At 74.5% G+C, this 113032-nt stretch carries 101 protein-coding genes, 3 tRNA genes and 1 pseudogene (2 of these 105 only partly in view); 40 read left to right on the forward strand and 65 right to left on the reverse strand.

Annotated features, from left to right (window positions below; translation table 11 throughout):
- A protein-coding gene (locus RMN56_RS04710; RefSeq protein ID WP_313722608.1) for an ATP-grasp domain-containing protein crosses the window boundary here: on the forward strand, positions 1 to 1176 show its 3' portion. Its footprint begins 81 nt before the window's first position; 1176 of the gene's 1257 nt are visible here — the last part of the coding sequence; its start codon lies beyond the left edge, outside the window; it ends in the stop codon at positions 1174 to 1176.
- A gap of 3 nt (positions 1177 to 1179) precedes the next feature.
- On the opposite strand, the gene RMN56_RS04715 is transcribed toward RMN56_RS04710, so the two are convergent.
- Together RMN56_RS04715 and RMN56_RS04720 are read right to left on the reverse strand one after the other, a co-directional pair.
- On the reverse strand, positions 1180 to 1647 hold the full coding sequence (locus RMN56_RS04715) for a GNAT family N-acetyltransferase (protein WP_313722609.1): 468 nt from the start codon (positions 1645 to 1647) through the stop codon (positions 1180 to 1182).
- Between the two features lie 63 nt (positions 1648 to 1710).
- Positions 1711 to 2658 (reverse strand): thiamine-phosphate kinase, encoded by a 948-nt coding sequence (locus RMN56_RS04720; RefSeq protein WP_313722610.1) that lies wholly within the window; start codon positions 2656 to 2658, stop codon positions 1711 to 1713.
- A 165-nt stretch (positions 2659 to 2823) separates the two neighbouring features.
- On the opposite strand from RMN56_RS04720, the gene RMN56_RS04725 reads away from it, so the two are divergent.
- Positions 2824 to 3057, forward strand: a complete 234-nt coding sequence (locus tag RMN56_RS04725; RefSeq protein ID WP_013284547.1) for an Lrp/AsnC ligand binding domain-containing protein — start codon at positions 2824 to 2826, stop codon at positions 3055 to 3057.
- Positions 3058 to 3720: a DUF3515 family protein gene (locus RMN56_RS04730; RefSeq protein ID WP_313722611.1), complete on the forward strand. Its 663-nt coding sequence runs from the start codon at positions 3058 to 3060 to the stop codon at positions 3718 to 3720.
- Between the two features lie 30 nt (positions 3721 to 3750).
- On the opposite strand, the gene RMN56_RS04735 is transcribed toward RMN56_RS04730, so the two are convergent.
- Complete coding sequence (locus tag RMN56_RS04735; RefSeq protein ID WP_313722612.1) at positions 3751 to 4845, reverse strand: D-alanine--D-alanine ligase family protein; 1095 nt, start codon at positions 4843 to 4845, stop codon at positions 3751 to 3753.
- A 263-nt stretch (positions 4846 to 5108) separates the two neighbouring features.
- Positions 5109 to 5330, reverse strand: coding sequence for a hypothetical protein (locus tag RMN56_RS04740; protein WP_313722613.1), 222 nt, complete (start codon positions 5328 to 5330; stop codon positions 5109 to 5111).
- A 273-nt stretch (positions 5331 to 5603) separates the two neighbouring features.
- Between RMN56_RS04740 and RMN56_RS04745 the strand changes: the two genes are divergently transcribed.
- Positions 5604 to 6449 (forward strand): helix-turn-helix domain-containing protein, encoded by an 846-nt coding sequence (locus RMN56_RS04745; protein ID WP_313722614.1) that lies wholly within the window; start codon positions 5604 to 5606, stop codon positions 6447 to 6449.
- A 5-nt stretch (positions 6450 to 6454) separates the two neighbouring features.
- Positions 6455 to 6655: a DUF397 domain-containing protein gene (locus tag RMN56_RS04750; RefSeq protein ID WP_313722615.1), complete on the forward strand. Its 201-nt coding sequence runs from the start codon at positions 6455 to 6457 to the stop codon at positions 6653 to 6655.
- Between the two features lie 51 nt (positions 6656 to 6706).
- Here the strand turns inward: RMN56_RS04750 and RMN56_RS04755 are convergent, their stop codons facing one another.
- From RMN56_RS04755 to RMN56_RS04775, 5 genes are all read right to left on the reverse strand, one after another.
- A complete protein-coding gene (locus RMN56_RS04755) occupies positions 6707 to 7759 on the reverse strand; it encodes an ROK family protein (protein ID WP_313722616.1) in 1053 nt (350 codons plus the stop codon).
- A 112-nt stretch (positions 7760 to 7871) separates the two neighbouring features.
- A complete protein-coding gene (locus RMN56_RS04760) occupies positions 7872 to 8663 on the reverse strand; it encodes a putative protein N(5)-glutamine methyltransferase (protein ID WP_313722617.1) in 792 nt (263 codons plus the stop codon).
- A gap of 172 nt (positions 8664 to 8835) precedes the next feature.
- Positions 8836 to 9945, reverse strand: coding sequence for a cystathionine gamma-lyase (locus RMN56_RS04765; protein WP_313722618.1), 1110 nt, complete (start codon positions 9943 to 9945; stop codon positions 8836 to 8838).
- A 7-nt stretch (positions 9946 to 9952) separates the two neighbouring features.
- A complete protein-coding gene (locus RMN56_RS04770; protein WP_313722619.1) occupies positions 9953 to 10960 on the reverse strand; it encodes an NAD(P)H-dependent glycerol-3-phosphate dehydrogenase in 1008 nt (335 codons plus the stop codon).
- Positions 10957 to 11682 carry a lysophospholipid acyltransferase family protein gene (locus RMN56_RS04775; RefSeq protein WP_313722620.1) on the reverse strand — a complete coding sequence of 242 codons (726 nt, stop codon included), beginning with the start codon at positions 11680 to 11682 and terminating at the stop codon, positions 10957 to 10959. Before RMN56_RS04775 ends, RMN56_RS04770 begins: the two co-directional genes overlap by 4 nt.
- Positions 11683 to 11792: 110 nt before the next feature.
- Here RMN56_RS04775 and cofC point away from each other — a divergent pair.
- The 3 genes and pseudogenes from cofC to RMN56_RS04795 all read left to right on the forward strand — a co-directional run.
- Positions 11793 to 12434, forward strand: a pseudogene (gene cofC, locus RMN56_RS04780) (2-phospho-L-lactate guanylyltransferase); the annotation flags it as partial.
- 255 nt (positions 12435 to 12689) lie between these two features.
- Positions 12690 to 14978 carry an RNA degradosome polyphosphate kinase gene (locus RMN56_RS04790; protein WP_313722621.1) on the forward strand — a complete coding sequence of 763 codons (2289 nt, stop codon included), beginning with the start codon at positions 12690 to 12692 and terminating at the stop codon, positions 14976 to 14978.
- Positions 14979 to 15018: 40 nt separating this feature from the next.
- Positions 15019 to 15900 carry an NUDIX hydrolase gene (locus RMN56_RS04795; protein ID WP_313722622.1) on the forward strand — a complete coding sequence of 294 codons (882 nt, stop codon included), beginning with the start codon at positions 15019 to 15021 and terminating at the stop codon, positions 15898 to 15900.
- Positions 15901 to 15960: 60 nt separating this feature from the next.
- Here the strand turns inward: RMN56_RS04795 and RMN56_RS04800 are convergent, their stop codons facing one another.
- The 4 genes from RMN56_RS04800 to leuC all read right to left on the reverse strand — a co-directional run bounded on the left by RMN56_RS04800 (position 15961) and on the right by leuC (position 21067).
- Positions 15961 to 18096, reverse strand: a complete 2136-nt coding sequence (locus RMN56_RS04800; protein WP_313722623.1) for an endonuclease/exonuclease/phosphatase family protein — start codon at positions 18094 to 18096, stop codon at positions 15961 to 15963.
- 135 nt (positions 18097 to 18231) lie between these two features.
- Positions 18232 to 18861 (reverse strand): HU family DNA-binding protein, encoded by a 630-nt coding sequence (locus tag RMN56_RS04805; protein WP_313724651.1) that lies wholly within the window; start codon positions 18859 to 18861, stop codon positions 18232 to 18234.
- A 160-nt stretch (positions 18862 to 19021) separates the two neighbouring features.
- On the reverse strand, positions 19022 to 19609 hold the full coding sequence (gene leuD / locus RMN56_RS04810; RefSeq protein WP_313722624.1) for a 3-isopropylmalate dehydratase small subunit: 588 nt from the start codon (positions 19607 to 19609) through the stop codon (positions 19022 to 19024).
- 15 nt (positions 19610 to 19624) lie between these two features.
- On the reverse strand, positions 19625 to 21067 hold the full coding sequence (gene leuC, locus RMN56_RS04815; RefSeq protein WP_313722625.1) for a 3-isopropylmalate dehydratase large subunit: 1443 nt from the start codon (positions 21065 to 21067) through the stop codon (positions 19625 to 19627).
- 49 nt (positions 21068 to 21116) lie between these two features.
- Between leuC and RMN56_RS04820 the strand changes: the two genes are divergently transcribed.
- The gene (locus RMN56_RS04820; protein ID WP_013284529.1) at positions 21117 to 21803 is read left to right on the forward strand and encodes an IclR family transcriptional regulator; all 687 of its coding nucleotides are present in this window, start codon (positions 21117 to 21119) and stop codon (positions 21801 to 21803) included.
- A gap of 62 nt (positions 21804 to 21865) precedes the next feature.
- Here RMN56_RS04820 and RMN56_RS04825 read toward each other — a convergent pair.
- The 4 genes from RMN56_RS04825 to RMN56_RS04840 all read right to left on the reverse strand — a co-directional run bounded on the left by RMN56_RS04825 (position 21866) and on the right by RMN56_RS04840 (position 23283).
- Positions 21866 to 21941 (reverse strand) — tRNA-Glu (locus RMN56_RS04825).
- Positions 21942 to 22092: 151 nt separating this feature from the next.
- Positions 22093 to 22165, reverse strand: a tRNA-Glu gene (locus tag RMN56_RS04830).
- A 136-nt stretch (positions 22166 to 22301) separates the two neighbouring features.
- Positions 22302 to 22373 (reverse strand) — tRNA-Gln (locus RMN56_RS04835).
- Positions 22374 to 22479: 106 nt separating this feature from the next.
- Positions 22480 to 23283, reverse strand: a complete 804-nt coding sequence (locus RMN56_RS04840) for a fumarylacetoacetate hydrolase family protein (protein WP_091268833.1) — start codon at positions 23281 to 23283, stop codon at positions 22480 to 22482.
- Between the two features lie 169 nt (positions 23284 to 23452).
- Between RMN56_RS04840 and RMN56_RS04845 the strand changes: the two genes are divergently transcribed.
- On the forward strand, positions 23453 to 24817 hold the full coding sequence (locus RMN56_RS04845; protein WP_313722626.1) for a hypothetical protein: 1365 nt from the start codon (positions 23453 to 23455) through the stop codon (positions 24815 to 24817).
- Positions 24818 to 24954: 137 nt separating this feature from the next.
- Positions 24955 to 25854: a 3-methyladenine DNA glycosylase gene (locus RMN56_RS04850; protein WP_313722627.1), complete on the forward strand. Its 900-nt coding sequence runs from the start codon at positions 24955 to 24957 to the stop codon at positions 25852 to 25854.
- Here the strand turns inward: RMN56_RS04850 and sigJ are convergent.
- Positions 25851 to 26762 (reverse strand): RNA polymerase sigma factor SigJ, encoded by a 912-nt coding sequence (sigJ, locus tag RMN56_RS04855; protein WP_313722628.1) that lies wholly within the window; start codon positions 26760 to 26762, stop codon positions 25851 to 25853. The genes RMN56_RS04850 and sigJ overlap by 4 nt on opposite strands.
- A 108-nt stretch (positions 26763 to 26870) precedes the next feature.
- Here sigJ and RMN56_RS04860 point away from each other — a divergent pair, with 108 nt between their 5' ends.
- Positions 26871 to 27251 carry a hypothetical protein gene (locus RMN56_RS04860; protein WP_313722629.1) on the forward strand — a complete coding sequence of 127 codons (381 nt, stop codon included), beginning with the start codon at positions 26871 to 26873 and terminating at the stop codon, positions 27249 to 27251.
- Positions 27252 to 27269: 18 nt separating this feature from the next.
- Here the strand turns inward: RMN56_RS04860 and RMN56_RS04865 are convergent, their stop codons facing one another.
- Positions 27270 to 27842 (reverse strand): GNAT family N-acetyltransferase, encoded by a 573-nt coding sequence (locus RMN56_RS04865; RefSeq protein WP_313722630.1) that lies wholly within the window; start codon positions 27840 to 27842, stop codon positions 27270 to 27272.
- Positions 27843 to 27961: 119 nt separating this feature from the next.
- Between RMN56_RS04865 and RMN56_RS04870 the strand changes: the two genes are divergently transcribed.
- A complete protein-coding gene (locus RMN56_RS04870; RefSeq protein WP_313722631.1) occupies positions 27962 to 30391 on the forward strand; it encodes a low temperature requirement protein A in 2430 nt (809 codons plus the stop codon).
- A gap of 12 nt (positions 30392 to 30403) precedes the next feature.
- On the opposite strand, the gene arfB is transcribed toward RMN56_RS04870, so the two are convergent.
- The 7 genes from arfB to RMN56_RS04905 form a co-directional block, all read right to left on the reverse strand.
- Positions 30404 to 30829, reverse strand: coding sequence for an alternative ribosome rescue aminoacyl-tRNA hydrolase ArfB (gene arfB / locus RMN56_RS04875; protein ID WP_313722632.1), 426 nt, complete (start codon positions 30827 to 30829; stop codon positions 30404 to 30406).
- Between the two features lie 9 nt (positions 30830 to 30838).
- Positions 30839 to 31147 carry a hypothetical protein gene (locus tag RMN56_RS04880; RefSeq protein WP_313722633.1) on the reverse strand — a complete coding sequence of 103 codons (309 nt, stop codon included), beginning with the start codon at positions 31145 to 31147 and terminating at the stop codon, positions 30839 to 30841.
- Positions 31148 to 31260: 113 nt separating this feature from the next.
- Complete coding sequence (locus tag RMN56_RS04885; protein ID WP_313722634.1) at positions 31261 to 32121, reverse strand: S1C family serine protease; 861 nt, start codon at positions 32119 to 32121, stop codon at positions 31261 to 31263.
- Between the two features lie 44 nt (positions 32122 to 32165).
- Positions 32166 to 33125 (reverse strand): VWA domain-containing protein, encoded by a 960-nt coding sequence (locus tag RMN56_RS04890; RefSeq protein WP_313722635.1) that lies wholly within the window; start codon positions 33123 to 33125, stop codon positions 32166 to 32168.
- Positions 33122 to 34084 carry a DUF58 domain-containing protein gene (locus RMN56_RS04895; RefSeq protein ID WP_313722636.1) on the reverse strand — a complete coding sequence of 321 codons (963 nt, stop codon included), beginning with the start codon at positions 34082 to 34084 and terminating at the stop codon, positions 33122 to 33124. The genes RMN56_RS04890 and RMN56_RS04895 overlap by 4 nt, the downstream gene beginning before the upstream one ends.
- A gap of 20 nt (positions 34085 to 34104) precedes the next feature.
- On the reverse strand, positions 34105 to 35154 hold the full coding sequence (locus RMN56_RS04900) for an AAA family ATPase (protein ID WP_313722637.1): 1050 nt from the start codon (positions 35152 to 35154) through the stop codon (positions 34105 to 34107).
- Between the two features lie 195 nt (positions 35155 to 35349).
- Positions 35350 to 35889 (reverse strand): hypothetical protein, encoded by a 540-nt coding sequence (locus RMN56_RS04905; RefSeq protein ID WP_313722638.1) that lies wholly within the window; start codon positions 35887 to 35889, stop codon positions 35350 to 35352.
- A gap of 337 nt (positions 35890 to 36226) precedes the next feature.
- On the opposite strand from RMN56_RS04905, the gene RMN56_RS04910 reads away from it, so the two are divergent.
- Positions 36227 to 37219, forward strand: coding sequence for an endonuclease/exonuclease/phosphatase family protein (locus tag RMN56_RS04910; RefSeq protein WP_313722639.1), 993 nt, complete (start codon positions 36227 to 36229; stop codon positions 37217 to 37219).
- 3 nt (positions 37220 to 37222) lie between these two features.
- On the opposite strand, the gene cimA is transcribed toward RMN56_RS04910, so the two are convergent.
- Positions 37223 to 38803 carry a citramalate synthase gene (gene cimA, locus RMN56_RS04915; RefSeq protein WP_313722640.1) on the reverse strand — a complete coding sequence of 527 codons (1581 nt, stop codon included), beginning with the start codon at positions 38801 to 38803 and terminating at the stop codon, positions 37223 to 37225.
- Between the two features lie 309 nt (positions 38804 to 39112).
- Here cimA and RMN56_RS04920 point away from each other — a divergent pair, with 309 nt between their 5' ends.
- The 4 genes from RMN56_RS04920 to RMN56_RS04935 all read left to right on the forward strand — a co-directional run bounded on the left by RMN56_RS04920 (position 39113) and on the right by RMN56_RS04935 (position 41551).
- Positions 39113 to 39673 carry a peroxiredoxin gene (locus tag RMN56_RS04920; protein ID WP_154225098.1) on the forward strand — a complete coding sequence of 187 codons (561 nt, stop codon included), beginning with the start codon at positions 39113 to 39115 and terminating at the stop codon, positions 39671 to 39673.
- 2 nt (positions 39674 to 39675) lie between these two features.
- A complete protein-coding gene (gene ahpD, locus RMN56_RS04925; protein WP_262281485.1) occupies positions 39676 to 40206 on the forward strand; it encodes an alkylhydroperoxidase, AhpD family in 531 nt (176 codons plus the stop codon).
- Between the two features lie 90 nt (positions 40207 to 40296).
- Positions 40297 to 40755, forward strand: a complete 459-nt coding sequence (locus RMN56_RS04930) for a PRC-barrel domain-containing protein (RefSeq protein ID WP_313722641.1) — start codon at positions 40297 to 40299, stop codon at positions 40753 to 40755.
- A gap of 67 nt (positions 40756 to 40822) precedes the next feature.
- Complete coding sequence (locus RMN56_RS04935) at positions 40823 to 41551, forward strand: tyrosine-protein phosphatase (RefSeq protein ID WP_313722642.1); 729 nt, start codon at positions 40823 to 40825, stop codon at positions 41549 to 41551.
- A gap of 67 nt (positions 41552 to 41618) precedes the next feature.
- On the opposite strand, the gene RMN56_RS04940 is transcribed toward RMN56_RS04935, so the two are convergent.
- Both RMN56_RS04940 and RMN56_RS04945 read right to left on the reverse strand, forming a co-directional pair.
- Positions 41619 to 42716, reverse strand: coding sequence for a branched-chain amino acid aminotransferase (locus RMN56_RS04940; protein WP_313722643.1), 1098 nt, complete (start codon positions 42714 to 42716; stop codon positions 41619 to 41621).
- A gap of 211 nt (positions 42717 to 42927) precedes the next feature.
- On the reverse strand, positions 42928 to 43959 hold the full coding sequence (locus RMN56_RS04945; RefSeq protein ID WP_313722644.1) for a 3-isopropylmalate dehydrogenase: 1032 nt from the start codon (positions 43957 to 43959) through the stop codon (positions 42928 to 42930).
- Positions 43960 to 44183: 224 nt separating this feature from the next.
- Between RMN56_RS04945 and RMN56_RS04950 the strand changes: the two genes are divergently transcribed.
- Positions 44184 to 45059, forward strand: a complete 876-nt coding sequence (locus RMN56_RS04950; protein WP_313722645.1) for an FAD:protein FMN transferase — start codon at positions 44184 to 44186, stop codon at positions 45057 to 45059.
- 334 nt (positions 45060 to 45393) lie between these two features.
- Entirely contained in the window at positions 45394 to 45750 is a 357-nt protein-coding gene (locus RMN56_RS04955) for a hypothetical protein (RefSeq protein ID WP_313722646.1), read from the forward strand.
- 60 nt (positions 45751 to 45810) lie between these two features.
- Here RMN56_RS04955 and serA read toward each other — a convergent pair whose 3' ends face one another.
- Complete coding sequence (serA, locus tag RMN56_RS04960; RefSeq protein WP_313722647.1) at positions 45811 to 47409, reverse strand: phosphoglycerate dehydrogenase; 1599 nt, start codon at positions 47407 to 47409, stop codon at positions 45811 to 45813.
- Positions 47410 to 47679: 270 nt separating this feature from the next.
- Between serA and RMN56_RS04965 the strand changes: the two genes are divergently transcribed.
- Complete coding sequence (locus tag RMN56_RS04965) at positions 47680 to 49098, forward strand: hypothetical protein (protein ID WP_313722648.1); 1419 nt, start codon at positions 47680 to 47682, stop codon at positions 49096 to 49098.
- 69 nt (positions 49099 to 49167) lie between these two features.
- Here RMN56_RS04965 and ilvC read toward each other — a convergent pair whose 3' ends face one another.
- From ilvC to RMN56_RS04985, 4 genes are all read right to left on the reverse strand, one after another.
- Positions 49168 to 50181 carry a ketol-acid reductoisomerase gene (gene ilvC / locus RMN56_RS04970; RefSeq protein WP_313722649.1) on the reverse strand — a complete coding sequence of 338 codons (1014 nt, stop codon included), beginning with the start codon at positions 50179 to 50181 and terminating at the stop codon, positions 49168 to 49170.
- Positions 50182 to 50239: 58 nt separating this feature from the next.
- Complete coding sequence (ilvN, locus tag RMN56_RS04975) at positions 50240 to 50755, reverse strand: acetolactate synthase small subunit (protein WP_313722650.1); 516 nt, start codon at positions 50753 to 50755, stop codon at positions 50240 to 50242.
- Positions 50755 to 52683: an acetolactate synthase large subunit gene (locus tag RMN56_RS04980; RefSeq protein ID WP_313722651.1), complete on the reverse strand. Its 1929-nt coding sequence runs from the start codon at positions 52681 to 52683 to the stop codon at positions 50755 to 50757. Before RMN56_RS04980 ends, ilvN begins: the two co-directional genes overlap by 1 nt.
- A gap of 179 nt (positions 52684 to 52862) precedes the next feature.
- A complete protein-coding gene (locus RMN56_RS04985) occupies positions 52863 to 55313 on the reverse strand; it encodes a putative bifunctional diguanylate cyclase/phosphodiesterase (RefSeq protein WP_313722652.1) in 2451 nt (816 codons plus the stop codon).
- 111 nt (positions 55314 to 55424) lie between these two features.
- Here RMN56_RS04985 and ilvD point away from each other — a divergent pair, with 111 nt between their 5' ends.
- Both ilvD and RMN56_RS04995 read left to right on the forward strand, forming a co-directional pair.
- The gene (gene ilvD / locus RMN56_RS04990) at positions 55425 to 57272 is read left to right on the forward strand and encodes a dihydroxy-acid dehydratase (RefSeq protein ID WP_313722653.1); all 1848 of its coding nucleotides are present in this window, start codon (positions 55425 to 55427) and stop codon (positions 57270 to 57272) included.
- 78 nt (positions 57273 to 57350) lie between these two features.
- Positions 57351 to 58073 (forward strand): hypothetical protein, encoded by a 723-nt coding sequence (locus RMN56_RS04995; protein ID WP_313722654.1) that lies wholly within the window; start codon positions 57351 to 57353, stop codon positions 58071 to 58073.
- Here the strand turns inward: RMN56_RS04995 and RMN56_RS05000 are convergent.
- The 6 genes from RMN56_RS05000 to RMN56_RS05025 form a co-directional block, all read right to left on the reverse strand.
- Positions 58070 to 59713: a SulP family inorganic anion transporter gene (locus tag RMN56_RS05000; protein WP_313724652.1), complete on the reverse strand. Its 1644-nt coding sequence runs from the start codon at positions 59711 to 59713 to the stop codon at positions 58070 to 58072. The two genes, RMN56_RS04995 and RMN56_RS05000, sit on opposite strands and share 4 nt — an antisense overlap.
- Before the next feature lie 83 nt (positions 59714 to 59796).
- On the reverse strand, positions 59797 to 60135 hold the full coding sequence (locus RMN56_RS05005) for an ArsR/SmtB family transcription factor (protein WP_313722655.1): 339 nt from the start codon (positions 60133 to 60135) through the stop codon (positions 59797 to 59799).
- Positions 60136 to 60204: 69 nt separating this feature from the next.
- Positions 60205 to 62652, reverse strand: coding sequence for a glycoside hydrolase family 2 protein (locus RMN56_RS05010; RefSeq protein ID WP_313722656.1), 2448 nt, complete (start codon positions 62650 to 62652; stop codon positions 60205 to 60207).
- The gene (locus tag RMN56_RS05015) at positions 62649 to 63491 is read right to left on the reverse strand and encodes a carbohydrate ABC transporter permease (RefSeq protein WP_376787306.1); all 843 of its coding nucleotides are present in this window, start codon (positions 63489 to 63491) and stop codon (positions 62649 to 62651) included. Before RMN56_RS05015 ends, RMN56_RS05010 begins: the two co-directional genes overlap by 4 nt.
- A gap of 38 nt (positions 63492 to 63529) precedes the next feature.
- The gene (locus tag RMN56_RS05020) at positions 63530 to 64543 is read right to left on the reverse strand and encodes a carbohydrate ABC transporter permease (RefSeq protein ID WP_313722658.1); all 1014 of its coding nucleotides are present in this window, start codon (positions 64541 to 64543) and stop codon (positions 63530 to 63532) included.
- Between the two features lie 81 nt (positions 64544 to 64624).
- The gene (locus RMN56_RS05025; RefSeq protein ID WP_313722659.1) at positions 64625 to 65908 is read right to left on the reverse strand and encodes an ABC transporter substrate-binding protein; all 1284 of its coding nucleotides are present in this window, start codon (positions 65906 to 65908) and stop codon (positions 64625 to 64627) included.
- 343 nt (positions 65909 to 66251) lie between these two features.
- Here RMN56_RS05025 and RMN56_RS05030 point away from each other — a divergent pair, with 343 nt between their 5' ends.
- Entirely contained in the window at positions 66252 to 67271 is a 1020-nt protein-coding gene (locus RMN56_RS05030) for a LacI family DNA-binding transcriptional regulator (protein ID WP_313722660.1), read from the forward strand.
- Between the two features lie 31 nt (positions 67272 to 67302).
- Here RMN56_RS05030 and RMN56_RS05035 read toward each other — a convergent pair whose 3' ends face one another.
- Positions 67303 to 69624: a putative bifunctional diguanylate cyclase/phosphodiesterase gene (locus RMN56_RS05035; protein ID WP_313722661.1), complete on the reverse strand. Its 2322-nt coding sequence runs from the start codon at positions 69622 to 69624 to the stop codon at positions 67303 to 67305.
- 236 nt (positions 69625 to 69860) lie between these two features.
- On the opposite strand from RMN56_RS05035, the gene RMN56_RS05040 reads away from it, so the two are divergent.
- Complete coding sequence (locus RMN56_RS05040) at positions 69861 to 70238, forward strand: PH domain-containing protein (RefSeq protein WP_313722662.1); 378 nt, start codon at positions 69861 to 69863, stop codon at positions 70236 to 70238.
- 4 nt (positions 70239 to 70242) lie between these two features.
- Here the strand turns inward: RMN56_RS05040 and RMN56_RS05045 are convergent, their stop codons facing one another.
- The gene (locus tag RMN56_RS05045; protein WP_313722663.1) at positions 70243 to 71169 is read right to left on the reverse strand and encodes a 2-hydroxyacid dehydrogenase; all 927 of its coding nucleotides are present in this window, start codon (positions 71167 to 71169) and stop codon (positions 70243 to 70245) included.
- 141 nt (positions 71170 to 71310) lie between these two features.
- Between RMN56_RS05045 and RMN56_RS05050 the strand changes: the two genes are divergently transcribed.
- From RMN56_RS05050 to RMN56_RS05060, 3 genes are read left to right on the forward strand one after another with little or no spacing between them, the layout of a single operon-like run.
- Positions 71311 to 73116 (forward strand): SpoIIE family protein phosphatase, encoded by a 1806-nt coding sequence (locus RMN56_RS05050; RefSeq protein ID WP_313722664.1) that lies wholly within the window; start codon positions 71311 to 71313, stop codon positions 73114 to 73116.
- 57 nt (positions 73117 to 73173) lie between these two features.
- Positions 73174 to 74349, forward strand: a complete 1176-nt coding sequence (locus tag RMN56_RS05055) for a PQQ-dependent sugar dehydrogenase (protein WP_313722665.1) — start codon at positions 73174 to 73176, stop codon at positions 74347 to 74349.
- A gap of 54 nt (positions 74350 to 74403) precedes the next feature.
- Entirely contained in the window at positions 74404 to 76014 is a 1611-nt protein-coding gene (locus RMN56_RS05060; RefSeq protein WP_313722666.1) for a metallophosphoesterase, read from the forward strand.
- Between the two features lie 3 nt (positions 76015 to 76017).
- Here RMN56_RS05060 and RMN56_RS05065 read toward each other — a convergent pair whose 3' ends face one another.
- The 6 genes from RMN56_RS05065 to ligA all read right to left on the reverse strand — a co-directional run bounded on the left by RMN56_RS05065 (position 76018) and on the right by ligA (position 87057).
- Positions 76018 to 78375 (reverse strand): thiamine pyrophosphate-binding protein, encoded by a 2358-nt coding sequence (locus tag RMN56_RS05065; protein WP_313722667.1) that lies wholly within the window; start codon positions 78373 to 78375, stop codon positions 76018 to 76020.
- A 118-nt stretch (positions 78376 to 78493) separates the two neighbouring features.
- On the reverse strand, positions 78494 to 79993 hold the full coding sequence (gene gatB / locus RMN56_RS05070) for an Asp-tRNA(Asn)/Glu-tRNA(Gln) amidotransferase subunit GatB (protein ID WP_313722668.1): 1500 nt from the start codon (positions 79991 to 79993) through the stop codon (positions 78494 to 78496).
- 13 nt (positions 79994 to 80006) lie between these two features.
- Positions 80007 to 81482: an Asp-tRNA(Asn)/Glu-tRNA(Gln) amidotransferase subunit GatA gene (gene gatA / locus RMN56_RS05075; RefSeq protein ID WP_313722669.1), complete on the reverse strand. Its 1476-nt coding sequence runs from the start codon at positions 81480 to 81482 to the stop codon at positions 80007 to 80009.
- Entirely contained in the window at positions 81479 to 81784 is a 306-nt protein-coding gene (gene gatC / locus RMN56_RS05080; protein ID WP_091268917.1) for an Asp-tRNA(Asn)/Glu-tRNA(Gln) amidotransferase subunit GatC, read from the reverse strand. Before gatC ends, gatA begins: the two co-directional genes overlap by 4 nt.
- A gap of 219 nt (positions 81785 to 82003) precedes the next feature.
- Positions 82004 to 84772: an EAL domain-containing protein gene (locus tag RMN56_RS05085; protein WP_313722670.1), complete on the reverse strand. Its 2769-nt coding sequence runs from the start codon at positions 84770 to 84772 to the stop codon at positions 82004 to 82006.
- Between the two features lie 149 nt (positions 84773 to 84921).
- Positions 84922 to 87057 carry an NAD-dependent DNA ligase LigA gene (gene ligA / locus RMN56_RS05090; RefSeq protein WP_313722671.1) on the reverse strand — a complete coding sequence of 712 codons (2136 nt, stop codon included), beginning with the start codon at positions 87055 to 87057 and terminating at the stop codon, positions 84922 to 84924.
- 268 nt (positions 87058 to 87325) lie between these two features.
- Here ligA and RMN56_RS05095 point away from each other — a divergent pair, with 268 nt between their 5' ends.
- Positions 87326 to 87850 carry a type II toxin-antitoxin system PemK/MazF family toxin gene (locus RMN56_RS05095; protein WP_313722672.1) on the forward strand — a complete coding sequence of 175 codons (525 nt, stop codon included), beginning with the start codon at positions 87326 to 87328 and terminating at the stop codon, positions 87848 to 87850.
- A gap of 79 nt (positions 87851 to 87929) precedes the next feature.
- Here the strand turns inward: RMN56_RS05095 and RMN56_RS05100 are convergent, their stop codons facing one another.
- The 9 genes from RMN56_RS05100 to RMN56_RS05140 all read right to left on the reverse strand — a co-directional run bounded on the left by RMN56_RS05100 (position 87930) and on the right by RMN56_RS05140 (position 96694).
- Positions 87930 to 88943: an ADP-ribosylglycohydrolase family protein gene (locus tag RMN56_RS05100; RefSeq protein ID WP_313722673.1), complete on the reverse strand. Its 1014-nt coding sequence runs from the start codon at positions 88941 to 88943 to the stop codon at positions 87930 to 87932.
- 74 nt (positions 88944 to 89017) lie between these two features.
- Entirely contained in the window at positions 89018 to 89386 is a 369-nt protein-coding gene (locus tag RMN56_RS05105) for a VOC family protein (protein WP_313722674.1), read from the reverse strand.
- Positions 89387 to 89422: 36 nt separating this feature from the next.
- On the reverse strand, positions 89423 to 90427 hold the full coding sequence (locus tag RMN56_RS05110) for a methionine synthase (protein ID WP_313722675.1): 1005 nt from the start codon (positions 90425 to 90427) through the stop codon (positions 89423 to 89425).
- Between the two features lie 157 nt (positions 90428 to 90584).
- The gene (gene mnmA / locus RMN56_RS05115) at positions 90585 to 91658 is read right to left on the reverse strand and encodes a tRNA 2-thiouridine(34) synthase MnmA (protein WP_313722676.1); all 1074 of its coding nucleotides are present in this window, start codon (positions 91656 to 91658) and stop codon (positions 90585 to 90587) included.
- A 37-nt stretch (positions 91659 to 91695) separates the two neighbouring features.
- Positions 91696 to 92871: a cysteine desulfurase family protein gene (locus RMN56_RS05120; protein WP_313722677.1), complete on the reverse strand. Its 1176-nt coding sequence runs from the start codon at positions 92869 to 92871 to the stop codon at positions 91696 to 91698.
- 475 nt (positions 92872 to 93346) lie between these two features.
- Complete coding sequence (locus RMN56_RS05125) at positions 93347 to 94306, reverse strand: electron transfer flavoprotein subunit alpha/FixB family protein (RefSeq protein ID WP_313722678.1); 960 nt, start codon at positions 94304 to 94306, stop codon at positions 93347 to 93349.
- A gap of 12 nt (positions 94307 to 94318) precedes the next feature.
- Positions 94319 to 95098 (reverse strand): electron transfer flavoprotein subunit beta/FixA family protein, encoded by a 780-nt coding sequence (locus tag RMN56_RS05130; protein WP_313722679.1) that lies wholly within the window; start codon positions 95096 to 95098, stop codon positions 94319 to 94321.
- Positions 95099 to 95489: 391 nt separating this feature from the next.
- On the reverse strand, positions 95490 to 95894 hold the full coding sequence (locus RMN56_RS05135; RefSeq protein WP_313722680.1) for a hypothetical protein: 405 nt from the start codon (positions 95892 to 95894) through the stop codon (positions 95490 to 95492).
- Positions 95895 to 95896: 2 nt separating this feature from the next.
- A complete protein-coding gene (locus RMN56_RS05140; RefSeq protein ID WP_313722681.1) occupies positions 95897 to 96694 on the reverse strand; it encodes a GNAT family N-acetyltransferase in 798 nt (265 codons plus the stop codon).
- Between the two features lie 41 nt (positions 96695 to 96735).
- Here RMN56_RS05140 and RMN56_RS05145 point away from each other — a divergent pair, with 41 nt between their 5' ends.
- The 3 genes from RMN56_RS05145 to RMN56_RS05155 are packed head-to-tail and all read left to right on the forward strand — an operon-like array spanning position 96736 to position 97854.
- Positions 96736 to 97122, forward strand: coding sequence for a YidH family protein (locus RMN56_RS05145; protein ID WP_313722682.1), 387 nt, complete (start codon positions 96736 to 96738; stop codon positions 97120 to 97122).
- Entirely contained in the window at positions 97119 to 97418 is a 300-nt protein-coding gene (locus RMN56_RS05150) for a DUF202 domain-containing protein (RefSeq protein WP_313722683.1), read from the forward strand. Before RMN56_RS05145 ends, RMN56_RS05150 begins: the two co-directional genes overlap by 4 nt.
- 28 nt (positions 97419 to 97446) lie before the next feature.
- A complete protein-coding gene (locus tag RMN56_RS05155) occupies positions 97447 to 97854 on the forward strand; it encodes a PLD nuclease N-terminal domain-containing protein (RefSeq protein WP_313722684.1) in 408 nt (135 codons plus the stop codon).
- A gap of 402 nt (positions 97855 to 98256) precedes the next feature.
- Here the strand turns inward: RMN56_RS05155 and RMN56_RS05160 are convergent, their stop codons facing one another.
- Both RMN56_RS05160 and RMN56_RS05165 read right to left on the reverse strand, forming a co-directional pair.
- Complete coding sequence (locus tag RMN56_RS05160; RefSeq protein WP_313722685.1) at positions 98257 to 99879, reverse strand: acetolactate synthase; 1623 nt, start codon at positions 99877 to 99879, stop codon at positions 98257 to 98259.
- 109 nt (positions 99880 to 99988) lie between these two features.
- Positions 99989 to 100762 carry an enoyl-CoA hydratase-related protein gene (locus RMN56_RS05165; RefSeq protein WP_313722686.1) on the reverse strand — a complete coding sequence of 258 codons (774 nt, stop codon included), beginning with the start codon at positions 100760 to 100762 and terminating at the stop codon, positions 99989 to 99991.
- Positions 100763 to 100911: 149 nt separating this feature from the next.
- Here RMN56_RS05165 and RMN56_RS05170 point away from each other — a divergent pair, with 149 nt between their 5' ends.
- Positions 100912 to 101445 carry a DUF6232 family protein gene (locus tag RMN56_RS05170; protein ID WP_313722687.1) on the forward strand — a complete coding sequence of 178 codons (534 nt, stop codon included), beginning with the start codon at positions 100912 to 100914 and terminating at the stop codon, positions 101443 to 101445.
- Here the strand turns inward: RMN56_RS05170 and RMN56_RS05175 are convergent.
- A complete protein-coding gene (locus RMN56_RS05175) occupies positions 101391 to 101822 on the reverse strand; it encodes a nuclear transport factor 2 family protein (RefSeq protein ID WP_313722688.1) in 432 nt (143 codons plus the stop codon). The two genes, RMN56_RS05170 and RMN56_RS05175, sit on opposite strands and share 55 nt — an antisense overlap.
- Positions 101823 to 101909: 87 nt before the next feature.
- Here RMN56_RS05175 and RMN56_RS05180 point away from each other — a divergent pair, with 87 nt between their 5' ends.
- Complete coding sequence (locus RMN56_RS05180) at positions 101910 to 102584, forward strand: hypothetical protein (protein ID WP_313724653.1); 675 nt, start codon at positions 101910 to 101912, stop codon at positions 102582 to 102584.
- 5 nt (positions 102585 to 102589) lie between these two features.
- Here the strand turns inward: RMN56_RS05180 and RMN56_RS05185 are convergent, their stop codons facing one another.
- Positions 102590 to 103042, reverse strand: coding sequence for a rhodanese-like domain-containing protein (locus tag RMN56_RS05185; protein WP_313722689.1), 453 nt, complete (start codon positions 103040 to 103042; stop codon positions 102590 to 102592).
- 71 nt (positions 103043 to 103113) lie between these two features.
- On the opposite strand from RMN56_RS05185, the gene RMN56_RS05190 reads away from it, so the two are divergent.
- A complete protein-coding gene (locus RMN56_RS05190) occupies positions 103114 to 104082 on the forward strand; it encodes a helix-turn-helix domain-containing protein (RefSeq protein WP_313722690.1) in 969 nt (322 codons plus the stop codon).
- A 2-nt stretch (positions 104083 to 104084) separates the two neighbouring features.
- Here RMN56_RS05190 and RMN56_RS05195 read toward each other — a convergent pair whose 3' ends face one another.
- A complete protein-coding gene (locus RMN56_RS05195) occupies positions 104085 to 104984 on the reverse strand; it encodes a ribokinase (protein ID WP_313722691.1) in 900 nt (299 codons plus the stop codon).
- A 20-nt stretch (positions 104985 to 105004) separates the two neighbouring features.
- Complete coding sequence (locus RMN56_RS05200; protein ID WP_313722692.1) at positions 105005 to 105901, reverse strand: ABC transporter ATP-binding protein; 897 nt, start codon at positions 105899 to 105901, stop codon at positions 105005 to 105007.
- A gap of 75 nt (positions 105902 to 105976) precedes the next feature.
- On the opposite strand from RMN56_RS05200, the gene RMN56_RS05205 reads away from it, so the two are divergent.
- Together RMN56_RS05205 and RMN56_RS05210 are read left to right on the forward strand one after the other, a co-directional pair.
- Positions 105977 to 106981: an ABC transporter ATP-binding protein gene (locus tag RMN56_RS05205; RefSeq protein ID WP_313722693.1), complete on the forward strand. Its 1005-nt coding sequence runs from the start codon at positions 105977 to 105979 to the stop codon at positions 106979 to 106981.
- Positions 106978 to 107988, forward strand: a complete 1011-nt coding sequence (locus RMN56_RS05210) for an ABC transporter permease subunit (protein ID WP_313722694.1) — start codon at positions 106978 to 106980, stop codon at positions 107986 to 107988. The genes RMN56_RS05205 and RMN56_RS05210 overlap by 4 nt, the downstream gene beginning before the upstream one ends.
- Before the next feature lie 112 nt (positions 107989 to 108100).
- On the opposite strand, the gene RMN56_RS05215 is transcribed toward RMN56_RS05210, so the two are convergent.
- A complete protein-coding gene (locus RMN56_RS05215) occupies positions 108101 to 109276 on the reverse strand; it encodes an ROK family transcriptional regulator (protein WP_313722695.1) in 1176 nt (391 codons plus the stop codon).
- 121 nt (positions 109277 to 109397) lie between these two features.
- Here RMN56_RS05215 and RMN56_RS05220 point away from each other — a divergent pair, with 121 nt between their 5' ends.
- Both RMN56_RS05220 and RMN56_RS05225 read left to right on the forward strand, forming a co-directional pair.
- Entirely contained in the window at positions 109398 to 110849 is a 1452-nt protein-coding gene (locus RMN56_RS05220) for a glycoside hydrolase family 3 N-terminal domain-containing protein (protein ID WP_313722696.1), read from the forward strand.
- A 36-nt stretch (positions 110850 to 110885) separates the two neighbouring features.
- Complete coding sequence (locus RMN56_RS05225) at positions 110886 to 112082, forward strand: PP2C family protein-serine/threonine phosphatase (RefSeq protein WP_313722697.1); 1197 nt, start codon at positions 110886 to 110888, stop codon at positions 112080 to 112082.
- 8 nt (positions 112083 to 112090) lie between these two features.
- Here RMN56_RS05225 and RMN56_RS05230 read toward each other — a convergent pair whose 3' ends face one another.
- Positions 112091 to 112453, reverse strand: coding sequence for an STAS domain-containing protein (locus RMN56_RS05230; protein WP_313722698.1), 363 nt, complete (start codon positions 112451 to 112453; stop codon positions 112091 to 112093).
- Between the two features lie 138 nt (positions 112454 to 112591).
- On the opposite strand from RMN56_RS05230, the gene RMN56_RS05235 reads away from it, so the two are divergent.
- Positions 112592 to 113032: the 5' portion of a hypothetical protein gene (locus tag RMN56_RS05235; RefSeq protein ID WP_313722699.1), read on the forward strand. The gene runs 42 nt beyond the window's last position; 441 of the gene's 483 nt are visible here — the first part of the coding sequence; the start codon lies at positions 112592 to 112594; the stop codon falls past the right edge of the window.

Below are 113032 nucleotides of genomic sequence, written 5' to 3' on the forward strand. Positions count from 1 at the left end.
CCGCCCGACAGCGTGGTCCTGGTCGAGGAGCCGGATGTGATCCGCCGCCGCGGCCTGGACCGTTTCGTCGCCGGGCTGTCGATGGTCGCCCGGCTGGTCCCGGCCGAGTACCAGACCGGGTTCGACGCCGACGACCTGCTCACCCGGGAGCCCGGCCTCGCCGGCGCCCGGCTGGTCCTGCCCGGCCTGGAGTACGCGGTCGGCGCCGCCGCCCGGCTGGCCGACCGGCTCGGTCTGCCCGGCGCCGGGGTGGCCGCCGCCGACGTCTTCTCCGACAAGCACCGGATGCGGCTGCTCGCCGACGAAACCGGCCTGGCCAACCCGGCCTACGAGCTGGTCGAGGACCCGGCCCGGGCGGCGGAGTTCGCCCGCGCGCACGGCGGCCGGTGCGTGCTCAAGCCCACCCGCCGCTCCGGCAGCCTGGGCGTGCAGCTGGTCACCGACCCGGCGGAGATCGCCGGGCGCTGGGCGGCCAGCGCCGCCCCGCCGGAGCCGGCCGAGGCGGTCGAGCGTGGCCTGCCCACCGGGGTGCTGGTGGAGGAGTTGCTGGTCGGGTCGGAGCACAGCGTCGAGCTGCTGGTCGCCGAGGGCGAGACGATCTTCGCCAACGTCACCGACAAGCGGATCGCCGGCGGCCGGTACCCGGTGGAGACCGGGCACACCGTGCCGTCCGCGCTGCCGGGGCCGGCGCAGGGGGCGTTGCGGGACGCGGCGGTCCGGCTCGCCGGGGCGGCCGGCTTCCGCAGCGGGATGCTGCACAGCGAATGGATCATGGTCGACGGGGTGCCGACGCTTGTCGAGTGCGCCGCCCGGATGCCGGGCGACATGATCACCGCGCTGGTCTCGATCGCCTACGAGGTCGATTTCATCGAGGCGTACCTGCGGGTGCTGCGCGGCGAGCGGCCCGCGCTGCCGGCCCGGCCGACCGGCGCGGCGGCCGTCGAGTTCCTGACCGCCCCGCCCGGCCGGGTCACCGCGGTGGACGGCCGGCGGGCCGCCCTGCGGGTGCCGGGGGTGCTCGACCTGCAGATCGAGGCGAAGGTCGGGGACCACGTGCCGGAGCTGCTCTCCTCGGCGCACCGCAGCGGGCACCTGCTGGCCTGGGGCGCCACCCCCGCCGAGGCGGAGGGCGCCGCCCGCAAGGCCGCCGGCGAGATCCGGATCACCGTCGGCTGACGGTCAGAGGGTGCGGCCGTAGGAGAGGCAGCCCGGGGCGTCCCGGTAGAAGCCGAAGTTCGGGATCCGCTCGTAGCCGGCCGAGGTGTACATGCCGATCGCCTCGGGCTGCCGGTCGCCGCACTCCAGGATCATCCGCTTGCGGCCGTGGTCCCGGGCGGACCGCTCGACGGCCGCGAGCACCGCGCGGGCCACGCCCCGGCCCCGGGCGGCGGGCGCCGTGTACATCCGCTTCAGCTCGGCCGTACCGCCGTCGTCGCCGTGGCTGCGCCAGCCGCCGCAGCCCACCGGCTCACCGTCGAGGTAGGCGACCAGGAAGGTGCCGGCCGGCGGCTCGAACTCGGCCGCGTCGACCGGCGTGTCGTCGCCGCTGCCACCGTACCGCTGGCCGAGGTCGGCCAGGGCCGCCCGGATCAGCGCCTGCGACTCGGGCGCGTCGAAGCGCCGCACCCGGATCTCGATCTCGCTCACGGAATGCAGGGTACGACCGGGATCGGGCCCGCCCGGAGCCCGATCACCCGCATCGGACGCAGATCACTCCGTGCGGCGGAAGTGGTCCCAGCCGGCGGGGCCCGCGTACGGCGCGCCGTCCACGGTCACCCCGGCGCCCTCGGTCACCCGCCCGACCGGCCGCCAGCCCTCCGGCAGCGTCGCCGTCGCCGGGAAGGTCGCGGCCAGGGCGTGGTCGTCGCCCCCGCCGAGGATCCAGGAGTACGGGTCGACGCCGAGCGCCTGCGCCGCGTCGCGCATCTGCCGGGGCACCTCGAACGCCTCCCGGGTCAGGTCGACGGCCACCCCGCTGGCCTTCGCCACATGCCCCAGGTCGGCCAGCAGCCCGTCCGACACGTCGATCATGGCGGTGGCGCCGTGGCGGGCGGCCTCGGGGCCGGCCGCGTACGGGACCTCGGGCCGGCGGAACGCCTCGACCAGCAGCCGCGGCGTGCGGAAGCCCCGGGACAGCACCGTGTAGCCGGCCGCCGCCCAGCCGGTGCGCCCGGCGAGCGCCACCACGTCACCCGGGCGGGCGCCGGAGCGCACGACCGGCGGCCGGCCGCCCAGGTCACCGAGGGCGGTCACCGCGACGGTCAGCGTCGGGCTGGCGGACATGTCCCCGCCGACCACGCTCGCGCCCACCAGGGCCGCCTCGGCGCCCAGCCCGTCGGCCAGCTCCTCGGCCCAGCCCGGGTCGAGGTCGGCCGGCATGCAGAGCGCGACCAGCAGCGCGGTCGGGGTGGCCCCCATGGCCGCGATGTCGGCCAGGTTGGCCGCCGCCGCCCGGTGGCCCACGTCCCGGGCCCCCGACCAGTCCCGGCGGAAGTGCCGCCCCTCGACCAGCACGTCGGTGGAGGCGACCACCCGCCGGTCCGGCGCCGCCACCACCGCCCCGTCGTCGCCGGGGCCGAGCAGGCAGCTCTCCCCGTACGACAGCCGGGCGGTCACCCGGTCGATCAGCCCGAACTCCCCGACACCCGCGACCGTCATCCCGTCCCCTCGCCGCGCCTGCACGATTCCGCCCTCCCACCGCCGGTCGTCCCGGCGTGCGCTCGCTCACCGCGTCCAGCCGGCCACCGATAGGGATCAGGCCTGCTCCGTAAGGTAGTTTCACCCTTCGGGTCGCCCCACGCGGCGACGGACGGAGGTCGAGTCGTGGTACAGGCGTACATCCTCATCCAGACGGAGGTCGGTCGGGCGCGTGACGTGGCCGGTCTGATCGCGGACCTTGCCGGCGTGGTACGTGTCGACGCCGTCACCGGGCCCTACGACGTGGTCGTCCTCACCGAGGCGAACACCGTCGACGAGCTCGGCAAACTCATCGTCAGCAAGGTGCAGATGGTGCCCGGCATCACCCGCACCCTCACGTGCTCGGTGGTGCGGCTGTAAGTGGAAGAGATCACGTCCTCCCCCGCTGTCGACGAGTCCCGCCCGGCGCGTCGCGACCGGTCGACCCGGAGCGCCGCGCTCTGGGCGACGCTCATCGCGGTGCCGGTCACCCTGGCGGTGGCCGGCTTCACCTTCGCCAAGCTGGCTCCGGACTCCCCGGCCGCCGCGCCGAGCCCGTCGGCGAGCGCCACCCGGCCGCAGTCGACCACGCCGGTCGAGCTGGCGGCCCCCGCGCTGGCCGAGCGCCCGGCCACGGTGTGCCGCGCCCTGGTGTCGCAGCTCCCGGCGACCGTCCGCGACCTGGCACAGCGACCGGTCACGGCCGGCGCCGAGCAGAACGCCGCGTACGGCGATCCGGCGCTCACCGTGGCCTGCGGCGGCACGCCGCCGGTCAAGCCGTGCCCGTCACCCACCGCGGGCGGTCGACTGGCCGATGGCTGCTTCCTCGACACCGACGAGGTGTGGTCGGTCAACAAGGTCTGCTGGCACCCGGCGACGGAGGCCGGCGCGACGGTGCTGACGGCCGTCGACCGCGAGGTCCCCGTCCAGGTCCGAGTGCCCGACGAGTACGAGCAGCCGCTCAAGTGGGTCACGTCGATCTCCGACGCGATCGTCGCCTCGGTGCCCGCCGCGAAGACGGCACCGTCCGGCTGCTCCGCCTGACCGTCGCCGGCCGGTCGCGGCACCGGGGCGTCAGCGGCCGGCGCGGCGCAGGGCCGTGCGGATGAGCCGGTTGACCAGCTTCGGATACTCCAGCCCGCTGGCCGCCCACATCCGGGGGAACATCGACGTCGGGGTGAAGCCCGGCATCGTGTTGATCTCGTTGAGGTAGACGTCCAGCTCCGGGGTGACGAAGAAGTCGGCCCGGGCCAGTCCGGAGCAGTCCAACGCGGTGAACGCGCGGGTCCCGTACTCGCGCACCTGCCGGGTCACGTGCTCGGGCAGGTTCGCCGGGATGTCGTACTCGCAGGCGTCGTCGATGTACTTGGCCTCGAAGTCGTACCAGTCGTGGCCGGAGACCACCCGCACCTCGGCCAGCACCGACGCCTCGGGGGCGCCGCCGGCCTCGCCCTCCAGCACGCCGCACTCGATCTCCCGGCCCACGATCGCGCCCTCGACCAGCACCTTGGTGTCGATCTCGCGGGCGGTGGCGACCGCCGCGTCGAGCTGCGCCCAGTCGTCGACCTTGGTGATGCCGAACGAGGAGCCGGCCCGGGAGGGCTTCACGAAGACCGGCAGCCCGAGGCGCTCCTTGTCCTCCTCGGTCAGCGTCATGCCGGCGCGCAGCACCACGTACGGGCCGACCGGGATGCCCTCGGCGGCGCAGAGCTTCTTGGTGAACTCCTTGTCCATGGCGGCCGCCGAGGCGAACACGTTCGCGCCGACGTAGGGGATGTCGGCCATCTCCAGCATGCCCTGGATGGTGCCGTCCTCGCCGTAGGCGCCGTGCAGCACCGGGAAGACCACGTCCACGTCGGCCAGCGCCACGGGGCCCTGGGCCGGGTCGAGCACCATGAGGCCGCCCACGGCCGGGTCGGCGCGCAGCACCAGCTCGGCGCCGGAGCCGGCGGTGATCTCGGGGAGCTTGCGATCGGCGATGGCGAGTTGGCTGGGGTCGCCGCTGGCCAGCACCCACTGGCCCTGCCGGGTGATGCCGACCGGCACGACCTCGAACTCGTCCGGGTCGAGGGCGGCCAGCACGCTGCCGGCGCTCACGCAGGAGATGCCGTGCTCCGGGCTGCGGCCGCCGAAGACGATCGCCACGCGGGTCTTGCCTGGGGTGGTCACTCCGGGTCACCTCTTCGTCCACGACTGCGGCTGCCGTGCTCGCCGGGGGCGCTCACCCGCTTGACCTTACTGTGCGTGGCGAGCGTCGGTGGTGGATACCCGGGGAGACGACGCAGGGGACGGCAACCGGTCAGCAGACCATATACGGGGAGTAACCGGATGTGACGCGGGCGGTGAGCCCGGGCGGCCGGTGGCGGGACCTGCCCCCGGCCGCCCGGCTCCCCGCCCCCGTCACCGCGTCCCGGGGGCGGGCCCGGTTCGGCTCACTGGTCCGCGGTCCGCCGGCGGCCGACCGCGATGACCTTCACCCGCTGCCGGCCGGCGCGGACCATGCCCAGCGCCATGAAGGCGCCGGCGATCCGGTCCGCCGCCTCGCGGGTGCTCGCGCCGACCACCTGCCGGCGCCGCTCGGGGCAGGCCCGCTCGTTGCGCCAGATGCCGTCGAGGGGGCGCACGTCGGTGAGGACCACGAGGAAGCGGGTCATCGCCGCCCACCCCCGTCGGCGGGGTGGCAGGCCGTCACCGTCATCGCGATCCCTCCCGGTCTGGCGTGCGGTACGGGCACGCGGCGATCGGGTCGTGGGGGAGTAAAACCCGATCACCGCGCGCCCCATCCCCTCCGGTCACTCACCACCACCGTCGCCACGACAACCGGCGGTGAGGACGCCGTCACAGATTGACAGGTGGACACGCGTGAATGCAACTCTCATCGGATTTCTCTCATGCCCAAGCTCCCGTTGATGTGCGACCATCGATGCATGGCGCCGAAGACCGCCCGGGCCCGACGGCTCGGCATCGCCCTGCGGACCCACCGGGAGGCCGCCGGCCTCACCCTGGAGGCCGCGGCCGACGAGATCAACAGCACCCGGAGCACCCTGTCCCGCTACGAGAACGCGCAGACGCTGGTCAACCCGGCCACCGTGCGGGCGCTGCTCACCCTCTACGGGGTGGGGCCCGACGAGATCGCCGGCGCCGTGCAGCTCGCCAAGGACGCCCGCAAGCCCGGCTGGTGGGTCTCCTACTCGTACCTGCTCGACCGGCGGACCATCGACTTCATCGCCCTGGAGGCGGAGGCCACCGGGATCGCCAACTTCGAGCCGTCGGTGGTGCCGGGCCTGCTCCAGACCGCCGACTACATCCGCGGGGTGATGCGCGGCGGCCCGCACACCCTCAGCGACGAGCAGGTGGAGCAGCGGGTCAAGCTGCGGCTCGACCGCCAGCAACGGCTCCTGGGTGACGATCCGCCGATCCTCGACGCCATCATCGACGAGGGGGCGTTGCTGCGCCCGGTCGGGGACCGGACCGTGATGGGGGGTCAGCTCCAGCACCTGCTGAAGATGGCCGAACTGCCCAACATCACCGTGCAGGTGATCCCCCTCTCCGCCGGATACCACCGGGGGACGCGGGGGTCGCTGCACATTCTGGAGTTCGCCGATCCGGAGGACCCGATCATCGCCTCGGTGGAGACCGTCGCCGGGCAGATGGTGCTGGACCGGCCGGGCGACCTGCGCACCTGCACCAAGATCATGGAGCACCTGCGGACCGTGGCGCTGAGCCCGGCGGCCAGCCGGGACGAGCTGCTCCGCCTGCTGAACGAGAGGTAGAGAGCATGAACGGCACGAACAGCCCGCGCCCGCCGGCGACCGCCTGGCGCAAGAGCAGCCACAGTGGCGACGAGGGCGCGTGCGTCGAGATGGCGCCGCTGCCGGAGGCGGTCGCGGTCCGCGACTCCAAGGACCCGGCCGGTCCGGTGCTGGTCTTCCCGCCGGCCGCGTGGGCGGCCTTCACCGGCGCACCACCGCGCCCCTGATCCGCCGATCGGCGGCGCCGCGGCACGGCTGCGGGCCGGCGACGCCGCGGCTCAGCCGGCGACCAGCGGACCGGTGGCGGCCCCGCCGCGGACCGCCTCCAGCGCCGCGATGGCCACCCCGCGCGCACCGGCCATGTCCCGGTCGGGCACCAGCGCGAAGGTGGCCACCGCGTGCTGCTCGGCGCGGAGCACGGTGTGCTCCCGCACGGTGGCCAGGAACCAGTCGCGGAACTCCGGCGCCGCCTCCACCACCCCGCCGCCCACGAAGTACGCGTGCGGGTCGGTGAAGTTGGCCGCGATGGTGAACAGCCGGCCCAGCGCCATGGCCTGCTGGGTGAAGACCTCACGGGCCAGCGCGTCGCCCCGCTCGCCGTAGCCGCGGACCAGCTTCGCCGCCCGGCCCGGCTCCTCCTGCGCCAGCGGGTGCCCCGGGAACCGGCCCAGCCAGTAGGGCAGCAGGTGGTTCGCGATGGCGGTGAGCGAGGCGACGCTCTCCGCGTCCCCGGCGAAGCCGCAGGCGCAGACCGGCACCGGCTGGCCCGGCCCGAGCAGCCCGTCGAGCGGGATGTGCACGTGCCCGAACTCGCCGGCCATGCCGGCCGCCCCGCCGACCACCCGGCCGCCCTCCACCACGCCGCCGCCGAGCCCGGTGCCGACGATCGCGGCGACCGAGGAACGGGCCATCGCGTCCGCGCCGAAGTGGACGTGGTGCGCGTAGAGGGCCGCCGCGTTGCCGTCGTTGGCGTAGACCACCGGCAGGCCGAGCCGGTGCTCCAGCGCGCCGCGCACGTCGTAGCCGCGCCACGCCGGCTGGGAGAAGTTGGTCGAGCCGCGCGAGGAGATCACCCCGGTGGCGCTGGCCGGGCCGGGGGTGTCCAGCCCGACCGCGCGAACCAGCTCGCGGGGCACGCCGGTCAGCGCCAGCACGCCGTCGAGCGCCCGGGCGAGGGCCTCGATCGCGGCGTCCGGGCCGGCCTGGACCTCGCTCGGGATCTCCACGAGCCCGTCCACCAGGAACCGGCCGTCGACCGTCAGCACGGTGGCGTTGTTGCTCGTGCCGCCGTTGTCCAGCCCCACCACCACCGGCACACCCGCGCTGCCCACCGCCACCGCCTCCCGCCGAGTCTGACCCGAGGCTAGTTCGCGCCTGGGCGTCCCGCCACGGTCGCCCGACCCCGCCCGCCCAATCGCCGCGCGGGCGGGGTCGGGCGGCGTCTCACCCGGGACGGCGGGCGGTGACCGCGGTGGCCTCCAGCTCGTCGTCGTGCACCACGGACGGGTCGAGGCCGGCGTCGGCCATGATCCCGCAGAGCGTCCCGGCCTGGCCGGCGCTCACCTCCACCGCCAGGTGCCCGCCGGGCGCCAGCCACTCGGCCGCGCCGGCGGCCACCCGGCGCAGCACGGCCAGTCCGTCCGCGCCGCCGTCCAGCGCCACCGGGGCCTCGTGCAGCCGCGCCTCCGCCGGCAGCATGGCCACGGCGCCGCTCGGCACGTACGGGGCGTTCGCCACGACCAGGTCCAGCCGCCCCCGCCACCGCACCGGCACCGGCACGAACAGGTCGCCCTCGTAGACCGGCACACCCAGCGGGGCCAGGTTGCGCCGGGCGCAGGCCACCGCGGCCGGGTCGACGTCGGCGGCGGCCAGCCAGCGGGGTGCCAACCGGCCGTGCAGCACCAGCGCGGCGGCACCGGAGCCGCAGCAGAGGTCGAGCACGGCGGGGGCCGGTCCGGCCACCGCCGCGGCGGCGGCGACCAGCAGGGCGGTCCGCCCGCGGGGCACGAACACCCCGGGGTCGACGGCGACCCGCAGGCCGCAGAACTCGGCCCAGCCGAGCAGGTGCTCCAGCGGCAGGCCGGCGACCCGGCGGTCGACCAGGTCGGTCAGCGCCTCGGCCGACCCGGCGGCGGCGATCAGCAGGTCCGCCTCGTCCTCGGCGAAGACGCAGCCGGCGGCGCGCAGCCGGCGGACGAGGGCGGGACGGTCGGGAGAGAACAGGGTGGGTGGCATGGCAGGCCTTTCGGGAACGCTCGTCGGCGCTCCCGGCGTCGCCCTAACCCTGGGGCGACGCGGACTCGGAGGGAGCGCCGGTCCTCTGCTGGTGGATCGGTCTCACCTCCTCCGGTCGGGGCCCGCGCGGGCCGCTGCTGTCCGTCACCTTAGCGGAGCCGGCCGGCGCGCGTCAGGCTGCGTCGAGGGCTGCCGTCACGTCGGCCACCAGGTCGGCGCCGTCCTCGATGCCGCAGGAGAGCCGGACGAAGCCGGGCGCCGTGTCGTCGCCCCACTGGGCCCGGCGGTCGGCCGTGGTGTGCAGCCCGCCGAACGAGGTGGCGGCGGACACCAGGCGGGACGCGTCGAGGAAGCGGGCCACCCGGTCGGCGTCGCCCAGGTCGAAGGAGAGCACGCCGGGCATCCGTCGCATCTGGACCGAGGCCACCGGGTACGCCGGGTCGGTCGGCAGCCCGGGCCAGCGCAGGCCGGTCACGTCGCCACGGCCGGCGAGCAGCCGGGCCAGCGCCCCGGCGTTGGCGGTCTGCCGGGCCAGCCGCAGGTCCACGGTCGCCAGCGAGCGGTGCGCCAGCCAGCAGTCGAACGCCCCGGGCACGCCGCCCGTGGTGGTCCGCCAGGCGGTCACCGCGTCGAGCAGCTCGGCGGTACGGGTCGCCACGTAGCCGAGCAGCAGGTCGGAGTGGCCGGTGAGGGCCTTGGTGCCGGAGGCGACCACCACGTCGGCGCCGAGCTCCAGCGGGCGCTGCCCGAGCGGGGTGGCGGTGGTGTTGTCGACCGCGACCAGGGCCCCGGCGGCGTGCGCCGCGGCCGCCAGCGCCGACACGTCGGCCACGTCCAGGCCGGGGTTCGCCGGGGTCTCCAGCAGCACCAGCCGCACACCCTCGAACGACGGGTACGGCCCGGCGGTCGGCACGAAGACGACGCGTACCCCGATGCCCTCCAGGGTGGCGGTGGCGAAGGCGCGCACCGGGAAGTAGCCGTCGGCGGGGAGCAGCACGGTGTCCCCGGGGCGCAGCACGGCCAGCAGCAGCCCGGTGATGGCCGCCTGGCCGCTGGCGAAGACCCGGCAGTCGCCACCCTCCAGCTCGCCGACGGCCGCCTCCAGCAGCCGTCGGGTGGGGTTGTCCGGCCGCCCGTACCCGTTGGGGGTCGCCTCCGGCCCCCGCCACGGGTCCAGGTGGTACGGCGCGGCGAACACCGGCCCCGGCAGGAACGGCTGGCCCGGTTCCGGCGCGGGCAGGCCCGCGTGCACGCTGCGCGTGCCGTCACCCCACTCGGTCATCGCCGCCTCACTCGTACGACTCGGGCTTCGCGGTCCGGCTCATGAGGGCGTCCACGGCGAGCCGCGGGTCCATCCCCTCGTGGCAGATCCGCTCGATCTGCTCGGTGATCGGCATCTCCACCCCGTGCGCCCGGGCCAGGTCCCGGATGGCCAGGCAGCTCTTCACGCCCTCGGCGGTCTGCCGGGTGGCCGCCTGGGCCTGCTCCAGGGTCTCCCCGCGGCCCAGGTGCTCGCCGAAGGTGCGGTTGCGGGCCAGTGGCGACGAGCAGGAGGCGACCAGGTCGCCCATGCCGGCCAGGCCGGCGAAGGTGATCGGGTCGGCACCGAGCGCCACGCCCAGCCGGGCGGTCTCGGCCAGGCCGCGGGTCATCAGCATGGCCCGGGTGTTGTCGCCGAAGCCCATCGCGGTGGCGATGCCGTACGACAGGGCGATCACGTTCTTCACGGCCCCGCCCAGCTCGCAGCCGATCACGTCGTCGTTCGTGTACGGGCGCAGGTACGGCGTGCGGATCGATGCCTGCACCAGGGCGGTCCGGCGGCTGTCGGTGCCGGCGACCACGGTCGCGGCCGGCTGCTCGGCGGCGATCTCCGGGGCCAGGTTCGGCCCGGAGACGACCACCACCCGGTCGGCCGGCACCCCGGCGGTCTCCGTGATCACCTGGCTCATCCGCTTGGTGGTGCCCAGCTCGATGCCCTTCATGAGGGAGACCAGCGTGGCGTCCGGGTCCAGGTACGGGGTCCAGTCGGCGAGGTTGCCGCGCAGCGTCTGCGACGGCACGGAGAGCACCACCACCTCGGCGCCGGTGATCGCCTCCTCGGCGTCCCCGGTCGCGGTGACCCGGTCGGGCAGCCGCACGTCCGGCAGGTACTCCGGGTTGTGGCGCCCGGTCCGGATCGCCTCGGCCACCGAGGCGCGCCGGGCCAGGATGGTCACGTCCCGGCCGGCGTCGGCGAGGATCTTGGCGAAGGCGGTGCCCCACGAGCCCGCCCCCAGCACCGCCACATGCCCGCTCACTCGGTCACCTCGGGGGTTCGGGACCGGGCCGGCCGCTCCCACAGGGGTGGTGGTGTGCCGCCGCGGATCTCGGCGACCATGTCCCGGATCCGCAGCATGATCGTGTCCGTCATCTCCTCCAGGATCGCCCGGGTCGGCGTGGCGCCCGCCCACCGGCTCAGGTCGATCGGCGGCCCGGCGACCACCGTCACCGGGGTACGCGGGCGCAGCCCGACGCGGGCGGTCCGCGGGTCGAACAGCTTCTCCGGGCCGACCATGGCGAGCGGGATCACCGGGGCTCCGGTGGCCAGCGCCAGCCGGGCCGCGCCGGTCTTGCCCTTCATCGGCCACAGGCCCGGCTCGCGGGTCGTGGTCCCCTCCGGGTAGATCACCACGGCGCCGCCCGCGTTCACGGCGGCGACCAGCTTGTCCAGCGACCGGGCCGCCTCGATGCTGCCGCGCTCGACCGGGATCTGCCGGCACCGGTGCAGGATCCAGCCGATCACCGGCACCCGGAACACGCTCGCCTTGCCGAGGAACTGCGGCCAGCGCCCGGCGTCGTGGATGAAGTGCGCGGACACCAGCGGGTCCGCGTGCGAGATGTGGTTGGGCACGATGATGATGCCGCCGTCGCCGCCCAGGTGTTCCATGCCCCGCCAGGTGCGGCGCGTCCACACGGTCAACACCGGCTTCACCAGCACCACGGCGAACCGTGGCCAGAATCCCAGCCTCCGCCGTGCCACCCTTGCCTCCTCGTTCCGCCCCACGCGCGCACGCCCCGGGACGAAATCATGCCTGCTCGCTCCGGGTCCGGCCAGTGAGGGTACCGCTGCCCGGCTGGCAGGATTGTCACGTGCCTGAGCCGACCTGGACCGTGGTGGTGCCGGTGAAGCGCCTCGGAGTGGCGAAGAGCCGCCTGCGGGGCGCGCTGCCCGGCGTACCCCACGAGGAGCTGGCGCTGGCCCTGGCGGCCGACACGGTCCGCGCGGTGGTGGCCTGCCCGGCGGTCGCCGGGGTGCTGGTGGTGACCGACGACCCGCGGGTGGCGGCAGAGGCGACGGCGGCCGGCGCGGCGGTCGTGCCGGACCCGGCGGCCGGGCTGAACGCGGCCTTCCGGCACGGGGCGGCGGTGGCCGGCCCGCGCGCCGCGGTGGCCGGCCTCACCGCCGACCTGCCGGCGCTGCGCCCGGCCGACCTGGCCGGGGCGCTGCGGGCCGCCCCCGCCGACGGGGTACGCGGGTTCGTGGCCGACGCCCCGGGCAGCGGCACCGTGCTGCTCGCCGCACCGCCCGGGGTGCCCCTGGCGCCCCGCTTCGGGCCCGGCTCGGCGGCCGCGCACGCGGCGAGCGGGGCGCTGCCGCTGGCCGGCGTCTGGCCCACCCTCCGCCGGGACGTGGACACCCCGGCCGACCTGGCCGCCGCCGCCCGGCTCGGCGCCGGCCCGCGCACCGCCGCGCTGCTGGCCCGGGCCGGCACGGACGTCGGGTACGGTGCTGGCATGCAGGGCACGGTGGCCACCTACGACGCGTCGACCCGCAGCGGCGTGCTGCTCCTCGACGACGGCACCGAGCTGGCCTTCCCGGCCCGCGCGTTCGACGCCTCCGGGCTGCGGCTGCTCCGGCTCGGGCAGCGCGTCCGCATCGAGCGGGACGCCGCCGGCGAGGTCGTCCGGGTGACGTTGCCGACGATGGCGTGACCAACCTGCCCCGAGTTCATTTTCCGTTCACCCTTGTCGGGGAATCATGAGGTGGTGAGCACCCCTCGCGAGCACCCCGACGGTCCCCGTAACCTCGTCGACCCCGACACGCCCCTCAACGGCGCGTCGACCCGCGGCGCCGACGGCCGGTTCCGCCGCGTCCGCCCGCCCGAGGAGAGCGTCAGCCCCGAACCCGCGGCGGCGGCCTCCGCCGGGCTGGAGGAGTCCCTCGACCCGGTCGAGGGGCCGGGCCCGCTGGAGGAGCCGCCGGCGGCCCGGCCGCTGCCGGAGGACCGGTTCTTCAACCGGGAGCTCTCCTGGCTCGACTTCAACGCCCGGGTGCTGGCGCTCGCCGAGGACCCCCGCACGCCGCTGCTGGAGCGGGCCAAGTTCCTGGCCATCTTCGGCAGCAACCTGGACGAGTTCTACATGGTGCGGGTGGCCGGGCTGAAGCGGCGGCTCTCCGCCGGCCTGCCGGTGCGCGGCGGCGACCGGATGCCGCTGCGGACCCAGCTGGAGCTGATCGCCGAGAAGGCCGCCGACCTGGTCGCCCGGCACGCCGCCTGCTTCGTCGACGACGTGCTGCCGAAGCTGGCCGCCGAGGACATCCGGATCCTGCGCTGGAGCGACCTCGACGACGCCGAGCGGGAGCGGCTGCGCACCTGGTTCCGGGAGCACATCTTCCCGGTGCTCACCCCGCTCGCGGTGGACCCGGCGCACCCGTTCCCCTACATCTCCGGCCGGTCCCTGAACCTGGCCGTGTCGGTGCGCGACCCGGACGGCGGCTCCGAGCTGTTCGCCCGGGTGAAGGTGCCCAACAACGTGCCCCGGTTCGTCCGGGTGGCGCGCGACCAGCCGGGAGTGCGTTTCCTGCCGGTCGAGGACCTCATCTCGGTGCACCTCGGGCAGCTGTTCTCCGGCATGCAGGTGGTCGAGTGCCACCTGTTCCGGGTGACCCGCAACGCCGAGGTGGAGGTGGACGAGGACCGCGACGAGGACCTGCTCCAGGCCCTGGAGCGGGAGCTGGCGCGGCGCCGGTTCGGCCCGCCGGTGCGGCTGGAGGTGGCCGCCTCCATCTCCGACCACATGCTGGAGCTGCTCGTCCGCGAGCTGGACATGGACAGCCAGGACGTGCTCCGGGTCCGCGGCCTGCTCGACCTCTCCGCGCTCTGGCAGGTCTACGGCGAGGCCGACCGCCCGGACCTCAAGGACCCGCCGTTCGTGCCGGCCACCCACCCCCGCCTCACCGAGGGCGAGGTGCCGCGCAGCGTCTTCGCCACCCTGCGGGACGGTGACGTGCTGGTGCACCACCCGTACCACTCGTTCGCGACCAGCGTGCAGCGCTTCGTCGAGCAGGCCGCCGCCGACCCGAACGTGCTGGCCATCAAGCAGACCCTCTACCGCACCAGCGGCGACTCCCCCATCGTCGACGCGCTGGTCGACGCGGCCGCCGCCGGCAAGCAGGTGGTGGTGCTCGTCGAGCTGAAGGCGCGCTTCGACGAGGTGGCCAACATCGGCTGGGCGCGCACCCTGGAGCGGGCCGGCTGCCACGTGGTCTACGGGCTGGTCGGCCTGAAGACGCACTGCAAGACCGCGCTGGTCGTCCGCCAGGAGGGCAACCAGATCCGCCGCTACTGCCACATCGGCACCGGCAACTACCACCCGAAGACCGCCCGGCTGTACGAGGACTTCGGCATGCTCACCGCCGACCCGGAGATCGGCGCCGACCTGACCGACCTGTTCAACGTGCTCACCGGCTACAGCCGGCAGACCGCGTACCGGCGGCTGCTGGTGGCCCCGCAGGGCATCCGTAGCGGCCTCGTCGAGCGGATCGAGCGGGAGATCGAGCACGTCCGGCTGGGCATGCCGGGCCTGGTGCAGTTCAAGGTGAACGCGCTGGTCGACGAGGAGATCACCGACGCGCTCTACCGGGCGTCCCGGGCCGGCGTGCACGTGGACCTGCTGATCCGGGGCATGTGCACGCTGCGGCCGGGCGTGCCCGGCCTGTCGGAGAACATCCGGGTCCGCTCGATCCTCGGCCGGTTCCTGGAGCACTCCCGCATCTTCCGGTTCGGCAACAACGGCGACGCGGAGTTCTGGATGGGCTCGGCCGACCTCATGCACCGCAACCTGGACCGCCGGGTCGAGGCGCTGGTGCAGGTGAGCGACCCGGTGGCCCGGGCCGAGCTGGACCACGTGCTGACCGCCGCGTTCAGCCCGGAGGTGGACGCCTTCGAGCTGGCCCCGGACGGCGCCTGGCAGCGGCGTACCGGCACCGGCGACACGCCGCTGACCCACCTGCAGGACCTGCTCCTGCACCGGGTCGGCGGGAGGGCGGGCTGACCGGACCACGGCCCGCTCGGAGCGGGCATACGGTGAGCGGATGACGGACGACGAGCCGGTGCGGATCCGGGCGGCGGGCGGGGTCGTCTGGCGCCCGGCCACCGGCGGCGTCGAGATCTGCCTGGTGCACCGCCCCCGGTACGGCGACTGGTCGCTGCCCAAGGGCAAGCTGGACGCCGGCGAACACCCGCTGCGGGCCGCCGTCCGTGAGGTCGCCGAGGAGACCGACGTCCGGGCCGTGCCGCAGGTACGCCTGCCGACCGTCCGCTACCGCAGCGAGGGCCGGCCGAAGGCCGTCGACTACTGGTCGATGCGGGCCGCCGCGCAGGGCGGTTTCCAGCCGGACACCGAGGTGGACGAGGTCGCCTGGTTCCCCGTCGACGAGGCGGCACGCCGGGTCAGCTACCCGCACGACGCCGAGGTGATCGCCGCGTTCGCGGCGCTGCCGCCGGTCACCGCCACCGTGCTGCTGGTCCGGCACGCGCACGCCGGCAAGCGGGGCACCTGGACCGGCCCGGACACCGGCCGGCCGCTGGACGACGAGGGCTGGGCCCAGGCCCGGGCGCTCGCGCCCCTGGTCGCCCTGGTCCGCCCGGCCCGCCTGGTCTCCGCTTCGGCCCGGCGCTGCGTGCAGACCCTCGACCCGGCGGCCGCGCTGCTGGACCTGCCCGTCGAGGTGGTCGGCGACCTGGACGAGCCGCGCCCCGGCCAGCAGCCGGACGAGTGCGCCCTGGCCGCCGCCGCTCGGCTCACCGCGCTGGCCCAGGACGGGGAACCGGTCGCGGTGTGCAGCCAGGGGAAGGTGATCCCGGGCGCGCTGGAAGGGCTGACCGGCCGCTCCGACGACTACACCACCCCGAAGGGCGGCGGCTGGCTGCTCGCCTTCACCGGCGACCGCCTGCTCGCCGCCGACCCCTTGTGACGGCGGGCCCCTCCTAACGCCCGTCGTCGAGCAGCGTCCTCCTGACACACCAGGGGGTGCTCAGGGCAGGGCGATCGTCACGGCGACCGGGAGGTGGTCGCTGGCGGTGCTGCGCGGCGCCGTCGCACCGGACGCGGTGAGACCGGGCGAGACGAAGACGTGGTCGATCTGGGTGCGCGGGTCGTCGGCCGGGCTGGTCCGCAGCGGGCGGGCCGCGACCAGCGCGTCGACCAGCCCGGCCCGGGTGAACTCGGCGAACGCGGCATCGCCGGGCTCGGTGTTCAGGTCGCCGCCGAGCACCAGCGGGCGGCCCGCCGCGTACCCGGTGGCGAAGGCGGCCACCTCGCCGGCCTGGGCCACCGGACCCTCCCCCGGCGGTGGTTGCAGGTGCGTGGCGACCACGGCGAGTTCCCGGCCGCCGAGGTCGAGCGTGACGCCGAGCGCCTGCGCCCCGGTCGGCGCCCCGTGCGCCGCGAGGGGCCGGGTCCGGCCGGATCGCACCGGGAAGCGGCTCAGCACCGCGTCACCCCACACGGGGTCGGCGGCGGGCGCGAAGACGTACGGCATCCGCAGCCGCCTGGCCAGCAGGGCGAGGGTGTCGTGGCCGCCGTTGAGCAGCCAGCCCCGGTCCACCTCGCTGAGCAGCACCACGTCCGGCCGGCCGCCCTCCACCGCCCGGGTCAGCGCGTCCAGGTCGAGCCGCCCGTCCAGCCCGAACCCCATCCGGATGTTGTAGGCCGCCACCCGTACCGCCGCCGGTGGCGTCGCGGGCGGGTTCGGCGCCGGAGCCGGACGGTGGATCCCGCCGGCCACGGCGGTCAGCAGCATCGCCCCGAGGACCGTCCACACCGGCACGGGCGGGCGCAGCGGGGGTGCGGCGAGCGGCGGGGCGACCGCGGCCGCGGCGGCGACGCCCAGCGCCGCCAGCACCGGCACCCAGCCGTTCGGGTATCCGAGGTCGTAGGCGGCGTAGTAGGCCACGGCGCCGACCGCGAACCCCAGCATCCCGCCGACGACCGCGAACGCGCGCCGCCGGCCGCCGCCCGGGTCCGGCTCGGCGTGCTCACCGGCACCGGAGCCCGCTGCCGGCGCGGCGACCACACCGGAACCGGAGTGTGCGGCAGAGCCGGGGCCGGCCGAATCGGGGTCGGTCCCCGGACCGGCCGCGGCGGGGACGAGGGGCCTGGCGGACAGGCGACGGGCCAGCGGCTTCCCGTGTTCGGCGGCGGTGTCGACGAGGGCGAGGCAGCCGCCGAGGCCGGCGGCGGTGAGCAGGACGGCCGCCGCCAGCCAGCCGGCCCGGTCGGAGGCGAACAGACCCGCGCCGACCAGCAGTGCCGCCGGCCAGAGCAGCCGCGCCACCGGCCGGGGCGGCCGGAGCAGCACCGCCAGCAGGAAGAGGCCGATCGCCACCTCGGGCACCGCCGCGAGGTGCGCCGGGGGCAACCCCACACGGGGCAGGCCCGCCAACCCGTGCCGGTAGGAAGCGGCCGCGTCCCACACCGCCGGGGCGAGCGCGAGCTGGCCGGCCAGCAGCAGTACCGGCCCCACGAGCAGCCAGGCGATCCGCCCGGCTTTCCCGGCGGGTCGCGACGCCGGCGCGGCCGACGCGACAGGGCCCGGGACTGAGGCCGGATCGGGTGCGGGCGCCGCCACCCGCATGACCGAGCGGCGGAGCCTGACCATCAACGACGAGGGCGCCTGGGTGGACAGGAAGGCGGCGACCAGCAGAACGCTCACCGTCCAGCCGAGCGGTCCGCCCCGCCAGACCAGGTCCTCGGTGCCGAGAAGGGCGTGCCCGACGGCGGCCCCGGCCAGGCCGAACGCCAGCCCCGGCACCGGCCGGGCGACCGTGGCGGCGGTCGCGGCGAGCCACACCAGGCCGGCGAGCAGGCCGGCGCAGGCCAGCCAGAGCTGGACCCGGCCGCCGGGCGCGGCGGTCAGGGCGAGCCGGGCGGCGGCCAGCACCCCGGCCGCGACCAGGCCCACCGGGCGCGCACCGGGCCGGCGGAGCAGGACGGGCGCGGCGAGGGCGAGCACGAACCAGCCGAGGGCGAAGGCACCGAGGAGTTCGGCCGGCGTCTCGGCCGCCCGACCGAAGATGGTGATGATCGACGGCAGCCACACCCGCAGCACGTCGAGCAGGACCACGACGCCCAGGGCGAGCGCGGCGGTGGGAAGGTGACGGTGGCGCACGGGCGCCCCCTCTTCTCGTGACCGACGGGGGTTTTCGGCACGAGGATTCTCCGGGCTGAGGCGACGGCGGGTCAACGCGTACCCACGAGAAAGGGCGCCCACCACGAACGGTGGGCACCCTTCCGGGTCGTGCGGTCAGCGCCGGCTGGCGGCCTTCTTGGCCGGAGCCTTCTTCGCCGGCGCCTTCTTGGCGGCGGTGCTCTTGGCTGCCGTCGTCTTCTTGGCGGCGGTGGTCTTCTTGGCCGCGGTCGACTTCGCCGCGGTGGTCTTCTTCGCCGTGGTCGTCTTGGTCGCCGCCTTCTTCGCGGGCGCGGCCTTCTTGGTCGCGGCGGTGGTCTTGGCCGCCTTCGCCGCCGTGGTCTTCTTGGCGGCACCGGCCGCCGTGGTCTTCTTCGCGGCGGTCGCCTTGGCCCCGGTCGCCTTCGCGCCAGTGGTCTTCGCGGCGGCGGCCGAGGTGGTCTTCCTGGCGGCGGCGGTGGACTTCGGCACCTTGCCGCTGGCCACCATCTCCTTGAAGCCCGCGCCCGCCCGGAAGGTCGGGACGGAGGTCTTCTTGACCTTCACCGCCTCGCCGGTCCGCGGGTTGCGCGCTGTTCGGGCTCCCCGGACGCGCTTTTCGAACGCTCCGAAACCGGTGATCGCCACTTTCTCGCCCTTGGTGACCGCCGCCTGAACCTCAGTGAGGACCGCGTCGAGCGCGGCCGTCGCCGTCTTCCGGTCCCCCAGGCGAACGGCGAGCGCCTCGATGAGCTCGGCCTTGTTCACGACTTCCTCCCGATTGTGCAACTGACTCGTCGCGAGCCATTCTGCGCGCACGGTATGCCCTGTGCTGCCTGGACACAAACATTCGGTGGAAAAAAGCCCTTGTGTCGTAACGGATTCGCCCCCACCGGCCGGGCCGGTGGGGGCGAAAAGCTATCTGTGGTCAGGCGACCGAGGGCAGGAACGACGGCCGGGACGCCTCGTAGGCGCTGATCTCGGCCTCGTGCCGGAGGGTGAGTCCAATGTCGTCCAAGCCCTCCATGAGCCGCCAACGGCTGTGGTCGTCCAGCGGGAACGCCCAGGTGGCGTCACCGGCGTGGACCTGGCGGGCGGCGAGGTCGACCGTGATCGGGGTGGTCGGCTCGGATTCCACGAGATCCCACAGTTCTTCGACGGCTTTCAATTCCAACTCGACCGGAAGGAGCCCTTCCTTGAGCGCGTTGCCGCGGAAGATGTCGCCGAAGCGAGGCGCGATCACGGCCCGGAAGCCCCAGTCCCGCAGCGCCCAGACGGCGTGCTCCCGGGAAGATCCGGTGCCGAACTCCGGGCCGGCGATCAGAATCGACGCACCCGAATGGGCGGGATCGTTGAGGACGAATGACGGATCCTCCCGCCACGCGTTGAACAGACCGTCGGCGAATCCGGTCCGGGTCACCCGCTTGAGGTACACGGCGGGGATGATCTGGTCGGTGTCCACGTTGGACCGCCGCAGCGGCACGGCCGTGCCGGTGTGGGTGGTGAACTTGTCCATCTCTCGGCTGCCCTTCTACAGGTCGGCGGGGGCGGCCAGCCGGCCGACCACGGCGGTGGCGGCGGCGACCGGCGGGGACACCAGGTGCGTACGCCCGCCCCGGCCCTGGCGGCCCTCGAAGTTGCGGTTGGAGGTCGAGGCGGAGCGCTCGCCCGGCTTGAGCGTGTCGGGGTTCATGCCCAGGCACATGGAGCAGCCGGCGAAGCGCCACTCGGCGCCCGCGTCGGCGAAGACCTTGTCCAGGCCCTCCGCCTCGGCCGCCTCGCGCACCGCGGCCGAACCCGGCACCACCAGCATGCGTACGCCGTCGGCGACCTTGTGCCCGCGCAGCACGTCGGCGGCGGCGCGGAGGTCCTCCAGCCGGCCGTTGGTGCAGGAGCCGACGAAGACCACGTCCACGGCCAGGTCACGCAGCGCGGTGCCGGGCGTGAGGTCCATGTACTCCAGGGCCCGGCGGGCCGCGACCCGCTCGGCCTCGGTGACGAACTCCTCCGGGTCCGGCACGGCCGCGCCCAGCGGCAGGCCCTGGCCGGGGTTCGTGCCCCAGGTGACGAACGGCGTGATCCGGCCGGCGTCCAGGGTGACCTCGGTGTCGAAGGTCGCGCCCTCGTCGGTGGGCAGCGTCCGCCAGTGGGCCACCGCCGCGTCCCAGTCGGCTCCCTGCGGCGCGTGGGGCCGCCCCTTGAGGTACGCGAAGGTGGTCTCGTCCGGCGCGATCATGCCGGCCTTGGCGCCCCACTCGATGGACATGTTGGCGATGGTCATCCGGCCCTCCATCGAGAGGTTCCGGATGGCCTCGCCCCGGTACTCCACGATGTGCCCGCGCCCGCCGCCGGTGCCCACTTGGGCGATCAGGGCGAGCACCAGGTCCTTGGCGGTGACTCCCGGGGCGAGCTGGCCGGTGACGTTCACGGCCATGGTCTTCGGGCGGGCCTGCGGCAGCGTCTGGGTGGCCAGCACGTGCTCGACCTCACTGGTCCCGATACCGAAGGCGAGCGCGCCGAACGCGCCGTGGGTGGCGGTGTGCGAGTCGCCGCAGACGATCGTCATGCCCGGCTGTGTGAGGCCGAGCTGGGGGCCGATGACGTGCACGATGCCCTGGTTCTCGTCGCCCAGCGGGTGCAGCCGCACGCCGAACTCGGCGCAGTTGCGGCGCAGCGTCTCGATCTGGGTGCGGGAGGTGGGGTCCGCGATCGTGAGCAGGTCGCCGCGCCGGGAGCGGAACGCCGGGTCGTCGTACCCGGTCGGGGTGTTGTGGTCCTCGGTCGCGATCGTCAGGTCCGTGCGGCGGACCCGGCGGCCGGCCAGGCGCAGCCCGTCGAACGCCTGCGGGCTGGTGACCTCGTGGAGCAGGTGCAGGTCGATGAAGAGCAGGTCCGGCTCGCCGGCGGCGGAGCGGACCACGTGCGCGTCCCAGACCTTCTCGGCCAGGGTCCTCGGTTGAGTGACTCCCACCATCTGGACATCCTAAATTCTGGGAGGTAAATTTCGGCTTGTGGGACACAGTATGAGCGGTGTCGGCGTTCTCGACAAGGCGGTGGTCATCCTGGCCGCCTGCGTCGACGGCGCCAGCCTGGCCGAACTCGTTGAACGCACCAAGCTGCCCCGGGCCACCGCGCACCGGCTGGCGCAGGCGCTGGAGATCCACCGGATGCTGGTCCGGGACACCCAGGGCCGCTGGCGCCCCGGCCCCCGGCTCGGCGAGCTGGCCAACGCCGCGCCGGACGTGCTGCTGACCGCGGCCGAGCCGCTGCTCGCCGCGCTGCGCGACGCCACCGGGGAGAGCGCCCAGCTCTACCTGCGCCGCGCCGACGAGCGGATCTGCGTGGCCGCGGCCGAGCGGGCCAGCGGCCTGCGGGACACCGTGCCGGTCGGCTCGGTGCTGCCCATGACGGCCGGCTCGGCGGCGCAGATCCTGCTCGCCTGGGAGCCGCCCGAGGCGGTCATGCCGCTGCTGCCCCGGTCGAAGTTCACCGGCCGCACCCTCGCCGAGGTGCGCCGCCGCGGCTGGGCCCAGAGCGTCGCCGAGCGGGAGGCCGGTGTGGCGAGCGTCTCGGCCCCGATCCGCGACCGCACCGGCCGGGTCATCGCCGCGATCAGCATCTCCGGTCCGATCGAGCGCCTGGGCCGCCGCCCCGGCGAACGCCACGCCATGGCCGTGGTCCGCGCCGGCCAACGCCTCTCCGGCCTGTGACCCCACCCCTGCGGGTGGAACGGTGAACGGCCCGCCTCGTGGAGCGAGACGGGCCGTTCCTGTGGTAGCCCCGACCGGATTCGAACCGGCGCTACCGCCTTGAGAGGGCGGCGTCCTGGGCCGCTAGACGACGGGGCCAGGCACTTTTCCTGCTTCACCGCCCTGACGAGCGGTGCGGCAGTAGTCTAGCGGCACCACGTCCACCCCCGTCGAGGGGGTCTGGGCCAGGCGCTGCCCGGGAGACACGAAACAGCCCGCCCCACGAGGTGGGACGGGCTGTCGATGCTTGTAGCCCCGACCGGATTCGAACCGGCGCTACCGCCTTGAGAGGGCGGCGTCCTGGGCCGCTAGACGACGGGGCCAGAACTTCATGCTTCCGCGCCCTCAACGGGCGGGAAGCTGACTCTATCAGAGATCATCTGCCGCCCCTCTCGCGAGGAGCGGAGCGGAACTCCGCCAGAATCCAGCGTCCGGGATTCTCGCGAATCCGCGGCTGCGCTGGGGTACCAGGACTCGAACCTAGACTAACTGAACCAGAATCAGTCGGGCTGCCAATTACCCCATACCCCATTGGCCCCTTGCGGCGCCGGGAATGAACTTTACCCTCCCGGTGCCGGCAGGCCAAATCCAACCCCCCGAACCGCCACTGAGCTGCGGAAACGAGGCGTCGGACGCATCAGGCGACCGGTACCACCGGGTTGGTGAGTTCGCCGATCCCCTCGATCCGCACGGTGACCGTATCCCCGTCGGTGAGCGGGCTAACCCCGGCCGGCGTGCCGGTCAGCACGACGTCACCGGGCAGCAACGTCATGACGTGGGAGATGTACGACACGAGTGCCGGCACGTCGAAGACCATGTCCTTCGTGCGGCCCAGCTGGCGTACCTCCATCTCCTCCGGGTTGCGGCCCACCTCGCAGCGGACCTCCAGGTCGGTGACGTCCAGCCCGGTGGTGATCCACGGCCCGATGGGGCAGAACGAGTCGAAGCCCTTGGCCCGGGTCCACTGCCCGTCGGAGCGCTGGAGGTCCCGCGCCGTGACGTCGTTGGCGCAGGTGTAGCCGAAGATGGCCCGCTCGGCGGCGGCCCGGTCGGCCCGGCGCGCGCCCGGGGCGCCGATCACGACGGCCAGTTCGGCCTCGTGCTCGACCTGCTTCGAGAAGATCGGCAGCCGGATGGCGTCCCGGGGGCCGATCACCGAGGTGGACGGCTTGAGGAACAGCAGCGGCTCCTTGGGCACCTCGCTGCCGTGCTCGGCGGCGTGTTCGGCGTAGTTGCGGCCGACACAGACCACCTTGCTGGGCAGGATCGGTGAGAGCAGCCGGACGTCGGAGAGCGCCCAGCGGGCGCCGGAGAACTGGATCTGCCCGAACGGGTGGCCCTCGATCTCGGCGATGGTCAGACCCTGCGGCCCGGCCTCCGACTCGCCCTCGACGACCCCGAACGACATTCCCTTGGCATGAGCGAAACGAGCGATACGCACCCGGCCAATCTATCCCCGACGGCCGGCCGGGCCACGCCGGACGCGGCGACGGCCTCTGTCGCGGGGCGCGCCAGGGTACGCCGGCCCGCGCCGGCCGGGGCGGGATTGCGCACTTCGTACCCGCCCGGCGGGCCCGGGCCCATAGCTTCGGGGCCGGAGGTGCGTTCGTATGCCTGCATCGAGACGACACCACAGGACCCTGGCAGTGCTCGTGAACTGCCTCGGCGTCATCGCCGCCGTGCCGGCGCTGCCCGGGGCGGCGCCCCGGGCGGAGGCCGCGCCGCCGCAACCGGCGGCGCCGCCCGCCGCGGCGGCCCGGGCCACGCCCATCCCGACCGGGATGCCGGCGGCGCCACCGGCGATGCCGACCACCAAGCCGGCGCCGATCCAGCTGAGCACGCCGCCGGTCACCGTGGCGGTGGCGGCGGCCGGCACCCCGGCGCCGGGCTACCGGATCCAGGTCCGCAACGGCGGCCCCACGCCCGTCGAGACGACCGTCCGGCAGGAGCTGCCGGCCGGGTCCAAGGCGACCGCGGTCACCGGCGGGGGCCGGGCCAACCGCCCGGTCGGGTCGGCCACCGCCAACGAGGTGACCTGGCGGCTGCGGCTGCCGGCGCGGAGCACCACCACGCTGAACACCGCGCTGAGCGTGGCCGGTCCGGGCCGGCCGGTCACCGCGCCGACCTGCGCCTACGGCACCGACGGCACCCGGCCGTACGACTGCGCCACGGCGACCTGGACGGGCGCCGCCACGGCCCCGGCGGCGCAGGTGACCGCGGCGCCGGCCTGGCGCCGCCCGCCGGTGCTGCTGGCCGCACTGGCCGCGCTCCTGGTCCTGACCGGGGGTGTGCTGTGGTGGGCGTGGCGGCGGCGCGGGGGGCCCGGCCCGGCCGCGGCGGCCACCGGCGTCCCGCCGGTCGCCGGTGGCGTGGGCGGCCCGGCGGACCGGGGCACGGTCTACCCGCGCCCGGCCATGCCGGCGCCCGCCGGGCGCCGGCGGCGGCCGCCGATCTGGATGGTGGTCGGGGTCGCGGCCGCGGTGCTGGCCGGCGTGGTCGGCGCGGCGGCGTGGACGGCCACCCAGCGGGTCGCCGCCATGGACACCACCAAGCAGCCGACCAGCGGCGCGTGGGTGGGCACCAGCGCCACCGGGGCGCTCGGCGTTCCGCTGCGGGAGACCGCGTTCGAGTTCACCGTCTACCGGATGACCTGCGGCGCCGGGACGCTGCCGGCGGCGTCGGCGGGCGGCCGGCAGTGCCTGGCCACGGTCGGCGTGCGCAATCTCACGCCCGGCGAGCAGACCTGGCACGGGCAGTTGCAGCGGGCGTACCTGCCCGGGGGTAACTGGGTGGCCACCGACGAGAACGCCACCCGGGTGGCGAACCTCGGCCGGGACGTCTTCGCCCAGCCGGTCGCGGCGGGCTCCCGGGTGCTGCTGCCGCTGGTGTTCACGGTGCACGGCGGCGACCCCCCGAAGCAGTTGGAGCTGCGCAGCGGGGTGTTCTCCGCCGGGGTGCGGGTCGACGTGCGGTGACCGGGGGCGGGCGGCGGTCGTACCCTGGGGTCCGTGACCGCCGCCCTCGCCCCCGCCACCGCGCAGCCGCGCCGCCGGCACCCCGGCATGCAGGGGACACGCGGGCGGCACGGTGCGGACACCCGGGGCCGGAACCGGTGACCCGCCTGGCTGCACCGACCTGGCGCGCCCTCGCGCAGGCTCACCAGGAACGCGCCGACTCCCTCACCGCGGGCCACCGTGCCCGCAGGGCAGCGAGGGAACGTCACGCGATCGACGACTTCCTCTACGACTACTACGGCACCAGGCCGTCCGTGCTGCGACGGTGGCACCCCGGCGTCGGAATCACCCTGGAACCCGGACCGGACGGGCCCGCCCCACACGGGGCGTGGCGTTGGTACGCCACCGACGCGGACGGGGGCGTGAGCGTCGACGTCGCGGCGTTCCTGGCCGACCGGGCGGAGTCGGTGCGCTTCATCCACCGGCTGTTGTCCTCGATCGCGTCGCGGCCGGCCTTCACCGGCTGCTTCGGCCTGCACGAGTGGGCGATGGTGTACCGCCAACGTGAGCATCGGCACCCGCTGCCGCTGCGGCTCGGCCAGGCCGGCACGGACGCGGTGGTCGAGTCGCACCAGATCCGCTGCACCCACTTCGACGCGTTCCGGTTCTTCACCCCGGACGCGGTCGGCCTCAACCGGCTCCAACCCACGAGGGAGAGCCAGGTGGAGCTGGACCAGCCGGGCTGCCTGCACGCCTCGATGGACTGCCACAAGTGGGCCACCAAGCTGGGCCCCGCCGTTCCGGGCGATCTGGCGCTCGACTGTTTCGAGTTGGCGCGGGACATCCGGCTGCTCGACATGCAGGCGTCCCCGTACGACTTCTCCTCGTACGGGGAGGCGCCCGTGGCCATCGAGACGCCGGAGGGCAAGGCGGAGTACGTCGCCCGTCAACGCGAGTTCGCCCAGCGTGCCGGCCACCTGCGGGCCCGCCTGATCGGTGTCTGCGGGACCCTGCTGGACCGGGCGGAGCCACCGGAACGGGTGGGGGCGGGAGCCTAACCCTCCCGCGCCCACGGCCGTAGCTTCTCCGGGTTGCGGACCACCCAGATCCGGGTGACGCGCCCGTCCTCGGAGACGTCGAACGAGGCCACGGTCACGACGGCGCCGGCACGCCGGGCCACCAGGCCCGGCACACCGTTGACCGACCGCTCCAGGAGTTCGAGTCCCGGAGCCAGGTCGGCGATGGCGACCATGTACCGGGCGATGTGCGCGCCGCCCTCGACCGGGTGCAGGGCGGTGCCGGCCATGCCGCCACCGTCGGCGGTCATCACGGCAGCCGGGTTGAGCAGACCGACGAGGGCCGCGATGTCCTTGGCCTCCCAGGCCTTCCGGACGTGCCGCACCACGTCGGCCTGGCCGCTCGCCGGCACCGGAGCGCGCGCCACGCTCACCCGCCGCCGGGCGGACGCCGCCAGCTGCTTGCAGGCCGCCGGGGTTCGGCCGAGCACGTCGGCGATCTCGGCGAACGGATACCGGAAGACCTCGTGCAGGACGAACGCCACCCGCTCGGCGGGCGTCGTCGACTCCAGGACGACGAGGAGGGCCATGGCCACCGACTCGTCCAGGACGATCTGGTCGGCAGGGTCGGCAGGGCGGGTGGGGTCCGCGCCGCCCGGGTGGTTCCACTCGGCGCGGTCGGGCAGCGGCTCGGGCAGCCACGCGCCGACATAGCGTTCCCGGCGGGCCCGCGCCGAGCCGAGCCGGTCCAGGCAGATGCGGCTGGTCACCGTCATCAGCCAGGCGCCGGGAGACCGGATCTCCTCCTGCTGGCCCGGTGGCAGCCCGTACCAGCGCGCGTAGGCGTCCTGTACGGCGTCCTCGGCCTCGGTCACCGAGCCGAGCAACCGGTAGGCGACGTTGATCAGTTGGCGCCGCTCGCCGGCTATCTCATCCGTGCGGGTTCCCACAGTTCCCATGCTTCCGGCCGCCCCCGCCTTACCTTTCGCCGGCCCGCGTCGTCGGGCTGGTGAGACCTTAACGATCTACTGCCCGAGGGCGGAAAAGGGGACCGTGACATGGCCACCCAGGTGACGGCGACGACGACGACGAGCACACGGCGCAGCTCCTCGTTCCTGCAGACCGCGATCGCCCTGCAGACCCTGACCATCTTCCTCCAGGCGGTCTCCGCCGGGCTGCTGCTCACCTCGTCGTACGGAGAGACCCTGCACAGCGTCGGAGCCCGGGTGATGTACGGGGCGTCCATGCTGTACGTGCTCGCGGCGGTGCTGGCGTGGAAGCCGGGCGGCGGCTCGCCCCGGCCGGTCTGGCACGCGTCGGGATTCCTCGTCCTCGCCTCGGTGCAGGTCGTGCTCGGCATCGCCCACGTACCGTCGGTCCACCTCCCCCTGGGCGTCCTCATGTTCGGCCTGAGCGTGCTGGCGCTGGCCCGGCGCTGAGGTCCCGCCGCCCGGCCCTCACGCCGGGTGGCCCCGGTGCGCGGCCCACTCCGGGGCGAGGATCGACATCACGGTGGCGTCCACCCACCCGTCGCCGTCGCGGAGGACCTGCCGCAGCGTGCCCTCGGCCACGAACCCGACCTTCTCGTAGACCCGGCGGGCGCGGGGGTTGAAGGCGAACACCTCCAGCCCGATCCGGTGCAGGCCGAGCTGCTCGAAGCCGTAGCCGACGATGAGGCGGACCGCCTCGGTGCCCAGCCCCCGGTCCCGCCCGGCGGGGCCGATCAGGGTGCGGAAGTTGCAGCTGCGGTTGTCCCGGTCCCACTCGTTCAGGACGACCTCGCCCACGCAGGCTCCGGTCGCCCGGTCCACCACGGCTAGGTCCAGCCGGTCCGGCTGGCTGTTGCGGGTGCCGTACCAGGCCCGCAGCCGGGCCGGTTCCAGCCCCTCGCCGGGCGGGCTGCCGGTGAGCCGGGCCACCTCCGGGTCGGCCAGGATCGCCTCGAAGGCCGCGAGGTCGTCGTCGACGAAGGGGCGCAGCAGGGCGCGGTCGCCGGGGAGGGTGGGCTTGACGGAGAAATCGCTCGGCACCCGGCGGATTCTGGGCGAGGGCGCGGCCGGTCCTCAAACCGTTTTCGGGGTCGCGGCCGGCCGGTGGGTGATTGGACGGATCCCCCGTCCGGGCCCGGCCCGGTTGGCACAGTGAGGTGGTGGGCGGCGCCGGGCGGGTCCAGCTGGCCGGCGACGCGGGCGGCGTCAGCCGGCTGGAACTCTTCCTCGACCTGATCTTCGTCTTCGCGTTCCTCAACGTCACCGGGGTGACCGCCGAGCAGCTCAACCCGGCCGGGCTGCCGCGCGGCCTGCTGCTGCTCGTGCTGCTGTGGTGGTGCTGGGCGCCGTTCGCCTGGCTGGGCAGCACCGTCCGGCTGGACCGCGGGGTCATGCCGGTGCTCGTGTTCGGGCTCAGCGCCACCCTGTTCGTGATGGGCCTGACGGTGCGGGAGGCGTTCCACGACCGGCCCGGCGGGCTCTCCGGTCCGGTGGTCTTCGCCCTCGGCTACCTGGTCGTGCGCGGCGCCACGCTGGCCGCCGCCGCGCTGGTCGCCGTCGGGGAGGTGGCACCCCGCCGGTTCGCGCGGCGGGCGTGGCCGCCGCCGTTGGCCGGCGCGCTGTTCCTGCTCGCCGCCGCGCTGGTCCCGGGACACGTGCCGGGCGAGGTGGGCCGGGAGTGGCTCCGCTTCGGGCTGGTGGGCTGCGCGATCGTCGCGGAGTACGGCGGGGCGATGCTGCTCCGCGCGGACCTGTGGCGGATCGGCTCGATCTCGTACTGGGCGGAGCGGCACGCGCTGATCATCCTGATCGGGTTCGGGGAGTCGATCATCTCGGTGGGGCTGAGCCAGGGGGTGGCGGCGACCCAGCCGCTGACCCCGGAGGTGCTGGCCGGGGCGCTGCTCGGGGTGGCGCTGGCCGGCGCGCTGTGGTGGACGTACTTCGACGTGGCCCGGTTCGCGGCCGAGCAGGCGATGGAGCGGGCCGCCGGCACGCGGCGCGCGCTTCTCGGCCGGGACGCGTACAGCTTCCTGCACCTGCCGATGATGGCCGGGCTGATCCTGGTGGCGCTCGGCCTGAAGAAGGTGCTCGGCGAGCTGAGCGCGGACAGCCACGACGCGACCCCGATCCTCACGCTGCTGGTGCTCCACGGCGGGGTGGTGCTCTACCTGCTGGGGCTGGTGCTGTTCGAGGTGCGGACGCTGCGCATCCTGGGCCGGTCGCCGGTGCTCGGCATCCTGCTGGTGGCCGGGCTGGCGCCCGTCGCCCCGCACCTGCCGGCGCTGGCCGAGCTGGCGCTGCTGGCCGCGGCGGTGGGCGCGACCGCGCTGGCCGACGTGACCGTGTTCCGGCACCGGCACCGCCGGTTGCACGCGATGATCGGCCCGACCCAGGAGCACGCCGGGGTCACCCCGAAGGAGCTCTTCTTCGACCTGGTCTTCGTCTACGCCTTCCTCCAGGTGGCCGCGCTGATGGCCGACGACCCGACGTGGTCCGGCCTGGCGCGCGGGCTGCTGGTGCTGGCCGTGCTCTGGCAGGCCTGGTGCGCGTACGCCTGGCTGTCGGCCGAGGTCCGCTCGGAGAGCCCGGTGGTCCGCCTCGTCATGGTGCTCGTGGTGGCGCTCACCGCGCTGATCACGCTGGCCAGCCCGCAGGCGATCGACGACTCGCGGGGTGGCCTGCCCGGGCCGCTGGTCTTCGTCGCCTGCTACGCGGCCATCCGGCTGCTGCACCTGGCCTCGTTCGGGCTGGTGGCGTGGCAGGACCCGGCGTGGCGGACGCCGCCGTTGCGGGCCGCCGCGCCGACCCTCGTCTCGCTCGGGCTCATGCTGGTCGCCGCGCTGCTGCCGCTGCCGGTCGGCGACGTCCGCCAGTTCTCCCCGCCGCGGGTCGGGCTGTGGCTGCTCGCCATCGCGGTCGACCTGGCCGGGAACGCCCGGGTGGGCCTGCGTCACCTCAGCGTGCGCTCGGCGGAGCACTGGGCCGACCGGCACAGCCTGATCATCATCATCGGGCTCGGGGAGGCGGTGATCTCGATGGGCAGCGCCGTGGTGTACACGCCGATCTCGGCCCGGATCGTGGTGGCGGTGTTCCTCGGCACCGCCCTGCTGGCCGCCCTGTGGTGGGCCTACTTCGGCTGGGACAGCACCGAGGGGGAACGGGCGCTGGCCGCCGCCGACGCGCGCACCCGGACCCGGCTGGCCCGCGACGCGTACACGTGGCTGCACCTGCCGATGGTGGCGGGGATCGTGCTGGTCTCGCTGGGCCTGCGCAAGACCATGTCGGTGCTGGGCAGCCGGGGCTTCTTCGAGCTCGGTCCGCCGCCGTATCCACTGGCGCACGCCGCGCTCTTCGGCGGGGTGCTGCTCTACCTGTCGGGAGTCCAGGCGTTCCGGTGGCGGACGACCGGGCGCTGGCGGCCGGCCCGGCTGGTGCAGGCCGTGGTGGTGGCGGCGCTGCTGCCACTGACGGTCGGGCTGTCGGCGCTGCTCGCGCTGGCCCTGCTGGCCGCGGTCTGCCTGGCCCTCACCGCGTTTGAGGTGCTCCGCGACCACGAGCGGGCCGGCATCGGGCCGGTGCGGTCGCGCTGACCCGCGGGTCCGTCAGTCGCCGTCCACCCGGCGGTCGCGCTTGCGCTGGGACTGCCGCTTCTTGTCGGCGAGCCGGCGCTCCTTGGCGGCCCGCGAGGGGCGGGTGGGGCGGCGCGGCTTCGGCGGCGGCGCCACCGCCTCGCGTAACAGGGCGACCAGCCGTTCGCGGGCCGCCTCCCGGTTGGCCAGCTGCGCCCGGTGCTCGCTGGCCGTCACGGTGAGCACCCCGTCGACCAGCCGGCCGGCGAGCCGGTCCAGGGCGCGGGCGCGCAGCGACTCGGGCACGCTCGGCGAGCCGGCCAGGTCGAAGCTCAGCTCCACCCGCGAGTCGGTCGTGTTGACGCCCTGGCCACCCGGACCGGACGAGCGGGAGAAGCGTTCCCGCAGCTCGGCGTCGGGCACCACGAGCCGGTCGGTCACCCGCAGTCCGTCGTCCACGCCCCGAGGCTAGCGCCCGGCGCGGTGGCCCGGGGTGGCGGTCACGGTCGGGGTCGGGGTGGGCGCCGGGCCGGCCGGTTCGTGGTCCGAACCGGCCGCCGCGTACGCCGCCGCCCCGACCAGCAGCAGAGCGATCACCCCGATCTTGGTGACCACCCCGCGGATCGCCGTCCAGGCGGTGCGCCGGGCGCCCGGGACGCTGGTCCGGATCGTCTGATAGTCCTTCCAACCCCGCTGCGCGCGGGCGTACGACGCGCCGACACCGGCGCCGACGACCAGGCCCACCAGGAGGAGGGCCGCGATGACAGCTTGCTCCACCCACGCCAGTATCCATACTCAGCGTAATATTTCCATGGCCCGATGGTCCCACGCCGGATATCCGACAGTTCCCGGCCCGGCACGACGGCGCAGGTCAGGGGCCGCCGGGCCGGTCAGCCGCCGCGGCCGATGATGGTGTCGGCGGTCTGCTGGACCTGGTCGATCGGGATGGCGAACCCGATGCCGATCGAGCCGTTGCCGTCGATGGTGGCGATCGCCGTGTTCACCCCGACCACCTCGCCGCGCGCGTTGACCAGCGGCCCACCGGAGTTGCCCGGGTTGATGGAGGCGTCGGTCTGCACGGCGGTGTGCCGGCCGTTGCCGATGCGGACCTGCCGGTTGAGCGCGCTGACGATACCGGCGGTGACGGTGCCGGCCAGGCCCAGCGGTGAGCCCACGGCGAGCACCGGCTCCCCCACCCGGGTGGAGTTCGGCTTGGCCAGCGGCAGCGCCGCCAGCCGGGCCGACGCCGGGACCCTCAGCACCGCCAGGTCGCTGCCCGGCTCCCGTCCCACCACCTCCGCGGTGAACCGGCGCCCGTCGGAGGTCTCCACCGTCACCGGGCCGGACCCGCCCCGCGACAGGATGTGGTCGTTGGTCACGATGTGCTGCTCGTTGTCGATGGCGAAGCCGGAGCCGCTGGCCGACGCGCCGGACGAACCGCCGACCATCACCGAGACCACCCCGGGCACCGTCTTCTCGGCGGCGGTGACCAGCTCCGCCGGCACCGGCGCGGCCGAGGCCGCCGACGGGCCCGGCGCGTCCCGGTCGGCGGCCCAGGTGCCGGCCGCCGCCCCGGAGACGGTGGACAGGGCCACCACGGCCGCCGCGCTCAGCAGCCGGCGACGCCAGCCCCGCCGCGCGGCCTCCCGCTCGGAACCGGGTACGTCCCAGCGCCCGCGGCCGTCCGGGTCCAGCTCCGGCGAGACGAACCACGGGCCCCGCGGTTCGCCGAGTCCGGTCTGCACTGCCATACCTGGGCTCCTCACGTGTCGTGCGTCGTCCGGTCCTTGCGCGGTCAGGGCAGTCGGGAGAACCACCGCAGCGATCCGGCGGCGGCCCCCATGGCGAAGACCAGCCCGAGGCCGATGAAGCGGGCCGAGATGTCCTGCCGTTCGTTGCGGTAACCCACCGACGTGCCGATGTCCTCGTAGACGGCGCGCAGCTCGGCGCTGGTGGACGCCTCGTGGAAGCCGCCCCCGGTCTCCTCGGCGACCGCCTTGAGGGTCTGCCCGTCGACCGGCACCTGGATCGCCCGCCCACCCCGGTCGACCGAGCCGGTCGGCGTGCCGAACGAGATGGTGTGCACCGGCACCTTGGCCGCCACGGCCTGGCCGGCCGCCTCCAGCGGATCCATGCCGGACGTGTTCGCCCCGTCGGAGAGGATGATGATCCGCGCCGGCGGCGGGTCCTTGGCGGCCTTGGCGTCCAGGCTCTTGACCGCGCCCAGCGAGGTGCTGATCGCCTCGCCGATGGCGGTGCCCTGCACCCCGGTGATCCCCTCGGCGAGCCGCTCGACCCCCTCGTCCAGGGCGTCGCGGTCGGTGCTCGGGGGCACCAGCACCGCCGCGCTGCCGGCGAACGCGACGAGTCCCACGTTGAACTCGTCCGGCAGCCCGTCGACGAACCGGCGGGCGGCCTCCTTGGCGGCGGTCAGCCGGTCCGGATCGACGTCGCCGGCCAGCATCGAGGTGGACACGTCCACCGCCACCATCACGGTGGCCCGTTCCCGGGGCACCCGCACCTCGGCGTTGGGCCGGGCGAAGCCGACCACCAGCAGCGCGAGCATGGCGAGGAAGAGTCCCGCCGGGACGTGCCGGCGCCAGGCCGGCCGCTGCGGGGCGACCCGGTCCAGCAGCCGCAGGTTGGTGAAGCGCACCGCGTACCGGCTCTGCCGGCGCTGCATGGCCAGGTAGCCGACGACCAGCGCGGCGACGCCCAGCAGGAGCCAGAGGCGGGCGGGCGACTGCCAGGTCACGCCCCACCTCCCCGGGGCGCGGCGGGCGCGGCCGCGAGCCGGCGCTGGGCGTGCACGTGCCGGACGATGTCCGCGCCCCAGTCCCGGTCGGTGCGCAGCGCCAGGTGCGTCGCGCCGGACCGGCGCAGCGCGTCCCGCACCTGGTCGCGCTGGGCGGCGGCGGCCCGGGCGTACCGCTCGCGCAGGCCCGGGTCGCCGGTCCACACCTCGCGGCGGCGGCCGGTCTCCGGGTCCACCAGGGTGACCAGCCCGACGTCGGGCAGCTCCAGCTCGCGCGGGTCGGTCACCTCGACGGCCAGCACCTGGTGCCGGACGGCCAGCCGGCGCAGCACGGGCTCCCAGGCCGGGGCGGCGTCCGGGTCGTCGGGCAGCCCGTCGAGGAAGTCGGAGACGACCACCACGAGGCCGCGCCGGGTGGCCATCCGCTGGAGCCCGTCGAGCCCGTCGTGCAGGCCCGGCGTCTCCGCGTGCCCGTCGGTGCGCGGCGCGCCCAGCAGGGCGCGGAGCAGCCCGAGCAGGTGGGTACGCCCGCCGCGGGCCGGGAACCGGCGGATGCCGTCCGGGGTGAGCACCTGGCCGCCGAGGCGGTTGCCGACGCCGGCGGTGAGGAAGCCGACCGCCGCCACGGCGGCCACCGCGAGCTCCCGCTTGTCCAGTGTGGCCGTGCCGTACTCCATGCTGGGGCTGGCGTCGACCAGCAGCCAGGTGGTCAGCTCGCGGTCGGCGTCGACCACGCGTACGTGCGGGACGGTGGTCCGGGCGGTCACCGCCCAGTCCATCCGGCGGACCTCGTCCTCGCCGGGGCGGTACTCCCGGCTGCCGGCCGCCTCGCTGCCGGGCCCGGGCAGCAGGCCGCGGTACTGGCCGTGCAGCAGCCCGTCGAGCCGCCGGGTGACGGTCAGTTCCAGCCGGCGCAGCCGCTGGTCGGGAGCCAGGTCGGCCAGTCCGGGGTCGGGCATGGTGGGTGCGTCCCGGCGTCTCATGCCGCCGCCAGGTCGGCCGCCGCCTCCGGGTGCCCGGTGACCACCCGGGGTGATGGCACCGCCTCGACCAGCCGGCGGACCAGCGACTCGGCGGAGACCCCGTCGGCCACCGCGTCGAAGGAGAGCACCAGCCGGTGGGACAGCACGTCCACCGCGAGGTCCCGGACGTCCTCCGGGAGCACGTGGTCGCGGCCGTGGATCAGCGCCTGCGCCCGCGCCGCGGCCACCAGGCCGAGGGTGGCCCGGGGGCTGGCCCCGTACGCCAGCAGCGGCGCGATCTCGGGCAGCCCGAACCGCCCCGGGTCGCGGGTGGCGAGGATGAGCCGGACCACGTACTCGGCGAGGGCGTGGTGGACGAAGATGTCGGCGGCCCGGCGCTGGAGCGCGCGCAGCCGCACGGGGTCGAGGACCGGGCGGGCGGTCGGCCGCTCGGTGCTCATCCGGTAGAGGATGGCCAGCTCGTCGGCGTCGCTCGGGTAGTCGACGACGACCTTCATGAGGAAGCGGTCGCGCTGCGCCTCGGGGAGCTGGTAGACCCCCTCCGACTCGATCGGGTTCTGGGTGGCCAGCACCAGGAACGGGTCGGGGACCGGCCAGCTCCGGCCGCCGATGGAGACCTGCCGTTCGGCCATCGCCTCGAGCAGCGCCGACTGCACCTTGGCCGGGGCCCGGTTGATCTCGTCGGCGAGCACCAGGTTCGCCATGATCGGGCCCAGCTCCACGTCGAACGACTCGGTGGAGGCGCGGTAGATGCGGGTGCCGACGATGTCGGAGGGGACCAGGTCGGGGGTGAACTGGATCCGGGAGAAGGTGCCGCCGACCACGGTGGCGAGGGTCTGCGCCGCGAGGGTCTTGGCCACCCCCGGTACGCCCTCCAGCAGGCAGTGGCCGTCGGCGATCAGGGCGGTGAGCAGGCGATCGACGAGCCGATCCTGCCCGACGATCACGCGTTTGACCTCGAAGAGGGTCTGTTCCAGCTCGACGCCGCTCGCGTCGGCATCGACCGGGCTGGGCACGCTGGCCAGGGTGTCCGAGATGTCCGTCACGGTGCTTGCTTCCCGTGCCGGCGTGCGGACAAACGTCGGATTATCGGCCCCTGGGCGGCCCTTCCGGGGCCGGACCGGGACGACTCTCCCGGCCGGTCGGCAACGGTGCGAGCGGGGTGGGAAGGCGCAGACGGGTCGGGCGGCCACGACAGCCGGCCCCCGCCCGGGGGCGGGGGCCGGCTGCTTTTGGCGGGGTCAGTTGGCGATGAGCAGGTGGAACGGCCGATCCGCGTACCCGCCGCTGGAGCTGCGGGTCTGGACGAAGACCGCGTTCGGGATCAGGTAGCGGGGCGACACCGAGACCTCGCCCGCGGGCGGGACGTTCGCCGCGTCGTTGCTGCCGATCGTGGCGTGCAGCCCCTTGAGGTTGACGGCGTAGTCGAGCGTCACCTGGTACTGCCCGGCGAACTGGCCCTGCACCGACGGGGAGAACTTCTTGGCGCTCACGACGTTCGGGGAGTGCTGGAGCAGGGTTCCGTTGCTGCTGACCACCGCCCAGGCGACCAGCCCGGGGGCCGGCGCGGCGAGGGTGGCGTTCAGCGCGGCCTTCGCGGCCCGGGTCTCGGCGGCGGTCACCGGCGGCTGCTGGTCGGCCTGGCGCACGCCGGGCTGCCCGACCTCGGCCGGAGCCTTCGCCGCCGGGTGGGCGGCGGCCGCGAAACCGCCGCCGGCCAGGGTGAGGGACAGCGCGGCGAGGGCCACCACCGTCGCCTTGCGCTTGAGGAATGTGGCCATGACAGATCTCCCTTTTGTGACCGTGGTGACACGGCCGGCCCGCGTTATGCGGGACGGATGAATGCGGCACGGGAGCCAGGCGCAGAACAATTGCGGACCATCGGGGGGTCCACGTCGGATCGCACCGTCAGTGTAGAGCTGCACCTGGCATTGAGCTGGTCTTACTACGGAGAGTCGCGACGTCTCGACCAGGTGGAACCTAGCACCGGAAAATGCGGACGGTCAATAGCTCACATTTACTGTCCGGCGAATGGAAAACGCTTCCGATAATTGTGAGAGGTGAGCGCCGGGCCATTCACGAAAATGCCCGGCCGCGGCGGCGGGTAGCGTGACGGCCATGATCACGACGAAGGGGCCGGGACGGGCCGGCAGCCGGGCGGCGCGGTTCGCCACGATCGCCTGCTGGCTGGCGGTCGCGCCGGTGGTTGCCTGGGCGGCGCTCCGGCTGGCCGGCCTGGAACAGGGGCCGCTGGTGCAGGCCGTCGCCTTCACGCCGTACGTCGCCGCCGCCGCGCTCCTCCCGGTGGTGCTGGCGCTCGCCCTGCGGCGCCGCGCGCCCGCGGTGGTGGCGGCCCTCGCCGCGCTGGCGCTGGTCGCCGCGGTGGCGCCGCGGGTCGTCCGCGACGACCGGCCCACGGCGGACGGTCCGGCCCTCCGGCTGCTCACCGCCAACCTGCTCAAGGGCGGCGCCGACCCGGCGCGGCTGGTCGAGCTGGTCCGGGCGCACCGGGTGGACGTGCTGACCGTGCAGGAGTTCACCCCGGAGATCGCCGCCGAGGTGGACCGGCTCGGGCTGGCCACGCTGCTGCCCTACCGGATGCTGAACCCGGAGGTCGGCACCACCGGATCCGGGCTGTACGCGCGCCACCCGCTGAGCGGCACGGGCTGGCGGCGCAACGAGGGCTTCCAGCTCACCCAGGCGTACGGGACGGTGGCCGTGCCGGGTGCGCCACCGCTGCGGGTGGAGTCGGCGCACCCGGCCGCCCCGTACGCGGTCGACGTGGTGCCGGACTGGTGGACCGACCTGCGGGCCCAACCGCCGGCCACCCCGCGCGGCGGGTTGAGCATCCTGGCCGGCGACTTCAACGCCACCCTCGACCACGCGCCGCTACGCGACCTGATCGACACCGGCTACGTGGACGCCGCCGACGCGGCCGGCGCCGGGCTGTCCGGCACCTGGGGCCCCTACGACGGTGACCCGATCCCGCCGGTCACCATCGACCACGTGCTGGTCGACCGGCGCATCGAGGTACGCGCGGTCAGCGTGCACGGCGTGCCGGGCAGCGACCACCGGGCCGTACTGGCCGAACTGCGGCTGCCCGCCGCGTGAGCGTCAGACCCGGGCCCGGTCCAGGCCGTAGGTGAGGGCGTCGACCAGGGCGTGCCAGCTCGCCTCGACCACGTTGGGGTGGACGCCGACCGTGGTCCAGTCGCGGCCCGCCCCGGCGGTCTCCACGAGCACCCGGGTCACCGCGCCGGTGCCGTGGCTGCCCTCCAGGATGCGGACCTTGTAGTCGGCCAGCTCGAACTCCCGCAGCTCCGGGTAGTGCCGGGCGAGCGCCACCCGCAGCGCCTCGTCCAGGGCGTTGACCGGGCCGTTGCCCTCGGCGGTGGCGATGACGCGCTCGCCGCGTACCCGGATCTTCACGGTGGCCTCGGAGACCACCGCGCCGTCCTCGCGGTGCTCGACCAGCACCCGGTAGGACTCCAGGGCGAAGGGCCGGGCCGGCGCGGCGTCCGGCAGCTCGGAGCGGACCAGCAGTTCGAAGGAGGCGTCGGCGGCCTCGAACGACCACCCGCCGGCCTCCAGTTCCTTGACCCGGCTGGTGACCCGGGACAGGGTCTCCGGATGGCCGGCCAGGTCCAGGCCCAGCTCGCGACTCTTGAGCTCGACGCTGGCCCGGCCGGCCATCTCGGTCACCAGGATCCGCATGTCGTTGCCCACCACCGAGGGATCCACGTGGTTGTAGAGCAACGGGTCCACCTTGATCGCGCTCGCGTGCAGCCCCGCCTTGTGGGCGAAGGCCGCGGCCCCGACGTAGGCCTGGTGGGTGTCGGGGGCGATGTTGGCGATCTCGGCGATGGCGTGCGAGACCCGCACCATCTGTTCCAGGCAGCCCTCCGGTAGGACGGGCATGCCGAGCTTGAGCTGGAGGTTGGCCACGATCGCGAAGAGATCGGCGTTGCCCGGGCGCTCGCCGTACCCGTTCGCGGTGCCCTGCACATGCCGGATGCCGGCCTCGACCGCCGCGATCGTGTTGGCCACGGCGCAGGCGGTGTCGTTCTGGGCGTGCATGCCGAGCAGTTCCGGGGCGATCCCGGTCCGCGCGGTCAGGTCGGTGATCGCGGCGGTGACCTGGGAGGGCAGCATCCCGCCGTTGGTGTCGCAGAGGACGAACCGCTCGGCACCGGCGGCGAGCGCGGTCTCCGCCACCGCGGCCGTGTACGCGGGGTCCTGCCGGTAGCCGTCGTAGAAGTGCTCCCCGTCGACGAAGACCCGCCGGCCCTGCGCCACCAGGTACGCGACCGTGTCCCGGACCATCGCGAGGTTCTCCTCGGCGGTGGTGCGCAGGGCCCGCTCGACGTGCCGCAGGTCCGCCTTGGCCACCAGGGCCACGGCCGGGGTCGCCGCGTCGAGCAGCCCGCGCACCTGCGGGTCGTCCTCGACCGCGACGCCCGCCTTCCGGGTGGCCCCGAACGCGACCAGGATCGCGTGCCGCAACTCCAGCTCGGTGCGGGCGCGGCGGAAGAACTCGGTGTCCTTCGGCACGGCGCCCGGCCAGCCGCCCTCGATGAAGCCGACCCCGAGGTCGTCGAGCAGGCGGGCCACCGCCAGCTTGTCGACCACCGAGTAGGTGAGCCCCTCGCGCTGGGCGCCGTCGCGCAGCGTCGTGTCGTACACCTGGAAGGTCATGGGAGTCCTCTTCTCGAACCTGCGGGGAGCAACAAAAAGACCCCCCGCGGATGCGGGAGGTCTGCGCGCTCGGCGAGGGGGAAGGCCGGCGCGCTAGCTGCCAATAATCAGGACGGAGCTGGTCACGGTCCGTACTCTGCCACTCCGATCCGGCTTGTGGGAGGAGAAACCCACATCGCGGGACGGGTCCGTGATCGACTTAACAAGCCGCCCTGCCCAGGGTCCGGCGGTGACCGGGCTGCGGAAGTATCTGGAACAGATCCAGTTACCGGCCTGGCGTCGTCGCCAGGCCGCCGTCAAGGAGGACCCGTGCTCACTGTCGGTGACCACTTCCCCGAGTACGAACTCACCGCGTGCGTCTCGCTCGACGCCGACAAGGCGTTCGAGACGATCAACCACAAGACCTACGAGGGCAAGTGGCGCGTCGTCTTCTTCTGGCCGAAGGACTTCACCTTCATCTGCCCGACGGAGATCGCCGAGTTCGGCCGCCTCAACGGCGAGTTCGCCGACCGGGACGCCCAGGTTCTCGGCGTCTCCGTGGACAACGAGTTCGTGCACTACGCCTGGCGCAAGGACCACCCGGACCTGCGCGACCTGCCCTTCCCGATGCTCAGCGACATCAAGCGTGAGCTGACCGCCGACTGCGGCGTGCTCGGCGAGGACGGCGTCGCCCAGCGGGCCACCTTCATCGTCGACCCGGACAACGAGATCCAGTTCGCCATGGTGACCGCCGGCTCGGTCGGCCGGAACGTCTCCGAGGTGCTGCGGGTGCTCGACGCCCTGCAGACCGACGAGCTCTGCCCGTGCAACTGGAACAAGGGCGGCGCCACCCTGGACGCCAACGCGCTGCTCGCCGGTGCCGGGGCCTGAGCATGGGTCTGGACGCGGTCAAGGCGGCCCTGCCCGAGTACGCCAAGGACATCAAGCTCAACCTCGGCTCCACCATCGCCACCTCGACGCTGAAGCCGGAGCAGGCCTGGGGCACCGCCCTGGCCTGCGCGGTGGCGGCCCGTAACCCGGTGGTGCTGCGGGAGATCGCCGCCGAGGCGGCCGGGCACCTCACGCCCGAGGCGGTCGAGGCGGCCAAGGGCGCGGCCACCATCATGGCGATGAACAACGTCTACTACCGGGCCAAGCACCTCATCGGCGACGAGCAGTACGCCTCGCTGCCGGCCCGGCTGCGGATGCAGATCATCGCCCGGCCCGGGGTGGAGAAGACCGACTTCGAGCTCTGGTGCCTCGCCGTCTCGGCGATCACCGGCTGCGGCGTCTGCCTGGAGTCGCACGAGAAGACCCTGCGGGCCGCCGGGTTCAGCCGCGACCAGGTGCACGAGGGGCTGCGCATCGCCTCCGTGGTGCACGCCGCCGCGGTGGCCCTGGACGCGGAGGCCGCGCTGGCCTGAGCCGGCCGGTGTATCGATCTCCGCAACCGGGTAGGCAGGGATTCGACAGGCAAATCCCCCGAGAAAGTCGAGAAAGGGAGTGTTGACGCCATGGAGCGGCTCGACCCTCGAACGACCCACGGGACGCCGGATCCGCTGACCCAGGGTGGTCAGGGCGCCTTCGCGGGCGGCGCGCCCGCCGGGCGCTTCGATCCGTGGAGCTACCGGGACGACGCCGGGGTGACCGGAGTCGACCTGGTCGGCTACAAGGTGGAGGCGAGTGACGGCGGTATCGGCAAGGTGGACCGGGCCAGCCACGAGGTGAACTCCAGTTTCCTCGTGGTGGACACCGGCCCGTGGATCTTCGGCAAGAAGGTCATGCTGCCGGCCGGCACCGTCAACCACGTCGACCACGACGAGCGGAAGGTCTACGTCGACCGGAGCAAGGACCAGATCAAGGCCGCGCCCGAGTACGACGAGGCCACCGACACGGACCCGGCCTACCGGGACAAGCTCGGCGGTTACTACGACGACACCTACTCGTCGATCCCGCCGGGCACCGCCCGGTAACGGAGAGACCTGCAACCAGCGGCCGGCGGGGCACATCGTGGCCCCGCCGGCCGTTACCGTGTCAGGGGTGGACGCTCCGGAGACCCCCTTTCCCGCGCTCTTCAACTTCCGCGACGTCGGCGGCTACCGCACCCGCGACGGGCGCACCGTCCGGCGCCGCCGGCTCTACCGCTCCGACTCCCTGCACCGCATCGACGAGACCGACCGGGCGGCGTTCACCGCGCTCGGCATCCGCACCGTCATCGACCTGCGCCGCCCCACCGAGGTGGCCCGCGACGGCCGGGTGCCCGCCTACGACGGGCTGGCCTACCGGCACATCCATCCCGAGCACCAGGACTGGGCCGAGCGGACGTACGAGCCCGGCAGTGACCTGGCCCGCTACCTCGCCGACCGGTACGCCGACCTGGCCCGCACCGGCACCGCCGGGCTGGCCGAGGCGGTCGGCCTGATCGCCGACAGCGCCAACGCGCCGGTGGTGGTGCACTGCGTCGCCGGCAAGGACCGCACCGGCATCGTCTGCGGGCTCACCCTGGCCGTGCTCGGCGTCCCCGACGACGACGTCGCCGCCGACTACGCGCTCAGCACCGCCGCGTCCGAGCGGTTCAGCGCCTGGGTCCGGGCCACCCTGCCGGACGCCGTGGAGCCTCCGCCGCCGTTCCTGGCCTCCCCCGCCGAGGCGATGATGCTCTTCCTCACCGAGCTACGCGAGGGCCACGGCTCCGTCGAGGGCTACCTCCGCCACGCCGGCGTGACCGACGAGCAGGTCAAGGCCCTCCGCGCCCACCTCCTGGACTGACCCGGGAAGCGCGCACGGCCGGCGCCGTCGAGGACGGGCCGGCCGTGCGGGACGCGCTGGTGGAGGGTCAGAGGACGCGGGAGACCCAGCCGTGCCGGTCCTCGACGCGGCCGCGCTGGATGTCCACCAGCTTCTGGCGCAGCGCCATGGTGGAGCGGCCCGGCTCGCCGCCGCCGATCAGGAACTCCCCGTCCGGGAAGCGCACCCCGCCGATCGGGGTGATCACGGCGGCGGTGCCGCAGGCGAACACCTCGCGCAGCCGCCCGCTGGCCGCGTCGGCCTGCCAGTCGGCGAAGCTGACCGGCCGCTCCTGCACCCGGTGCCCCGACTCCGCGGCCAGGGTGAGGATCGCGTCGCGGGTGATGCCCGGCAGGATGGTGCCGGTCAGCGGCGGGGTGACCAGGGTGTCGTCGTCGTAGACGAAGAAGACGTTCATGCCGCCCAGCTCGTCGACGAAGCGCCGCTCCACCGCGTCCAGGAAGACCACCTGGTCACAGCCGGCCTCGATGGCCTCGGCCTGCGCGGCGAGCGAGGCGGCGTAGTTGCCGCCGCACTTGGCCGCGCCGGTGCCGCCGGGCGCGGCCCGGGTGTAGTCCGGCGAGACCCAGACCGTCACCGGCTTGACCCCACCGGCGAAGTACGCCCCGGCGGGCGAGGCGATCACGCAGTAGAGGTACTCGTTGGCCGGGCGGACGCCGAGGAAGACCTCGCTGGCGAACATGAACGGGCGCAGGTAGAGGCTGGCGTCCTCGTGCTCCGGGATCCAGTCCTGGTCGATCTCGACGAGGCGGCGCAGCGACTCGACGAACGTCTCCGCCGACAGCTCGGGCATGGCCAGCCGGTGCGCGGAGGCGGCGAAGCGGGCCGCGTTGGCCTCCGGGCGGAACATGGTCACCGACCCGTCCCCGGTCCGGTACGCCTTCAGCCCCTCGAAGATCTCCTGCGCGTAGTGCAGGACCGCGGCGGCCGGGTCCATGGGGATCGGCGCGCGCGCCTCCACCCGGGCGTCGTACCAGCCCTTGCCCTCGGCGTACCGGATGGTCACCATGTGGTCGGTGAACACCCGGCCGAAGCCCGGGTTCGCCAGCAGGGCGGCCCGGTCGGCGGCGGATACCGGCGCGGGATTCGGACGGATCTCGAAATCGAGCTTGTCACCACCGCTCATCGCGCTGACCTCCCTGCGGGTCCACGGCATGCGGGATCGCACGCCGACGTCACTGGTGCCAGAAACTTACCCCGAACGGTCGTTCAGCGGATAGCTCCGCCCCGGCACATCCGGCACCGCCGGACGGGCGGCCCACCGGGCCGGGACGGGAGCGGGCCCGGGTACGGGTACGGGTCTGGCGGCCCGGATCCGGGCCGAGGTGACGGCCCGGTCAGGCTACGGCGTAGCCGGCGAGACGGTCGCCGACCTCCTCGGTGCGCAGCGGCGCGCCGGGCGTACGGCCGGCCAGCTCGGTGGCGACGGCGGCGGTGACCCGCGCGGCGGCGTCGGCGTGGCCGAGCTGGTCGAGCAGGAGTGCGGCGGAGAGCACGGCGGCCACCGGGTCGGCGATCCCCCGGCCGGCGATGTCCGGCGCGGAGCCGTGCACCGGCTCGAACATCGACGGGTACCGCCCCTCGGGGTTGATGCAGCCGCTGGCCGCCAGCCCGATGCCGCCGGTCACGGCGGCGGCGATGTCGGTGAGGATGTCGCCGAAGAGGTTGTCGGTGACCACCACGTCGTAGCGCGACGGGTTGGTCACCAGGAACATCGCGGCGGCGTCGACGTGCTGGTACTCGGTGGTCACGTCGGGGTGCTCGGCGGCGACGGCCGCGAAGGCGCGGGCCCACAGCGAGCCGGCGTGGGTGAGCACGTTGGTCTTGTGCACCAGGGTGACCTTGCGCCGTTCCCGGCGGCCGGCCCGGGCGAAGGCGTCGCGGATCACCCGCTCGACGCCGTGCCGCGTGTTCAGGCTCTCCTCGGTGGCCACCTCGGCCGGGGTGTCCCGGTGCAGCGAGCCGCCGGCCCCCGCGTAGAGGCCCTCGGTGCCCTCGCGGACCACCACCAGGTCGACCTCGCCCGGCTTGACGGCGGCCAGCGGGCCGGCGACGCCGGACCAGAGCCGGGAGGGGCGGAGGTTGACGTACTGGTCGAAGGCGAAGCGGAGCTTGAGCAGCAGCCCCCGCTCCAGCACGCCCGGCGGCACGGTCGGGTCGCCGACCGCGCCGAGCAGGATGGCGTCGTGCCCGGCCAGCTCGTCGAGGACCGAGTCGGGCAGCACCTCGCCGGTGCGGTGGTAGCGGGCCGCGCCGAGGTCGTACTCGGTCGCCTCGACCCCGGGGAGCACCGCGTCGATGACCTTGCGGGCCTGCGCGACCACCTCGGGTCCGATGCCGTCCCCGGCCACCACCGCGATGCGTGCCACCTGGCGCTCCTCACCTCGTCGCTCTGGCGCAACCGTACGTCGCCGTCCCGGCTCCCGGTACGAGCCTTCCAGCATTCGGGATACCCCGATGCACAGGAGTCTCCCAGGTGGCATTCATGGTCCGGTCATCTCCACTGCCTAGGGTCGGTGGGGACAGGGTCGACGGGGGCCCGGGACCGGCTTGCGCCGCGGCGCTGCGGCGTGGTCAGCGAGGGAGCAGTGTCATGCGGATCGAGGAGCAGCGGCGGGGCCGCTGGACGGACGAGCAGCCCCGCACCCGGTGGATCGACCAGAAGGCCTTCCGCCACCGCCGCCCCGACCTGCGCCTCGGCAGCCGCAGCCACCGGCTGGAGCGGGCCGGCGGCACGGCCGGCGACCGGATCAGCGTCCGGCACACCGTCCGCACCTCCACCGCCGAATACTCGCTGCTGCTCAACGCGCCCGAGTGGCTGGGCCGCCGGGGCATCGGCGAGGCGCTCCGGGACGCCGTCGCCGAGCTGCGCGCCATCGATTTCACCTACGGGCCGAACCAGCCGGACAGCCTGGTGTCGAAGCTGCGCCGGGGCGAGATCGGCCCCGAGTCGTACCCGCCGTTGGCCGACCTGGTGGACCGCTGCGCCGCGATGCGGGCGGCGACCGACGGGTGGTTCGACGCCTGGGCGGTGCCGGGCGGCTTCGACCCGGGCGGCCTGCTCGGCGGCTGGGCGGTGGAGCGCGCCGCGGCCCGCCTGCGCGCCGCGGGCGTCCACGACTACGCCGTGCTCGCCGGCGCCGACCTGACCGTCCGGGGCCACGCCGCGCACGGCGGTCCGTGGCGGGTCGCCGTGCACCACCCGACCGACGGGCACCGGGCGCCGCTGGTGCTGGAGATGACCGCCGGAGCGGTGGGCACCTCGGGCGTGACCGGGCGGCGGGGGCACGTGGTGGACCCGCACACCGGCGAGCCGGCCGACCAGCTGGTCGCCGCCACAGTGGTGGGTCCGGACCTCGCGGTGGCCGACGCCTACGCCACAGCCCTGTACGCCGCCGGCCCGGCCGGGCTGGCCTGGTTCCGCAACGGCTCGGACTACCGGGCGCTCTTCGCCCACCGCCGGCGCTGACCGCGCGGCGCGCCGCCCCGCCTTCGCATCCGGGGCGCGAACCGCGATCGGCCCCCACTGTCTCGGCAACGACTGTGGGGGCCGGTCAGCGACGAGTGCGCGTGGCTCGCGCAATCGAGGGGTGCGGGCCGGTGGGTCGGACGGCCGACCGCGCCACCCGAAGACGGGCCGGATATCGACTCAGCCAGTGACCGCACGGGTACGCTAGCGAATCGACGCAACTCGACGCAAGAGTCTCCACAGCGGACCGTCGGGTGTCCTGTCGGTAATCAGCGAGCCAACCTGCGGCGGGGCAGGGGTGACGGCGCGCACCCGGGATGGCACGCTGTCCGCCGTGAGTTTCGACTTGAGCGTGTGGGCCCTGCCGGCCGGGGCCACGCCCGACGAGGTGCGGGCGGCGGTGCAGCGGTGCCGCGAGGGACGGCACGGCGAGCAGTACCCCGATCCGCGGGTGGTCGCCTTCTACCGCGCCATCACGGCCAGCTACCCCGACCGGCCGGCCGGCCCGGGCACGCCGTGGGAGGTCGCCCCGCTGCACGCGGCCGGCGACCACGTGGAGATGAACCTCTTCCCCACCTGCGCGGACGAGGTGCTGCTGGACATCGAGCGGCTGGCCGGCGAGCACGATCTGATGCTCTTCGACGCCCAGGACGGCTCGGTCTACCCGCCGCCGGCCCGCGTCCAGACCTGACCTCCGGCAACGACGAGGGGCCCGGCCGTCCGGCCGGGCCCCCGATCCGTCGTGGCCGGACTACTCGTCGCGCAGGTCGGCCGCGCTGGCCGCGACCGCGCCGATCGAGTCGGCCGCCGAGGTGAGCAGGTCCGCGCCGAGCGCCTGGTCGACGGTGAGCGTCATGAGCGTCTCGCCGCCGGCCTCCCGGCGGGCCACCTGCATGGCGGCGATGTTCACGCCGGCCTCGCCGAGCAGCGTGCCGACGGTGCCGACCACGCCGGGCCGGTCGGCGTAGCGCAGGAAGACCAGGATGCCCTCCGCGCCGATCTCCACGTCGAAACCGTCCACCTCGGTCAGCTTGAGGACGTCCCGCGCGCCGGTGTGGGTGACCGTGCCGGAGACGCTGACCGTCCGGCCGTCCGGCAGCGCGCCGCGGACGGTGACCAGGTTGGGGTGGTCGACGGTCTCGGCCTGCGTGGCGAGGGTGACCTCGACGCCCCGCTCGGCGGCCAGGTGCGGCGCGTTGACGTAGGTGACCTGCTCCTCCACCACCGAGCTGAACAGCCCCTTGGTGGCGGCGAGCTTGAGCACCGACACGTCGTTGGCGACGACCTCACCGCGCACGTCGACGGTGACGCTGGCGGCCACCCCGCCGGCCAGGGCGGTGAAGGCCCGGCCCAGCTTCTCGGCCAGCGGCAGCAGCGGCCGGACGTCCTCGGCGACCACGCCGCCGGCCTGCACGTTCACGGCGTCCGGCACGAACTCGCCCTGCAGGGCCAGCTTGACGCTCTTCGCCACGGCCAGGCCGGCCTTGTCCTGCGCCTCGTGGGTGGACGCGCCCAGGTGCGGGGTGGCCACCACGTTGTCGAAGGCGAACAGCGGCGAGGAGGTGCACGGCTCCTTGGCGTAGACGTCGACGCCGGCGCCGGCGACCCGGCCCTCGGCGATCGCGTTCGCGAGCGCCTGCTCGTCGACCAGGCCACCGCGGGCGGCGTTGACGATCCGGACGCCCGGCTTGACGATCGCCAGTTCCTTCTCGCCGATGAGGCCCACCGTCTCGGGGGTCTTGGGCAGGTGGATCGAGATGAAGTCGCTCTCCCGGAGCAGCTCCTCCAGGCCGACCAGCCGGACGCCGAGCTGCGCGGCACGGGCCGGCTGGATGTACGGGTCGTACGCGATCAGGCGGGTGCCGAAGGCGGCGATGCGAGACGCGAACAGCACGCCGATGCGACCGAGGCCCACCACACCGACCGTCTTGCCCTGCAGCTCCACGCCCGTGTACTTGGACCGCTTCCACTCCCCGGCCTTCAGCGCGGCGCTGGCGCTCGCGGTGTTGCGGGCCACGGCGAGCAGCAGCGCCACCGCCTGCTCGGCGGCGGAGACGATGTTGGAGGTGGGCGCGTTGACGACCATGACGCCCCGCGCGGTGGCGGCCGGGACCTCGACGTTGTCCAGCCCGACGCCGGCCCGGGCGACCACCTTGAGCCGCGGGGCCGCCGCGATCGCCTCGGCGTCGATCTGGGTGGCGCTGCGTACGATCACCGCGTCGGCCTCGGAGAGCGCGGAGAGCAGGGCCGGGCGGTCGGTGCCGTCCACGTGACGCACGTCGAAGTCGTGCGCGAGCACCTCGATGGCGGCGGGAGCGAGTTCTTCGGCGATCAGTACGACAGGATTCATCGGTCCTCGTAGACGCTCGGTTTTGTGGTCGGCCTGGGGCGTCGGGACGCCGCGCTGCGCCCTGCGCCGATCCGTGCCATGGCCGTCGGGTGCCGGCTGGAGCACCTCACCAAGGATGGTAGGGGGCGGCCCGCCCTCCGGGTCCCGGACCGCGGGGTGAGCGCCCTCACACAGGTTCGTTGCACGCCGGTCACCCACCGTTCACCCGAGGGCCGGCTGGCGTGGCCCCGCTACAACAGGAGCCAGCCGTCGCGCCGGGAGGAGCCGCCCATGTCGCTCGTGGTCCGAATCGCGCTGCTCCGCCCGCTGGCCCGTCGCCGCCCGCTCCGCTGGGGTCCCCGGCTGGCCGAGGCGTTGGTCACCCGGTCCCAGGTGGTGAGCGGACTGCCCGGCGGGGCGGCCCGGCGCCTGGCGGCCGCCGAGGAGGCGGTGGCGCTGTGCCGCCGGCTTGCCGCGGACCGGCCGGACCGACACCGCGCGGACCTGGCCCGCGCGCTCGTGGCCCGGGTCGGCATGCCCGACCTTCAGCTCGCGACGGAGGCGGTCGACCAGCTCCGGGAGGCGATCGGGTACGTCGAGGATCCGCCCGACCGCGCCGGGCTGGTGGTGCTCGCCGCCGCCCGGGGGCTGCTGGCCAGCAACCTGTCCGTCCTCGGTGAGACTCGCGAGGCACTCACGACGGCGCTGCGCGCCCGCGCCACCTGGAACGCCGCCGCCCCGCTGGACGGGAGGGAGCGGGTGCGGCGGGCCAGCACGCTGCTGGTGATCGGCGACTGCCAGGCGGCGCTGGGCCGGCCCGAGCAGGCGCTCGCCGTACGGCAGGAGGCGTGGGACGCCTTCCGCGCGCTGTCCTGGTACCAGCAGCTGCGCCGGGCCTACCTGGGCGCGATCGCGGCGACCGACCTCGCGCGGAGCCTGGCCACGGCCGGCCGCCTCCGGGAGGCGCTCGATCTGATCGACACGTCCCGCCCGGACCGGGAGATGGTGCGGATCGTCCAGTCGGCGCGCGGGTGGTCGCTCACGGCGGGGGCCCTGCTGGTCGAGGCGGAATGCCGGGCAGAACTGGGCGAGCCGGACGCGGCGTTGCGAGCCGCCGAGGAGGCGGTCAGCCGGCTGCGGGAGCCGCCCCCGCTCCGGCGTGGCGAACTGGCCGCGGCACTGCGCGTCCACGGGGCGCTGCTGCTGCGGTTCGCGTCGCGCCCGGACGGCGTCGACCGGCTCACCGAGGCGGTCGAGGCGGCCCGGGACGCCGACGACGTCGAGCTGGCCCGCGCCCTGACCCAGCTCGCCGCCGCACGGATCGCGGACCGGCGGTGGGACGCGGTCGAGCCGCTGCTGGACGAGTTGCTCGCCGTCTGCCGTCGGCGGGCCGACGACCTGCCGGAGGTGTTCCGCCCGCTGCTCGTCGGGGCGCTGAACCTCCAGCTCATGGCCGCGTTCGACGCGCCCGCCGGGGAGGCGCACCCGGACGCCCCGCCGCGCGGGCGGATCGCCGGGCTGGACGGCGTGACCGCCGGGCGCGAGGCGGTGGAGCTGGCCCGAACGCTCGCCACGGCCGACCCCCGGCACCGCGCCCTGCTGGAGCGGTCACTGCGTCGCCAGGCCCGCGTCCTCGCGGCACAGGGCCGCACCGACGAGGCGGAGCGCGCCACTGCCGAGGCGGAGAACCTGTCGTCGGCGCCGAAATGACGGCGGCCCGCCGCCCGACGCCGGGGAGAGCGTCGGGCCGCGGGCCGCGTCGGAGCTGCCTGAGACGGGTCAGGCGGTCTCGGTGATGGGCCGGTCGACCCAGCTCATCATGGCGCGCAGCTTCTGCCCGGTCTCCTCGATCGGGTGCGCCGTGCCCTCGGCCCGCCACTTGGCGAAGTTCGGCCGGCCGGCTTCGTCCTCGGCCACCCACTCGCGGGCGAACTCGCCGGACTGGATCTCGCCGAGGATCTTGCGCATCTCCTCCTTGACCCGGGAGTCGATGACCCGCGGGCCGCGGGAGAGGTCGCCGTACTCGGCGGTGTCCGAGATGCTGTAGCGCATCCGGGCGATGCCGCCCTCGTACATGAGGTCGACGATGAGCTTCAGCTCGTGCAGGCACTCGAAGTAGGCCACCTCGGGGGCGTAGCCGGCCTCGGTGAGCACCTCGAAGCCGGTCTGCACCAGTGCCGCCGCGCCGCCGCAGAGCACCGCCTGCTCGCCGAAGAGGTCGGTCTCGGTCTCCTCGGTGAAGGTGGTCCGGATGGCGCCGGCCCGGGTGCCACCGATGGCCTTGGCGTAGGCCAGGGCCAGGCCGAAGGCGTTGCCGCTGGCATCCTGCTCGACGGCGACCAGGCAGGGCACGCCCTTGCCGTCGACGTACTGGCGGCGGACCAGGTGGCCGGGGCCCTTCGGGGCGACCATCGCCACGTCCACGTCGGCCGGGGGCTTGATGAGGCCGTACCGGATGTTGAAGCCGTGGCCGAAGAAGATCGCCTTGCCGGGGGCGAGGTTGGGGGCGATCGAGTCGGCGTACAGGCCGCGCTGGGCGGTGTCCGGCGCCAGGATCATGATCACGTCGGCCTCGGCCGCCGCCTCGGCCGGCGTGAGCACCCGCAGGCCCTGCTCCTCGGCCTTCGGCCGGCTCTTCGACCCGGCGGGCAGGCCGATCACCACGTCGACGCCGGAGTCGCGCAGCGACAGCGCGTGGGCGTGGCCCTGGCTGCCGTAGCCGATCACGGCGACCGTGCGGCCCTGGATCAGGCCCAGGTCGGCGTCGTCGTCGTAGTAAACCTCAACGCTCATTGACTTCCCTTTCCTACGGCGGTGCCCGTCGGCCCGTCGAAAATCTGGTGGGTGCGAATCAGGCGGCGCGCAGCGCCGGGCCGGCGGTGATCGAGCGGGAGCCCCGGCCGATGGCCACCGTGCCGGACTGGACCATCTCCTTGATGCCGAACGGCTCCAGGTCACGCAGGAGCGCGTCGAGCTTGTCGGGGGTGCCGGTGGCCTCGATGGTCAGCGTGTCCGGCGCGACGTCGACCACCCGCGCGCGGAACAGGGCGACCGTCTCCAGCACCTGGCCGCGGGCGTTGCGGTCCGCGCGGACCTTGACCAGCAGCAGCTCCCGAGCCACCGAGACCTGCGCGTCCAGCTCGACGATCTTGAGTACGTTGACCAGCTTGTTGAGCTGCTTGGTCACCTGCTCCAGCGGCGAGGACTCGGCGTTGACCACGATGGTGATGCGGGAGACGTCCGGGTTCTCGGTCTCACCCACCGCGAGGCTGTCGATGTTGAACCCGCGCCGGGAGAACAGCCCGGAGACCCGGGCCAGGACACCCGGCTTGTTCTCCACCAGCACGGACAGGGTGTGCATGGTCATTACAGCTCGTCCTCGTCGAAGGCGGGGCGGACGCCCCGGGCGAACATGATCTCGTCGTTGCTGGTGCCGGCGGCCACCATCGGCCACACCATGGCGTCCTTGCCGACCACGAAGTCGATGACCACCGGTGCGTCGGTGATCGCCATGGCCGCCTCGATGGTCTTGTCCACGTCGGCGGCGTTCTCGCAGCGCAGGCCGACGCACCCGAGCGCCTCGGCGAGCTTCACGAAGTCCGGGATGCGGTGCTTGTGGGTGCCCAGCTCGGTGTTGGAGTAGCGCTCCCCGTAGAACAGGGTCTGCCACTGCCGGACCATGCCCAGGTTGCCGTTGTTGATGACGGCGACCTTGATCGGGATGCCCTCCAAGGCGCAGGTGGCGAGCTCCTGGTTGGTCATCTGGAAGCAGCCGTCGCCGTCGACCGCCCACACCGTGGTGTCCGGCTTGCCGACCTTGGCGCCCATCGCCGCCGGGACGGCGTAGCCCATGGTGCCGAGGCCGCCGGAGTTGAGCCAGGTGTACGGCTTCTCGTACGAGATGAACTGGCTGGCCCACATCTGGTGCTGGCCGACGCCCGCCACGTAGACGGCGTCCGGACCGGCGATCTCGCCCAGCCGCTTGATCACGTACTGCGGGGAGAGCGTGCCGTCGGCCGGCTCCTCGTAGCCCAGCGGGTAGCGCCCGCGCAGGTCGTCCAGCTGGTTCCACCAGTCGGCGAGGTCGGCGGCCGGCCGGGCCGCCTGCTCGGCGGTGACGGCCGCGATCAGCTCGTCGATGACGTGCCGGGCGTCGCCGACGATCGGGACGTCGGCGTGCCGGTTCTTGCCGATCTCGGCCGGGTCGATGTCGGCGTGCACCACGGTGGCGTCCGGCGCGAACGAGTCCAGCCTGCCGGTGACCCGATCGTCGAAGCGGGCGCCCAGCGCCACGATCAGGTCGGACTTCTGCAGGCCGTAGACGGCGGCGACGGTGCCGTGCATGCCGGGCATGCCCAGGTGCTGCCGGTGCGAGTCGGGGAACGCGCCGAGCGCCATGAGGGTGGTGACCACCGGGATGCCGGTCAGCTCGGCCAGCCGGCGCAGCCCCTCGGTCGCGCCGGCCTTGAGCACGCCGCCGCCGACGTAGAGCACCGGGCGGCGGGCGCTGGTCATCAGCCGGGCCGCCTCCCGGATCTGCTTGCCGTGCGGGTGCAGCGTGGGCCGGTAGCCGGGCAGGTCCAGCGTGGGCGGCCAGGTGAAGGTGGTCGGCGCCTGGAGGACGTCCTTGGGGATGTCGACCAGGACCGGGCCGGGCCGGCCGGTCGAGGCCAGGTGGAACGCCTCGGCGAGCACCTGCGGGATCTCGTCGGCCGTCTGCACCAGGAAGTTGTGCTTGGTGATCGGCAGGGTGATGCCCTGGATGTCCGCCTCCTGGAAGGCGTCCGTGCCGATCGACGGGCGGGCGACCTGGCCGGTGATCGCCACCATCGCCACCGAGTCCATGTACGCGTCGGCGATCGGCGTGACCAGGTTGGTCGCGCCCGGGCCGGAGGTGGCGATGCAGACGCCGACCTTGCCGGTGGCCTGGGCGTAGCCGGTGGCGGCGTGCCCGGCGCCCTGCTCGTGCCGGACCAGGATGTGCCGGACGGTCGAGTCGTAGAGCGGGTCGTACGCGGGCAGGATCGCGCCGCCCGGGATGCCGAAGACGACGTCGACGCCGAGCGCCTCGAGCGACCGCACCAGCGAGCCGGCGCCGGAGAGCTGCGCGGGCTGCCGTTCGGCCACGGTGCGTCCGTCCGCGCCGGCCGTGGCGCCCCGTCCCGCTACGGCCGGGGTGGCCGGGGTGGCACCGGGGCGGGGGGCCGGGGCGTGGTCGGCGTCGGCGGCCGGCTCGGTGGCCGGGCGGGCGCGCCGGACGGAGTGGGCGAGGGTCTCTGGCGTGGGTCTCGTCATGGCGGTTCAGGCCTTCGGCTGGAGTGGGTGATGCGCTTCTCAGGGTGGGACGCGGGCGTCCCGGCGATGCTCCGACGGCAACAAAAACGGCCCACGTGCAGATGCACGGGGCCAGCGCACTCTCAACGGGAGAGTGCGCTCAGGTAAGTACTCGCAGCGACCGGTTCGACGACATGCGGTCAAGCCTGACGCATCTCACGCGATGAGTCAACTGATCCCACATTTTGGTTCACGGACGTGGGCGTGTCGGCTCCCGGAGCGCCCTCCACGGCCGGCGCGACCTGCGAAGATCCCTCATTCGAGGTACGCGGCGCGGGCACCTGGGCCGGCGGGTTCGACCGGAGCCGGGGCAGCAGCGGCGACGGCCCGATCCGGGGCGGCGGGGCCGGCGCGGCGGGCGGTGCCGAGGCGGGGCGGTTGCCGGGCGAGGTGGCCGCCTCCAGCATCGCCTCCAGGTGCTCGGCGGGCACGCCCCAGCCGAAGGCCGCGCCCTGCCCGAAGCGGCAGCCGGCGGCGACCACGGCAGCCAGCTCGGCAGGGGTGGTGACGCCCTCGGCGATCACCTCCAGGCCGAGCTGGTGGCCGAGGCGCATGACGATGTCGACCATCGGGGCGAACGCCGGACCGTCCCGGCCCACCGGCCGGACCGGCTCGTGCTCGGCGACCAGGCTGTGATCGATCTTGAGGATGTCGATCGGGAGCCGGCGCAGCTGCCCCAGCGAGGAGTAGCCCGCGCCGAAGTCGTCCAGCGCGATCCGCACCCCGGTCAGGCGCAACGCGGTGAGCCGCCGGATCAGCTCGTCCAGGTCGGTGGCGACGGCGTGCTCGGTGACCTCCAGCACCAGCCGCTGCGGCGGCACGTGGTGGGCGCGCAGCGCGTCGGCGACCTGGACCACGTACTCCGGAGCGTGCAGCTCCCGGGGCGAGACGTTCACCGACACCCAGACGTCGTGCCCGTCGGCCAGCCAGCGGGAGAGCTGGTAGCAGGCCTGGTGCAGCACCCACGCGCCGAGCTTCGAGATCATCCCGCACTCCTCGGCGAGCGGGATGAACTCGTCGGGCCGGACGTTGCCCAGCTCCGGGTGGTGCCAGCGGAGCAGCGCCTCGGCGCCGACCGGGCGGACCGAGGGCAGCGAGGCCACCGGCTGGAAGGCCAGCCTCAGCTCGTCGCGCTCGATGGCGCCGCGCAGCTCGTGCTCCAGCATGGTGCGCCGGCGCAGCAGCTGGTCGTAGGTGGCGTCGTAGCGCTCGATCCGGTTCTTGCCGCGCTGCTTGGCGTAGCGCAGCGCCAGGTCGGCGTTGCGCAGCAGCAGCTCGACGTCGGTCTCCCCGCAGGCGCCGGCCACCCCGATGCTGACCGAGAGGAAGACCGGCCCGTCCGCCTCCTCGTAGGGGCGGCCGAGCACCCCGAGCAGCCGCTCGGCGACCGGCCCGGGATCGGTCGCGCCGTGCATGAGCACCGCGAACTCGTCACCGCCGAGCCGGGCCGCCAGGTCGCCCGGGCGCAGGTTGCCGCGCAGCCGCCGGCCCACCTCGGCCAGCACCGCGTCGCCGACGTCGTGGCCGCGCATGTCGTTGACGTTCTTGAAGCCGTCCAGATCGAGCCCGAGCAGCACGCACGGGACGCCGGCCTCGGCGCAGCGGTGCAGCGCCCGCAGCAGGCCGCGCCGGTTGGCCAGGCCGGTGAGCGGGTCGGTGTGCGCCAGCTCGCGGAAGTGCGCCTCCCGCTCGGCCAGCCGGCCGGCGTAGCCGCGGACGTCGTTGAGGGCCAGGTACTGCCGGGCCACCAGGGCGAAGCCCTCGACGCTGCCCGCCGCGATGCCGAACACGTCGAACCGGCCGCCCTGCACCAGGTGGTACATGGCGGAGGCGGCCATCGCGAACATCGGCACGAAGGCGTACTCGCCGTCGCGGCGGATCAGGTCGACGTCGACCTGCGGCAGGTCGACCCGGTGCGCGGCGAGGGCGGCGGCCAGCAGGCCGGCGGCGATCACCGCGGCCCCGGCGAACGCCAGGGCGGGGCCGGCCTGGCAGAGCCCGGCCGACAGGCCCAGGCCGCCGCAGGTCACCCCGGTCGCGCCGGCGCCGAGCAGGACCAGCCGGCCGCGCGGCGGGGCCGCCCGCAAGACCATGATCATGGTCAGCCCGGCGGTGAGCGCCGCGCTGACCGTGGCCAGCAGGATGGGCAGGCAGGCGACGGGGGTCGCGTCCCCGAGCAGCCGGGTCGGCGGGCTGAACAGCGCCCAGCCGACGAACCAGAGCGCGCCCGCCATGATCACGCCGTCGAGCAGCAGCCGGGCGGTGGCCGCCCGGGCCGCGGCCGTGCCGGGCAGCCGGAGCAGGGCGACACCGAGGCCGAGGCCGGCGAGCGTGGTGCCGAGCGAGACGACCGTGGCCCAGCCGGTGCGCTGCCCCTGCCGGTGCGCCCAGTGGTCGCCGGCGGCCAGCGTGCCGGCGAGCCCGAGGAGCAGGCTGAGCAGGGCGACCCCGGCAGCGGCCGCGAGCAGCACGTGGGCCCCCCGGTGCGGGCCGCCCCGGCGGCGCGCCGACACGGCGAGCAGGGCGGCGGCGCCGGCCGCGGCGAGGCCGCTCAGCACCGCGACGATGACCATGCCCGGGGACGACTGCACGAGCTCAACTGTGCCGGATCCGCGCCCCCCGTGGGGAACCGGGTGTGCAACTGTTGGGACACGGCGCGTGTGCCCGGGGGCCGCCGCGGCGACGGTGTCAGACTGGTAGGCATGCCTGAGCTGCGGTCGAGGACCTCCACCCACGGTCGGACGATGGCCGGCGCCCGGGCCCTCTGGCGGGCCACCGGGATGACCGACGACGACTTCGGCAAGCCGATCGTCGCCATCGCCAACAGTTTCACCCAGTTCGTCCCCGGCCACGTACACCTCAAGGACCTCGGCGGCCTGGTCGCCGACGCGGTGGCCGAGGCCGGCGGCGTGGGCCGGGAGTTCAACACCATCGCGGTCGACGACGGCATCGCCATGGGCCACGGCGGCATGCTCTACTCGCTGCCCAGCCGGGAGCTGATCGCCGACGCGGTGGAATACATGGTCAACGCGCACTGCGCGGACGCCCTGGTCTGCATCTCCAACTGCGACAAGATCACCCCGGGCATGCTGCTGGCCGCGCTGCGGCTCAACATCCCGACCGTCTTCGTGTCCGGCGGCCCGATGGAGGCCGGCAAGACGGTGGCCATCGAGGGCGTCGTCCACTCCAAGATCGACCTGATCGACGCCATGATCGCCTCCTCGAACGAGGCGGTCACCGACGACCAGCTCGGCGAGATCGAGCGCTCCGCCTGCCCGACCTGCGGCTCCTGCTCCGGCATGTTCACCGCCAACTCGATGAACTGCCTCACCGAGGCCATCGGCCTGGCGCTGCCCGGCAACGGCTCGACGCTGGCCACCCACGCGGCCCGCCGGTCGCTCTTCGTCGAGGCCGGCCGCACCGCCGTGGAGATCGCCAAGCGCTGGTACGACGCCGACGACGCCTCCGTGCTGCCCCGGTCGATCGCCAACCGGGCCGCCTTCGAGAACGCGGTCGCGCTCGACGTCGCCATGGGCGGCTCGACCAACACCGTGCTGCACCTGCTGGCCGCCGCCCGCGAGGCGGAGCTGGACTTCCGGGTGGCCGACATCGACGCCATCTCGCGGCGGGTGCCCTGCCTGGCCAAGGTCGCCCCGAACTCGCCGCAGTACCACATGGAGGACGTGCACCGGGCCGGCGGAATCCCGGCCATCCTCGGCGAACTGGACCGCGCCGGCCTGCTCCACCGCGACGTGCACGCCGTGCACTCCCCCACGCTGGAGAAGTGGCTCGCCGACTGGGACGTCCGGGGCGGCTCGGCCACCCCGGAGGCGGTGGAGCTGTTCCACGCCGCGCCGGGCGGGGTGCGCACCACCGAGCCGTTCTCCACGACCAACCGCTGGTCCTCGCTGGACACCGACGCGGCCGGCGGCTGCGTGCGGGACCGGGAGCACGCGTACAGCGCCGACGGCGGGCTGGCCATCCTGCACGGCAACCTGGCGCCGGACGGCTGCGTCGTGAAGACCGCCGGCGTGCCCGAGGAGTGCCTGACCTTCCGCGGGCCGGCCAAGGTCTACGAGTCGCAGGACGACGCGGTCACGGCGATCCTGGCCAAGGAGGTCGTCGCCGGGGACGTGGTGGTGATCCGCTACGAGGGCCCGAAGGGCGGCCCCGGCATGCAGGAGATGCTCTACCCCACCTCGTTCCTCAAGGGTCGGGGCCTGGGCCGTTCCTGCGCGCTGCTCACCGACGGCCGGTTCTCCGGCGGCACCTCCGGCCTGTCCATCGGGCACGTCTCCCCGGAGGCGGCCTCGGGCGGGCTCATCGCGCTGGTCCGGGAGGGCGACGAGATCGTCATCGACATCCCGGCCCGGTCGATCCGGCTCGACGTGCCCGACGACGTGCTCCAGGCCCGCCGGGTGGCCGAGGAGAAGCGGGACCGCCCGTACACGCCCGCCGACCGGGTGCGGCCGGTGTCCGCGGCCCTGCGCGCGTACGCCTCGATGGCCACCTCGGCCAGCGACGGCGCGTACCGCCGGGTCCCCGAGTGAAAGGAGGGGTCCCCTGTTAACGCCTCCGGTATGGCAGGGGCCCCCTCTTAACACCGCCCGACGGTAGGGTGCCGCGGCGTGGAGACGACCCTGAGCTACCCGCGACTGATCCGACCGGCCATCGACCGGGTGTACGTGGGTGCCCGTTGGGCGGCCCGACCCCGGATGGAGGAGTTCTACGCCGCGCGCGGCGTGGACCTCGGCTACGAGAACTCCTTCTTCTCCGGCGTGCTGGCCCGGCCGATGCCCGCCGAGGCGCTCGCCGACGGGCTGGCCTACACCGACGGCGACATGGGTCGGGAACTGGCCCAGGGCGTGACCACGGTGGACGCCGAGGGCACCTGGCACCTCACCGACCTGGGCCGCGAGCTGGCGCTGTTCGCGCAGCGGGCCACCGCCCAGGCCGCCGAGGAGCTGTGGTCGGCCATGCCGGGAATGCTGCCCGGCCTGCGCATCGTGCCCCGGCTGGCCGACCTCGTGGGCCGCGTGCTCGCACACGGGCAGGCCACCGGCGGTCCGGCCTTCCGGGCCATGTCCCCGCCGTACGAGCCGGACGACGCCTCGCCGGCACTGCTGCTGGTCACCCGGCTCGGGTCGCTGCGTCACCACCGCGCCGACGCGCACCGGGCGGCGTGGCGGGCCGCCGGGCTGACCGCCGCGGAGATCCGGGCGCTGCCCGAGGGGCCGGAGCGCGCCGCCATCGAGGCGGAGACCGACCGCCGCGACGAGCCCGCGTACGTGGTGCTCAGCGACGCCGAGCGCTGGGAACTGCTGGCCGGCCTGGCGGCCCTCCCGGGCTAGGCGCCCAGCGCGACGGTGCGGGCGTGGCGGATGGCGGCCGGGGTGTCCGGGAAGATCAACCCCTCCCGGCGCAGCTCCTCCGCCACGCCCAGAGCGCTGAGCACCTGGTCGTGACCGGGCGTGATGCCGGAGAGCAGCACGGCGATCCCCCGCGCGCGCAGCCGGTCGACGGCGTCGCCGAGCACCTGCGCGCCGGTGGCGTCGACGGTGGACACCCGGGACATCCGGAGGATGACCACCCGCACGTCGGCCACCTCGGCCAGCTCCAGCAGGAAGGTGTGCGCGGCCGCGAAGAAGAGCGGCCCGTCCAGCCGGTACGCAACGATGTGCTCGGCCAGCAGCGCGCGCTCCTCGGCGCTGTGCTCGCCGGGGTCGAGGGGCACCTGTTCCAGCCGGGCGCTGCGGGCCACCGCGCGCAGCGCGAGCACGACGGCCACGGCCAGCCCGACCGCCACCGCGGTGACCAGGTCCCACAGCACGGTGACCGCGAAGGTGAGCACGAGCACCACGGCGTCGGCCCGGGTGGCCCGGAGCAGCGCCCGCAGCGACCCGGCCTCCACCATCCGTACGGTGGTGGCGAGCAGCACCCCGGCCAGCGCGGCGAGCGGGATGCGGCCGACGAGCGGCGCGGCGGCCAGCACGATGGCGGCGAGGGCGACGGCGTGGGTGAGCGCGGCGAGCTTCGAGGAGGCGCCGGCCCGCACGTTCACGGCGGTGCGGGCGATGGCGGCGGTCGCCGGGATGCCGCCGAAGACGGGGGCGGCCAGGTTGGCCAGGCCCTGACCGAACAGTTCCCGGTCCGGGTCGTGCCGTTCACCGACGGTCATCCCGTCCGCCACGGTCGCCGAGAGCAGGCTCTCCAGGGCGGCGAGCGCGGCCACCGCGAGCGCGCTGGGTAGCAGCACGCCGAGCGCGCCGGGGTCGAGGAACTCCAGCGAGGGGGCGGGCAGCCCCTGCGGCAGGGCCCCGATGCGGACCAGGTCGACCGGGGCCAGTTCGGCGAGGAGCGTGGCGGCGGCCACCCCGAGCAGCGAGAACGGGACGCCGGGTCGCCATCGGGCGCCGAGCAGCATCAGCGCGGCGACCCCGAGCGCCACGGCGACGGCCGCCGGGCGCGGGTGGGCGACGAATCGGGCGACCGCGTCGGCGGCCACGGCCCAGACCTTCTCGCCGTGGGCGTCGGTGACGCCGAGCGCCGCCGGCACCTGTTGCAGGGCGATGACCACGGCGATGCCGGCGGTGAAGCCCTCGATCACCGGGGTCGGCAGGTAGCGGGCGTAGCGGCCGAGGCGGGCCAGGGCGAGGGCGAGCAGGATGAGTCCGGCCAGCGCGCCGACCATCAGCACGCCCCGGGCGCCGAAGCGCTGCACCACCGGCACGAGCACCACGGTCATCGCGCCGGTGGGGCCGGAGACCTGCAGGTTGGAGCCGCCGAAGATCGCGGCGACGGCCCCGGCGACCACGGCCGTGACCAGCCCGGCCTGCGCGCCGAGCCCGGACGTGACGCCGAAGGCGAGTGCCAGGGGCAGCGCCACCACGGCCACGGTGAGCCCCGCGAGCAGGTCGCGGCGGGGCGATCGGCGGACCGCCGCCAGGTCGGACCGGCCCGGCAGCAGCCCGGACAGCCGGGTCCGGAGCAGCCGACCGACCCGCCGCGGCCCACCGCCGGGGGCGTTCGGCCGGGGCGGGCCGCCGGCGGCGGTGGAGGTCGGGGCCGCCGCGTTCACCGCTCCCCGTCCCCGGCGCGCAGCTCGTCGAGGAGGGCGTCCCGGTCGGTGAGGACCGCGCCGAGGATCCGCCGGCCGGCGGCGAGCAGGTCGGCCACGTCGGGGGTGCTGAGCGAGTACACGACCAGCGGACCGTCCCGGTGCGAGGTGACCATGCCGGCCCGCCGCAGCACGGCGAGCTGCTGGGAGAGGTTGGACGGCTCGACGTCGATGGCGGCGAGCAGGTCGCGGACCGGCTTCGACCCGTCCTGGAGCAGTTCGAGCACCCGGATCCGGACCGGATGCCCGAGGGTGCGGAACAACTCGGCCTTGGCCTGGTACAGCGGCACGGACATGACGACCCCTCCCCGGTGACTCTGAAGACTTTACCACTTGCAAAAGTCTTCAATTCGGGGCCGGATCCGCTACCCGACCAGGTCGTTGACGCAGCGCAGGACCGGACGGGCGGTGAGGGCCGCCGGGTCGAGCCGCTCCGCCGCGGTGACCGTGAAGGTGGTCGACTCCCCCGGCAGCAGGGTGACCAGGGCCTGGTCGACCTGCCCCGACGGGTGCAGCCGGTCCGGGTAGAGGATCAGGTCGCGCAGCACCGTCCGCGCGGTCACCCGGACGCGCTGGGCGTCGCCTGCCGGCTCGACCGTCGCGTCCAGCTCGGCGGCGGGCCACTCGACCTCCCGGTCGGTGGCGAAGAACCACAGCGCCCGCTCGGCGGTCTCCCCCGCCTCCGCGACCAGCAGCTCCCGCCGGGCCTCGTCCGGCCGTGCCAGCTCCGCGGGCAGCGCCAGCACCACCGAGGAGTACGCGGGGACGTCGAGGTCCACCGCGGTCTTCGCCCTCGGCTCCCCGGTGAGGGTGAGCCGGGTGACCGTGGCCGGCGCGTGCCACGCCTCGCCGGTCTCGTTCACCGCCACCAGCGCGAGCCCGCCGTCGCGCGGCTGCACGGTGAGCAGCCGGGCGGCGTAGGCGCGGCGGAGCGCGTACCAGAGGGGTTTGCGCCGGCCGTCGCCGTCGACGGCCGACCAGGAGGTGACCGGCCAGCAGTCGTTGAGCTGCCACACGATGGCGCCCATGCAGACGGGCCGGTGCGAGCGGAAGTGCTCGACGCCGAGCTGGATGGCCCGGGCCTGGTTGAGCTGGGTGAGGTAGTGCCAGTCGTCGAAGTCGGCGGGCGTCGGCAGGTGGGCGTCGAGGCCGCGCCGGAGTTTCCGGTCCCCGTCGGCGGCCTTCTGGTGGTGCGCCATCCCGGGCGAGTCGGGGGCGAGCGGCTCGTCGGAGAGGGCCCGGCGCAGCGTCGCGTACGCCGGGGGCGCCTGGTAGCCGAACTCGGCGACGAAGCGGGGCACGTACTCCCGGTACTTCGTGTAGTCGTCGGTGTTCCACACGTCCCAGATGTGCGTGGTGCCGTGCGCCGGGTCGTTGGGGTGCACGTCCTCGCTGCCCGACCAGGGGCTGCCCGGCCAGTAGGGCCGGGTCGGGTCCAGCTCGGCGACGACGGTGGGCAGCAGGTCCAGGTAGTAGCCGCGCCCCCAGGTGCGACCGGCCAGGGGCTCCTGCCAGTCCCAGTCGTACCAGCCCCAGATGTTCTCGTTGTTGCCGGTCCAGAGCACCAGCGACGGATGGCTCGCCAGCCGGGTGACCTGCTCCCGCGCCTCCGCCTCGACCTCGGTGCGGAACGGCTCCTCCTCCGGGTAGGCAGCGCACGCGAAGAGGAAGTCCTGCTGCACCAGCAGGCCCCGCTCGTCGGCCAGCTCGTAGAAGTCCTCCGACTCGTAGCGGCCGCCGCCCCAGACCCGCAGCAGGTTGACGTTCGCGCCGACCGCCTGCCCGAAGCGCTCGGCGAGGCGGGCCCGGGTGACCCGGTTGGGGAAGGCGTCGTCGGGGATCCAGTTGACCCCCTTCACGAAGACCGGCACCCCGTTGACGTGCAGGGTGAACGCGGAGCCGTGCGCGTCGGGGGCGGTGTCCAGGCGTACCGAGCGGAAGCCGATCCGGCGGGACCAGGCGTCCAGCGGCCGGCCGTCGGCGGCGCGGAGGGTCACGTCGAGGTCGTGGAGGGGCTGGTCGCCGTACCCGACGGGCCACCAGAGCGCCGGGTCGCGGACGGTGAGGGTCGCGACGGCGCGGTGCTCCCCCGGCGGGACGGTGACCTCGACGGCGGCGCCCGCCACGGTGGCGTGGACGGTGAGCGGGTCGTCCTGCGTCCGCTCGACCTCGACGTGCAGCTCCACCCGGCCGGTGTTCCCATCGACCGTGACCAGCGGCCGGACGGTCGCCAGCCGGGCGACCGACCAGGCGTGCAACCCGATCTCCTGCCAGATGCCGGCGGTGACCAGGGTCGGCCCCCAGTCCCAGCCGAAGTTGCAGGCGGTCTTGCGGATGAAGTGGAACGGCTCCGGGTACGCGTTGGGCCGGTCGCCGAGCCGGTCCCGGTGCGCCTCGGCGTAGCGGTACGGCGAGTCGAAGCGCACGGTGAGGGTGTTGGCGCCCGGCCGGAGCAGTGGGCCGACCGGGAACCGGTGGCCCCGGTGCTGGTTCTCGGTGCGGCCGACCTCGGTGCCGTTGACGGTGATCGTGGCGACCGTGTCCAGGCCGGCGCAGACCAGGTCGACCCGCTCGTCGTCGCCGGGCCGCCAGTCGACGGTGGTCTCGTAGACCCAGTCGGTGCGGCCGATCCAGCCGAGGCGGTTCTCGTTGTCGTCGAGGTACGGGTCGGGGATGAGGCCGGCCGCCAGCAGGTCGGTGTGCACCTCTCCGGGGACGGTCGCCGGCACCACCTGCCCGGCGACCTCCGGCGGCACCTGCGGGCCGGGCACCGCCCGCAGCAGCCAACCCTCGTGCAGCGTCTGACGGCTCACGACTTCACCGCGCCTTCCATGATTCCGCGGACGATCTGTCGTCCACCGATGAACAGCATGACCAGCAGGGGCCCGGTGGCGATGAACGCCCCGGCCAGCACCCGCCGGTAGATCACGTAGTTGCCGCTGGCCAGGTCGGAGACCGCGACCATCGAGGTCGGGAAGTCGGTGCCGCTCAGCGTGATGAGCGGCCACTGGAAGTCGTTCCAGGTGGCCACGAAGGTGAGCAGCCCGAGCACGGCCAGGGCCGGGCGGATCGCCGGCAGCACGATGCTGGCGTACACCCGCATGGTCGTGGCGCCGTCCATGCGGGCCGACTCGACCAGCTCGTCGGGAACCGTGTTGACGATGAACTGCCGCATGTAGAACACGCCGAACGCGGTGACCAGCCCGGGGGCGATGACCGCGAGCAGGGTGCCGTTCCAGCCGAGCTTGCCCATCACGATGTAGAGCGCCACGATGCCGAGCTGGTTGGGCACGGTCAGGGTGAGCACCACGAAGAGCATCAGAGCATTGCTGCCCTTGAAGCGCAGCTTGGCGAAGGCGAACCCGGCCAGCGAGCAGAAGAACAGCACCGAGGCGGTCACCACGGTGGCGACGATGACGCTGTTGACCAGCGAGGCGGCGAAGTAGACGTCCTGGAGCGAGAAGACCTCGTCGACGTTGGTCAGGAACCGGTCGCCGGGGACGATCGCCGGCGGCAGCTTCGCGAGCGCCTCGTCGTCGCTGGTCGCGATGACGAACATCCAGTAGAGGGGGAACGCGGCGAAGAGCATGGTCAGCGCGAGGAACAGGTAGGTCCAGAGCCCCGCCTGGGTCTCCTGGGGGGCCCGGCCCATCAGCCGCGGCTTCCGGCGCGCCGGGCGTGCGATGGCAGTCATTTACGCCCTCCGGACAGTCGGTTCGTCACCACGTAGTTGACGCCGGCGACGATCAGGATGATCAGGAAGAGCGCCCAGGACATGGCCGCGGCGTAACCGAGGTTGAGGTCCTTCCAGCCGACCTTGTAGATGAGCTGGGCGATGGTCTGCCACTCGCCGTTCGGCCCGCCGGTGGCGGCCTGGGCGTTCGGGTCGAAGAGCATGGGCTCGGTGAAGAGCTGGAGGCCACCGATGGTGGAGAGGATGACGGTGAAGAGCACCACGGGCTGGATCATCGGCACGGTGATCCGCCAGAGCTGCTTCCACGGCCCGGCGCCGTCGATCGCCGCCGCCTCGTAGACGTCACGCGGGATGGACTGCATGGCGGCCAGGTAGAGCAGCGCGTTGTAGCCGATCCACTTCCAGTTGACCATCGTGGCGATGGCGATCCAGGCGTGCAGCTTGTCGGCCCGCCAGTCGATCGGGTCATCGGGGCCGCCGAGGCCGAACAGGCCGAGCACCCAGTTGGCCATGCCGAAGTCGCGGGAGAAGAAGACGCTGAACACCATGGTCGAGGCGACGATCGGGGTCACGTACGGCAGCAGCACCCCCACCCGCCACCAGGTCTGCGCCCGCAGCTTGCGGTTGAGCAGCGAGGCGACCACGAGCGCGAGCAGCAGCTGGGGCACCGAGGAGAGCAGGAAGATGCCGAAGGTGTTGTAGAGGGCGTTCCAGAAGTCCTCGTCGCCGAGGAGCCGGCTGAAGTTCTCGACACCCGCCCAGTAGGGCAGCGTCGGGTCGTCGAGCCGGTAGTTGCGCAGCGAGACCACCGCGTTGAACAGCAGCGGGAAGAGCCCGAACACGATGAAGAGCAGGAAGAAGGGCGCGATCAGCAGGTACGGCATGTAGCGCATGTCGAAGCGGTACAGCCGGTTGCGCCAGGTCAGCCGCCGGTCGTCGCCCCCGGAGCGGCCGCGCTCCGGCGCGGCTCGGCGGCTCGACGGCGCGGGCGCGGCACGGGTGGTGGACATCGGATCACTCCAGGGCCGAGGTGGGTGAGGCGGTGTGGCGGTGACGGGGCGGGCCGTGGCCCACCCCGTCACCGGGGTCCGTCAGGACTTGGCGGCCTTGTCGGCCTCCTTGACCGCCTCGGCCCAGGCGGCGTCCGGCTTCAGGCTCTTGTTCTCGACCCGCCGGATCACGTTCTCCACGGCGACCCGGGTGGGGCCGTTCTTCCTGCCCAGGTACTGCGGGGTGAGGCCCTGCGCCATCTTGGGGAAGATCTGGCCGACCGGGGCGTTGTTGAAGAACGGGTTCTTGAAGTCGGCGATGGCCGGGTCGGCGTAGAGCGCCGGCTGCGAGGGCAGGTTGCCGACCTTCTTGAAGATCTCGATCTGCTGCTCGGGCGCGACCAGCCACTCCAGCAGCTTGTACGCCTCGTCGACGTGCTTGCCCTGCTTGGGAATGGTCAGGAACGAGCCGCCCCAGTTGCCGCCGCCACCGGGCACCGCGGCGATGTCCCACTTGCCCTGGGTGCCCGGGGCGGTGTCCTTGATGTGGCCGAGCATCCACGCCGGGCAGGCGAGCACGGCGAAGGCGCCGCTCGTGAAGCCCTTGTCCCAGTCGGCCTGGAAGCTGACCAGGTTGGCCGACAGCCCGGCCTGGACGGCCTTGACGGTGTAGTCGAAGGCGACCTTCGGGCCGCCGTCCATCTGGAGCTGCTCCTGGTCGCTGTAGAAGCCGACCTGCTGCTGACCGAGGATCGGGTTGAACAGGTTGGTGCCGGCGTCGATGAACTTCTTGTGGGTCTTGGCGGTGTACTGCTGGCCGACCTCGATGAACTTGTCCCAGTCGGGCCAGAGCGCGGAGACCTGGTCCCGCTCGGTGGGCAGGCCGGCGGCCTTGAACAGGTCGGTGCGGTAGCACATGGCCAGGCCGCCGACGTCGGTGCCGAGGCCGATCTGGGTCTTGCCGTCGGCGGAGAGCGACTGCTTCCACTTCCAGGGCAGGTACTTGCTCTCGTACGACCCGGCGCCCTTGTCCAGCAGGTTGACGAACTTGTCGGACTGGCTGCGGAACTGGACCATGAAGCCCTCGTCGATCGCCGCGATGTCCGGCGCGCCGTTGCCCGCGACGAGCTTCTTCTGCAGGTCCTCGTGCTGCGCGTTGTACTCGCCGGAGTTCAGCTGGATCTTGACGTTCGGGTGGTCGGCCTCGTACTTCGCCTTGAGGTCCTGGAGGCCGAAGTCGCCCCAGAAGTTGATCTTCAACGTGACCTGACCGTCGGCGGCGTCGGAGCCGCCGGTGGTGCTCTTGCCGCTACAGGCCGCGACCATGACCAGGCTGACGGCACCCACGGTGGCCGCCCGGGCCCAGTGCGTCCAGGACCGTTTCATGTCATCCTCCGCGCCGAATATGGGAACGCTCCCGAGATCGAGAGACGTTGACTGAACCGGATAAGTGAGGACACCGTACGGGGCACCCCCTGGGCTGTCAACGGCCGGTTACGAGCGGGGCCGCCCGGTAACCTGATCGACGCCTCCTGCGGCGGTTTCCGCGTTCTCCGGCACTCGGAACGGGGCCAGGAGAGCCGTCCGCGCCGTGCGCTTAACCGCGCAAGCGACACGCGGCGCACCGCGCCGACCTCGCCGCGACCCGGTGCAGTAGCGTGACAAGCCGCCGGTCCCCCCGGCGGCGGAAACGGGCCCGCGAGGGCCGGACCAGTGGAGGAGCGCGCCGGTGAAGCGGCCGACCATCGCCGATGTCGCCCGGCGGGCCGGGGTCTCCAAGGGCGCGGTGTCGTACGCGCTGAACGGCCAGCCCGGCGTGTCCGAGGCGACCCGGCAGCGGATCCTAGCGATCGCCGCCGAGATCGGGTTCAGCCCGAGCAGCGCGGCCCGGGCGCTCTCCGGCGCCACCGCCAAGGCGGTCGGCCTGGCCCTGTGCCGCCCCGCCCGGATACTGGGCATCGAGCCCTTCTTCATGGAGCTGATCAGCGGCGTGGAGGCCGAACTGTCGGCCCGCTCCTACGCGCTGACCCTCCAGGTGGTCGCCGACCAGGACGCCGAGATCGCCGTCTACCGCCGCTGGTGGGCCGAGCGCCGGGTGGACGGCGTGTTCCTGTGCGACCTGCGCACCGACGACCGGCGGGTGCCGGCGCTGGAGGAGCTGCAACTGCCGGCCGTCGTGATCGGCGGCCCCGGCCACACCGGCAGCCTGGCCAGCGTCTGGTCCGACGACGCGGCGGCCCTGGTCGAGACGGTGGAGTACCTGGTCGCGCTCGGGCACCGGCGGATCGCCCGGGTGGGCGGGCTCCCCTCGCTGCTGCACACCGAGATCCGCACCGAGGCGTTCACCGAGGTGTGCCGGCGGCTCGGGCTGGACGAGGCCACCACGGTCTGGTCCGACTACACCGGCGAGGAGGGCGCGCGGGCCACCCGGCGCCTGCTCAGCTCCGCCACCCGGCCCACCGCGGTGATCTACGACAACGACGTGATGGCGATCGCCGGGCTCTCCGTGGCGCAGGAGATGGGGCTGGCCGTCCCCGGCGACCTGTCCATCGTGGCCTGGGACGACTCCCCGCTCTGCCGGCTCGTGCACCCGCCGCTGACCGCGCTGGGCCGGGACATCCCCGCGTACGGGGCGCACGCCGCGCGGCAGCTCCTGGCCGTGATCGCCGGCGAGCCGGTGACCGGGCTCCAGGACGAGACCGCCCACCTCACCCCGCGCGGCAGCACCGCGCCGCCGCGCCTGCGGTGAACCGGTTCAGCGATCCGGCTGGACGGCCAGGTCAGCGGGACGTCGAGGGGAATTCCTCGAACCACGCCTCCACCCGCTCGGCGGGGGCCGGGCGGGCCAGCGCGAAGCCCTGCCCGTAGCGGCAGCCGGCGCGGCGCGCCCCGGCCACCTGTGCGTCGGACTCCAGGCCCTCCACCACCACCTCCAGGCCGAGCCGGTCGCCCAGGTTGGCCACCACGTCGATGAGCGGGCGCTGCCCGTCGGCGCCCGGCCCGACCAGGTGCGGGCCCACCTTCAGCAGGTCGATCGGCAGCCGGCGGAGCTGGGCGAGTGAGGCGTGCTCGGCGCGGAAGTCGTCCAGCGCGGTGCGGACGCCGAGCGAGCGGAGACCGGCGAGCCGGGCCACCACGGTGGACAGCTCGCGGGCCACGGCCGGCTCGGCCACCTCCACCACCAGGCGTTCCGGCGGCACGTCGTACGCGGCCAGGGCCGTCGCCGTGCGGGCCACGAAGTCGGGGGCGGCCAGCTCGCGGGGCGTGACGTTGACCGCCATCCACAGCTCCCGGCCCCCCTCCGACCAGGCGGCGAGCTGCCGGCAGGCCCGGTCCAGCACCCACCGCCCGACCTCCCCGAGCAGGTCGAGGTCGGCCGCGACGGGCAGCAGCTCCGCCGGCAGCACCGTGCCCAGCGCGGGACTGCGCCAGCGCAGCAACGCCTCGGTGCCCACCGGTTGCCGGTCGGCCAGGGCCAGCACCGGCTGGTAGACCAGGTCCAGCTCGCCCCGGGCGACCGCGCCCGGCAGCTCCCGTTCCAGGTCCAGCCTGCGGACCAGCTGCTCCTCCAGGTAGGCGTCGTACCACTCGACCCGGTCGCGACCGAGCTGCACGGCGCGCCGCCGGGCCAGGTCGGCCTGGCGCAGCACGTCCCCCGGGTCGCCGCCGGTGGTCTCGGCCAGCCCGATGCTGGCCCGGATCCGGCTCGCCCCGCCCGGCCGCGGGCACGGCTCGGCGAGCGCGGCCAGCAGGCGGATGCCCAGCGCGTACGCGGGCACCGGCCCGAGGTCGGTGAGCACGGCGAACTCGGTGTCGGTGAGCCGGGCCACCAGGTCGCCGGGGCCGGAGCCGGACCGGAGCCGGTGGACGACCTCGGCCAGCACCGGTCCGTCGAGCACCGAGGTTCCGTCGACGCCGTGCAGGTCGACCACGAGCAGCGCGCCGCCGGTGCGCCGGGCGAGGACGCGGACCAGCTCGCCCCGGTCGGCCGGCGGGGCGTCGGCGGGCCACTCCCCGCCGCCCGCGAGGAGCCGCAGCCGCGCCTCGCTCGCGGCCAGCCGCTCGGCCCGGCGCCGGTGGTCGGCGGCGGCGAGCACCTCCCGCACCACCATCGGCGGGATGACGGACAGACCCAGGGCGATCTCCGGGGCGGTGAACTGTCCCACCGTCCACAGGTGGTGGCCGGCGGCCAGCGCCGCGATGCCGGCCGGCGCGGTTAGCCCGGGCCAGGCGGCCGGCGCGACGCCGGTGCGGGGCCGCTCCCCCACTGCGGTACGCCGGGCGCCGGCCGCGGTCAGCAGTGCGCCGGCCAGCAGCGGCGGCGCGACGGCCAGCAGGGCCCGGTCCGGGGCGGTGCAGGCGAGCAGGACCACGAGCAGGGCCAGCCCGCCCAGCGTGGCGGCCGTGCCGGCGTGGCAGAGGGCCGCACCCGGTCGCCGGCGGCGCTCGGCGACCGCAGCCACCAGCAGCACGGCCAGCGCCAGGGCGCCACCGACGCTGGCCGCCCGCGCGGCCGGCGGCACCGGGCCGGCCGGCAGCAGCACCCAGCCGGCGAAGACCAGGCTGAGACCGAGGGCCATCACGTCCACGGCACGGCTCAGCCGTTCCGCGCCGGAGAGCCGGGAGCGGCCGGGCAGCCGGAGCAGGGCGACGGCGTACAGCGGGGTGGTGAACGCCAGACCGGTCACGGCGACCGGCAGCCGGTGCACGGGATCGCTCAGCGGCAGCACCGCCACGGTGAGCCCGGCGGCCAGCACGGCGACGTCGAGGATCCCGGCGACCCGGCGGGACAGCGCCACCCGGCGGGCCCGCCGGCCGGTCGGCCGGGCGACGGCCGGCTCGGGCGGGTCCGGCGCCGCGGTGGCGCCGGGCCGTTCGGCGGGCGGCGCGGCGGCCGGCGGCCCGGGCGGAGCGCCGGCCAGCCAGGCGAGCCGGACGCAGGCCAGGGCGGAGCCACCGGCCACGGCCAGCGCCACGGCGGCGGGGCCGGGGACCAGGCCGGCGGCGCCGGCGAGGACGAACAGCGCGCCGGCGAGCGACACGACGAGATCGGACAGCGGTGGCCGCCGGCGGGGACCGGCGGCGGTACGGGTGACGGGCACGGCGGTCGCCTTCGTGAGGGGGCACGGGGCGGTGCGGTTGCGGTACGACGTGCGGGGTCAACGGGTCGGATGCGGGTGCGGCCGGCGCCGGACGGGGACCGGTGCGGCCACGCGCATAAACGATCCCGGACGTCCGCCGTTATGCGACACAACACGTGACGCCCGTCACATCCGGGCTCCGGCCGCTGCCGCCGCCCGCCGGGATGGCCGGCGGGCCGAGGTGGGATCATCGGGAGGTGAGCCGCGCCGACACCGTCCGTTTCCGCTACAACCAGGCGATCCTGGTCGCCGCGCTCGTCGCGTTCATCGGCGCGCTGCCGCTGGCCACCGCGCGCTGGTGGCTGCTCTGGGTGCTGCTGATCCCGCTCGCCGTCGGCGTCTGGGCGTGGCGGGCCGGCACCGACGCGGACGCCCGCGAGCTGCGGCTGCGAGCCCTCGTCGGCCAGCGGCGGGTGCCCTGGACGCGGGTCGCCGAGCTGGCCACCGACCCGCGCGGCCGGGCGGTCGCCCGGCTCGACGACGGCGAGACGCTGGTGCTCCCCGCGGTCCGCGCCGCCGACCTGCCCCGGCTCATCTCCGCCACCGGGCAGGAACTGCCCGAGTCCGCCGCCTGACCCGTCAGTAGCCGTCGACCACCCGGTTGGCCAGCGGCTCCCCGGCCGCGAACCGGCGCACCTGCTCCCCCACCAGCCGGTACGCCCGCGGCAGCAGGCCGCGGACCGAGCCGGCGACGTGCGGGGTGAGCAGCACGTTCGGTAGCTCCCACAGGGGATGCTCGGCCGGCAGCGGCTCCGGGTCGGTCACGTCCAGCGCGGCCCGCAGCCGCCCCGACGCCAGCTCGGCGACCAGCGCGGAGGTGCGGGCCACCGGGCCACGGGCGGCGTTGACCAGCAGCGCCCCGTCGGGCATCGCGGCCAGGAACTTCTCGTCGACCAGCCCCCGGGTCTGCTCGGTCAAGGGCACCAGCAGCACCACCACGTCCGCCTCGGGCAGCAGGGCGGGCAGCTCGTCGACGCCGTGCACCCCCTCGGACGGGCGGGGCGTCCGGGCGACCAGGGTGAAGCTCACCTCGAACGGGGCCAACCGGGCGCGGACCGCCGAGCCGATCGAGCCCGCACCGACGATCAGCACCCGCTTGCCGGCCAGCTCGTCGGTCGGGGCCACCTCGTCGTACGCCCACTCGCGGCGGGCCTGGGCGCGGGCCAGCGGCCCGAAGCCGCGCAGCGCGGACAGGATCGCGGCGACCACCCACTCGGCGGTGGCCGAGTCGTGCACGCCGCGGGCGTCGCAGAGCGTCACACCCTCGGGAACCCGCCCCACCCAGGCGTCCGCCCCGGCGGAGAGGAGCTGCACCACCTTCAGGTCGGGCAGCTCGGCCAGGAGCGCGCCGGCGTCCGGGCCGGCGAGGAAGGGCGGCACCCAGAACCGCACACCGCTCGGGGACGACGGCGGCCGGGCCGGGTCCTCCAGCACCTCCAGGGTGACGCCCTCGGGCAGCTCGCCGAGGAGGCGCCGGCCGGCCGGGTGCGGAATCCATACCTTCACGACCGCCGACGATAGTCGCCCCGGACGGCGCGGGCGGCTCGGCCCGTGATGACCGCCGCTTGCCGGGATTGGCGGTGGGCCCCGGGAGGTATAACCGAGCGGAGCGCCGGCCGGCGTTCCCGACTCCGGAGACAGGTGGCGATGAGCGAGGACACTCCGGGGTGCCGGGCCGTGCCGCTTCCGACGCTGGCCGAACCCGAGCGGCTCCGGTCCCTCGCGGAGACCCGGCTCGGCGCGACGCCCGACGAGGCGTTCGACCGGTTCGCCCGGCTGGCCGCCGATCTGCTCGACGTGCCGGTGGCGCTGGTCTCGCTGGTCACCGCCGACCGCCAGTTCCTGCCCGGCGCGACCGGGCTGCCCGAGCCGTGGGCCGCCCGGCGGGAGACCCCGCTGAGCCATTCGTTCTGCCAGCACGTGGTCGAGATCGAGGCGCCGATGGTGCTGCCCGACGCCCGGCTCCACCCCCGGGTGCGCGGGAACCTGGCCATCGAGGACCTCGGCGTCGTCGCGTACGCCGGGATGCCGCTGACCGACCTCGACGGCCGGGTCCTCGGCTCGCTCTGCGCCGTCGACAGCAAGCCCCGGGCCTGGACCGCCGAGCAGTTGCGCACCCTCGCCGACCTGGCCGCCGCCTGCTCCTCGGAGCTGCGCCTGCGGATCGCCCTGCGCAGCGCCGAGCAGGCCCGGCGCCGCGCCGAGGAGGCGCACGACCGGCTCGCCATGCTGGCCGGGATGAGCGAGACGCTGGGCGGCACGCTCGACGTGGCCACGGCGGTCGACCGGCTCGGGCGCGCCATGGTCCCGCTGTTCGCCGACTGGTGCCTGATCACCCTCACCGATCCGGCGGGCCGGCCGCGCAGCGTCTCCGGCGCACACCGGGACCCGGACCGGGCCGCCGACCTGGCCCGGTTCGCCGAGCTGCTGGCCACCGGCCTCGGCCCGGACTCGGTCATCCGGTCGGTGCTGCGGACCGGGCGCCCGGTCATCCGCGGCACGGCCACCCCGGCGGATGTCGAGCGGGGCACCACCGAACCGGACCTGGCGCCGCTCGCCGAGCGGCTCGGCTTCGGCTCCCACCTCAGCGTGCCGATCACCGCCGCCGGTGACCGGGTCATCGGCGCCGTCACGCTGGTCAACGGGCCGTCCCGGCGCGGGTTCGACGGGAGCGACCTGCGGACCGCGCTGGACATCGGCCGCCGGGCCAGCCAGGCCGTGGGCAACAGCCGGCTCTACGGCGAGCAGCGGCACGTCGCCGAGGTGTTGCAGCAGAGCATGCTGCCCACCCTGCCCGTGGTGCCCGGCGTGGAGCTGGCCGCCCGCTATCAGCCGGCGGCGGACCGGGTGGAGGTGGGCGGCGACTGGTACGACGCCTTCGTGCAGCCCGACGGCGACCTGATCGCCGGGATCGGCGACGTCGCGGGGCACGACATCGAGGCCGCGGCGACCATGGGGCAGCTGCGCAACCTGGTGCGCGGCGACGCGTACGGGCGGGACGACCCGGTCGACGAGCTGATGACCCACCTCGACCGGGCGATCCAGGGGCTGCCCGTCCCGACCGTGGCCTCCGCGGTGCTGGCCCGCGTCCGCCCGGCCGCGTCCGGGCTCCTGGTCTCCTGGTGCAACGCGGGCCACCCGCCGCCGCTGCTGGTGCCCGCCGACGGCCCGGTGCAGGTGCTGGACGGGATCCGGGGACCGCTGCTCGGCCTGGCCCACCCGCCCCGGCGCGCGCGCCGCGAGCTGACCCTCGCTCCCGGTGACACCCTGCTGCTGCACACCGACGGGCTGATCGAACGCCGGGACCGGCCGATCGACGAGGGGCAGGCCGAGCTGGTCACGCAGCTCGCCGGTGCCGCCGGGTTGCCCCTCGTGGCCCTCTGCGACCAGCTGCTCGCCGCCGCCCAGCGCCGGGAGGACGACGTCGCCCTGCTCGCCCTGCGCGCCCGTTGAGCCGCGGCTCGGTTCGTCGGGCCCGGTTCGCCACCCGGCCCGGCTAGGCTGGGCCAGGTGAGGCCGCGTCCCCCGTTCCCCCGCGCCGGCCGCCTCCGGGCGGCGCTGGCGGCGTCCTGCGCGACTCTGCTGCTGGGCACCGCCGGTTGTGCCTTCGGCGACCCCGATCCCGACCCGGCCGGCGAGCCGCCCAACCTCCCGTCGCCGTCCACCACGGCCAGCCCCGGCGGCGCCGGCCAGCAGGTGGTGGCCACGGTGCTGGCGAAGGGGCTGGCGGTGCCGTGGGGCATCGCCTTCCTGCCGGACGGCGCCGCGCTGGTCACCGAACGGGACAGCGGGCGGATCCTCCAGGTCGGCCCGGATTCGGGGCCGGAGGGGATGACCGTCCGGGTGGTGCAGACCGTGCCGGACGTGGCGGCCGCCGGCGAGGGCGGGCTGCTCGGCATCGCGGTCTCCCCCGCGTACGCCCGGGACCGCACGGTCTTCGTCTACTACACCAGCGCCGAGGACAACCGGATCGCGAAGCTGGAGCTGGGCCGGCCGCCCACCCCGATCGTCACCGGCATCCCGAAGGCCGGCAACCACAACGGCGGTGGGCTGGGCTTCGGCCCCGACGGCTTCCTCTACGCCAGCACCGGCGACGCCGGGCAGACCGCGCACGCGCAGGACCCGAAGAACCTCGGCGGCAAGATCCTGCGGCTCACCCGGGACGGCAAGGCCGCCCCCGGCAACCCCACCGCAGGCTCCCCGGTCTGGTCGACCGGGCACCGCAACGTGCAGGGGTTCGCCTGGACGCCGGACAAGCGGATGTACGCCGTGGAGTTCGGCCAGAACACCTGGGACGAGATCAACCAGATCAACAAGGGCGGCAACTACGGCTGGCCGCAGGTCGAGGGGCGCGGCGACGACCGGCGCTACGTCAACCCGATCGTGCAGTGGCGCACCGGCGAAGCCTCCTGCTCCGGCCTGGCGGCCGTGCAACGGCTGCTGCTCACCGCCTGTCTGCGCGGGCAGCGACTCTGGCTGGTCGAGCTGGCCGGCACCGGCACGGTCCTCGGCCAGCCGCGCGAGCTGCTCACCGGCCGGTACGGCCGGCTGCGCGCCGCCGCCGTGGCGCCGGACGGCTCGGTCTGGGTGAGCACCTCCAACCGGGACGGGCGGGGCAAGCCGGCCGGCGACGACGACCGGATCCTGCGGCTGGTCTTCGCCGACGGCGGCGCCGGGCGCAGCTGATCCCGCTTCCCGGGGTTTGCCAAGATCCTTCGACGGGCAGGTCAGAATCTCAGCATGGACGGCCAGGAGAACGAGCAGCACAGCGGCGGGGACGGGACGACGCCGGAGGACGGGCGCGCCCGTCGTCGGTGGCGTCCCGGCACCGGTCTGCGCCGGCTCGGCGTCGTGCTGGCCGTGCTCGTGGTCACCTTCACGGGGGTGGTGGCCGGCACGTACGCGGGCGGGCACGTGGGCACCGACATCGGGCCGTTCCGCGCCCAGCTCGACCTCAGCCCGTCGCTGACCGGCGGCACCACCGTCGACATCCCGCCGCTGGGCGCGCTGCTGCTGGACAGCCACGACGGGCCGGCCTACCTGACCGTCGAGCTGGGCGCGCTCGACCAGCGGCGGACCGAGGCGCTGATCGACGATCCGGCGAGCATCAGCCGGGCCAGCCAGTCGGCGGTCGAGGACGTGCGGGCCGGCGTCATGCGACTCGGCCTGAAGACCCTGGCCTCGGCGGTGCTGGCCACCCTGCTGCTGGCCGGTCTGGTCTTCCGCGACGTGCGGCGCACCGCGTGGGCCGGCGGGTTGGCGCTGGTGGTCACCGCCGGCAGCCTCGGCCTCGCCGCCGCCACCATCCGGCCCCAGGCCATCGAGGAGCCGCGCTACGAGGGGCTGCTGGTCAACGCGCCGGCGATCGTCGGTGACGCGCGGCGGATCGCCAACGACTACACCAAGTACGCCGAGCAGCTGCAACGGCTGGTCGGCAACGTCAGCAAGCTCTACACGACGGTCTCCGCGCTGCCGGTGGTCCAACCGTCGCCCGGCACCACGCGGGTGCTGCACGTCTCCGACATGCACCTCAACCCCACCGGCTGGCAGCTCATCCGCACGGTCGTGGAGCAGTTCGGCATCGACGTGGTGATCGACACCGGCGACATCACCGACTGGGGCAGCGAGCCCGAGGCGTCCTTCGTCGGCTCGATCGGCCTGCTCAAGAAGCCGTACGTCTACATCCGCGGCAACCACGACTCGGCGCGCACCGCCGCCGCCGTGGCCGCCCAGCCGAACGCCGTCGTACTGAACAACTCCACGACCACGGTCGCCGGGCTGACCATCGCCGGCATCGGCGACCCCCGGTTCACCCCGGACAAGGAGACCTCGCCGGCCGGCAGCGGGCTCACCAAGGTGGTCGCCGACCAGGTGATCGGGACCGGCGAGCAGCTCGCCACCACGGTGCGGAACTCGCCGAAGCCGGTGAACATCGCGCTGGTGCACGACCCGGCCTCGGCCGGCCCGCTCTCCGGCACCTGCCCGCTGGTGCTGGCCGGGCACACCCACGCCCGGCAGGTGTCGAAGCTGCCGCAGGTACCGGACAAGCAGCCGACCCAGCTCTTCGTCGAGGGCTCCACGGGCGGCGCCGGGCTGCGTGGCCTGGAGGGCGAGAAGCCCACCCCGCTGTCGATGACGGTGCTCTACTTCGACCAGCAGAAGCTGCTCCAGGCCTACGACGACATCACCGTGGGCGGCACCGGGCAGTCGCAGGTCAACCTGGAACGGCACATCATCCAGGACCCGACGAAGGGCGACCAGGTGCCGGTCACCCCGACCCCGACCCGGGGCGGGCCCGTCTCGCCCGCCCCGACCGGCAGCCCGACCGCGACACCCAGCCCCACAGGCTGAGGCTCAGCGCAGCGACAGGGCCGCCAGCGCCGCGTTGACGATGCTGCCGGGCAGCAGGTCGTGCAGCTCGTACAGTTCGCCGACGCTGCCGGACTGGCCGAACTCGTCGACCCCGAGCGGCACGGCCGGGGCGCCGAGCGCCGAGCCGAGCCAGGCCATCGCGTGCGAGGCGGCGTCGTGCACGGTGACCACCGGCACCCGGTCGGCGAAGGCCGACCGCAGCGCGCCGGGCACGCTCGGCACGGTCGCCGTCCGCACGCCCTGGCGCAGGGTCCGCTGCCAGGCCCGGTAGAGCCGGTCCAGGCTGGTCACGTCGACCACGTGCGCCGCGACGCCCTCCTCGGCCAGCTCCGCGGCGGCCGCGAGGACCTCCGGCAGCACCGCGCCGGAGGCGGCGAGCTGCACGACCGGGGCGTCCGCCAGCTGGGGGTACGCCTCGTGCGCGTCGACGAGCCGGTACGCGCCCGCCACCACCTGCCGGCGCAGCACCGCGTCGCCGATCCGCGCCCGGGCCGCCTCGAAGGGCGCCTGGTCGATGGGCCGGGTGCTGAGGCGGAAGTAGTACGCGCCGTCCTCGGCCGGCGCGGCCGTGGCGGCCGGGGCCGCTCCCCCGGCGATCTGGCCGAGCGCGTCGCAGAGCAGCCAGTCGAGGCTGCCGGCGTACGCGGGTTCGCAGAAGGTGACCCCGGGCAGCTCCAGGCCCACCGAGGCGGTGATGGTCGACTGGTGGGCGCCGCCCTCGGGGGCCAGGGTGATGCCGGACGGGGTGCCGGCCACCACGAACCGGGAGCCGGAGTAGGTGCCGTAGAGGAACGCGTCCAGGCCGCGCAGCACGAACGGGTCGTAGACCGTGCCGACCGGCAGCAGCGGCTGCCCGGACAGGTCCCACGACAGGCCGAGCTGGCCGAGCAGCAGGAACAGGTTCATCTCGGAGATGCCCAGCTCGATGTGCTGACCGGCCGGGGTCTCCGTCCAGCGCAGCATCCGGTCCTCGGTCCAGGAACGCTGCTCGGTGGGGGCGAACACCCCGGTCTTGTTGATGAACCCGGCCAGGTTGGTGGAGGTGGCCACGTCCGGCGCGGTGGTGACCAGGTAGGGCGCGACCTTCGGGTCGCGGGCCAGGTCGACCAGCACCCGGCCGAAGACCTCCTGGGTGGAGACGGGCTTGTTCACCCGTACCTTCGTGGTTTCCGGGACGGTGACCCCGAGCGCCCGCTCGCGCGGCGCGCGGGCCAGCGCCTCCCGGCGCTCGCCGGCCCGGATGCCGGCCGGGGACGCCGGGTCGAGGCGGTCCCACTCGGTGTCGCGGGTCAGGCCGTGCGCGGCGCGCAGCGCGTCGACCTGCTCGCTGGTGAGCAGCGCCGAGTGGTTGCGCGGGTTGCCGGCGATCGGCAGGCCCCACCCCTTGACCGTGTAGGCGAAGACCACGCTGGGCCGGTCGGTGACCGCGTCGCACTGGGCGTACGCGTCGAGCATCGCTTGGAGGTCGTGCCCGCCCAGGTCCGTGACGAGCGGACCCAGCTCGTCGTCGGGGATGTCGGCCACGAAGGCGGCCACCTCGGCCGGGGCGCCGTCCAGGAACTGCTTGCGCAGGGCCGGCCCGGCCAGCCCGAACAGCGACTGGTACTGCTCGTTGGGCATCAGGTCGATCCAGTCGCGCAGCGCCGCCCCGCCCGGCCGCTCGTACGCCTCGGCGAGTTTGCGGCCGTACTTGACCTCGACCACGTGCCAGCCGGCGGCCTCGAACTGGCCGCGCCACTGGTTGATCCGCACGCCGGGGACGACCCGGTCCAGCGACTGGCGGTTGAAGTCGACCAGCCACATCACGTTGCCCAGCCCGGTGGTGGCCGGGTCGGCGACGGCCTCCCAGATGTTGCCCTCGTCCAGCTCGGCGTCGCCGATGAGGGCGATGAACCGGGAGTGCGTCCGCTCGCCGAAGTGCGCGTCGACGTAGCGGCGGGTGACCGCCGCGAACAGCGGCGCGGCCGCGCCCAGGCCGACCGAGCCGGTCGAGAAGTCCACCCCGTCCGGGTCCTTGGTCCGCGACGGGTACGACTGCAGCCCGCCGCGCGCCCGCAGCTTCGGCAGGTAGGACCGGTCCAGGTTGCCGAGCAGGTACTGGACGGCGTGGAAGACCGGCGAGGCGTGCGGCTTGACCGCGACCCGGTCCTCGGCGTCCAGGTGGGCGAACCAGAGCGCGGTCATCGCGGTGACCAGCGAGGCGCTGGACGCCTGGTGGCCGCCGACCTTCACCCCGTCGCCGGTGTCCCGGTCGTGGTTCGCCGCGTCCACGATGCGGGTGGCGAGCCAGAGCACCCGCCGCTGGATCTCGTCGAGGACGTCGAGGTCGTGCTGGTTCACGGTGACTCCATCCGGGCGTCGCCGTTGACGCCCACGCGCGAGGGGTGCGGGGTGGCCGCGTGTGCGGAACAGACCGGGGGCCGCCGCCGGGTCACGACGGCGGCCCTCGGGACGGGACTCAGCCCTGGACGCCGAGGCGCGCCAGGATCAGCTCGCGGACGGTCTTGGCGTCGGCCTGGCCGCGGGTGGTCTTCATGACAGCGCCGACCAGCGCGCCGGCCGCCGCCACCTTGCCGCTGCGGATCTTGTCGGCGATGCCCGGGTTCGCGGCGATCGCCTCGTCCACGGCGGCGGTGAGCGCGCCGGTGTCGGAGACCACCTCGAGGTTGCGGTTGGTCATGATCTCGGTCGGCGAGCCCTCGCCGGCCACCACGCCCTCCAGCACGGTACGGGCCAGCTTGTCGTTGAGCTTGCCGGCGTCGACCAGGCCCTGCAGCTCGGCGACCTGCGCCGGGGTGGCCCCGACGTCGGCCAGCTCCACGCCGCTCTCGTTGGCCCGGCGGGACAGCTCGCCCAGCCACCACTTGCGGGCGCCGGCCGGGGTCGCCCCGGCGGCCACGGTCGCCTCGATCAGCTCGACCGCGCCGGCGTTGACCACCGACTGCATGTCCAGGTCGGACAGGCCCCAGTCCTGCTGAATCCGCTTGCGGCGCAGCCTCGGCAGCTCCGGCAGGGCCGCCTTCAGCTCGGCCACCCAGGCGGTGTCCGGCGCGAGCGGGACCAGGTCCGGCTCCGGGAAGTACCGGTAGTCGGTGGCGGTCTCCTTGGACCGGCCGGGGGTGGTGTCACCGGTGTCCTCGTGGAAGTGCCGGGTCTCCTGGGTGATGCTGCCACCGGCGTCGAGCACCGACGCCTGGCGCAGCATCTCCGAGCGGACCGCCCGCTCGACCGAACGCAGCGAGTTGACGTTCTTGGTCTCGGTGCGGGTGCCCCACTCCTCGCCCGGCCGGTTCAGCGACGTGTTCACGTCGCAGCGCAGCGAGCCCTCCTCCATCCGGACGTCGGAGACACCCAGCGAGCGGATCACGTCGCGCAGCTCGGTGACGTACGCCCGGGCCACCTCGGGAGCGAGCGCCCCCGTGCCGGGGATCGGCTTGGTGACGATCTCGACGAGCGGGATGCCGGCCCGGTTGTAGTCGACCAGCGACTCGGTGGCGCCGTGGATCCGGCCGGTGGCGCCGCCGACGTGCAGCGTCTTGCCGGTGTCCTCCTCCAGGTGCACCCGCTCGATGCCGATCCGCACGGTCTCGCCGTTGACGTCGACGTCCAGGTAGCCGTCGACGCAGAGCGGCTCGTCGTACTGGCTGATCTGGAAGTTCTTCGGCATGTCCGGGTAGAAGTAGTTCTTCCGGGCGAACCGGCACCACTCGGCGATCGAGCAGTTCAGTGCCAGGCCGATCCGGATGGTCGCCTCGATGGCCGCCTTGTTGGCCACCGGCAGCGAGCCGGGCAGGCCCAGGCAGACCGGGCAGACCCGGGTGTTCGGCTCGCCGCCGAAGTCGGTCGGGCAGCCGCACCACATCTTGGTGTTCGTGCCCAGCTCGACGTGGGTCTCCAGGCCGATCACCGGTTCCCAGCGCGCCACGACCTCGTCGTACGCGGGCAGTGTCGTCGTCATCGGTGCTCCTGCCTCACAGTGCCGGTGGGGTGAACGTGCCGACCGTGGACTCCAGCGCGGCGGCGACCCGGTACATCCGGTCGTCGGCCATCGTCGGAGCCATGATCTGGAAACCGACCGGGAGGCCCTCGGACAGGCCGCACGGCACCGAGATGGCCGGTCCGCCGTACAGGTTGGTCGGGATGGTGAACAGGTCGGCCAGGTACATCTGGTAGGGGTCGGCGGTGCGCGCCCCGATCGGGAAGGCCACGAACGGGGTGGTCGGCGAGATGAGCGCGTCCACCCCCTCGAAGGCGGCCGTGAAGTCCCGGGTGATCAGCGTCCGGACCTTCTGCGCCTGCCCGTAGTAGGCGTCGTAGTAGCCCGACGAGAGCGCGTAGGTGCCGAGCATGATGCGCCGCTTGACCTCGGGGCCGAAGCCCGCCTCCCGGGTCAGCGACATGACCTCTTCGAGGGACCGGTTGCCGTCGTCGCCGACCCGCAGGCCGAACCGGACGCCGTCGAACCGGGCCAGGTTGGAGGAGCACTCGCTCGGCGCGATCAGGTAGTAGGCCGGCAGCGCGTACTTGAAGTGCGGGCACGAGACGTCGACGATCTCGGCGCCCAGCTTCGCCAGGGCCTCCACCGCCTCGCGGAACGCGGCCATCACGCCCGGCTCGGCGCCCTCGCCGGTGAACTCGGTGACCACACCGAGCTTCACCCCGGTCAGGTCGCCGGACGCGCCGAGCTTCGCCGCGCCGACCACGTCCGGCACCGGGGCCGGGATCGACGTGGAGTCGCGCGGGTCGTGACCGCCGATCACCTGGTGCAGCAGCGCGGCGTCCAGCACGTTGCGCGCGCACGGGCCGGGGGTGTCCAGCGAGGAGGAGAACGCCACCAGGCCGTAGCGGGAGGTGCCGCCGTAGGTGGGCTTCGCCCCGACGGTGCCGGTGACCGCGCCGGGCTGGCGGATCGAGCCGCCGGTGTCCGAGCCGATCGACAGCGGCGCCTCGTACGCGGCCAGCGCCGCGGCGCTGCCACCACCGGAGCCGCCCGGGATCCGCGCCAGGTCCCACGGGTTGCGGGTCGGGCCGTACGCCGAGTATTCGGTGGAGGAGCCCATGGCGAACTCGTCCATGTTGGTCTTGCCGAGCATCACCGTGCCGGCGGCGCGCAGCCGCTCGACGATCGTCGAGTCGTACGGCGGGCGCCAGCCCTCCAGGATCTTCGAGCCGACCGTGGTCGGCACGCCCTTCGTGGTGAGCACGTCCTTCACGGCGACCGGCACGCCGGCCAGCGGCCCCAGTTCCTCGCCGGCGGCCCGGCGCTCGTCCACGCTGCGGGCGGCGGCCAGCGCGCCCTCGGTGTCGACGTGCAGGAAGGCGTGGACCTGCTCGTCGACGGCGGTGATCCGGTCCAGGTGGGCCTGCGTGACCTCCACGGCGGAGGTCTCGCCCGTCGCCACCAGACCGGCGATCTCGGCGGCGGTGAGCCGGGTCAGGTCAGTCATGAAGCCACATCCTCGTCCAGGATCCGCGGGACGCGGAACCGCTGCTCCTCGGCGTCGGGCGCACCCGACAGCGCCTCCTGCGGGGTCAGGCACGGCGTCACCACGTCCTCGCGGAGGACGTTGGTCAGCGGCACCGAGTGGGACGTCGGCGGGATGTCCGCCGCGGCGACCTCGCCGACCTGGGCGACCGACTGGAGGATCACGTCCAGCTGGCCGGCGAAGGTGTCCAACTCCTCCTCGGTGACGGCGAGCCGCGACAGTCGCGCGAGATGCGCGACCTCCTCGCGGGAGATGGCGGCCATCGGGTGCCCCCTTCGTGGCTGTCCTGCTGCGTCTGCGGTGTGCCGGCCGCGCGCTCGCCGGGGACGATGACACGCGGTGACCGGAGCGAGTCTATTGCCCTCCGGTCGGGTCGACGCCTCCGACTCCCGGTGCCCGCCCCGCCGGCACGCCGGCCGGTGTGCCGTTCAGCGGGCCGGGCCCGCCGGCCGGTGTGCCGGTCAGCCGCCCGGGCCCGCCGGTCAGCCGGCCGGGCGACGTGGTCCCTCGCCCTCCGCCGCCACGGCCGGGTGGACCGGCCGGTACCGGGACAGCCAGGTGACCAGCTCCCCGGCCGGCATGGGCCGGGCGTAGAACCAGCCCTGCGCCACGTCGCAGCCGGCCGCGTGCAGCAGCCGCCAGGTGCGCTCGTCCTCGACGCCCTCGGCCACCACCCGCAGCCCGAGCGCCCCGGCCAGCTCGATCATCGATCGGACGATCGCCGCGTCGTCGGCGTCGTCGGCCATCCCGAGCACGAACGACCGGTCGACCTTCACCTCGGACAGCGGGAGCCGGCGCAGGTGCTGCAGCGACGAGTAGCCGGTGCCGAAGTCGTCCAGCGCGATGCCGACCCCGATCCGGTGCAGCTGGGTGATGCTGGCCAGCACCCGCCGCGGGTCGGCCATCAGCGCGCCCTCGGTGATCTCGACCTGCAACCGGTCCGGCGGCACGCCGTACCGGGCCAGCCGGTCGGCGATCTGGTCGGCGATCTCGCCGGTGTGCAGGTCCCGGACGCTGACGTTGAGCGCGGCGCGCAGCGTGACGCCGGCGGCGGACCACTTGGCGACCTGCTCCACCACGTCGTCCACCACCCGGCGGGTGAGCAGCCGCATCACCGCGCTCTGCTCCGCGACCTGGATCAGCTCCCCGGGGTCGACCATGCCCCGGCGCGGGTGCCGCCAGCGCAGCAGCGCCTCGACGCCGACCACCTCGCCGGTCGCGATGGCGATCTGCGGCTGGTAGTACATGGTGATCTCGCCCGGGTCCCCGGCCGGGTCGTCGAGCCCGGCCGAACCGGCGCCGACGCGCTGCTCGGCCCCCCGGATCGCGGCTACGCCGGCCGGAAGATCGGAAGCGCCGCGCTCCGGACGCCCGGCGGACACCGTTCCGGTCCGGCTACCGAGCACCGCGCCGGGCTGCCCGTCGGGCACCGCCCCGGACTGGTCGTCGGCCACCGCGCCGGGCCGGGCGTCCGCCACCGCAGCGGGCAGGTCGTCGGTTACCGCCCCGGGCAGGTCGTCGGCCACCGTCCCGGGCCGGGCGTCGGGCACCGCCCCGGCGGCGCCGCCGTGGGCCGGGCTCAGCCGGTCGCCGTCGTCGGGCGACGGGATCTCCGGCGGCGTCTCCGGCGTGGTCGCGCGGGTGGCCCGGCGGCGGATCGGGTCGGCGCCCGTGACGATCCGGTTGATCAGCTCGTCGTCGTGCCGCACCTCCACCCGCTCGCGGCGCCGCAGCCGCCACCGCGCCGGCGGCTCCAGGTCCCGGCGCGGCGTCAGGCGCGCCCCGCCGGAGGAGCCGGCTCGCGCCCCTCCGGCCCGGCCACCGTTGCGTGGCAGGCCGTCGCCACGGGCCGACCGAGCCGCCGGGGTGGACAGGCCGGGCGCGGGGGCGAGCGCCGCGCCGTCGCCGCCGCGGACGCCGGTCGGCTCCTCGGCCCGGGCCGGCGGCCCGGACTCCAGCACCCGGCGCAGGTCGGCGAGGAGGCTCAACCGCTCGGCGGAGTTGTGGTCGGACTCGGGCGCGTAGACGGCCACGGTGTCGTTGCGGTGCTTCGCGTCGTACATGGCCACGTCGGCGTGGCGCATCAGGGTGGCGAAGTCCTCGCCGTGCTCGGGGAACAGGGCGATGCCGATGGACCCGCCCACGTCCAGCGGCAGGCCGTCCAGCGGCACCGGCTCGGCGAGCGCGGCCACCACCCGGTCGGCTCGCTCGCGGGCCTGGTCGGTGCCGGTGAGCCCGGGTACGACGATGGCGAACTCGTCGCCGCCGAGCCGCGCCACCAGCTCCTCCCCGTCGACCACCTCGATGAGGCGGGCGCTCACCTCGACCAGCAGCCGGTCACCCACCGCGTGCCCGAGCGCGTCGTTGACGTGCTTGAACCGGTCGAGATCCAGCAGCAGCAGGGCCAGGTGGGCGTCCGGCTCGCCGCGGGCGGCCCGCTCGGCGTGCAGGTGCACCTGCTCGGCCACCTCGGTGAGCAGGGCCTTGCGGTTGGGCAGCCCGGTGAGCGGGTCGAGGTCGGCGAGCTGCTCCCGCTCGGCGGAGAGCCGGGCCATCCGGTAGACCGCGAACAGCGGCACCAGCACCAACGGGATCAGCGCGGCGCTGGCCCGGGCGGCGGCCACCAGCACCGGGGCGAGCAGCAGCAGCGAGCCGGTGGAGAGCAGCTCGTAGGCGAGGCCCTGCCGGACGCTGGGCCACCAGCGGTCGCCGAACCGCAGCCGGATCGCGCAGCTGACCAGGCCGTAGTTGACGACGAACCAGGTCGCCGTGGCGCCACCCACCGCCGCCACGTCGGTCCAGTGCAGCCGGCCGTCGCCGAAGAGCTCGCCCGGGCCGAGCCGGCTGACCGCGTACGCGGCGGCCAGCGCGCAGGCGTACTGGGCCCCGTTGAAGGCGGTGCGCCAGCCGGCGTAGCCGAGCCGCCAGCCGGAGACGGCCACCGCCACGGCCTGCACGGCGACGGCCGGGCCGAGCCCCCAGCCGAGGAGGATGGCGAACGTGAAGCAGGTCGACGGGAAGACCGCCGAGGTCTGCCGTCGACCGGGCGGCACGAACGGGCGGGCGTCGCAGGCGACGGCCAGCGCCGCCATGGTCCAGAAGGCGGCCGGCAGGTGGGGCAGGTCGTCGGGGAGCGCGGCCAGCGGCACGGCCGAGACGAGCAGGGCCAGGACACCGACCACGGTGACGAAGCCGAAGAACGGCCCGGTCCGCCCGGGCGGGACGGAGTTTCGCGGGTCGCCGGTCTCCATCGCACCTCCCGGGGTCGGCCCCGGCGCGCACGGTCACGCGCCGTACGCCAATGAAACGCCCTCGGTGCCGATTTCCCCGACACGACAGTCACGAATCGGTCGTAGTCGTAATTAAGTTGGAATGCGCGGCAGGGCCGCCGGTAGGCGGATCACCCCTCGACGCGGGCCACCTCGCGGGCCGCGTCCGGGCCGGACTCCAGCAGCACCCGGAAGCCCTCCTCGTCGAGGATCGGCAGCTTGAGGTCGGCGGCCTTGTCGGCCTTGGAGCCGGGGTTGTCGCCCACCACCACGAAGCCGGTCTTCTTCGAGACCGAGCCGGTGACCTTGCCGCCCCGGCTCTGGATCGCCTCGGACGCCTGGTCACGGCTGAACCCGGCCAGCGTGCCGGTGACCACCACGGTCACCCCTTCGAGCGGGCGCGGGCCCTCCTCGCCGGCCTCCTCGGCCATCCGCACGCCGGACTCGGCCCACTTGCGCACCACCTCGCGGTGCCAGTCGACGGCGAACCACTCCTTGATGCTGGCCGCGATGGTCGGGCCGACGCCGTCCACCGAGGACAGCTCCTCCTCGCTGGCCGCGTCGATCGCCTCGACCGAGCGGAAGTGCCGGGCGAGCGCCTGCGCCGCGGTCGGGCCGACGTGCCGGATGGAGAGCGCGACCAGCACCCGCCAGAGCTCCCGCTCCTTGGCCACGGCCAGGTTGTCGAGCAGCTTGGTCGCGTTGCTGCCCAGCGTGCCGTCCTTGTTGACGAAGAACGGCGAGCGGGAGAGCTGCTCGGCGTCGAGCGCGAACAGGTCACCCTCGTCCTGGATGATCCCGGCGTCGAGCAGCGCGGCGGCGCCCTTGTAGCCGAGTACCTCGATGTCGAACGCGCCCCGACCGGCCAGGTGGAAGACCCGCTCCCGGAGCTGCGCCGGGCAGCTGCGCGAGTTGGGGCACCGGATGTCGACGTCGCCCTCCTTGGCCGGCGCGAGCGGGGTGCCGCAGGCCGGGCAGGCGGTGGGCATGACGAACGGGCGGGCGTCGGCCGGGCGCAGGTCGACCACCGGGCCGAGCACCTCGGGGATGACGTCGCCGGCCTTGCGCAGCACCACCGTGTCGCCGATGAGCACGCCCTTGCGCTCGACCTCGCGGGCGTTGTGCAGGGTGGCCAGGGCGACCGTGGAGCCGGCCACCCGGACCGGTTCGAGGACGGCGAACGGGGTGACCCGGCCGGTGCGCCCGACGTTGACGTCGATGTCGAGCAGCTTGGTGGTGACCTCCTCCGGCGGGTACTTGAAGGCGATGGCCCAGCGCGGCGCGCGGCTGGTCGAGCCGAGCCGCCCCTGGATGGAGACGGGGTCGACCTTGACCACCACGCCGTCGATCTCGTGCTCGACGTCGTGCCGGTGCTCGGCGTAGTAGGCGATGTATTCCGCCACCCCGGCCAGGTCGGGCACCACCCGCCAGCGGTCGCTGGTCGGCAGCCCCCACGCTCTGAGCGCCGCGTAGGACTCGGACTGCGCGGCCGGCTGGAAGCCCCGGCGGGCGCCGATGCCGTGCACCACCAGGCGCAGCGGCCGGGAGGCGGTGATCCGTGGGTCCTTCTGGCGCAGGCTGCCGGCGGCCGCGTTGCGCGGGTTGGCGAACGGCGCCTTGCCCTGCTCGACCAGGCCGGCGTTGAGGTCGGCGAAGGCGGCCACCGGGAAGTAGATCTCGCCGCGCACCTCGAGGAACTCCGGCACGTCGGGGAAGTCGTCGGAGGGCGTCAGCCGGGCCGGCACGTCCCGGATGCTGCGCACGTTGGCGGTGACGTCCTCACCCGTGCGCCCGTCACCCCGGGTCGCGGCCCGGACCAGCCGCCCCTTCTCGTAGGTCAGGTTGATGGCCAGGCCGTCGACCTTCAGCTCGCACAGGTAGGGCACCGGGCCGCCGGCGTCCCGCTCGACCCGCTCGGCCCAGGCCGCCAGCTCCTCGTCGGCGAAGGCGTTGTCGAGCGAGAGCATCCGCTCGGCGTGGGTGACCGGGGTGAAGTCGGTGGAGAAGGTGCCGCCGACGCGCTGGGTCGGCGAGTCGGGGGTGCGCAGCGCCGGGTACTGCTCCTCGAGCGCCTCCAGCTCCCGCAGCTGCTTGTCGAACTCGGCGTCGGAGATGGTCGGCGCGTCCAGCACGTAGTAGCGGTACTGGTGCTCGGTGAGCTCCTGGCTCAGCGTGGCGTGCCGCTCCCGCGCCTCCGGGGTCGGCTCGGCGCCGGCCGCCGCCTCCTGCGCGGGGCTGACCGCCTGGGGAATCGCTTCTTCGGACACCCTGCCGCCTTCGGACACCGCTGTCGACCTCCCGTGATCGTGCTACCTCCGCACGGTATCGGGCGGGGCTGACAACCGCCGCCGGCAGACCGGTGCGTTCTCCGCCGATCATGAGGTTGCCGGCACCGAACCGGACATCCCACCCCGCCAACCTCATGATCGCCGGACGCGGCCGGGCGCGGGGCGACTGGGGGGTGGTGGGTGGTCGGCGTGCGACGATCGCCGGGCGGCGGTGGTGGGCCGGCACGGGCGAGAGGCGGGGGTACGCATGCGCGACGGGTTGCTCTGGGCCGCGGCGATCGTGGCGTGTGTCGCGGCCGGCTGGCTGTGGGGCGAGTGGCGTGGCCGGGTCGCGAGGCGGTCCGGTGGCGAGCGGGCGCGCAAGCGTGCGGGCGTGCCGCCCCGGGACACCGGGCCGCGTGGGCGTACCGGTGCGCCGCCCCGACCCCGGAACGCCGGGCGGGGACCGGCGAGTGCGCCCCGGCCCGGGGAGATCTGGTGGGCCGACGTGCCCTACGCCGACGGGACCGGCTCGAAGGTGCGCCCCTGCCTGGTGCTGCGGCTCGACGGCCGGGACGCCGACGTCCTGAAGATCACCAGCCAGGACAAGTCGGGCCGGGACGACCACCTGCCGATCCCCACCCGGAGCTGGGACCCGAACGCCGACCACGACAGCTTCCTGGACATCAGCGAGCCGATCCCGGTGCCCCTCACCGCCTTCGCGGACCGGGCCGGCGCCTGCGACCCCGACCTCTGGCAGGGCATCCGCCGCCTCCCCCACCTGACGGCCTGACCACCGCCCGCACCGCGCGACCTGGGCGGTCAAGGCACGCCAGTGTGATCAACAGGAATGGGGCGGTGGGGCGCCCGGCTCAGTCGAGCGGCGCGGCGAGCGCGCTCAGCTGGTCGGCGTACTCGATTCGCATGGACCAGTCGGCGGGCCAGGCCGACATGCCGTGCGCGGCGCCCACGAAGGCGCCGGCCAGGGCCGCGATGGAGTCCGAGTCACCGGCCGTGGTGGCGCCGCGGGCCAGCGCGCCGACCGGGTCGTCGGGGTGGCGCAGCGCGCAGAGCAGCGCGGTGGCCAGCGCCTCCTCGGCGATCCAGCCCTCGCCGGTGAGCCGGCACGGGTCGCCGCCGTCGTCGGGGCGGGCCAGCGCCGCGTCGAGCCGGCCGAGCACCCGCAGGCAGTCGTCCCAGCCCCGGGCCATGAACTCCGCCGGCGTCGGGTCGCCCGAGCGCTGCCACAGGTCGCCGAGCCAGTCGCCCCGGTAGACCGTGCGCTGGGCGTGCGCCCGGTCGGTGAGCAACCCGGGCAGCTCGGGCAGCGCGGCGCCGTCGCGCAGCAGCCGGACCGCGTACGCGGTCAGCTCGCTGGCCGCCAGGCCGGTCGGGTGGCCGTGGGTCAGGCCGGCCTGGAGCTGGGCCAGCCCGGCCAGGGTGTCGAGGTCGGCGTCGAGCAGCCCGACGGGGGTGACCCGCATGTTCGCTCCGCAGCCCTTCGAATCGGCGACCGTCGCGTCCTGCCAGCGGGTCCCCCGGTCCAGCTCGGCGCAGGCGCGCAGGCAGGTCATGCCGGGCGCGCGGTTGTTGTCGGGGCTGACCGCCCAGTCGAGGAACCGCCGGCGCAGCAACGGCTCCACCGCCTCGGGCGTGAAGGCCGGTGCGTCGTGCAGTGCCCACGCCACCGCGAGCGCCATCTGGGTGTCGTCGGTGACCAGCGCCGGGTCACCGGTCAGCTCCCGCGGGCCGGTCGGGCCGTAGCGGCGGACGATCTCGGTGACGGTGAGGAACTCGGTGGGCTTGCCCAGGGCGTCGCCGTAGGCGAGGCCGAAGAGCGAGCCGGACGCGCGGCGCGGGGCGGATTCGATCACGGTGGCGATCATGCCCCGCCCGCGCAAGCCGGGCGCGGCACGCCCATGCGCGCCGGGTGCGGCCCGGCCGCGCAGGCCCGGCGTGGTCAGTCCCAGCAGAGGCAGAACGGGTGGCCGGCCGGGTCGGCGTAGACCCGGAAGCCCTCCCCCTCGCCGGGCAGCCGGCGGGCGCCGAGGGCCAGCGCCGCCTTCTCGGCCATCTCGATGTCGTCGACGGTGACGTCGAGGTGGAACTGCTGCGGCCGCTCGGGGTCGGGCCAGGCCGGGGCACGCAGGTTGAGCGCCTTCTGGAAGGCGACGCGCGGCTGGTGACCCGGTGGGCCGCCGAGCACCACCCACTCGTCGCCGTCGGAGTTGTCCTCGATCAGCGGAAGGCCGAGCAGCTCCGCGTAGAAGCCGGCCAGCGCGCGCGGATCAGGGCAGTCGATCACCACGGAACGCAGCTGTCCAATCATGCCGGTCATCCTGCCCCCGCCGTACGACAGGAAACCTCACTCCTCGGCGAGCCGGCGGCCGGCGTCCCGGCAGGCGGCGAGGACCTCCCGCGCGTACGCCGGGGTGGCCCCGGCCAGGCCGCACGCGGGGGTGACCACCACCTGCTCGGCGAGCCGGCGACGGGGGAAGCCGAGCTGGTCCCAGACCCGGCGTACCCGGTCGGCGACCTGGGCGGACGTCGGCGCGCGACCGGCCGGCGGCGGCAGCGCGGGCGCGGCGCCGGCCAGCAGGCCGAACCCGGCGTCGATGGCCTCGCCGAGCGGGTCCAGGTCGGTGACCAGGGCCAGGTCGAGGGCGACGCCGACGGCGCCGGCGGTGCGGATCAGCTCCAGCGGCACGTCCGGCGCGCAGCAGTGCACCACGGTGGGCACGCCGGCCGCCTCGATCACGCCGCGCAGCAACGCGCGGGCCACCTCGGCCTCGACCGGCCGGTAGGCGCCCAGGCCGCTCTCGGTGGGCACCCGGCCGGCCAGCACCGCGGGCAGCGACGGCTCGTCGAGCTGGAGCAGCACCGAGGCGTGGGGCAGCCGCCGGGCCAGCGCCGCCACGTGCCCGCGCAGCCCCTCGGCGAGCGAGCCGGCGAGGTCCCGGACCGCGCCGGGGTCGCGCAGCAGCCGGCCGCCGATCGGCAGCTCCAGCGAGGCGGCCAGGGTGAACGGACCGGCGGCCTGGACCTTGACCGGGCCGGCGTACTGCTCGGCCTGCTCGGCGAGCTGGTCGAGGTCGCGTTCCATCAGGTCGCGGGCGCGGCGCAGGTCCTTGCCGGGACGGGGGGCGATCCGCCAGCGCCCCGCGTACAGCTCGACCGGCAGCTCGACGAGGAGCCCGCCGGTGCGGCCGATCAGGTCGGCGCCGGGGCCGCGGGCGGGCAGCTCCGGCAGGTGCGGCAGGTCGGGCAGCTCACCGAGCACGATGCGCTGCGCCTCGGCGATATCGGTGCCGGGCAGCGACCCGATGCCGGTCGCCGCCCCGCCGGGCCAGGGCCACCTCTGGTCAGTCACCGCCGCAGCCTATCCACCACCCCGCCCGCCGCATCGAGCGAACCCGGCGACAGTCCTGCGGGGCGGCGGTGGGCCCCGCCGGCCTGAGTCGTTCACGTCATCACGTTCGTAGCGTCCGACAGGTTCTCCGGCTTCTCGCCCGGAGCGGAGCGACGGATCAGCCGGTGATGGTGGCGGAGCCGAGCACCACGTCTCCGGCCGGGTCCGGCCGGTAGGCCACGATCGCCTGCCCGGCGGCGACCCCGCGTACCGGGCGGCGCAGCTCGGCGCGCAGGCCGTCGGCCGTCAGCTCGACCGTGGCCGGCACCACGTCGCCGTGGGCCCGCAGCTGCACCTCGCACTCCACCGGTCCGGTGGGCCGCTCGCCGCCGGTCCAGAGCGGGCGGGCGGCGCGGACCTCGGCGACCTCCAGCGCCTCGGCCGGGCCCACGGTGACCGTGTTGGTCTTCGGGGTGATGGAGAGCACGTAGCGCGGGCGGCCGTCCGGCGCGGGCCGGTCCAGGTGCAGGCCGCGCCGCTGCCCGACGGTGTACTGGTAGGCGCCCGTGTGGCTGCCGACGACCGCGCCGGTGAGCGCGTCCACCACCTCGCCGGGGGCCTCGCCGAGCCGCTGGGACAGGAAACCCCGGGTGTCGCCGTCGGCGATGAAGCAGATGTCGTGCGAGTCGGGCTTGTCGGCCACGGCGAGACCGCGCCGGGCGGCCTCCGCGCGCACCTCCGCCTTGGTCGAGTCGCCGAGCGGAAAGATCGACCGGTCGAGCTGCGCCCGGGTCAGCACGGCAAGGACGTACGACTGGTCCTTGGCCGCGTCGACGCTGCGGCGCAGCAGGCCGTCGGGGCCGAGGCGGGCGTGGTGGCCGGTGACCACCGCGTCGAAGCCCAGGGCCACGGCCCGGTCCAGCACCGCCGCGAACTTGATCTTCTCGTTGCAGCGCAGGCACGGGTTCGGGGTACGGCCGGCCGCGTACTCGGCCACGAAGTCGTCCACCACGTCCTCGTGGAACCGGTCGGCCATGTCCCAGACGTAGAACGGGATGCCCAGCACGTCGGCGGCGCGGCGGGCGTCCCGGGAGTCCTCCAGGGTGCAGCAGCCCCGGGCGCCGGTGCGGTACGTCTGCGGGTTGCGGGCCAGCGCCAGGTGCACACCGGTCACGTCGTGCCCGGCCTCCACCGCGCGCGCCGCCGCCACGGCGGAGTCCACCCCGCCCGACATCGCCGCCAGAACCCTCACCAGCTCACTCCCCTCGTCATCACCGAGGGTATCCGGCTCAGCGGGGGGTGCGGAGGGCGGCCGCGCGGCGGGCCCGCTCCACGGCGCCCGGCAGCGCGGCGATCAGCGCGTCGACCTCCGCCCTGGTGCTGGTGTGGCCGAGGGTGAAGCGCAGCGACGAACGGGCGCGGTCGTCGTCGGCGCCCATCGCCAGCAGCACGTGCGAGGGCTGGGCCACCCCGGCCGAGCAGGCCGAGCCGGTCGAGCAGGCGATGCCCTGGGCGTCCAGGAGCAGCAGCAGCGCGTCCCCCTCGCAGCCCGGGAACGAGAAGTGCGCGTTGCCGGGGAGCCGGTCGCCCGGGTCGCCGTTGAAGATCACCTCGGGGACCGCCTGCCGGACCCGCTCGACCAGGTCGTCGCGGAGCGCGGCGACGCGGGCCGCGTACTCCTGCTGGCCCTTCACGGCGGCCTCCACGGCGACCGCGAAGGCGACGATGCCGGCGGTGTCGAGGGTGCCGGAGCGGACGTCGCGCTCCTGGCCGCCGCCGTGCAGCAGCGGGGTGGCGGCCACGTCGCGGGCCAGCAGCAGCGCGCCGACCCCGGTCGGGCCGCCGAGCTTGTGGCCGGTGACGGTGAGGGCGGCGGCGCCGCTGGCGGCGAAGTCGACCGGCACCTGGCCGACCGCCTGGATCGCGTCGGTGTGGAACGGCACCCCGTGCTCGGCGGCGACCGCGGCCAGCTCGGCCACCGGCTGCACGGTGCCCACCTCGTTGTTGGCCCACATCGCGGTGACCAGGGCCACCCGGTCGCTGTGCGCGGCCAGTTCGGCGCGGAGCCGCTCCGGGTCGAGCCGGCCCGCGGCGTCGACCGGCAGCCAGCCGACCTCGGCGCCCTCGTGCCCGGCCAGCCAGTCCACCGCGTCCAGCACGGCGTGGTGCTCGACGGCGCTGGAGACCACCCGCACCCGCTCGGCCCGGGCGGCGCGGCGGGCCCAGAAGATGCCCTTCACGGCCAGGTTGTCGCTCTCCGTGCCACCGCCGGTGAAGATCACCTCGGACGGGCGGGCGCCGAGCACGGCGGCCACCCGCTCCCGGGACTCCTCCACCCGCCGCCGGGCACGCCGGCCCGCCGCGTGCAGCGACGACGCGTTGCCCACCTCGCGGGCCGTGGCGACGTACGCCTCGAGTGCCTCGTCGAGCATCGGGGTCGTCGCCGCGTGATCCAGGTATGCCATCACCGCTCAGCCTAACGGCCCACCGGCGTGCCGCCCGATGCCGGACCGCCCGTCCGGTGCGGGCCTGGGGGCGGGCGGTCCGGACGCTCCGGCCGGCACGCCCCCTGACGACCCGGTCAGCCCGGCGGGCGAGGGGCGGGGGAAGCCACATCGGACGCACCGGCGCGGCCTCCGTCCGCGACCGGTTGCACCCCGCGCCCGACGAATCTCGGGGAGGTTCCGGGGTACTCGAGGATCTGAGGGATCCCCGGACGCTGCGCTGGTCTTCCTTGGGTACCCTGAGCAAGACGTCGAACAGTTCGACAAACAAGCCCGCCCACTCCGGCGACAGTTTGCTGAGGGGCACCCTGACGGGCTGATCGGCGGGCCGGCTCAGCTCCCCGGCCCGCCGATCAGCTCCCTTCCACGGAAGGGCCCGCGACACACAGCGAGCCGCCGCCCGGATCACCGGACGGCGGCTCGCGTCGTGACGGGGTCACTTGCGCTTGCGGATCTCCTCGGCGGCCTGCGGGACGACCTTGAACAGGTCGCCGACCACGCCGAAGTCGGCCAGCTCGAAGATCGGCGCCTCGGCGTCCTTGTTCACCGCGACGATGGTCTTGGAGGTCTGCATGCCGGCCCGGTGCTGGATCGCGCCGGAGATGCCCAGCGCGACGTAGAGCTGCGGGGAGACGGTCTTGCCGGTCTGGCCCACCTGGAACTGGTGCGGGTAGAAGCCGGAGTCGACCGCCGCGCGGGACGCGCCGACCGCGCCGCCGAGCAGGTCGGCCAGCTCCTCGACCAGCTTGAAGTTGTCGGCGTTGCCGACGCCGCGACCACCGGAGACGACGACCGACGCCTCGGTGAGCTCCGGGCGGGAGCCCTTCTGCTCGGCGACCCGCTCGACGACCTTGGCCAGCTTGTCGGCGTCGGCGACCGACACGGTGAGCTGCTCGACGGCCGGGGTGGCCGCGGCCGGGGCCGGGTTGAGCGAGTTGGGCCGGACGGTGACCAGCGGCAGGCCCTTGGTGACCTTGGACTTGACGATGGTGGAGCCGGCGAAGGCGACCTGCGTGGCGGTGCCGTCGGCGGTGAGGGCCACCACGTCGGTCAGGATGCCGTTGTCCAGCTTGACGGCCAGGCGGGCGGCGATCTCCTTGCCCTCCTGGGAGGAGGCGAGCAGCACGGCGGCCGGCTGCACCCGCCGGACCAGCTCGGCCAGCACGGTGGCCTTCGGGGCCACCAGGTAGCCGTCGATCTCCTCACCCTCGGCGGCGTAGATCTTCTCCGCGCCGTACTCGCCCAGCTTGGCGCTCAGCGCCTCGGCGGCGCCGGCGCCACCGAGCACGACCGCGCTCGGGGTGCCCAGCTCGCGGGCGAGGGTGAGCATCTCCAGGGTGACCTTCTTGACGCCGAATTCCTTGGTGGCTTCGACGACGACGAGAACCTCAGACATGTCCCAGACCTCTCACACGAACTTCTCGGTGGCGAGGAACTCGACCAGCTTCACGCCGCCCTCGCCCTCGTCGGTGATCTTCTCGCCGCCGGAGCGCGGCGGGCGCTTGGTGTGCTCGAGCACGGCGCTGGTGGCGCCGTCGAAGCCCACCTCGGCGGGAGCGACGCCCAGGTCACCGAGGGAGAGCGTCTGCACCGGCTTCTTCTTGGCGGCCATGATGCCCTTGAAGGAGGGGTAGCGCGGCTCGTTGATGGTGTCCCAGACGGAGACGACGGCGGGCGTCGAGGCGGTGACCACCTCGTAGCCCTCCTCGGTCTGCCGCTCGACGGTCAGCGTGGCGCCGTCGACGGTGAGCTTGCGCGCGCCGGTCAGCGCGGCCACGCCCAGCCGCTCGGCGATCATGTGCGGCATGACCTGGACCCGGCCGTCGGTCGACTCGGCGCCACAGATGACCAGGTCGGCGTTGAGCTGCCCCAGGGCGGCGGCGAGCACCTTCGAGGTGGTCACGGCGCAGGACCCGTGCAGGGCGTCGTCCACCACGTGCACGGCCTTGTCCGGGCCCATGGAGAGCGCCTTGCGGATCGACTCGGTCGCCCGGTCCGGACCCATGGTCAGGACGGTCACCTCGCCGCCGTGCGCCTCCTTGATCTTCAACGCCTCCTCGATGGCGTACTCGTCCATCTCGTTGATGACGTTGTTCGCCGAACCGCGGTCGACGGTGTTGTCGTCAGGACGCAGGTTGCGGTCCGCGCCCGAATCGGGCACCTGCTTGACGAGTACGACGATGTTCATCGCGCTTCGACGACCCTCCTGTTTGGTGTAGCGATCACTCGCCCGGTCACGGGCGCAGCCTTGCGCGTGACTTAACGTTCGGTCAACCGCGCGGAGCTGTGCAGTTGCCCACGGGGGCTATGTTACCCGCAAGTAGCATCGCCTCCCCGGCGCCTCAGAGTGACACAGGTCACCGGGGTCCGTCGCGGCGGGTAAGCTCCCCGAAACAGGGAGGTGACGGATATGCCAGAAAAGAGCGTTTCGGCGGGACGGCGGTCCGCGGCGGACGGCCCCCGAACCGCCCGCCGGGCCTGCCGCCGCATGCTCCCGGAGACCTACCGCTGCGCCTGCGGCCGGGTCCGCGACCGCTGCGTCAAGGCCAGCGTGCGGGCGCTCTGGTCGGCCGAGCCGGTCAGGCCGGCTCGGCCAGCGCGTGCCTGATCTTGTCGATCACCGCGGCCTCGGCCGGCGCGACACCCCGGTGCGCCTGCGCCACCCGGTCGGCGGCCGCCAGCACCACCGACCGGTACGCCTCGACGTCCCCCGGCGACTTGGTGCGAAGGATCTCCACCGCCCGGCCCAGCGCCGGCAGCACGGTCGCCTCGACCTCCAGCGCCGAGTCCCGGGGCAGCTGCGGCAACGGACCGGTGGTCAGCGCCTCCTTGACCACCCCGCTGGCGTCGCCCAGCGCCCCGGACGCGGCGATGCTCTCCCGCACCATTCCCAGCATCCCGGGCACCGCGTTGGACACCAGGAAGACGGCCCCGAAGGCTCCGGTCTTGAGGGTGAGCTGCTCGTCCGCCGTCAACCGCTCCATGATCACGGAGTGTAGACGTACGGGGTGGTCGTGGTGACCGCAACGAGACCGAGCCGCTCCAGGATCGGCCGGCTGTCCGGCGAGCAGTCCACCTGTACGAGGGTCTTGCCGCGCTGCTCGCCGAGCCGCGCCCGGTAGGCCACCAGCGCCCGATAGATGCCCTTGCGCCGCCACTCCGGCAGCGTCGAGCCGCCCCAGAGCGTGGCGAAGCCGGTGCCGCGCAGGTAGCGCACCCAACCGGCGCTCACCACGGTGTCGCCCGCCTCGGCCACCACGATCGTGATCGACTGCGGGTCGGCCTCGATCTCCCGGGCCAGCCCGGTCACCAGGTGGCTCCGGTCCTCCTGCCAGACCGCCTCTTCCATGGCGGCGATCCGGCGCAGGTCCTCGTGGCCGGTGACCTCGCGCAGGCGTACCCCCTCGGGCGGGGTCGGGACGGCGGCGGCCAGGGCCGCGACCGGGCCGACCACGACGGTCTCCAGGTCCTCCGGCACGAAGCCGGCGGCGCGCAACCGGTCGCCCAGGTCGGCCGGCTCGTCGTGCCCGTTGAGCTTCCACTCGACCGACTCGCCCCGGGCGCGGAAGAACTCGACCTGCCGGGCGATCAGCGCGTCCAGCTCGGCGCCGGCCAGCCCGTCCAGCGTGCGGTAGGTGAGGAAACCGCCCCGGTCCAGGTTGAGGACGCGGAACAGCGGGCCGTCCCGGTCGATGGTCACCCCGGCCGGCACCGGGTCCGGAAGCTCGGGGCGGATCTGGGTGTCGTAGGCGTCGCGCAGGGTCCGCGCGTCAAGATCGGTCATCCCTTCAGGCTAGGCACCGGGCAAAGCGGATAATCGACGACGTGTGGGAGGCGATCAAGGGCTGGTTCGACCCGCGCGAGCTGCGGTCGGTCGGCAGCAGGCCGGACTACCGCTTCTCGCTGGCCAACGAGCGGACCTTCCTGGCCTGGCTGCGCACCGGGCTCGCGCTGATCGCCGGTGGGCTGGCCGCCGCCCAGTTCCTCCCCCGGCTCCCCCTGGCCCACCTGCGCGAGGTGATCGCCGTCGCGCTGCTGCTGCTCGGCGCCACGGTCGCGGTCCGGGCGGTGGACCACTGGGCCCGCACCGAACGGGCCATCCGGCTGGACGAGGAGCTGCCCGCGTCCCGCTTCCCGGCCGTCCTGGCCCTCGTGGTCGCGCTGGGCGCGCTGGTGCTGGTGGCCGTCGTGCTGGCCCGGGCCCTCGGGTGAGCCGGGACCCGGGGCTGCAACCGGAACGCACCCGGCTGGCCTGGCGGCGGACGCTGCTCGCGGTCACCGCGATCCTGGTGCTGGAACTCCGGCTGGCGTTCACCGGGCGCACGGTCGACGCGCTGCTGGCCGGACTGGCGGTGGTCATCTGGTCGGGCGTCCTGCTGGTCGGCTGGCGGCGGGCCACCGGCGTCGGGCCGCGCGGGCCGGAGCGCTGGTCGATCCCGCTCACCGCGCTGGCGGCGGCCGGGCTCGCGCTGCTGGGCGTGCTGCACGTCCTGCGCGGGCTGCGCTGAGCATCCCCAGTGCGCCATGATGTCCGGCATGGTTCGCCTCTACGGGCTGCTCTTCCTGGCCCAGCTCGTGCTTGCCGTCTGCGCCCTGATCAGCTGCCTCTCCGCCGAGGAGGGCGAGATCCGCGCGCTGCCCCGGGTCGCCTGGGTGCTGATCATCCTGTTCTTCCCGCTGGTCGGCTCCATCGCCTGGTTCGTGGCCGGCCGGGAGGCCGGCGCCCGGCGGACGCGGACCGCCTGGCCCATGGGGAACGGCTTCTCCGAGCAACACCGTCCCCGGCCGGTCGCGCCGGACGACGACCCCGAGTTCCTCTCCTCGCTCGCCGAGCGCAGGCGGGCCGACGACCAGGAACGCCTCCGCCGCTGGGAGGAGGACCTGCGCCGGCGTGAGGAGGAGCTGCGCCGCGGGCAGGACGACCGGGACCGGCCGGAGGTCTGAGCGCGGCCGGCGGGCGCCGGGCGGGCACAATCGACGCCGTGCGGATCAGCCCGCTCGGCCCCCTGGAGCTGCGCGCCGACACCGGGACGCCGGTGGAGGTCGGCGGCGCCCGGCTGCACCGGGCCCGGAGGACCTGGTCGAGGTGCGGCTGGACGGGGCCGCGCCGGACGCCCTGCTGCCGCGGCTGCGCGAGCTGGTGGCGCCGAAGCCGCGCACCAGGCCCTCCGCGTGCGTCGCGTACGTCATCGTTGCTCCCGTCGTTCTGGCTGGTCACCCCACCTTGAGCGACGGCGCTGACGCTACGGCGACAGGCGCTGACAGACCGCTGATTTTTCGGTTCCGGGCGCGACGGCGCGACCGCCGTCGCCGGTCACCCGGGCGGCGGCGGTCGCGGCGTCGAGGTCAGGCCAGGTTCGACGAGCGGGGGTACGCGTCGGCCGGGTCGGTCAGCACGTTGACCAGGTACGGCACGCCGGCGTCGAACGCGCGGGCCAGGGCCGGGCCGAGGTCGGCGGCCTTCTCCACCGTCTCGCCCGCACCGCCGAGCGCCTCGACGACCTTGTCGTAGCGCAGCCCGGGCTGCAGGTCGGCGGCCACGTCGTAGCCGTACATGGCCCGCATGGGGTGCTTCTCCAGGCCCCAGATGCCGTTGTTGCCGACCACGATCACGACCGGGAGCCGCTGGCGGGCCAGCGACTCCACGTCCATCAGCGAGAAGCCGGCCGCGCCGTCGCCCATGAGCACGCAGATCTGCCGGTCGGGGTGGCTGACCCGCGCCCCCATGGCGTAGCCCATCCCGGTGCCCAGGCAGCCGTACGGGCCGGGGTCGAGCCAGGTGCCCGGCTGGGCGGGCTCCAGGTACTTCCCGGCGTACGAGACGAAGTCGCCGCCGTCGCCGATGGTGATCGCGTCGGGGGCGAGCACCTTGCGCAGCTCGCCGTAGACGCGGGCCGGGCGGATCGGGTCGGTCTCGGCGGCCATCTCCTCGGCGTCGCGCGCCTTCGCGGCGTCCTCGGCGGTGCGCAGCTGGGCGATCCAGTCGGCGTGGTCGGCCCGGTCACCGGGGTGCTCGGCGAACCCGGTGAGGATCAGCCGCAGGTCACCGGCGGGATCGGCGGCCGGCTGGACGTGCCCGGCGCGCTGGCTGGGCGCGTCGACGACGTGCACCACCCGCGCGTCGCCGAAGTCGCCGAAGGCCAGCCGGAAGTCGAGCGGGGTGCCGACCACCACGACCACGTCGGCGTTCTTGAGGGCGACGCGGCGGGCCTTGGCGAAGGCGAGCGGGTGCTCCGGCGGCAGCGCGCCGCGGCCCATGCCGTTGGTGAAGACGGGCACCTGGAGCGACTCGGCGGCGGCCCGCAGCGCCTCGACGGCGTCGCCCGCGTACACGTCGGAGCCCGCGATGATCACCGGCCGGGACGCGGCGGCGATCAGCGCGGCGGCCTTCGCGACCTCGTCCGGGTCGGCCTCGATCGGGGCGGGCGGGGTGACCGCCGGCAGGTCCGCGTCGCCGACCGAGAAGACGGCCTCCAGGGGGAAGTCGAGGAAGGCCGGGCCGCGGTGCGGGGTGAGCGCGGCGGTGAGGGCCGCGGTGACCGCGCGCGGGATGTCGTCGGCGCTGAACACCGTCTCGGCGTGCTTGGTGACCGGGGCGACGAGGGGCAGGTGGTCCATCTCCTGGAGGCTGCCGGAGCCCCAGCGGAACTGCGGGGCCCGCCCGCCGAGCACCAGCACCGGTGAGGCGTTGAAGAAGGCGCTGGTCAGGCCGGAGACGCCGTTGGTGACGCCGGGGCCGGCGGTGAGCACGGCCAGGCCGGGGCGGCGCTGGAGCTTCGCCACCGCCTCGGCGGCGAAGACGGCGGACTGCTCGTGCCGGACGTCGTAGATCGGGAAGCCGGTCCGGTGCGCGGCGTCGTAGAGCGGGAAGACGTGCCCCCCGGAGAGGGTGAACATCTCCCGTACGCCGTGCGCGCGCAGCGCCGCGAGGGCCAGCTCGCCGCCGTGCCCCTCGACCCGTTCCGTCATCGCCACTTCCCTTCGTCATGACCGGAGTCACACGCTACTGGCCGGTAGGCGGGATGTGAACCGTTCTCGGGTCGGCGGCGACGGTGGGCCGCCGACCCGGACCGGCGGTTCAGCGGCCGGTGAACCCCGGCTTGCGCTTCTCGACGAACGCGGCCATGCCCTCGCGCCGGTCGTCGGTGGCGAACAGCGCCGCGAAGAGCTGGCTCTCCCAGGCCAGGCCGGAGTTGAGGTCCATGTCCAGGCCGCCGTCGACGGCCAGCTTGGCCGCCCGCAGCGCCTGCACCGGGCCGGTCAGGTAGGGCTTCACGTAGGCGACCGCGGCCTCGTAGACCTCGGCGGCCGGGACCACCTTGTCGGCCAGGCCGATCCGCAGCGCCTCCTCGGCGTCGACCATCCGGCCCGTCATGATCAGGTCCTTGGCGCGGGCCGGGCCGACCAGCCGCGCCAGCCGCTGGGTGCCGCCGGCGCCCGGGATGATGCCGAGCTTGATCTCCGGCTGGCCGAGCTTGGCGTCCTCGGCCACGATCCGCCAGTCACAGGCCAGGGCCAGCTCGCAGCCGCCGCCCAGGGCGTACCCGGTGATCGCGGCGACCACCGGCTTGGGGATCCGGGCGATCGCGCCCAGGGCGCTGGACAGGTCGGCGGCCCGGCCGGACATGTCCACGTAGGACATGTCGGCCATCTCCTTGATGTCCGCGCCGGCCGCGAAGACCTTCTCGCCGCCGTACACGATGACCGCGCGGACCTCGGCGTCGGCGGTGGCCGCCGCGGCGGCGGCGCGCAACTCCTCCTGCACCTGGGTGTTGAGCGCGTTCATCGGCGGCCGCTCCAGCCGGATGGTGCCGATGCCGTCCTTCACTTCCAGCCTGACGAACTCGCTCACGCTGCCCTCACTTCCTCGTCGAAGTCGCGTGCCAACCTTACGACCAGGGTCGTTGGGGTAGACAGTGTGGTGTCGACGGCTCCGGGTCGCTCGCGGCGTCCGACGCGCCGAACTGGAGTTGTCGCCGCCCCTGCACCGGGAGTGAGGCCATGATCACCTACTACGACGACAAGTCGGTCCAGGTCACCTCCACCGCCGTCCGGGTGGACGGGCTCAGCTATCCCCTCGCCGAACTGAGCATGGTGTGGCACCGGCGGGGCGACCGCTCCTGGCGGGTCCTCGCCGGCCGCGGTGCGATCGGCGCCGCCCTCGCCGGCCCGCTGGTGGCCGCCGTGCTCGGCATCGGGCTGGCGGTCTGGCTGCACCGCTCCGTCGTGGTCACGATCGCCATCGTCGGGGCGTCCGTGCTGGTCGGCCTCGGCATCGGGCCGCTCGCCGACGTGCTGTTCGAACACCTCGACCGGTCCTACGCCCGCGGCAGCCGCGAGCTGGAGATGTGGGCGCGCTGGCGGGGCCGGCCGGTGCGGCTGCTGCACACCGGCGACGCGCTGCGCTTCGGCCAGATCTACCGTGCGGTGCAGCGGGCCATGGAGAGCACGCCCGCCGGCCAGCGCGCCCAGCGCGCCGGTCAGAAGGCGATCGGCACGTCGGGCAGCAACCCGAGGCCACGCAGCAGGCCGTAGGTGTCCTGCTCGCCCCAGAACTGGACGATCCGGCCGCCGGCCAGCCGGTACATCTTGCACGCGCTCTGCACCGTGGTGGCCCCGGTGGCGTCGCGCCGGTAGGTCTGCGCCATCGAGACCACCACCCGGTCCCCGGCCGCGAAGATCTCCAGGATCCGCTGGTCGAGCACCGTCAGCCCGGGCGAGGAGACGGCCGCCTCGGGGTAGCGCCGCCCGCGCACCGCCGTGCCCGAGCCGTAGATCTCCACGTCCTCGGCGACCACCTCGGCCAGTTCGGCCAGGTCCTTGGTGACGAAGGTCCGCAGATAGCGCCGGACCACCTCGACGTTGCGCTCCTGCTCGGTGCCGGCCGCCCCGGCCCCGTCCCGGTCCACCATGCCGGGACGGTACCCCGGCGGCCCCCACCCGCGCCGCCCTCGGCGCTCGCTTGTCCCGGCGCCGTCGTCGGGCTCACCCGTTCCGCCCTGGACCAGGCGCTCGGCTCGGCCGCCGCGTTCGCCGCCGTGCCGGCCCGCGCCTTCGCGGTGCTCGACGAGGTGGAGACGCTGCTGCGGCGGATCAACGGGGTGGTCGACCGGATCGAGGACACGCTGGCCCGCACCGACCGCGTGCTGGACGACGCCGACGCGGCGGTCCGGGAGGTGGCCGTGATCAGCGCCGCCGCCACCGAGGCGATCGAGACCGCCACCGGAGTCGCCACGGCCGCCGCCGCGGTGGTGGGCGAGGCCGACCGGGTGGCGCGGGCGGCGGCCACCCTGGTCGCCGAGGCCGACGTGGTGGCCGCCCGGGCCGCCGGCACGGTGGTCACCGCCGAGGAGGCGGCCGGCACGGCGGCCGAGCTGCTGGGGGCGTACGAGCCGGCGCTGCGCCGGGCCGCACCCATGGCGACCCGGTTCGTGCAGCAGCTCAGCCCGGAGGAGGTGACCGCGGCCATCCGGCTGGTCGACGAGCTGCCGAAGCTGAAGGAGCACCTGACCTCGGACGTGCTGCCGATCCTGGCCACCCTGGACCGGGTCGGCCCGGATCTGCACGACCTGCTGGCGGTCACCCGGGACCTCAAGCTGGCGGTGGCCGGCATCCCCGGGCTCGGCATGCTGCGCCGGCGGGGCGAACGCCTCACCGACGAGCCCGTCGACTGAGCCGGTCAGCAGTCGCAGACGGCGGCGGACCGGGGCGCGGTCAGCTCGTCCACCCGCCGCCGCACCGTGCCGCTCGGGGTGATCACCGGCAGCCCCTCCCGCGCCCAGTACTCGAAGCCGCCGAGCATCTCCTTCACGGGGTGGCCGAGCCGGGCGAACTCCAGCGCGGCCCGGGTGGCGCCGTTGCAGCCCGGCCCCCAGCAGTACGTCACCACGGTCGACCCGGCCGGCACCAGGTCGGCGGCCCGGTCGGCGATCTCGGCGGTGGGCAGGTGCAGGGCGCCCGGCAGGTGGCCCTGCCGCCAGGCGGCGTCGCCGCGGGAGTCGACCACGACCAGACCGGGGGTGCCCGCCTCCAGTGCGGCGTGCACGTCGCTGACGTCGGTCTCGAAGCTGAGTCGGGCGTGGAAGTGGGCAACGGCGGCGGCCGGGTCGGCCGGCGGCACGGAGAAGGTCATGTGCCGATCCTGCGGCCGGGCGGGACGTCGGCGGGAGTGGCGTGATCGCCCTCCTTCGCTAACATCCCGCCATGACCCCCGTGGAACGGACCGTGGCGGTGCTCGCCTACCCGGGGATGTCGGTCTTCGAGACCGGCATCGTGACCGAGGTGTTCGGGCTGCCCCGGCCCGAGCTGGACGTCGACTGGTACCGGCTCACCGTCTGCGCCGAGCGCCCGGGGCCGGTGCCGGTCGTCGGCGGGGCCGCCCTGCACACCCCGTACGGCCTGGAGACGCTCGCCGGGGCCGGCACGGTGATCCTGCCCGGCGTGCCGGACGTGACCGCCGACCCGTCGCCGGAGCTGGTGGCGGCGCTGCGCCGGGCGCACCGCCGGGGCGCCCGGCTCATGTCGATCTGCTCCGGCGCCTTCGCCCTGGCCGGCGCCGGCCTGCTCGACGGCCGGCGGGCCACCACCCACTGGCGGTACGCGGACCTGCTGGCCCGCCGCCACCCGGCCGTCACGGTCGACCCGGACGTGCTCTACCTGGACGACGGCGACATCCTCACCAGCGCGGGCAGCGCCGCCGGGCTGGACCTCTGCGTGCACGTGGTCCGGCGCGACTTCGGCGCGGCGGTGGCCAACGCGGTGGCCCGCCGCCTGGTGATCCCGCCGCACCGCGACGGCGGGCAGGCCCAGTTCATCGAGGCGCCGGTGAGCGTGGACCCGGGCGACGACCGGATCGCCGCGAGCCTGGCCTGGGCGGTCCGCCACCTGGCCGAGCCGCTGACCGTGGCGGCGCTGGCCCGGCAGGCACACCTGTCCACCCGCAGCTACCTGCGGCACTTCGCCCGGGCCACCGGGACCAGCCCGATCCGCTGGCTGATCGACCAGCGGGTGCGGGCCAGCCTGGCCCTGCTGGAGACCACCGACGCCCCCGTCGCCGAGATCGCGGGGGCGGTGGGCTTCGACAGCCCGGTCACCTACCGGCACCACTTCGGCCGGGCCATGCGGACGTCGCCGTCGGCGTACCGGCGGGCGTTCCGGGCGGGCGCCGCCTGAGGTCAGTCCGGCCGGCTGAACAGCTCGTCGATCTCCGTCCGGCGGGGCAGCGCCACCGAGGCGCCCAGCTTGCGGACGCAGGCCGCCCCGGCCGCCGCCGCCCAGTGCACCGCCTCGACCAGCTCGCGCCCCTCGCCCCAGGCCACCGCGAGGGCGGCCGTGAAGGCGTCACCGGCGGCGGTGGAGTCGACGACGTCGACCTTCACGGCCGGCACGTGCACGGCCGGCCGGTCGCGCTCGACGTACCAGGCGCCCTCACCGCCGAGGGTGAGCACCGCCCGGGGCACCAGGTCCAGCAGCGCCGCCGGCTCGTCGCGGCCCCGGCCGGTGAGCGCCCGCGCCTCGGTCTCGTTGACCACCAGCAGGTCGGTCGCGGCCAGCAGCTCCGCCGGCACCGGCCGGACCGGCGCCGCGTTGAGCACGACCCGGGTGCCGGCCGACCGGGCGGCCAGCGCTGCCGCGGTCACCGTGTCCACCGGCACCTCCAGCTGCGCGACCAGCACGTCCGCCTCGCGTACGGCGGCCAGTTCGCCCTCGGTGAGGCCGGTGAACGCGTCGTTGGCACCGGGGGTGACCAGGATGGCGTGCTCCCCCGCGCCGCCGACCATCACCAGGGCTACGCCGGAGGCGCCGTACACCACCCGGAGGTGGCCGGTGTCGACGCCGGCCGCGGTGATCCGCGCCTTGAGGGTGACCCCGAAGGCGTCCGAGCCGATCGCGCCGAGGAACACACAGGACCCGCCGGCGCGCACGGCGGCGACGGCCTGGTTGGCGCCCTTGCCGCCGGGCAGCATGACGAAGTCGTCGCCGAGCACCGTCTCCCCCGGCCGGGGCAGCGCCGCGGCGGTGCCGACCAGGTCCATGTTCGCGCTGCCCACCACGGCGATCCGGGTCTGCGGCACGGCGTCGGCTCCCGTCCGGCTCAGGCGGCGCGCGCGGTCCAGCGCTCGCCGGCCCGCGCGACGACCAGCGGCAGGCCGAACGTCTTCGACAGGTTGTCGGCGGTGAGTGTCTCGGCGAGCAGGCCCTGCGCCACGATGCCCCCCTCGCGCAGCAGCAGCGCGTGGGTGAAGCCCGGCGGGATCTCCTCGACGTGGTGGGTGACCAGCACCATGGCCGGGGCGTCCGGGTCGTACGCCAGCTCGGCGAGGCGGGCCACCAGGTCCTCGCGGCCGCCCAGGTCGAGCCCGGCGGCGGGCTCGTCGAGCAGCAGCAGCTCCGGGTCGGTCATCAGGGCCCGGGCGATCTGCACCCGCTTGCGCTCGCCCTCGGAGAGCGTGCCGTACGTCCGCTCGGCGAGGTGGCCGACGCCGAGTTGGCCGAGCAGGGCGCGGGCGCGGGCCTCGTCGGTGCGGTCGTAGCTCTCCCGCCAGCGCCCCACCACCGACCAGGCCGCGGTCACCACGACGTCGGTGACCCGCTCGTCGCCGGGGATCCGCTCGGCGAGCGTGGCGGTGGAGAGGCCGATCCGGGTCCGCAGCTCGTTGACGTCGGTGCGGCCGATCCGCTCGCCGAGCACGTGCGCCGTGCCGGTGGTCGGGTACAGCCGGCCGGCGGCGAGGTTGAGCAGCGTGGTCTTGCCGGCGCCGTTCGGGCCGAGCACCACCCAGCGTTCGTCCAGCTCGACCTGCCAGTCGACGTCCTGCACCAGCGTGCTGCCGGAGCGCCGGACGCCGACACCGTCGAGGCTGACCACCAGATCCGCGTCCACGGGTGCGGGGGCGGGGGCGCCGGCGGCGCCGGGGATCAGGTCACCAGTCACCGGTCCATCCAACCACGCAGTCGGCACGGTGCCCCCCACGGGCGGCGTCGCGGCCATAGGGTGGGGCGCCGTGTCGTTGGTCACCAATCCGGGAGGACGCCTCATGCCCGACCGCTGCCGGGAGGCGTGCGGATGAGCGCGGTCATCGAGATCGCCGGTCTCCGCAAGACGTTCCACACCCTGCGTCATGGGCGCCGGACCGCAGTCGACGGATTCGACCTGCTGGTCGAGACCGGTCAGGTGCACGGCTTCCTCGGCCCGAACGGCTCGGGGAAGACCACCACGCTGCGCGCCCTGCTCGGGCTGGTCCGGGCCGACGCGGGGCGGATGACGGTGCTCGGGGCCGAGTCGCCGGACCGGCTGGCCGAGGTGGCCGGGCGGGTCGGTGCGATCGTGGAGAGCCCGCAGTTCTTCGGCAACTTCACCGCCCACAAGACGCTGCGGCTGCTGGCCCTGGCCGGTGGCGTGCCCACCGCCCGGGTCGACGAGGTGCTGGAGCAGGTGGGCCTGCGGGACCGGGGCGACGAGCGGGTCAAGGGCTACTCGCTGGGCATGAAGCAGCGCCTCGCGGTCGCCTCGGCGCTGCTCAAGGACCCGGAGCTGCTGATCCTGGACGAGCCGGCGAACGGCCTGGACCCGGCCGGCATCCGGGAGATGCGGGACCTCACCCGGTCGCTGGCCGCGGCCGGGGTGACCGTGCTGCTCTCCAGCCACATCCTGGCCGAGATCCAGCTCATCTGCGACCACGTGACGATCATCAGCCGGGGGCGGCGGGTCGCGTACGGGCCGGTGGCGGAGGTGCTGGCCGGCTTCGACCAGCACCAGTGGCAGGTCCGGGTGGCCGAGCCCGAGCGGGCCGCGGAGCTGCTCGGCCGCGCCGGCATGGCGGTGACCCCGGGCCACGACCACCTGGTGGTGACCGGGGTCGTCGACCCCGAGCTGATCAGCCGCACGCTGGGCGAGCAGGGCCTCTGGGTGCGGGAGCTGATCCCGCTCCGGCCCGACCTGGAGAGCGTCTTCCTGGAGCTGACCGGCGGCCACCCGCATCCGGCGCTGCCCCGCCAGGTGGACGGCGCGCCGCCGAACGACGGCGTGATCGACCTGGATGTCCGGGAGAGCCGGGAGGTGGACGCGTGAACCTCGTCCGTGCCGAGCTGGAGCGGCTGGCCGCCCGCCGTTTCGTCCAGCTCATGATGCTGCTGCTGGTGGCCGCCTTCGCGGTGACCGTGGCGACCACGCTGGCCGGCTCCCACCGGCCCACCCCGGTGGAGCTGGGCCGCGCCCAGGCGCAGGCCGCCGAGGAGGTGCGCAACATGGAGCTGGCGCACGACCGCTGCCTGCGGATCAAGGCCGGCACCGTGACGCCGGACGAGAACGACTACCTGCCGCGGGACTGCGCGCAGATCGACCCCGCCCTCATGGAGAAGCTGCCGGCCGCGTCCGACTACCTCAGCGGGGTGTTCGTCTTCGCCAACGAGGCCCAACCGCTGCTCTACTTCCTGATCGCGTTCCTGGCGATGTTCGGGTTCCTGGTGGGCGCCTCCTACATCGGCGCCGACCTGAACTCGGGTGGCGTGGTCAACCTGCTGCTCTGGCGGCCGCGCCGGCTCGTCGTGCTCGGCGCGAAGCTGGGCACGCTGCTCGGCGGGCTGCTCGGGCTCTCCGCGCTGGCCTCGGTGGCGTACCTGGGGGTGTTCTGGCTGATCGGCGAGGCCTCCGGGCTCACCGGCCGGCTGAGCGGCGACTTCTGGTCGTCGCTCGCCGCGGTCTGGGTGCGCGGCCTGGTGCTGGTGCTGCTCGCCGCGGCGCTCGGCTTCGCCATGGCCACGCTCGGCCGGCACACCTCGGCGGCGCTCGGCACGGTGGCCGCCTACCTGGTGGTGTGGGAGCTTGGCGCGCGACTGGTGTTCCAGATCCTGTCGGTGACCCGCCCGGACCGGTTCATGCTCTCCAGCTACCTGGCGGCGTGGCTCAACGGCGAGGCCCGCTTCTGGGACGCCAGCGCCTGCGACTACAGCACCGGTGGCTTCTGCGAGAGCTCCTACACGGTGGGCTGGGTGCCGGGCCTGGTGGTCCTGCTCGGCCTGAGCGCCGCCCTGACCGTGGCGGCCTTCTCGGTGTTCCGCCGCCGCGACCTGATCTGAGGGGTGCCGGTGCGGTCCCGGAGCCGGGACCGCACCGGCAACTCCTTGCAGAGATTCGCCACCTCGTGAAGAATTCCTTCACATGGTGGCACCGGTGACGACGGGCCGGCGGTCAGCCGACCGTCGAGCCGAACACCTCGTCGCGGACGGCGTCCAGGGCGGTGCGCAGCGCCCCGCGCAGGATCGGCTCCTCGGTCAGCCCGGTGCTCACCACCCGCGGCCGGACCAGGGTGATCGCGGCGACCTCGTGCTGCACCCGCTCGGCCAGCGCCGCCCCGCCGGCCCGCCCCACCTCGCCGGCCAGCACCACCAGCGGCGGGTCGAGCACCACGCAGGTGCTGGCCACCCCGAGCGCCAGCCGGCGCGCCAGCTCGTCCAGCAGCGGGCCGCCCGCCGGGCCGGCCTCGATCGCCGCACGCACCGCGTCGGCCGCGCCGGCCGCCGCGAACCCGTGCTCCGCGGCCACCGCCCGGACCGCGTCGGCCCCGGCGAGCTGCTGGAACGCCGGCTTGGCCCGCTTCGACACGTCCCGCGGGATGGGTACGCCGGGCACCGGCAGGTAGCCGATCTCGCCGGCCGCGCCGCTGCTGCCGTGGTGCAGCCGCCCGCCCAGCATGATCGCCAGGCCGACGCCGGCGTCCACCCAGACCAGCACGAAGTCCGCCGTCCCCTGCGCCGCGCCGGACTGCGCCTCGGCCACGGCGGCCAGGTTCACGTCGTTCTCGAAGACCACCGGGGTGTGCAGGTCCTCCCGGAGCGCGGCGAGCAGGCCGCTGTGCCAGCGGGGCAGGTTGAACGCGAAGGTGATGTCGCCGGTGCCCGGGTCCACCAGGCCCGGGGTGCCGAGGACGATCCGCCGCACGCTGGACAGCTCGGCGCCGGCGCTGCTGGCCGCCTGGACCACCGCGTTGTGCACCACGCCGACCGGGTCGTCGGTGTCCTTCGTGGACTGCTCGACCCGGCCGACCACCGCACCGGTGATGTCGGCGCAGGCGGCCACCACCCGCTCCGCGCCGACGTCGACACCCACCACGTACGCGCTGCCCGGCCGGACCGCGTAGAGCTGGGCGTTCGGGCCCCGCCCGCCGGCCTGCTCGCCGACCCGGGCGACCAGGCCGCGCTCCTCCAGCCGTTCGACCAGCTGCGACGCGGTGACCTTGGAGAGCCCGGTCAGCTCGCCGATCCGCGCCCGGGTCAGCGGCCCCTGCTCGAGGAGCAGCTCCAGCGCCGCGCGGTCGTTGAGCGCCCGCAACAGTCGGGGGGTGCCGGGCAGCCGGGTCGCACTCATGCCACGTCCTCAATTTTCAGTAAGGTTTCAAACCACAAAACGCCTGCCGAGGGTGTCCGTTAGCGTATCGGCCACCCCGATCCGGGGCTGTCGGACGACCCGGCAGGGAAAGGGGATACTCGTGGGGTTGGATGAAGGACTCCGTCGGCTCGCGCTGGGCACCCTGCTGGCGGCGTACCCCGGCCCGGTCCCGCCCGACTGGGCGGTCGACCTGCTCGCCGAGGGGCTGGCCGGGCACACCCTGTTCGGCACCAACATCCACGACCCGGCCCAGGTGGCGGCGACCACCGCGGCGCTGCGCGCCGGCCGTCCCGACGTGCTCATCGCGATCGACGAGGAGGGCGGGGACGTCACCCGGCTGGCCCATGCCACCGGCAGCCCGTACCCGGGCAACGCCGCCCTCGGCGCGGTCGACGACCCGACCCTGACCCGCCAGGTGTACGCGGCCATCGGCGCGGAGCTGGCCGCCCTCGGCATCAACCTGGACCTCGCCCCGACCGTCGACGTGAACACCGCCGACGAGAACCCGGTGATCGGCACCCGCTCGTTCGGCGCCGATCCGGTCCGGGTGGCCGTCCACTCGGCCGCCGCCGTCGTCGGTCTCCAGTCCGTCGGGGTGGCGGCCTGCGCCAAGCACTTCCCCGGGCACGGCGCGACGGTCGCCGACTCCCACTACGAGCTGCCGACCGTCGACGTGCCGCCGGCTGTGCTGCGCGAGCGGGACCTGCCGCCGTTCGCCGCGGTGGTCGACGCCGGGGTACGCGCCGTCATGACCGCGCACATCCGGGTGCCCGCGCTGACCGGCGACGGTCCGGCCACCTTCAGCCGGGCGGTCCTGGTCGACCTGCTGCGCACCGAGTACGGCTTCACCGGCGCGGTGATCACCGACGCGCTGGAGATGAAGGGCGCCGCGCTGGCCGCCGGCGGGGTCGGGCCGGCCGCGGTCCGCGCCCTGGCCGCCGGCGCGGACCTGCTCTGCATCGGCGCGAAGGTCGACGCCGACCTGGTGGAGCACGTCGTCGAGGAGATCGTCGCCGCGCTCGCCGACGGCCGGCTGGACCGGGCCCGCGTCGAGGAGGCCGCCGGCCGGGCCGCCGAGCTGGCCGCCTGGACCGGCGCGGCCGGCGCCGCGGCGGAGACCCCGGACGGCCTCGGCTACGCCGCCGCCCTGCGCGCGGTGCGGGTCGAGGGCGACGTCACCGGCCTGACGGCGCCGCTGGTGGTGCAGGTGCACACCACCTCCACCATCGCCGAGGGGCGGGTCCCGTGGGGGCTGGGCCCGCACCTGGCCGGGGCGGAGGTGGTCCGTGCGGTTGCCGGCGAGACCGATCCGGACGAGCTGCGCGCTCTCGCCGGGGACCGGCCCGTCGTGCTGGTCGGTCGCCACCTGCACCGGCTGCCCGGGGCGCGGGAACTGGTCGACGCGCTGGCCGCCACGCACCGGGTGACGGTGGTGGAGATGGGCTGGCCGGGCGGCTGGCGGCCGGCCGGCGCGCGGGCCTTCGTGACCACGTACGGCGCCAGCCACGCCAACGGCCGCGCGGCGGCACAGGTGCTCGGTCTGGCCGGCTGAGGTCTGTCGGGCCCCGTTCCGGGGTACTGCGTCCGGATGACCGCCACCCACCCCTGGCACCGGGCGCTGGCCGACCTGGTCTCCCGGTCCCACCGCGTACCGCCCGACGCGCTGCCCGCGACGGTGACGGCGGCGGTGCGGGAGCTCGGCGTGACCATGACCATCTACGTGGTGGACGTCGAGCAGGAGCTGCTGCGCCCGCTGCCCGAGCCGGGCCGGCCGCTGCCGGACCCGCTGCCCATCGACACCAGCCTGCCCGGCCGCGCCTACACCGAGGTCGCGGTGCGGACCGGGCAGGACGGCCGGCTCTGGGTCCCCGTGGTCAACGGCACGGCGCGGCTGGGGCTGCTGGAGGTCGGCCTACCGGCCGGGACGGATCCCGAGGACGAGGCCCTGCGGGACGGCTGCCGCACGATCGCGGGCCTGATCGGTCACCTGATCACCAGCAAGTCGCCGTACGGGGACAGCCTGCAGCGCGCCCGGCGCAGCGAGCCCATGGCGGTCTCGGCCGAACTGCTCTGGCAACTGCTCCCGCCGCTCACCTTCGCCCTCGACAAGGTCGCCGTCAGCGCGATCCTGGAGCCCTGCTACGAGGTGGGCGGGGACGCGTTCGACTACGCGCTGGACGGCGGCCGGCTCGCGCTCGCGGTGCTGGACGGGGTCGGGCACGGGCTGCCGGCGACCCTGACCACCTCGGTCGCGCTCGCCGCGCTCCGGGCCGCCCGGCGCACCGGCGGCGGACTGGCGGAGCAGATCGCCGCCGTGGAGGCGGCCCTGCGCAGCCAGTGGCGGGACGGGCGGTTCGTGACCGCCGTCCTGGCCGAGATCGAGGTCGACACGGGGCTGGTCCGGTACGTCAACGCCGGGCACCCGGCCCCGGTGCTGGTGCGCCGGGGACGGGCCGTGCGCGCCCTGACCGGTGGGCGTCGCCCGCCGCTCGGCCTGGACCTGCCCGGCGACGAACCGGGCGAGGCCCGGCTGGAGCCGGAGGACCGGCTGCTGCTCTACACCGACGGTGTGACCGAGGCCCGCGACGCGGCCGGGGAGATGTTCGGCCTGCCCCGGCTCGCCGACCTCGCCGAGCGGCACATCGGCTCGGAGCTGCCCGCACCGGAGACGCTGCGCCGGCTGAGCCGGGCCGTGGCCGCGTACCGGGGCACCGCCTCCCGCGACGACGCCACCATGGTGCTGGTGGAGTGGTCCGGCGCGGCGGCGGCCCGGACGGAGCCCTGAGGGGCGGGTCAACGCAGGCGGCGCCAGCCGGGCTCCAGGGCGCTGCCGTCGTCGTCCCGTCCGCCCGGCCAACCGAGCAGGACGTCCACCGCGGTGATCCGCAGGACCCGGGCCACCGGTGGCTGCGGGTCGGTCACCCGGAGGGTGGCGCCCCGGCCGACCGCCTCCGCGGCGCCGCGCAGCAGGGCGGCCACCCCGGTCGAGTCGAGGAACGTGACCGCGCCGAGGTCCACCAGGATCTCCACCAGGTCGGGCCGGTCCAGCACGGCGTCGAGCGCCCGGTCGAACGCGGGGGCCCCGGCCATGTCGAGGTCGCCGACCGGGCTGACGACCAGCCGTCCCGCCCCCGCGTCCCGCGTACCGATCTCCATGATCCGCCCGTCCGCTCCCGATCCACGTCGTCGCGACCATACCGGCCGGGCGCCCCGCCAACGAACTTGAACATGTTCAAACCTTGTCGTACGCTCAGCCGGACAATTATTTGAACGCGTTCAAGAAAGGCGGCGGGGATGGACGTGAAGGTCTGGATGTACCTGGCCTACCTCGCGGTCAGCATCGGGCTGACCGTGTGGGTGGCCCGGTCGCTCGCCCGCAACGGGCTGGTGTTCCTGGAGGACGTCTTCGCCGACAAGCGGCTGGCCGACGCGGTCAACAGCCTGCTGGTGGTCGGCTTCTACCTGCTCAACCTCGGCTACGTCACGGTGGCCATGAAGGAGGCCGCCCCGGTGGGCACCACCAGCCAGGCGCTGGAACAGCTGTCCATGAAGGTCGGCTGGGTGCTGCTGGTCCTCGGCGCCCTGCACTTCTTCAACGTCTTCGCGCTCGGCCGCTACCGGCGCGGGCGGCTGCGCCAGCAGGCGGCGGCCACCCACCCGCCGCTCGCCCCGGTCGGCTATCTCCCGCCGCAGGGCGGCCCCCGGCCGGCCCACCCGGCCGCACCGGCGCCGGCC

It is taken from the genome of Micromonospora halotolerans, from assembly GCF_032108445.1.
GTDB classification, from domain to species: Bacteria; Actinomycetota; Actinomycetes; order Mycobacteriales; family Micromonosporaceae; genus Micromonospora; species Micromonospora halotolerans.

What these genes read in the sequence shown, in the direction of transcription:
- RMN56_RS05155 (WP_313722684.1), top strand. Translation starts at nt 97,447, where the DNA reads ATGGTTCGCCTCTACGGGCTGCTCTTCCTGGCCCAGCTCGTGCTTGCC.
- RMN56_RS04860 (WP_313722629.1), top strand. Translation starts at nt 26,871, where the DNA reads ATGGCCACCCAGGTGACGGCGACGACGACGACGAGCACACGGCGCAGC.
- RMN56_RS05130 (WP_313722679.1), bottom strand. Translation starts at nt 95,098, where the DNA reads ATGAACATCGTCGTACTCGTCAAGCAGGTGCCCGATTCGGGCGCGGAC.
- RMN56_RS04820 (WP_013284529.1), top strand. Translation starts at nt 21,117, where the DNA reads ATGAGCGGTGTCGGCGTTCTCGACAAGGCGGTGGTCATCCTGGCCGCC.
- RMN56_RS05185 (WP_313722689.1), bottom strand. Translation starts at nt 103,042, where the DNA reads ATGACCTTCTCCGTGCCGCCGGCCGACCCGGCCGCCGCCGTTGCCCAC.
- RMN56_RS04905 (WP_313722638.1), bottom strand. Translation starts at nt 35,889, where the DNA reads ATGGCCACATTCCTCAAGCGCAAGGCGACGGTGGTGGCCCTCGCCGCG.
- ahpD (WP_262281485.1), top strand. Translation starts at nt 39,676, where the DNA reads ATGGGTCTGGACGCGGTCAAGGCGGCCCTGCCCGAGTACGCCAAGGAC.
- RMN56_RS04745 (WP_313722614.1), top strand. Translation starts at nt 5,604, where the DNA reads ATGGCGCCGAAGACCGCCCGGGCCCGACGGCTCGGCATCGCCCTGCGG.
- RMN56_RS05095 (WP_313722672.1), top strand. Translation starts at nt 87,326, where the DNA reads ATGCGCGACGGGTTGCTCTGGGCCGCGGCGATCGTGGCGTGTGTCGCG.
- RMN56_RS05200 (WP_313722692.1), bottom strand. Translation starts at nt 105,901, where the DNA reads ATGGCCGCGACGCCGCCCGTGGGGGGCACCGTGCCGACTGCGTGGTTG.
- RMN56_RS04740 (WP_313722613.1), bottom strand. Translation starts at nt 5,330, where the DNA reads ATGACCCGCTTCCTCGTGGTCCTCACCGACGTGCGCCCCCTCGACGGC.
- RMN56_RS04930 (WP_313722641.1), top strand. Translation starts at nt 40,297, where the DNA reads ATGGAGCGGCTCGACCCTCGAACGACCCACGGGACGCCGGATCCGCTG.
- RMN56_RS05105 (WP_313722674.1), bottom strand. Translation starts at nt 89,386, where the DNA reads ATGATTGGACAGCTGCGTTCCGTGGTGATCGACTGCCCTGATCCGCGC.
- RMN56_RS05050 (WP_313722664.1), top strand. Translation starts at nt 71,311, where the DNA reads ATGAGCGAGGACACTCCGGGGTGCCGGGCCGTGCCGCTTCCGACGCTG.
- RMN56_RS04765 (WP_313722618.1), bottom strand. Translation starts at nt 9,945, where the DNA reads ATGACCGAGTGGGGTGACGGCACGCGCAGCGTGCACGCGGGCCTGCCC.
- RMN56_RS05085 (WP_313722670.1), bottom strand. Translation starts at nt 84,772, where the DNA reads ATGGAGACCGGCGACCCGCGAAACTCCGTCCCGCCCGGGCGGACCGGG.
- ilvD (WP_313722653.1), top strand. Translation starts at nt 55,425, where the DNA reads ATGCCTGAGCTGCGGTCGAGGACCTCCACCCACGGTCGGACGATGGCC.
- RMN56_RS04720 (WP_313722610.1), bottom strand. Translation starts at nt 2,658, where the DNA reads ATGACGGTCGCGGGTGTCGGGGAGTTCGGGCTGATCGACCGGGTGACC.
- serA (WP_313722647.1), bottom strand. Translation starts at nt 47,409, where the DNA reads ATGAATCCTGTCGTACTGATCGCCGAAGAACTCGCTCCCGCCGCCATC.
- RMN56_RS04980 (WP_313722651.1), bottom strand. Translation starts at nt 52,683, where the DNA reads ATGACGAGACCCACGCCAGAGACCCTCGCCCACTCCGTCCGGCGCGCC.
- RMN56_RS05170 (WP_313722687.1), top strand. Translation starts at nt 100,912, where the DNA reads ATGATCACCTACTACGACGACAAGTCGGTCCAGGTCACCTCCACCGCC.
- RMN56_RS05025 (WP_313722659.1), bottom strand. Translation starts at nt 65,908, where the DNA reads ATGAAACGGTCCTGGACGCACTGGGCCCGGGCGGCCACCGTGGGTGCC.
- ilvN (WP_313722650.1), bottom strand. Translation starts at nt 50,755, where the DNA reads ATGACCATGCACACCCTGTCCGTGCTGGTGGAGAACAAGCCGGGTGTC.
- RMN56_RS04940 (WP_313722643.1), bottom strand. Translation starts at nt 42,716, where the DNA reads ATGAGCGGTGGTGACAAGCTCGATTTCGAGATCCGTCCGAATCCCGCG.
- RMN56_RS04750 (WP_313722615.1), top strand. Translation starts at nt 6,455, where the DNA reads ATGAACGGCACGAACAGCCCGCGCCCGCCGGCGACCGCCTGGCGCAAG.
- RMN56_RS05120 (WP_313722677.1), bottom strand. Translation starts at nt 92,871, where the DNA reads ATGGCATACCTGGATCACGCGGCGACGACCCCGATGCTCGACGAGGCA.
- RMN56_RS05005 (WP_313722655.1), bottom strand. Translation starts at nt 60,135, where the DNA reads ATGTCCGTGCCGCTGTACCAGGCCAAGGCCGAGTTGTTCCGCACCCTC.
- RMN56_RS05175 (WP_313722688.1), bottom strand. Translation starts at nt 101,822, where the DNA reads ATGGTGGACCGGGACGGGGCCGGGGCGGCCGGCACCGAGCAGGAGCGC.
- RMN56_RS05205 (WP_313722693.1), top strand. Translation starts at nt 105,977, where the DNA reads ATGAGCGCGGTCATCGAGATCGCCGGTCTCCGCAAGACGTTCCACACC.
- RMN56_RS05140 (WP_313722681.1), bottom strand. Translation starts at nt 96,694, where the DNA reads ATGACCGATCTTGACGCGCGGACCCTGCGCGACGCCTACGACACCCAG.
- leuD (WP_313722624.1), bottom strand. Translation starts at nt 19,609, where the DNA reads ATGGACAAGTTCACCACCCACACCGGCACGGCCGTGCCGCTGCGGCGG.
- gatB (WP_313722668.1), bottom strand. Translation starts at nt 79,993, where the DNA reads ATGACGACGACACTGCCCGCGTACGACGAGGTCGTGGCGCGCTGGGAA.
- RMN56_RS05060 (WP_313722666.1), top strand. Translation starts at nt 74,404, where the DNA reads ATGGACGGCCAGGAGAACGAGCAGCACAGCGGCGGGGACGGGACGACG.
- gatC (WP_091268917.1), bottom strand. Translation starts at nt 81,784, where the DNA reads ATGGCCGCCATCTCCCGCGAGGAGGTCGCGCATCTCGCGCGACTGTCG.
- RMN56_RS04795 (WP_313722622.1), top strand. Translation starts at nt 15,019, where the DNA reads ATGACGGACGACGAGCCGGTGCGGATCCGGGCGGCGGGCGGGGTCGTC.
- gatA (WP_313722669.1), bottom strand. Translation starts at nt 81,482, where the DNA reads ATGACTGACCTGACCCGGCTCACCGCCGCCGAGATCGCCGGTCTGGTG.
- RMN56_RS04910 (WP_313722639.1), top strand. Translation starts at nt 36,227, where the DNA reads ATGATCACGACGAAGGGGCCGGGACGGGCCGGCAGCCGGGCGGCGCGG.
- RMN56_RS05100 (WP_313722673.1), bottom strand. Translation starts at nt 88,943, where the DNA reads ATGATCGCCACCGTGATCGAATCCGCCCCGCGCCGCGCGTCCGGCTCG.
- RMN56_RS05020 (WP_313722658.1), bottom strand. Translation starts at nt 64,543, where the DNA reads ATGTCCACCACCCGTGCCGCGCCCGCGCCGTCGAGCCGCCGAGCCGCG.
- ilvC (WP_313722649.1), bottom strand. Translation starts at nt 50,181, where the DNA reads ATGAGCGTTGAGGTTTACTACGACGACGACGCCGACCTGGGCCTGATC.
- RMN56_RS05160 (WP_313722685.1), bottom strand. Translation starts at nt 99,879, where the DNA reads ATGACGGAACGGGTCGAGGGGCACGGCGGCGAGCTGGCCCTCGCGGCG.
- RMN56_RS05190 (WP_313722690.1), top strand. Translation starts at nt 103,114, where the DNA reads ATGACCCCCGTGGAACGGACCGTGGCGGTGCTCGCCTACCCGGGGATG.
- leuC (WP_313722625.1), bottom strand. Translation starts at nt 21,067, where the DNA reads ATGGTGGGAGTCACTCAACCGAGGACCCTGGCCGAGAAGGTCTGGGAC.
- cimA (WP_313722640.1), bottom strand. Translation starts at nt 38,803, where the DNA reads ATGACCTTCCAGGTGTACGACACGACGCTGCGCGACGGCGCCCAGCGC.
- RMN56_RS05125 (WP_313722678.1), bottom strand. Translation starts at nt 94,306, where the DNA reads ATGTCTGAGGTTCTCGTCGTCGTCGAAGCCACCAAGGAATTCGGCGTC.
- RMN56_RS05225 (WP_313722697.1), top strand. Translation starts at nt 110,886, where the DNA reads ATGACCGCCACCCACCCCTGGCACCGGGCGCTGGCCGACCTGGTCTCC.
- RMN56_RS04895 (WP_313722636.1), bottom strand. Translation starts at nt 34,084, where the DNA reads ATGCCCGACCCCGGACTGGCCGACCTGGCTCCCGACCAGCGGCTGCGC.
- RMN56_RS04965 (WP_313722648.1), top strand. Translation starts at nt 47,680, where the DNA reads ATGTCGCTCGTGGTCCGAATCGCGCTGCTCCGCCCGCTGGCCCGTCGC.
- RMN56_RS04950 (WP_313722645.1), top strand. Translation starts at nt 44,184, where the DNA reads ATGCGGATCGAGGAGCAGCGGCGGGGCCGCTGGACGGACGAGCAGCCC.
- RMN56_RS04845 (WP_313722626.1), top strand. Translation starts at nt 23,453, where the DNA reads ATGCCTGCATCGAGACGACACCACAGGACCCTGGCAGTGCTCGTGAAC.
- RMN56_RS05015 (WP_376787306.1), bottom strand. Translation starts at nt 63,491, where the DNA reads ATGGGCCGGGCCCCCCAGGAGACCCAGGCGGGGCTCTGGACCTACCTG.
- RMN56_RS04885 (WP_313722634.1), bottom strand. Translation starts at nt 32,121, where the DNA reads ATGGCAGTGCAGACCGGACTCGGCGAACCGCGGGGCCCGTGGTTCGTC.
- RMN56_RS05230 (WP_313722698.1), bottom strand. Translation starts at nt 112,453, where the DNA reads ATGGAGATCGGTACGCGGGACGCGGGGGCGGGACGGCTGGTCGTCAGC.
- RMN56_RS04760 (WP_313722617.1), bottom strand. Translation starts at nt 8,663, where the DNA reads ATGCCACCCACCCTGTTCTCTCCCGACCGTCCCGCCCTCGTCCGCCGG.
- RMN56_RS05215 (WP_313722695.1), bottom strand. Translation starts at nt 109,276, where the DNA reads ATGAGTGCGACCCGGCTGCCCGGCACCCCCCGACTGTTGCGGGCGCTC.
- RMN56_RS05135 (WP_313722680.1), bottom strand. Translation starts at nt 95,894, where the DNA reads ATGGAGCGGTTGACGGCGGACGAGCAGCTCACCCTCAAGACCGGAGCC.